General features: G+C 60.8%; 103 protein-coding genes, 3 tRNA genes, 2 rRNA genes and 5 pseudogenes (2 of these 113 cut by a window edge). 56 read left to right on the top strand and 57 right to left on the bottom strand.

Annotated features, from left to right (window positions below; all coding sequences use genetic code 11):
* The 3 genes from WDB91_RS03905 to WDB91_RS03895 form a co-directional block, all read left to right on the top strand.
* Nucleotides 1-2435, top strand: a 23S ribosomal RNA gene (locus WDB91_RS03905) (it extends 396 nt beyond the left edge of the window).
* A 78-nt stretch (nucleotides 2436-2513) separates the two neighbouring features.
* A 5S ribosomal RNA gene (gene rrf / locus WDB91_RS03900) occupies nucleotides 2514-2628 on the top strand.
* Nucleotides 2629-2686: 58 nt separating this feature from the next.
* Nucleotides 2687-2763 (top strand) — tRNA-Met (locus WDB91_RS03895).
* Between the two features lie 71 nt (nucleotides 2764-2834).
* Here the strand turns inward: WDB91_RS03895 and lpxK are convergent.
* Genes lpxK through WDB91_RS03880 form a run of 3 tightly spaced genes read right to left on the bottom strand, consistent with a single transcriptional unit; the run spans nucleotide 2835 to nucleotide 5266 of the window.
* Entirely contained in the window at nucleotides 2835-3812 is a 978-nt protein-coding gene (gene lpxK, locus WDB91_RS03890; RefSeq protein ID WP_339113853.1) for a tetraacyldisaccharide 4'-kinase, read from the bottom strand.
* Nucleotides 3812-4999, bottom strand: coding sequence for a glycosyltransferase N-terminal domain-containing protein (locus WDB91_RS03885; protein WP_339113852.1), 1188 nt, complete (start codon nucleotides 4997-4999; stop codon nucleotides 3812-3814). The genes lpxK and WDB91_RS03885 overlap by 1 nt, the downstream gene beginning before the upstream one ends.
* Before the next feature lie 9 nt (nucleotides 5000-5008).
* Entirely contained in the window at nucleotides 5009-5266 is a 258-nt protein-coding gene (locus tag WDB91_RS03880) for a DUF4170 domain-containing protein (protein ID WP_339113851.1), read from the bottom strand.
* A gap of 117 nt (nucleotides 5267-5383) precedes the next feature.
* Here WDB91_RS03880 and zapE point away from each other — a divergent pair, with 117 nt between their 5' ends.
* The gene (gene zapE / locus WDB91_RS03875; protein WP_339113850.1) at nucleotides 5384-6481 is read left to right on the top strand and encodes a cell division protein ZapE; all 1098 of its coding nucleotides are present in this window, start codon (nucleotides 5384-5386) and stop codon (nucleotides 6479-6481) included.
* Between the two features lies 1 nt (nucleotide 6482).
* Nucleotides 6483-7412: a hypothetical protein gene (locus tag WDB91_RS03870; protein ID WP_339113849.1), complete on the top strand. Its 930-nt coding sequence runs from the start codon at nucleotides 6483-6485 to the stop codon at nucleotides 7410-7412.
* Here the strand turns inward: WDB91_RS03870 and WDB91_RS03865 are convergent.
* From WDB91_RS03865 to WDB91_RS03850, 4 genes are all read right to left on the bottom strand, one after another.
* Nucleotides 7409-8446 (bottom strand): LLM class flavin-dependent oxidoreductase, encoded by a 1038-nt coding sequence (locus tag WDB91_RS03865; RefSeq protein WP_339113848.1) that lies wholly within the window; start codon nucleotides 8444-8446, stop codon nucleotides 7409-7411. The two genes, WDB91_RS03870 and WDB91_RS03865, sit on opposite strands and share 4 nt — an antisense overlap.
* Nucleotides 8447-8537: 91 nt before the next feature.
* Nucleotides 8538-9809 (bottom strand): folylpolyglutamate synthase/dihydrofolate synthase family protein, encoded by a 1272-nt coding sequence (locus WDB91_RS03860; RefSeq protein WP_339113847.1) that lies wholly within the window; start codon nucleotides 9807-9809, stop codon nucleotides 8538-8540.
* A gap of 134 nt (nucleotides 9810-9943) precedes the next feature.
* Nucleotides 9944-10912: an acetyl-CoA carboxylase, carboxyltransferase subunit beta gene (gene accD, locus WDB91_RS03855; protein WP_339113846.1), complete on the bottom strand. Its 969-nt coding sequence runs from the start codon at nucleotides 10910-10912 to the stop codon at nucleotides 9944-9946.
* Between the two features lie 73 nt (nucleotides 10913-10985).
* The gene (locus tag WDB91_RS03850) at nucleotides 10986-11870 is read right to left on the bottom strand and encodes a CPBP family intramembrane glutamic endopeptidase (protein WP_339113845.1); all 885 of its coding nucleotides are present in this window, start codon (nucleotides 11868-11870) and stop codon (nucleotides 10986-10988) included.
* Between the two features lie 142 nt (nucleotides 11871-12012).
* Here WDB91_RS03850 and WDB91_RS03845 point away from each other — a divergent pair, with 142 nt between their 5' ends.
* Complete coding sequence (locus tag WDB91_RS03845) at nucleotides 12013-12771, top strand: TSUP family transporter (protein WP_339113844.1); 759 nt, start codon at nucleotides 12013-12015, stop codon at nucleotides 12769-12771.
* Here WDB91_RS03845 and WDB91_RS03840 read toward each other — a convergent pair whose 3' ends face one another.
* The gene (locus tag WDB91_RS03840) at nucleotides 12772-14655 is read right to left on the bottom strand and encodes an acyl-CoA synthetase (RefSeq protein ID WP_339113843.1); all 1884 of its coding nucleotides are present in this window, start codon (nucleotides 14653-14655) and stop codon (nucleotides 12772-12774) included. It lies immediately after the preceding gene.
* Between the two features lie 298 nt (nucleotides 14656-14953).
* On the opposite strand from WDB91_RS03840, the gene WDB91_RS03835 reads away from it, so the two are divergent.
* Nucleotides 14954-15478, top strand: coding sequence for an invasion associated locus B family protein (locus WDB91_RS03835; protein WP_339113842.1), 525 nt, complete (start codon nucleotides 14954-14956; stop codon nucleotides 15476-15478).
* Here the strand turns inward: WDB91_RS03835 and WDB91_RS03830 are convergent.
* Nucleotides 15438-16538 carry a Hint domain-containing protein gene (locus WDB91_RS03830; RefSeq protein ID WP_339113841.1) on the bottom strand — a complete coding sequence of 367 codons (1101 nt, stop codon included), beginning with the start codon at nucleotides 16536-16538 and terminating at the stop codon, nucleotides 15438-15440. The genes WDB91_RS03835 and WDB91_RS03830 overlap by 41 nt on opposite strands.
* 214 nt (nucleotides 16539-16752) lie before the next feature.
* Here WDB91_RS03830 and rlmN point away from each other — a divergent pair, with 214 nt between their 5' ends.
* The 4 genes from rlmN to WDB91_RS03810 all read left to right on the top strand — a co-directional run bounded on the left by rlmN (nucleotide 16753) and on the right by WDB91_RS03810 (nucleotide 20212).
* Nucleotides 16753-17934, top strand: coding sequence for a 23S rRNA (adenine(2503)-C(2))-methyltransferase RlmN (gene rlmN, locus WDB91_RS03825; protein ID WP_339113840.1), 1182 nt, complete (start codon nucleotides 16753-16755; stop codon nucleotides 17932-17934).
* A gap of 119 nt (nucleotides 17935-18053) precedes the next feature.
* The gene (locus WDB91_RS03820; protein WP_339113839.1) at nucleotides 18054-18383 is read left to right on the top strand and encodes a DUF3140 domain-containing protein; all 330 of its coding nucleotides are present in this window, start codon (nucleotides 18054-18056) and stop codon (nucleotides 18381-18383) included.
* 63 nt (nucleotides 18384-18446) lie between these two features.
* Entirely contained in the window at nucleotides 18447-19421 is a 975-nt protein-coding gene (locus WDB91_RS03815; protein WP_339113838.1) for an amidoligase family protein, read from the top strand.
* Complete coding sequence (locus WDB91_RS03810) at nucleotides 19418-20212, top strand: gamma-glutamyl-gamma-aminobutyrate hydrolase family protein (RefSeq protein WP_339113837.1); 795 nt, start codon at nucleotides 19418-19420, stop codon at nucleotides 20210-20212. Before WDB91_RS03815 ends, WDB91_RS03810 begins: the two co-directional genes overlap by 4 nt.
* On the opposite strand, the gene WDB91_RS03805 is transcribed toward WDB91_RS03810, so the two are convergent.
* Nucleotides 20142-20990, bottom strand: a complete 849-nt coding sequence (locus WDB91_RS03805) for an LOG family protein (protein WP_339113836.1) — start codon at nucleotides 20988-20990, stop codon at nucleotides 20142-20144. The genes WDB91_RS03810 and WDB91_RS03805 overlap by 71 nt on opposite strands.
* 140 nt (nucleotides 20991-21130) lie before the next feature.
* On the opposite strand from WDB91_RS03805, the gene dapD reads away from it, so the two are divergent.
* Nucleotides 21131-21958, top strand: coding sequence for a 2,3,4,5-tetrahydropyridine-2,6-dicarboxylate N-succinyltransferase (gene dapD / locus WDB91_RS03800; protein WP_339113835.1), 828 nt, complete (start codon nucleotides 21131-21133; stop codon nucleotides 21956-21958).
* A 75-nt stretch (nucleotides 21959-22033) separates the two neighbouring features.
* Here the strand turns inward: dapD and WDB91_RS03795 are convergent, their stop codons facing one another.
* Entirely contained in the window at nucleotides 22034-22642 is a 609-nt protein-coding gene (locus tag WDB91_RS03795; RefSeq protein WP_339113834.1) for a hypothetical protein, read from the bottom strand.
* Nucleotides 22643-22836: 194 nt separating this feature from the next.
* Here WDB91_RS03795 and WDB91_RS03790 point away from each other — a divergent pair, with 194 nt between their 5' ends.
* The 4 genes from WDB91_RS03790 to WDB91_RS03775 all read left to right on the top strand — a co-directional run bounded on the left by WDB91_RS03790 (nucleotide 22837) and on the right by WDB91_RS03775 (nucleotide 25579).
* Complete coding sequence (locus tag WDB91_RS03790; protein ID WP_339113833.1) at nucleotides 22837-23088, top strand: GlsB/YeaQ/YmgE family stress response membrane protein; 252 nt, start codon at nucleotides 22837-22839, stop codon at nucleotides 23086-23088.
* Nucleotides 23089-23193: 105 nt separating this feature from the next.
* Entirely contained in the window at nucleotides 23194-23565 is a 372-nt protein-coding gene (locus tag WDB91_RS03785) for a hypothetical protein (protein ID WP_339113832.1), read from the top strand.
* A gap of 170 nt (nucleotides 23566-23735) precedes the next feature.
* On the top strand, nucleotides 23736-24968 hold the full coding sequence (locus tag WDB91_RS03780) for a lytic murein transglycosylase (protein WP_339113831.1): 1233 nt from the start codon (nucleotides 23736-23738) through the stop codon (nucleotides 24966-24968).
* A gap of 35 nt (nucleotides 24969-25003) precedes the next feature.
* On the top strand, nucleotides 25004-25579 hold the full coding sequence (locus tag WDB91_RS03775) for a DUF4202 domain-containing protein (RefSeq protein ID WP_339113830.1): 576 nt from the start codon (nucleotides 25004-25006) through the stop codon (nucleotides 25577-25579).
* 26 nt (nucleotides 25580-25605) lie between these two features.
* Here the strand turns inward: WDB91_RS03775 and WDB91_RS03770 are convergent, their stop codons facing one another.
* The 4 genes from WDB91_RS03770 to ade form a co-directional block, all read right to left on the bottom strand.
* Nucleotides 25606-26517 (bottom strand): DMT family transporter, encoded by a 912-nt coding sequence (locus WDB91_RS03770; RefSeq protein WP_339113829.1) that lies wholly within the window; start codon nucleotides 26515-26517, stop codon nucleotides 25606-25608.
* A gap of 76 nt (nucleotides 26518-26593) precedes the next feature.
* Entirely contained in the window at nucleotides 26594-26881 is a 288-nt protein-coding gene (locus tag WDB91_RS03765) for an HU family DNA-binding protein (protein WP_339113828.1), read from the bottom strand.
* 172 nt (nucleotides 26882-27053) lie between these two features.
* Entirely contained in the window at nucleotides 27054-28529 is a 1476-nt protein-coding gene (locus WDB91_RS03760) for an AMP nucleosidase (protein ID WP_339113827.1), read from the bottom strand.
* The gene (gene ade / locus WDB91_RS03755) at nucleotides 28526-30319 is read right to left on the bottom strand and encodes an adenine deaminase (RefSeq protein WP_339113826.1); all 1794 of its coding nucleotides are present in this window, start codon (nucleotides 30317-30319) and stop codon (nucleotides 28526-28528) included. The genes WDB91_RS03760 and ade overlap by 4 nt, the downstream gene beginning before the upstream one ends.
* Nucleotides 30320-30408: 89 nt before the next feature.
* Here ade and WDB91_RS03750 point away from each other — a divergent pair, with 89 nt between their 5' ends.
* From WDB91_RS03750 to WDB91_RS03735, 4 genes are all read left to right on the top strand, one after another.
* Nucleotides 30409-30711, top strand: coding sequence for a SelT/SelW/SelH family protein (locus tag WDB91_RS03750; RefSeq protein WP_339113825.1), 303 nt, complete (start codon nucleotides 30409-30411; stop codon nucleotides 30709-30711).
* The gene (locus WDB91_RS03745; RefSeq protein ID WP_339113824.1) at nucleotides 30708-31583 is read left to right on the top strand and encodes an SDR family oxidoreductase; all 876 of its coding nucleotides are present in this window, start codon (nucleotides 30708-30710) and stop codon (nucleotides 31581-31583) included. The genes WDB91_RS03750 and WDB91_RS03745 overlap by 4 nt, the downstream gene beginning before the upstream one ends.
* A 76-nt stretch (nucleotides 31584-31659) precedes the next feature.
* Nucleotides 31660-32355, top strand: a complete 696-nt coding sequence (locus tag WDB91_RS03740) for a phosphatase PAP2 family protein (protein ID WP_339113823.1) — start codon at nucleotides 31660-31662, stop codon at nucleotides 32353-32355.
* Nucleotides 32356-32376: 21 nt separating this feature from the next.
* On the top strand, nucleotides 32377-33033 hold the full coding sequence (locus WDB91_RS03735) for an outer membrane beta-barrel protein (RefSeq protein ID WP_339113822.1): 657 nt from the start codon (nucleotides 32377-32379) through the stop codon (nucleotides 33031-33033).
* Nucleotides 33034-33064: 31 nt separating this feature from the next.
* Here WDB91_RS03735 and WDB91_RS03730 read toward each other — a convergent pair whose 3' ends face one another.
* The 6 genes from WDB91_RS03730 to WDB91_RS03705 all read right to left on the bottom strand — a co-directional run bounded on the left by WDB91_RS03730 (nucleotide 33065) and on the right by WDB91_RS03705 (nucleotide 40377).
* Complete coding sequence (locus tag WDB91_RS03730) at nucleotides 33065-34297, bottom strand: MFS transporter (protein WP_339113821.1); 1233 nt, start codon at nucleotides 34295-34297, stop codon at nucleotides 33065-33067.
* 128 nt (nucleotides 34298-34425) lie between these two features.
* The gene (locus WDB91_RS03725; protein WP_339113820.1) at nucleotides 34426-35601 is read right to left on the bottom strand and encodes a TIGR03862 family flavoprotein; all 1176 of its coding nucleotides are present in this window, start codon (nucleotides 35599-35601) and stop codon (nucleotides 34426-34428) included.
* Nucleotides 35598-36620, bottom strand: a complete 1023-nt coding sequence (locus WDB91_RS03720; protein WP_339113819.1) for a DNA polymerase III subunit delta — start codon at nucleotides 36618-36620, stop codon at nucleotides 35598-35600. Before WDB91_RS03720 ends, WDB91_RS03725 begins: the two co-directional genes overlap by 4 nt.
* Before the next feature lie 30 nt (nucleotides 36621-36650).
* Nucleotides 36651-37148, bottom strand: coding sequence for an LPS assembly lipoprotein LptE (lptE, locus tag WDB91_RS03715; RefSeq protein WP_339113818.1), 498 nt, complete (start codon nucleotides 37146-37148; stop codon nucleotides 36651-36653).
* Nucleotides 37135-39690 (bottom strand): leucine--tRNA ligase, encoded by a 2556-nt coding sequence (gene leuS / locus WDB91_RS03710; RefSeq protein ID WP_339113817.1) that lies wholly within the window; start codon nucleotides 39688-39690, stop codon nucleotides 37135-37137. The genes lptE and leuS overlap by 14 nt, the downstream gene beginning before the upstream one ends.
* A gap of 150 nt (nucleotides 39691-39840) precedes the next feature.
* Nucleotides 39841-40377, bottom strand: coding sequence for a DUF3576 domain-containing protein (locus WDB91_RS03705; protein WP_339113816.1), 537 nt, complete (start codon nucleotides 40375-40377; stop codon nucleotides 39841-39843).
* Nucleotides 40378-40703: 326 nt separating this feature from the next.
* Between WDB91_RS03705 and WDB91_RS03700 the strand changes: the two genes are divergently transcribed.
* Both WDB91_RS03700 and WDB91_RS03695 read left to right on the top strand, forming a co-directional pair.
* Nucleotides 40704-41645: a porin gene (locus tag WDB91_RS03700; RefSeq protein ID WP_339113815.1), complete on the top strand. Its 942-nt coding sequence runs from the start codon at nucleotides 40704-40706 to the stop codon at nucleotides 41643-41645.
* Nucleotides 41646-41772: 127 nt separating this feature from the next.
* Nucleotides 41773-42429 carry a YggS family pyridoxal phosphate-dependent enzyme gene (locus WDB91_RS03695; RefSeq protein WP_339113814.1) on the top strand — a complete coding sequence of 219 codons (657 nt, stop codon included), beginning with the start codon at nucleotides 41773-41775 and terminating at the stop codon, nucleotides 42427-42429.
* Here WDB91_RS03695 and WDB91_RS03690 read toward each other — a convergent pair.
* On the bottom strand, nucleotides 42426-42956 hold the full coding sequence (locus tag WDB91_RS03690) for a L,D-transpeptidase family protein (RefSeq protein ID WP_339113813.1): 531 nt from the start codon (nucleotides 42954-42956) through the stop codon (nucleotides 42426-42428). The two genes, WDB91_RS03695 and WDB91_RS03690, sit on opposite strands and share 4 nt — an antisense overlap.
* A complete protein-coding gene (gene ribA, locus WDB91_RS03685) occupies nucleotides 42956-44029 on the bottom strand; it encodes a GTP cyclohydrolase II (protein ID WP_339113812.1) in 1074 nt (357 codons plus the stop codon). Before ribA ends, WDB91_RS03690 begins: the two co-directional genes overlap by 1 nt.
* 184 nt (nucleotides 44030-44213) lie before the next feature.
* On the opposite strand from ribA, the gene WDB91_RS03680 reads away from it, so the two are divergent.
* Nucleotides 44214-44900, top strand: a complete 687-nt coding sequence (locus WDB91_RS03680) for a response regulator transcription factor (RefSeq protein WP_339113811.1) — start codon at nucleotides 44214-44216, stop codon at nucleotides 44898-44900.
* Between the two features lie 84 nt (nucleotides 44901-44984).
* Here the strand turns inward: WDB91_RS03680 and WDB91_RS03675 are convergent, their stop codons facing one another.
* From WDB91_RS03675 to WDB91_RS03620, 12 genes are all read right to left on the bottom strand, one after another.
* Nucleotides 44985-45947: a hypothetical protein gene (locus WDB91_RS03675; RefSeq protein ID WP_339113810.1), complete on the bottom strand. Its 963-nt coding sequence runs from the start codon at nucleotides 45945-45947 to the stop codon at nucleotides 44985-44987.
* 123 nt (nucleotides 45948-46070) lie between these two features.
* On the bottom strand, nucleotides 46071-46415 hold the full coding sequence (locus WDB91_RS03670) for a DUF3775 domain-containing protein (RefSeq protein WP_339113809.1): 345 nt from the start codon (nucleotides 46413-46415) through the stop codon (nucleotides 46071-46073).
* A 69-nt stretch (nucleotides 46416-46484) separates the two neighbouring features.
* Nucleotides 46485-47903: a DNA recombination protein RmuC gene (gene rmuC, locus WDB91_RS03665; RefSeq protein WP_339113808.1), complete on the bottom strand. Its 1419-nt coding sequence runs from the start codon at nucleotides 47901-47903 to the stop codon at nucleotides 46485-46487.
* Between the two features lie 44 nt (nucleotides 47904-47947).
* On the bottom strand, nucleotides 47948-49900 hold the full coding sequence (gene mutL, locus WDB91_RS03660; protein WP_339113807.1) for a DNA mismatch repair endonuclease MutL: 1953 nt from the start codon (nucleotides 49898-49900) through the stop codon (nucleotides 47948-47950).
* An 86-nt stretch (nucleotides 49901-49986) separates the two neighbouring features.
* On the bottom strand, nucleotides 49987-51288 hold the full coding sequence (locus WDB91_RS03655) for a pitrilysin family protein (protein WP_339113806.1): 1302 nt from the start codon (nucleotides 51286-51288) through the stop codon (nucleotides 49987-49989).
* A complete protein-coding gene (locus WDB91_RS03650) occupies nucleotides 51285-52625 on the bottom strand; it encodes a pitrilysin family protein (RefSeq protein ID WP_339113805.1) in 1341 nt (446 codons plus the stop codon). Before WDB91_RS03650 ends, WDB91_RS03655 begins: the two co-directional genes overlap by 4 nt.
* 126 nt (nucleotides 52626-52751) lie before the next feature.
* On the bottom strand, nucleotides 52752-53279 hold the full coding sequence (locus tag WDB91_RS03645) for a DUF3035 domain-containing protein (protein WP_339113804.1): 528 nt from the start codon (nucleotides 53277-53279) through the stop codon (nucleotides 52752-52754).
* A gap of 52 nt (nucleotides 53280-53331) precedes the next feature.
* On the bottom strand, nucleotides 53332-53826 hold the full coding sequence (gene lspA, locus WDB91_RS03640) for a signal peptidase II (protein ID WP_339113803.1): 495 nt from the start codon (nucleotides 53824-53826) through the stop codon (nucleotides 53332-53334).
* 91 nt (nucleotides 53827-53917) lie between these two features.
* The gene (locus tag WDB91_RS03635; RefSeq protein WP_339113802.1) at nucleotides 53918-54160 is read right to left on the bottom strand and encodes a hypothetical protein; all 243 of its coding nucleotides are present in this window, start codon (nucleotides 54158-54160) and stop codon (nucleotides 53918-53920) included.
* A 61-nt stretch (nucleotides 54161-54221) separates the two neighbouring features.
* Nucleotides 54222-55808, bottom strand: coding sequence for a bifunctional phosphoribosylaminoimidazolecarboxamide formyltransferase/IMP cyclohydrolase (gene purH, locus WDB91_RS03630; protein WP_339113801.1), 1587 nt, complete (start codon nucleotides 55806-55808; stop codon nucleotides 54222-54224).
* A gap of 16 nt (nucleotides 55809-55824) precedes the next feature.
* Complete coding sequence (locus WDB91_RS03625) at nucleotides 55825-57621, bottom strand: heparinase II/III family protein (protein ID WP_339113800.1); 1797 nt, start codon at nucleotides 57619-57621, stop codon at nucleotides 55825-55827.
* Between the two features lie 134 nt (nucleotides 57622-57755).
* Complete coding sequence (locus WDB91_RS03620) at nucleotides 57756-59030, bottom strand: transcription antitermination factor NusB (RefSeq protein WP_339113799.1); 1275 nt, start codon at nucleotides 59028-59030, stop codon at nucleotides 57756-57758.
* Between the two features lie 147 nt (nucleotides 59031-59177).
* Here WDB91_RS03620 and WDB91_RS03615 point away from each other — a divergent pair, with 147 nt between their 5' ends.
* The 3 genes from WDB91_RS03615 to WDB91_RS03605 all read left to right on the top strand — a co-directional run bounded on the left by WDB91_RS03615 (nucleotide 59178) and on the right by WDB91_RS03605 (nucleotide 61051).
* On the top strand, nucleotides 59178-59384 hold the full coding sequence (locus WDB91_RS03615) for a DUF1674 domain-containing protein (protein ID WP_339114440.1): 207 nt from the start codon (nucleotides 59178-59180) through the stop codon (nucleotides 59382-59384).
* A gap of 66 nt (nucleotides 59385-59450) precedes the next feature.
* A complete protein-coding gene (locus tag WDB91_RS03610; RefSeq protein WP_339113798.1) occupies nucleotides 59451-60563 on the top strand; it encodes a pyridoxal phosphate-dependent aminotransferase in 1113 nt (370 codons plus the stop codon).
* A 95-nt stretch (nucleotides 60564-60658) separates the two neighbouring features.
* Entirely contained in the window at nucleotides 60659-61051 is a 393-nt protein-coding gene (locus WDB91_RS03605) for a DUF305 domain-containing protein (protein WP_339113797.1), read from the top strand.
* A 5-nt stretch (nucleotides 61052-61056) separates the two neighbouring features.
* On the opposite strand, the gene WDB91_RS03600 is transcribed toward WDB91_RS03605, so the two are convergent.
* Nucleotides 61057-62262 carry an aminotransferase class V-fold PLP-dependent enzyme gene (locus WDB91_RS03600; protein WP_339113796.1) on the bottom strand — a complete coding sequence of 402 codons (1206 nt, stop codon included), beginning with the start codon at nucleotides 62260-62262 and terminating at the stop codon, nucleotides 61057-61059.
* Between the two features lie 185 nt (nucleotides 62263-62447).
* Here WDB91_RS03600 and WDB91_RS03595 point away from each other — a divergent pair, with 185 nt between their 5' ends.
* The 6 genes from WDB91_RS03595 (at nucleotide 62448) to WDB91_RS03570 (ending at nucleotide 70072) form a co-directional block, all read left to right on the top strand.
* Nucleotides 62448-64190 carry an ABC transporter ATP-binding protein gene (locus tag WDB91_RS03595; protein WP_339113795.1) on the top strand — a complete coding sequence of 581 codons (1743 nt, stop codon included), beginning with the start codon at nucleotides 62448-62450 and terminating at the stop codon, nucleotides 64188-64190.
* Nucleotides 64191-64243: 53 nt separating this feature from the next.
* Entirely contained in the window at nucleotides 64244-64978 is a 735-nt protein-coding gene (locus WDB91_RS03590; protein WP_339113794.1) for a folate-binding protein, read from the top strand.
* Nucleotides 64979-65294: 316 nt separating this feature from the next.
* Nucleotides 65295-65615: a DUF6280 family protein gene (locus tag WDB91_RS03585; RefSeq protein ID WP_339113793.1), complete on the top strand. Its 321-nt coding sequence runs from the start codon at nucleotides 65295-65297 to the stop codon at nucleotides 65613-65615.
* A gap of 179 nt (nucleotides 65616-65794) precedes the next feature.
* A complete protein-coding gene (locus tag WDB91_RS03580; RefSeq protein ID WP_339113792.1) occupies nucleotides 65795-66787 on the top strand; it encodes a DMT family transporter in 993 nt (330 codons plus the stop codon).
* A 70-nt stretch (nucleotides 66788-66857) separates the two neighbouring features.
* Nucleotides 66858-66934 (top strand) — tRNA-Pro (locus WDB91_RS03575).
* A gap of 348 nt (nucleotides 66935-67282) precedes the next feature.
* Nucleotides 67283-70072, top strand: coding sequence for a bifunctional aconitate hydratase 2/2-methylisocitrate dehydratase (locus tag WDB91_RS03570; RefSeq protein ID WP_339113791.1), 2790 nt, complete (start codon nucleotides 67283-67285; stop codon nucleotides 70070-70072).
* 184 nt (nucleotides 70073-70256) lie between these two features.
* Here the strand turns inward: WDB91_RS03570 and WDB91_RS03565 are convergent, their stop codons facing one another.
* Nucleotides 70257-71363, bottom strand: a complete 1107-nt coding sequence (locus tag WDB91_RS03565) for a tyrosine-type recombinase/integrase (protein ID WP_339113790.1) — start codon at nucleotides 71361-71363, stop codon at nucleotides 70257-70259.
* Nucleotides 71364-71910: 547 nt separating this feature from the next.
* Between WDB91_RS03565 and WDB91_RS03560 the strand changes: the two genes are divergently transcribed.
* The 3 genes from WDB91_RS03560 to WDB91_RS03550 all read left to right on the top strand — a co-directional run bounded on the left by WDB91_RS03560 (nucleotide 71911) and on the right by WDB91_RS03550 (nucleotide 75627).
* Nucleotides 71911-72675, top strand: a complete 765-nt coding sequence (locus tag WDB91_RS03560; protein WP_339113789.1) for a helix-turn-helix transcriptional regulator — start codon at nucleotides 71911-71913, stop codon at nucleotides 72673-72675.
* A 390-nt stretch (nucleotides 72676-73065) separates the two neighbouring features.
* Complete coding sequence (locus WDB91_RS03555; protein WP_339113788.1) at nucleotides 73066-75027, top strand: AAA family ATPase; 1962 nt, start codon at nucleotides 73066-73068, stop codon at nucleotides 75025-75027.
* Between the two features lie 33 nt (nucleotides 75028-75060).
* Nucleotides 75061-75627: a hypothetical protein gene (locus WDB91_RS03550; RefSeq protein WP_339113787.1), complete on the top strand. Its 567-nt coding sequence runs from the start codon at nucleotides 75061-75063 to the stop codon at nucleotides 75625-75627.
* 113 nt (nucleotides 75628-75740) lie between these two features.
* On the opposite strand, the gene WDB91_RS03545 is transcribed toward WDB91_RS03550, so the two are convergent.
* The 8 genes from WDB91_RS03545 to WDB91_RS03510 form a co-directional block, all read right to left on the bottom strand.
* Nucleotides 75741-76253 carry a GNAT family N-acetyltransferase gene (locus WDB91_RS03545; RefSeq protein WP_339113786.1) on the bottom strand — a complete coding sequence of 171 codons (513 nt, stop codon included), beginning with the start codon at nucleotides 76251-76253 and terminating at the stop codon, nucleotides 75741-75743.
* A 177-nt stretch (nucleotides 76254-76430) separates the two neighbouring features.
* Nucleotides 76431-76997, bottom strand: a complete 567-nt coding sequence (locus WDB91_RS03540) for a metallophosphoesterase (RefSeq protein WP_339113785.1) — start codon at nucleotides 76995-76997, stop codon at nucleotides 76431-76433.
* Complete coding sequence (locus WDB91_RS03535) at nucleotides 76997-77368, bottom strand: transposase (protein ID WP_339113784.1); 372 nt, start codon at nucleotides 77366-77368, stop codon at nucleotides 76997-76999. Before WDB91_RS03535 ends, WDB91_RS03540 begins: the two co-directional genes overlap by 1 nt.
* 22 nt (nucleotides 77369-77390) lie before the next feature.
* Complete coding sequence (locus tag WDB91_RS03530) at nucleotides 77391-77627, bottom strand: hypothetical protein (RefSeq protein ID WP_339113783.1); 237 nt, start codon at nucleotides 77625-77627, stop codon at nucleotides 77391-77393.
* A gap of 6 nt (nucleotides 77628-77633) precedes the next feature.
* Nucleotides 77634-78188, bottom strand: a complete 555-nt coding sequence (locus WDB91_RS03525; protein WP_339113782.1) for a hypothetical protein — start codon at nucleotides 78186-78188, stop codon at nucleotides 77634-77636.
* A 750-nt stretch (nucleotides 78189-78938) separates the two neighbouring features.
* On the bottom strand, nucleotides 78939-79268 hold the full coding sequence (locus WDB91_RS03520) for a hypothetical protein (RefSeq protein WP_339113781.1): 330 nt from the start codon (nucleotides 79266-79268) through the stop codon (nucleotides 78939-78941).
* Between the two features lie 113 nt (nucleotides 79269-79381).
* Complete coding sequence (locus tag WDB91_RS03515; protein ID WP_339113780.1) at nucleotides 79382-80611, bottom strand: helix-turn-helix domain-containing protein; 1230 nt, start codon at nucleotides 80609-80611, stop codon at nucleotides 79382-79384.
* Between the two features lie 302 nt (nucleotides 80612-80913).
* Nucleotides 80914-80990, bottom strand: a tRNA-Arg gene (locus WDB91_RS03510).
* Between the two features lie 302 nt (nucleotides 80991-81292).
* Here WDB91_RS03510 and WDB91_RS03505 point away from each other — a divergent pair.
* On the top strand, nucleotides 81293-82330 hold the full coding sequence (locus WDB91_RS03505; protein ID WP_339113779.1) for a LacI family DNA-binding transcriptional regulator: 1038 nt from the start codon (nucleotides 81293-81295) through the stop codon (nucleotides 82328-82330).
* On the opposite strand, the gene WDB91_RS03500 is transcribed toward WDB91_RS03505, so the two are convergent.
* Both WDB91_RS03500 and WDB91_RS03495 read right to left on the bottom strand, forming a co-directional pair.
* The gene (locus tag WDB91_RS03500) at nucleotides 82331-82915 is read right to left on the bottom strand and encodes a hypothetical protein (RefSeq protein ID WP_339113778.1); all 585 of its coding nucleotides are present in this window, start codon (nucleotides 82913-82915) and stop codon (nucleotides 82331-82333) included. It abuts the gene before it with no gap.
* Nucleotides 82912-83877 carry a glycosyltransferase family 8 protein gene (locus WDB91_RS03495; protein ID WP_339113777.1) on the bottom strand — a complete coding sequence of 322 codons (966 nt, stop codon included), beginning with the start codon at nucleotides 83875-83877 and terminating at the stop codon, nucleotides 82912-82914. The genes WDB91_RS03500 and WDB91_RS03495 overlap by 4 nt, the downstream gene beginning before the upstream one ends.
* A 286-nt stretch (nucleotides 83878-84163) precedes the next feature.
* On the opposite strand from WDB91_RS03495, the gene WDB91_RS03490 reads away from it, so the two are divergent.
* The 11 genes from WDB91_RS03490 to WDB91_RS03440 all read left to right on the top strand — a co-directional run bounded on the left by WDB91_RS03490 (nucleotide 84164) and on the right by WDB91_RS03440 (nucleotide 95790).
* Complete coding sequence (locus tag WDB91_RS03490) at nucleotides 84164-84736, top strand: hypothetical protein (RefSeq protein ID WP_339113776.1); 573 nt, start codon at nucleotides 84164-84166, stop codon at nucleotides 84734-84736.
* Between the two features lie 88 nt (nucleotides 84737-84824).
* Nucleotides 84825-86210, top strand: coding sequence for an adenosylhomocysteinase (gene ahcY, locus WDB91_RS03485; protein WP_339113775.1), 1386 nt, complete (start codon nucleotides 84825-84827; stop codon nucleotides 86208-86210).
* A gap of 169 nt (nucleotides 86211-86379) precedes the next feature.
* Nucleotides 86380-87879 (top strand): DUF2125 domain-containing protein, encoded by a 1500-nt coding sequence (locus tag WDB91_RS03480; protein ID WP_339113774.1) that lies wholly within the window; start codon nucleotides 86380-86382, stop codon nucleotides 87877-87879.
* Nucleotides 87880-87948: 69 nt separating this feature from the next.
* Nucleotides 87949-89298, top strand: a complete 1350-nt coding sequence (locus WDB91_RS03475; protein WP_339113773.1) for a TldD/PmbA family protein — start codon at nucleotides 87949-87951, stop codon at nucleotides 89296-89298.
* A 13-nt stretch (nucleotides 89299-89311) separates the two neighbouring features.
* A complete protein-coding gene (locus tag WDB91_RS03470) occupies nucleotides 89312-90073 on the top strand; it encodes a 3'(2'),5'-bisphosphate nucleotidase CysQ (protein ID WP_339113772.1) in 762 nt (253 codons plus the stop codon).
* A gap of 99 nt (nucleotides 90074-90172) precedes the next feature.
* Nucleotides 90173-90571: a hypothetical protein gene (locus WDB91_RS03465; protein ID WP_339113771.1), complete on the top strand. Its 399-nt coding sequence runs from the start codon at nucleotides 90173-90175 to the stop codon at nucleotides 90569-90571.
* Nucleotides 90568-92649, top strand: a complete 2082-nt coding sequence (gene flhA / locus WDB91_RS03460; protein ID WP_339113770.1) for a flagellar biosynthesis protein FlhA — start codon at nucleotides 90568-90570, stop codon at nucleotides 92647-92649. Before WDB91_RS03465 ends, flhA begins: the two co-directional genes overlap by 4 nt.
* Entirely contained in the window at nucleotides 92646-93416 is a 771-nt protein-coding gene (locus WDB91_RS03455; RefSeq protein ID WP_339113769.1) for a flagellar biosynthetic protein FliR, read from the top strand. Before flhA ends, WDB91_RS03455 begins: the two co-directional genes overlap by 4 nt.
* Nucleotides 93413-94501 (top strand): flagellar type III secretion system protein FlhB, encoded by a 1089-nt coding sequence (locus WDB91_RS03450; protein WP_339113768.1) that lies wholly within the window; start codon nucleotides 93413-93415, stop codon nucleotides 94499-94501. The genes WDB91_RS03455 and WDB91_RS03450 overlap by 4 nt, the downstream gene beginning before the upstream one ends.
* Nucleotides 94498-94872 (top strand): hypothetical protein, encoded by a 375-nt coding sequence (locus WDB91_RS03445; protein ID WP_339113767.1) that lies wholly within the window; start codon nucleotides 94498-94500, stop codon nucleotides 94870-94872. The genes WDB91_RS03450 and WDB91_RS03445 overlap by 4 nt, the downstream gene beginning before the upstream one ends.
* Before the next feature lie 366 nt (nucleotides 94873-95238).
* On the top strand, nucleotides 95239-95790 hold the full coding sequence (locus WDB91_RS03440) for a flavin reductase family protein (RefSeq protein WP_339113766.1): 552 nt from the start codon (nucleotides 95239-95241) through the stop codon (nucleotides 95788-95790).
* A gap of 52 nt (nucleotides 95791-95842) precedes the next feature.
* Here the strand turns inward: WDB91_RS03440 and WDB91_RS03435 are convergent, their stop codons facing one another.
* The 4 genes from WDB91_RS03435 to WDB91_RS03420 are packed head-to-tail and all read right to left on the bottom strand — an operon-like array spanning nucleotide 95843 to nucleotide 99703.
* The gene (locus WDB91_RS03435) at nucleotides 95843-96430 is read right to left on the bottom strand and encodes a PqiC family protein (RefSeq protein ID WP_339113765.1); all 588 of its coding nucleotides are present in this window, start codon (nucleotides 96428-96430) and stop codon (nucleotides 95843-95845) included.
* Nucleotides 96431-96441: 11 nt separating this feature from the next.
* Nucleotides 96442-98463: an MlaD family protein gene (locus WDB91_RS03430; protein WP_339113764.1), complete on the bottom strand. Its 2022-nt coding sequence runs from the start codon at nucleotides 98461-98463 to the stop codon at nucleotides 96442-96444.
* Nucleotides 98460-99113 (bottom strand): paraquat-inducible protein A, encoded by a 654-nt coding sequence (locus WDB91_RS03425; RefSeq protein ID WP_339113763.1) that lies wholly within the window; start codon nucleotides 99111-99113, stop codon nucleotides 98460-98462. The genes WDB91_RS03430 and WDB91_RS03425 overlap by 4 nt, the downstream gene beginning before the upstream one ends.
* A complete protein-coding gene (locus tag WDB91_RS03420) occupies nucleotides 99089-99703 on the bottom strand; it encodes a paraquat-inducible protein A (RefSeq protein WP_339113762.1) in 615 nt (204 codons plus the stop codon). The genes WDB91_RS03425 and WDB91_RS03420 overlap by 25 nt, the downstream gene beginning before the upstream one ends.
* 144 nt (nucleotides 99704-99847) lie before the next feature.
* Here WDB91_RS03420 and WDB91_RS03415 point away from each other — a divergent pair, with 144 nt between their 5' ends.
* The 5 genes from WDB91_RS03415 (at nucleotide 99848) to WDB91_RS03395 (ending at nucleotide 105743) form a co-directional block, all read left to right on the top strand.
* A complete protein-coding gene (locus tag WDB91_RS03415; protein ID WP_339113761.1) occupies nucleotides 99848-100690 on the top strand; it encodes a flagellar motor protein MotB in 843 nt (280 codons plus the stop codon).
* 127 nt (nucleotides 100691-100817) lie between these two features.
* Nucleotides 100818-102143, top strand: coding sequence for a flagellar hook-basal body complex protein (locus WDB91_RS03410; protein WP_339113760.1), 1326 nt, complete (start codon nucleotides 100818-100820; stop codon nucleotides 102141-102143).
* Between the two features lie 33 nt (nucleotides 102144-102176).
* Nucleotides 102177-103631 (top strand): flagellar hook-associated protein FlgK, encoded by a 1455-nt coding sequence (gene flgK, locus WDB91_RS03405; RefSeq protein ID WP_339113759.1) that lies wholly within the window; start codon nucleotides 102177-102179, stop codon nucleotides 103629-103631.
* 1 nt (nucleotide 103632) lies between these two features.
* Nucleotides 103633-104646, top strand: coding sequence for a hypothetical protein (locus WDB91_RS03400; RefSeq protein WP_339113758.1), 1014 nt, complete (start codon nucleotides 103633-103635; stop codon nucleotides 104644-104646).
* Nucleotides 104646-105743 carry a flagellar basal body P-ring protein FlgI gene (locus tag WDB91_RS03395; protein WP_339113757.1) on the top strand — a complete coding sequence of 366 codons (1098 nt, stop codon included), beginning with the start codon at nucleotides 104646-104648 and terminating at the stop codon, nucleotides 105741-105743. The genes WDB91_RS03400 and WDB91_RS03395 overlap by 1 nt, the downstream gene beginning before the upstream one ends.
* Nucleotides 105744-105812: 69 nt before the next feature.
* Here the strand turns inward: WDB91_RS03395 and WDB91_RS03390 are convergent.
* A pseudogene (locus tag WDB91_RS03390) lies at nucleotides 105813-105989 on the bottom strand (IS3 family transposase); the annotation flags it as partial.
* Nucleotides 105990-106100: 111 nt separating this feature from the next.
* A pseudogene (locus WDB91_RS03385) lies at nucleotides 106101-106308 on the bottom strand (IS3 family transposase); the annotation flags it as partial.
* Nucleotides 106309-106496: 188 nt separating this feature from the next.
* Here WDB91_RS03385 and WDB91_RS03380 point away from each other — a divergent pair.
* The 3 genes and pseudogenes from WDB91_RS03380 to WDB91_RS03370 form a co-directional block, all read left to right on the top strand.
* A pseudogene (locus WDB91_RS03380) lies at nucleotides 106497-106589 on the top strand (transposase); the annotation flags it as partial.
* A gap of 209 nt (nucleotides 106590-106798) precedes the next feature.
* Nucleotides 106799-106993 carry an IS66 family insertion sequence element accessory protein TnpB gene (gene tnpB / locus WDB91_RS03375; protein WP_339113756.1) on the top strand — a complete coding sequence of 65 codons (195 nt, stop codon included), beginning with the start codon at nucleotides 106799-106801 and terminating at the stop codon, nucleotides 106991-106993.
* Between the two features lie 292 nt (nucleotides 106994-107285).
* The gene (locus WDB91_RS03370; RefSeq protein ID WP_339113755.1) at nucleotides 107286-107555 is read left to right on the top strand and encodes a transposase; all 270 of its coding nucleotides are present in this window, start codon (nucleotides 107286-107288) and stop codon (nucleotides 107553-107555) included.
* Between the two features lie 148 nt (nucleotides 107556-107703).
* On the opposite strand, the gene WDB91_RS03365 is transcribed toward WDB91_RS03370, so the two are convergent.
* Complete coding sequence (locus WDB91_RS03365) at nucleotides 107704-108243, bottom strand: AAA family ATPase (protein WP_339113754.1); 540 nt, start codon at nucleotides 108241-108243, stop codon at nucleotides 107704-107706.
* A 591-nt stretch (nucleotides 108244-108834) separates the two neighbouring features.
* Nucleotides 108835-109964, bottom strand: a pseudogene (locus tag WDB91_RS03360) (IS3 family transposase).
* Nucleotides 109965-110031: 67 nt separating this feature from the next.
* Here WDB91_RS03360 and WDB91_RS03355 point away from each other — a divergent pair.
* Nucleotides 110032-110831, top strand: a pseudogene (locus WDB91_RS03355) (integrase core domain-containing protein); the annotation flags it as partial.
* A gap of 176 nt (nucleotides 110832-111007) precedes the next feature.
* On the opposite strand, the gene WDB91_RS03350 reads toward WDB91_RS03355, so the two are convergent.
* The gene (locus tag WDB91_RS03350) at nucleotides 111008-111157 is read right to left on the bottom strand and encodes a hypothetical protein (RefSeq protein ID WP_339113753.1); all 150 of its coding nucleotides are present in this window, start codon (nucleotides 111155-111157) and stop codon (nucleotides 111008-111010) included.
* Nucleotides 111158-111381: 224 nt separating this feature from the next.
* Nucleotides 111382-111940, bottom strand: partial view of a DNA topoisomerase (ATP-hydrolyzing) subunit B gene (gene gyrB, locus WDB91_RS03345; RefSeq protein WP_339113752.1) — the final stretch only. Its footprint extends 1892 nt past the window's final position; only the last 559 of its 2451 coding nucleotides appear in the window; its start codon lies beyond the right edge, outside the window; the stop codon is at nucleotides 111382-111384.

Below are 111940 nucleotides of genomic sequence, written 5' to 3'. Positions count from 1 at the left end.
GCGGGACACGTGAAATCCTGTCTGAAGATCGGAGGACCACCTTCGAAGGCTAAGTACTCCTTACTGACCGATAGCGAACCAGTACCGTGAGGGAAAGGTGAAAAGCACCCCGACGAGGGGAGTGAAACAGTTTCTGAAACCGGACGCCTACAAGCAGTCGGAGGAGCCTCGAGCTCTGACGGCGTACCTTTTGTATAATGGGTCAACGACTTGGTCTTACGAGCAAGCTTAAGCCGATAGGTGTAGGCGCAGCGAAAGCGAGTCTTAACAGGGCGTCGAGTTCGTGGGATCAGACCCGAAACCGAGTGATCTAGCCATGTGCAGGATGAAGGTTGGGTAACACCAACTGGAGGTCCGAACCGACACCCGTTGAAAAGGGTCCGGATGACGTGTGGCTAGGGGTGAAAGGCCAATCAAACTCGGAGATAGCTGGTTCTCCGCGAAAGCTATTTAGGTAGCGCGTCGATTGTATTCTCCCGGGGGTAGAGCACTGCATGGATGATGGGGGCCCACAGCCTTACTGAGTCTAAGCAAACTCCGAATACCGGGAAGAACTGATCGGCAGACACACGGCGGGTGCTAACGTCCGTCGTGGAGAGGGAAACAACCCTGACCAACAGCTAAGGCCCCCAATTCGTGGCTAAGTGGGAAAGCATGTGGGACTTCCAAAACAACCAGGAGGTTGGCTTAGAAGCAGCCATCCTTTAAAGATAGCGTAACAGCTCACTGGTCTAGTTAAGAGGTCCTGCGGCGAAGATGTAACGGGGCTCAAGCCACGAGCCGAAGCTTTGGATGCACTGTGAAGTGCGTGGTAGCGGAGCGTTCTGTGATATAGAACGCTGCCTCCTTATCTCCTTCGGGAGTATTGGAGGCAATGTTCTGACTGTGAAGCCGGGCTGTAAGGCATCCGGTGGAGTGATCAGAAGTGAGAATGTTGACATGAGTAGCGACAAACAGGGTGAGAGACCCTGTCGCCGAAAGTCCAAGGGTTCCTGCTTAAAGCTAATCTGAGCAGGGTAAGCCGGCCCCTAAGGCGAGGCCGAAAGGCGTAGTCGATGGGAACCAGGTTAATATTCCTGGGCCGTGAGATGGTGACGGATCTGAACCGTTGTTCGACCTTATCGGATTGGTCGGGCAGCCTACAGGTCCCTGGAAATAGCCTCTCTATAAGACCGTACCCGAAACCGACACAGGTGGACTGGTAGAGAATACCAAGGCGCTTGAGAGAACCACGTTTAAGGAACTCGGCAAAATGCCTCCGTAAGTTCGCGAGAAGGAGGCCCCATCTGTAGGCAACTATAGGTGGGGGGCACAAACTAGGGGGTGGCGACTGTTTACTTAAAACACAGGGCTGTGCGAAGCCGTAAGGCGACGTATACAGTCTGACGCCTGCCCGGTGCCGGAAGGTTAAAAGGAGGGGTGCAAGCTCTGAATTGAAGCCCCGGTAAACGGCGGCCGTAACTATAACGGTCCTAAGGTAGCGAAATTCCTTGTCGGGTAAGTTCCGACCTGCACGAATGGCGTAACGATCTCCCCGCTGTCTCAAACGTGGACTCAGCGAAATTGAACTGTGTGTCAAGATGCACACTACCCGCGGTTAGACGGAAAGACCCCATGAACCTTTACTACAGCTTCACACTGGCATCAGGATTGTGATGTGCAGGATAGGTGGTAGCCTTTGAAGCCGGAACGCTAGTTCCGGTGGAGGCATCCTTGAGATACCACCCTTCGCACTCTTGATGTCTAACCGCGGTCCGTTATCCGGATCCGGGACCCTGTGTGGCGGGTAGTTTGACTGGGGCGGTCGCCTCCCAAAGAGTAACGGAGGCGCGCGAAGGTGGGCTCAGACCGGTCGGAAATCGGTCGTTGAGTGCAATGGCAAAAGCCTGCCTGACTGCGAGACTGACAAGTCGAGCAGAGACGAAAGTCGGCCATAGTGATCCGGTGGTCCCAAGTGGGAGGGCCATCGCTCAACGGATAAAAGGTACTCTGGGGATAACAGGCTGATGGTGCCCAAGAGTCCATATCGACGGCACCGTTTGGCACCTCGATGTCGGCTCATCTCATCCTGGGGCTGGAGCAGGTCCCAAGGGTACGGCTGTTCGCCGTTTAAAGAGGTACGTGAGCTGGGTTTAGAACGTCGTGAGACAGTTCGGTCCCTATCTGCCGTGGGTGTAGGATACTTGAGAAGAGTTGCCCCTAGTACGAGAGGACCGGGGTGAACGGACCACTGGTGGACCAGTTATCGTGCCAACGGTAGTGCTGGGTAGCTATGTCCGGACAGGATAACCGCTGAAAGCATCTAAGCGGGAAGCCCCCTTCAAAACTAGGTATCCCTTGAGGGCCGTGGAAGACCACCACGTCGATAGGCTGGAGATGTAAGTGCAGTAATGCATTCAGTTGACCAGTACTAATTGCCCGATTGGCTTGATTTGATCCAGTAGTAGACAGACACTCCTACAGATCAAAATCATGCATACGAACACAACTTGACTTGGACGCTCTTTATTCGGTTTGGTGGTCATAGCGCTGGCTATACACCCGGTCCCATTCCGAACCCGGCCGTTAAGGGCCAACACGCCAATGGTACTGCGTCTCAAGACGTGGGAGAGTAGGTCACCGCCAAACCTAATAAAGAGCGTCAATCATCTCTATAACGATACCCCCCCAATCAGACACATCCTTACGCGGGATGGAGCAGCCCGGTAGCTCGTCAGGCTCATAACCTGAAGGTCGTAGGTTCAAATCCTACTCCCGCAACCAAATAAAAAGCCGTCTCATCAGAGGCGGCTTCGCGCATTCTTGACACAGCAAAAATAGACCGGAAAATCCGCTCAGAAGAGCGAATGAAGACGGGCATCAAGAGCCTCCGCCTGCAAAATCTCCAGACGCACAGGCAATGTCAGCACCTCACCACGCAAGGATGAAGGCAAACGCGCAGCGTCCTTCTCCGTCGTCACAAGCTGTAAACCATCCGCCTGCGCATCATGCAAAAGACGCGACAACAGCGCAGCCGTGAAAGGCTGGTGGTCACCAAGTGACTCCGTCCGAACAACCGACGCACCCAAGCCTCGTAGCGTATCGAAAAACTTCTCTGGATAACCAATCCCCGCAAACGCCAAACACCGCAATCCACGCCAGTCCATACCCGTCGGCAACGGGGCCAGGTGGCCAGTAAAATGAGGGCAGGGAAGATAAGCGCCCCAGCGCGACGCAAAACGCTCTTGCGCCGCAGCCTCCCCGATCGAAACAACAAGATCAGCCCGCGAAAGACCCGCAGATACAGGCTCCCGCAACGGACCCGCTGGAAGGCAAAGCCCGTTCCCAAAACCTCGACCCGCATCCACAACCACAATGCTCAGATCCTTCACAAGCGCAGGGTTCTGGTGACCGTCATCAAGCACAATCACATCCGCCCCCGCAGCACAGGCCGCAACACCGCCCGCCGCACGGTCCTTCGACACCCAGACAGGCGCAAAGGACGACAACAAAAGGGGCTCATCCCCGACAGCCGAGGCATCATGCACACGCGCATCAACCCGCACAGGACCAATCAACCGCCCACCATGCCCGCGAGAAACAATATGCGGTGCGTGACCGAGCGCCTGAAGGAGCTGCACAACCGCCATAACCGTCGGCGTCTTCCCCGTCCCGCCCGCATTGATGTTACCAACGCAGATAACCGGAATATTCAAACGCAACCCCTCACGACAAACGCGACGAGAAGTCGCATAGGCCGTAACCAAACCAAGCGGGGACAAAGCAAGTGACAATAGGGAGCGCTTGGACTCCCAGAATAACGGAGCACGCATCAAGGGGACTTCAGACACTGGCATAGTGAGGACACAAGATCCTCGAAGGCTCCCGCGCCCGCCGTTTCGATATCCCACGCATTATAGCTCAGGAATGCGGAGCGGTGGGGCGCAAGAAATTCGGTCACCGCTTCGGGGAGATCCTCGGGCTGCTGGAGCCGTTTACTTCCTTGGACTGCCTGCAACGACTGGTAGAGCGCTGGATAGCGCCCCGCCTCCGGCCCGTGTAGAATAGCCGAACCGAGAGACGCCGCCTCGTAAGGCGAGCGCGCACAGCCCGCAGCGGCAAAGCTCCCCCCGAAATAGGTCACCGGCGCAAGGCGGTACCATAGCCCGTAATCCTCAGCGTCATCGGCGATGAAAATCTGCGTATGCTGGTCCGGCTCGCCCTCGAGAGAGCGTCGCGCCACATGCCAGCCCTCCTCCGTGAGACGCTGCGCGAGATCGATCGCGTCGCCACTGGCTTCGGGAGCAAGGATCAGCAGCAGACGGTGGGCCTGCCGTAAAGCCTGCCGATGTGCCGTCAGAACAATCTCCAGCTCGCTTTCGGGAACCGAGGCCGCGAACCATGTCGGACGGTTCTGTAACAGGCTGCCCATTGCCGCAAGTTCCGCCCCCGAGCAGGGCAGAGGTGCGGGCGGCAGGGTGAGAGGGCCGCTCGTGATCAGCCGATTGGGCGGCGCGCCACGCGCGATCAGACGCAATGTCTCGGGGCGATCCTGTGCCAGAATGGTATGGAATAGACGCAACAGACGGCCCGCATAGGGCGCATCCTCGGCACCTGTGCAGGCGGCAAGCATCACCGGAATGCCTGCAGCTTGCGCGCCGGAGATCAATCCGGGCGGCAAGGCACGCCCCAGAAGCAGCACGAGCGCTGGCTTCCACACTCCAAGCGCTGCGTGAATATCGCTGGCGGTATCGGCGGGATCAGGCAGCGGGTGGCAATCGCGCGGGAGCGCCAGGCGCTCGACCAGTGCGGCCGGACCCGTCACCACGAAAGGATGCTCGGGCAGGCGGGTGCTCAGAAGCTGCAGGACAGTTTCGATATCATGCTCGGGGGCGGCCTCCGAGACGCGGATCCAGATCGGCGCTGCCGGGCGGTCTGCGATGGGCGGCAGACGTTCCGGCAGGGCAGAGGGCCGGTTCAGCCCCGATAATTTCAGGTGCAACCAGAGCGGAACCGGCATGATAGGCGATCAGAATCCCAGTTCAGCGGTGGGGGCCGCTTCCATTTCCTCGTCGCGCAGACGGTGAAGATGCGCGATGAAATACCGCATATGGGCGTTGTCCACGGTGCGTTGCGCTTCGGATTTCCAGGCGTTGAAGGCTTCCGCATAATTGGGATAGATCCCGACGATGTGGATATCTTTGACGTCGCGGAATACGGTCTTCTGCGGGTCGATGAGTTCGCCGCCAAAGACGAGATGCAGACGTTGCGTCGGAGATTTGGGCATTTCGATGAACCTCTCTTGTGAGAATGTCGCGACCCTATGCCACATGGCGGGGTTTCTCAAGCTATGGGTTGCATTTGGCCGCTTTTCAAATGCGTGAGCAGGGGCTACCTAATTGCCATGACACAGACACTTACCCAGATCTACGAGGCCCGCGTGGCCGAGGGCGCTCTGCGTGGCGATGACGCGCAGCGGGCCGTTTTGCCGCTTCTGGAACGCGTTCGCCGCGATCTGGAAACCCCTGCCGCCGCACCGCAGAAAACCGGTTTTTTTGCGAAATTCGGCAAGAAAGCCGCTCCGGCCCGGATCAAGGGGCTTTATCTTTGGGGCGGGGTCGGGCGCGGGAAATCCATGCTGATGGATCTCTTCTGCGAGGCGGTAACGGTGCCCAAGCGGCGCGTCCATTTCCATGCGTTCATGCAGGAAGTGCAGAACGATATCGAGAGGGCCCGTAAGGCCAAGGTCGAGGATGCCATCCAGCCGGTCGCGAAACGAATCGCATCCGAGCTGAAGCTGCTGTGTTTCGATGAGATGCAGATCACTGATATTGCAGATGCGATGATCGTGGGGCGCCTGTTCGAGCTGTTGTTCGAGGCCGGTGTCGTTGTGGTGACTACCTCCAACCGCGTGCCGGAAGATCTTTATAAGGACGGGCTCAACCGCCAGCTTTTCCTGCCCTTTATCGCGATTTTGCGTGACAGACTGGAGGTGCACGAGATCACCTCGGTCAATGATTACCGTCAGAACCGTCTCTCCGGGAGCCAGGTCTATTTCACGCCCGCAGACCGCGAGGCGAAGGCGCAGATGGATGCGCTCTGGGATGAGCTGACGGGCGGTGCCGGCGAACCGCTGTCACTGGCCTATAAGGGCCGCGAGATCACGTTGCCACAATACCACAATGGTGTGGCGCGCGCGTCTTTCTGGGATCTCTGTGCCGCAAATTTGGGCGCAGGGGACTATCTCGCGATTGCAGAAAATGTTCGGGTTTTGTTTCTTGACGCGATTCCGCGTCTGGATTCATCGAACTTTAACGAGGCTAAGCGTTTTGTAACCATGATCGATGCACTCTACGAGGCAAAGGTCCGGTTGATCGCTTCTGCGGCAACCGAGCCGGAGCACCTCTATAACGAGGGCACCGGCAGTTTCGAATTTGAACGCACCGCCTCCCGTTTGCGCGAAATGCAGGCCGAGGATTGGGGGAAAACCGACGGAGACTGACATGCAGGCCCTAGAGCGCGATATTTCACAGATCGAAGAGATCGAAGCGGTTGCCCGTGATCTGAAACGCGCTCTGGAGCAGTTGCCCGGCTGGGCGGGTACCCGTGTGGAAGAGGTGCTGCGCCTGACGCCCGAACGGGCCGTGGTAGTCATCCGTCGTCGCGACGAATATTTCGTGCTCAAGCAGTTCTTCGGCGAGAAAGGTCCCGCAAGGGCGACGCTGATGGCCGAGGCGCTGGGGCATGCCGCGCATATGCAGGACGGCGCGTATCGGGTCGTGCCGCTGGTGGCCTCATATGCCACACAGGGCATTGTTATCATGGCCCGCACGCCGGGGCTACGGATGGACCGTATTCTGGCGGATGCCGTGTCCGAGACGCGGCTGCGGCTGGTGGGGGCGGCAGGTCACTGGCTGGCGCGCTATACCGAGCCCACCCGTGCCGAGGGGCGTTTCTATGCGACCTTCTGGCTGCGCCAGATCGAGGATCTGCCGCATCGCCATATGCAGGGCGATGCGCGCGAGTTGTCCTTCCAGATCCTCGACAAGATGGCGCGCATGGCACCCGATCTGAACGGGCGCGCGGTAATTCGCGCCCGCAGCCATGGCGATTTCGTTGACCGTAACCTGAACGTTGCTCCCGATGGCGAAACACTCTGGGGTTTTGATATCGACCGCTATCCGCTGCAACCTGTGGCGCGGGACGCGGCGCGCTTCCTCACTTGGCGGGCGACCGACGGGGTCGGGCATCCAGCAAAAGCAGGGCTGCCCAAGGATGAGGTATCCGCGATGGCCGCAACCGATCTGCTGCCGCAGGAAGAATGGCACGATATCGTGCCGTTCTTTGCAGGCGAGACCCTGATCCGGCGTTTTGCCGACCGCATGAGCGACATGGACCGGCTGGTTCCTGTCGCCCGTGCATGGCTGGCTTAAGCGGGCATGTCGGCGAGGATCTCGCGCACGCGCGGGATCACCTGCGTGCCATAAAGCTCGACATTGCGCAGGATGGCCGAGGCTTTCTGCGGACCCGAGCTGTATTTCAGCTGGAACCGGCCCAGCCCGAGCGTAGCCACCGTCGAGGCGATCTTGGCGGCAACAGTTTCGGGGGAGCCCACATAGAGCGAGCCATGCTCGATCTCGCGCAGATAATCCTCGCGCCGCAGCGGCGGCCAGCCGCGCGAGGCGCCGATGGCGGCATGCATCTTCTGATAGCCTTCGAAATAGGTCTCGCGAGCGATCTCGTCGGTTTCGGCCACAAAGCCCGGGCTATGCACACCCACCTCTTTTGGTGTGGTGCCCATTTGCGCATGCGCGCGGCGATAGAGGTCCACAAGCGGTGCAAACCGCGCGGGCGAGCCGCCGATAATCGCGATCAGCAGCGGCAGGTCATGCGCCGCCGCCGAGATGATGCTATCCGGCGAGCCGCCCACACCGCGCCATGTGCGGATCGGCATCTCGGGGCGCGGATGGACCGTGGCGTTCTTCAGGTTCGGACGGAAGCGACTCTCGAAGCTCACTTTCTCGTCACGGATCAGCTTCACGAACTGCTCGAACTTCTCCTCGAACAGCGCCTCGTAATCATCGAGCGCGAAGCCGAAGAGCGGGAAGCTCTCGGTGAAGGAGCCACGGCCGAGGGTGACCTCGGCGCGGCCCTGCCCGAAGGCGTTCATCGTGGCAAAGCGCTGGAACAGGCGGATCGGGTCATCCGAGCTCAGCACCGTGACCGAGGTCCCGACCCTGATGCGCGAGGTCTGCGCCAGAATGGCGGACATGATCGGCTCGGGGCTCGAGATCGCGAAATCGGGGCGGTGATGTTCGCCCAGACCGATGAAATCCGCGCCTGTTTCTTCGGCCAGAATGCCCTCGGTAACAGTATTGCGGATCACTTGCGCGGGCGACAGGCGCGCGCCGGTATCGTCGGTGGTGATGTCCCCGAAAGTGTCGAGGCCGAGTTCGAGATGGGTCATGGGTTGGCTCCTTCGCTTGGCCGCAATCTATGCAAAAAGGGGCCGGTTCCCTAGCCCCTCCCAGCGCACAAGCCCTGTTCGGCCCGAGAGATCAGCCGTTCTCGCGCAGGATATTGCCCGCCAGATAGAGCGAGCCGCAGATCAGCACGCGGGCCTGCGGGTCTTTGGCGACAATATCTGTCAGGGCCTGCGCCACATTGTCTGCCTCGGCCACATGGCCGAACCCCGCCCGTGTCGCGGCCTCTGCGGTGGCCTGCGAGGGCAGTGTGTTCGCCTCATTGGGGATCGACACGGCGGTCAGGCTTTCGGCGCGCTTGGCCAATGGGCGCAGATAGCCCACAATATCCTTGGTGTTGAGCATGCCGCAGATCAGGTGCGTCGGGCGATTGCCCATCCGGTCGAGCGTCGCAGCGATCATCTCTCCGGCGGCAGGGTTGTGCCCGCCATCGAGCCACAGCTCCGCATCCTGTGTAGCCTCGACCAGCGGGCCGGTCTTCAGGCGTTGCATCCGCGCGGGCCATTCGGCACGGGTGACAGCCGCCTCGCAGGCCGCCTCGTCACAGCCAAGGAACCGCAGCGCTGCCAGAACGGCACCGGCATTCATCACCTGATGGGGTCCGGGCAGATTGGGCAGCGGCAGATCCAGAAGGCCGGTCTCGTCCTGATAGACGAGCCTGCCGGCTTCCTCGCGCACATGCCAGTGCTGGCCATAGGCCAGAACCGGCGCACCCAGACGCGCCGCGCGGGCCTCGATCACCTCCAGCGCCTCGTCATGCTGCGGGCCTACGATCACCGGCACCCCGCGCTTGATGATATCCGCCTTCTCGCCCGCAATCTCGGCCAGAGTCTCGCCCAGATACTGCTGGTGATCGAGATCCACCGGCGTGATGATCGACAGCGCGGGCGTGATCACATTGGTCGCATCGAGCCGCCCGCCGAGCCCCACCTCCAGCAAGGTGTAATCGGCCTGATGGCGCGAGAAGGCCAGAAACCCCGCGCAGGTGGTGATCTCGAAGAAAGTGATGTTCTCGCCGTTATTCTTGGCCTCGCATTCATCGAGCATGGCCGACAGCTCCGCCTCGGAGATCAGCTCTCCGGCCAGACGGATGCGTTCGTGGAAACGTGCCAGATGCGGCGAGGTATAGGCATGGACGGATTTGCCCGCGGCCTCGAGCCCCGCGCGGATCATGGCCTGGGTGGAGCCCTTGCCATTGGTGCCTGCGATATGGATCGCCGGCGGGATCTTGGTCTGCGGCTCGCCAAGCGCGGTCAGCAGACGCTCCATCCGGTCCAATGTCAGGTCGATGATCTTGGGATGCAGCCCCATCAGACGCTGCAGGATGATATCGGACGTGTCACTCATGGAAGCCCCCTAAGGCATAGGCAATCAGGGTGCGCCAATGGCGCATCCCTGCGCGGGGGCGGGGGCTCGATGCCCGCGGCGCCGCGACCCGCCGATATCGTCACAACTGTGCCGCGTCGCTACGGCACGAACCCTCAGCTTTTGGCTGCGGCTTTGGCAGGTGTCTCGGCAGGGGCCGCCGCTGCAGGCGCGGGCGCCGCCTCGGGGATGTCGGCCTTGATCTCGGGCGCGGGCAGGTCGGCTGCCACAGCAGGCGGCATGTTCATCATCATGCGGATGATGGTGATCAGCTCCTCGCGCAGTTCCTTGCGCGGCGTCACGCGGTCAAGCATGCCGTGATCCAGCAGATATTCGGCGCGCTGGAAGCCCTCGGGCAGCTTCTCGCGGATTGTCTGCTCGATCACGCGGGGACCGGCAAAGCAGATCAGCGCATTGGGTTCGGCAATCTGCACATCGCCCAGCATCGCATAGGAGGCGGTCACACCGCCGGTTGTGGGATGGGTCAGCACGACGATATAGGGCAGGCCCGCCTCGCGCAGCATATCCACGGCCACGGTCGTGCGCGGCATCTGCATCAGCGACAGGATCCCTTCCTGCATCCGCGCGCCACCGGCGGCCGAGAACAGCACCAGCGGGCGGCCCAGTTTCACCGCGCGCTCGGCGGCGGCCACGATGGCATTCCCGACATACATCGACATCGAGCCACCGATGAAGCTGAAATCCTGACCGGCAGCCACAATAGGCGTGCGGCCGATCTCGCCCTCGACGACCAGCATGGCTTCTTTCTCGCCGGTCTTCTTCTGGGCAGATTTCATCCGCTCGGGATATTTCTTCTGGTCCTTGAAATGCAGCGGATCGACGATCGGCTCGGGGACTTTCACCTCGGTGAAGATACCGCCATCGAACAGTGCCTCGAACCGCTTGCGCGGGCTGATCGCCATATGGTGGTTGCAATTCGTGCAGACATTCAGGTTCTGAGCCAGTTCGCGGTGAAACAGCATCGACCCGCATTCCGGACATTTGGTCCAGAGATTTTCCGGCGTGTCCCTACGCGAGAAAAGCGAGTTGATCTTCGGGCGGACGTAGTTCGAGATCCAGTTCATGTCTTTGCGGCCCCTTTGGCTCCTATTGCGGTCCAGATAAGACGGGTCGAACAGAAATGCAATCAACGAGCGTTCAAACCCGCAGGCTGAGCCGGATCAAAAGCCAAGAAACCGTAATTGACGCACCATCGACCAACATAAGCGGGGCGATTGTGTTAAAATCTTGGAGATTTGCGACCACACTGAACAGCGAGATCCCGTCGAGATGGCCGTAATAGCTGATCAGCAGGATCGCCGAGAGGTTATTGACGAAATGGAAGGCCAGCGCTGCCCCCAGATTTCCGGTGCGCGCTGTCAGATCGGCCGCCAGCAGCCCGTAGAACGCCGCCCAGACCACCGGCCAGAAGGACATCGCGCCAAAAGTCGTCCCGTCATAATGAAGCGCCCCGAACAGCAGCGAGGGCAGGCCCATCGTGATCCACAGATTATTGCCCGACCACGCGCCCAGTTGCTGCATCAGATAGCCGCGGAATAGCACTTCCTCGGCGCCGATCTGGAGGAAGACCAGCGGGATGATAAGCGGCCACCAGGGTAATGCCGCCGAAAGCGCTGTGGAATGGCCGACATCGGGGGCCATCGAGGTGAACCATGCCAGAATGATGGTGAGCGCGAGAAGCGGCCAGAAGGCACGACGGAAATCCGACCCCGTGCCCTTACCCAGAAGGCTGCGGGGCGTGCGTTTGCACAGATATTGCGTGACGATCATCACGCCCGCCACCAGCGGCAGGAAGCTGCCCAGCAACACTGCCACACCAAAGGGGCTTGAGCCCTTCGCGATCTCCTGCAGCCGGAACATCCGCGCCAGCCCACTGGTGTGGGCGAGGCTCGTCCCCACCAGTATCGAGGCACCCAGCCCATAGATCACCACGATCGCGATCAGCCCGATCAGCGTCCGCCACAGGGCACAATGGGCACGGGCCGGTGCAGTGAAGCGGTCAAGAAGCGGGTAATGCGGCACGGTCTATCCGTTCGGTTGAGGTCGTGGCCCAAGCTAAGGGCTGCGCGGGCGGTTGTCACGCTGATCGGTGTGGGGCTTTCTCTTTACATTTACGCGGGTCGGGCAGATGGTCGCGTTCTCGTTACTGCCCTCAGGAGGTCCCATGTTTGAAGTGTCACTCGATCTGGCCATGCTGCTTCTGGGGGCGGCCTTCTTTGCGGGGTTTGTCGATGCCATTGCGGGCGGGGGCGGGCTGATCACCGTGCCGATCCTGATCATGGCGGGGGCCTCGCCGCTTCAGGCTCTCTCCACCAACAAGGTGCAGGGTGTGTTCGGTGCGGCGACCTCGGCGCTCTCCTATGCGGGTTCGGGCCATGTGGACCTGCGCAAACAGTGGAAGGCGGCGCTCCTGTCAGGGGTCGCGGGGCTCGCGGGCGCTATTCTGGTCTCGAAAATTCCGACCGATGGTCTGCGCTATGCGCTGCCGGTGGTGCTGATCGCGATCGCGGCCTTCTTCGCCTTCCGTCCGGGGCTGGGCGACGAGGACCGTGTCGAGCGTATCCGCCCCGCAGCCTTCACCGCCTTTGTCGTGCCGCTGGTCGGTTTCTATGACGGGTTGATCGGTCCGGGGACAGGCAGCTTCTTCATGATCGGGTTCGTCATGCTGGCGGGCTATGGTGTGCTCAAGGCCACAGCCCATACCAAACTGCTCAATTTCGCCTCCAATGTCGGCGGTCTGATCGGCTTTGCCGCGATGGGCGCGCCGTGGTGGGTGATGGGCCTGTCGATGGGCGTGGCACAGATCTTCGGGGCGCGGCTCGGCTCGCACATGGCCATGAAGAATGGCGCGAAACTGATCCGTCCGCTGCTGGTCGCGACCTCGAGCATTCTGGCGCTGAAGCTGATCTGGGATCTCCTCTGATCAGCCCCGATCAAAGGCCATATCATAGGGGAGCGCGAATTCCTCTAGCGTCTGGCGCAGGGCCTCGCGGTCACATCCCGCCTCCGCACGGATGACGGCCACCAGTCCGCGCGTGCGGTCCTGACGCACCTCTGTCACCTTCGCGGCCAATCCGCGCTCGGTCAGCGCGCCCGACAGCACCCGCCCGATCGCCCGACGGCGCAGCTCGGGTTTGTAGATCTTGCCGACAGCGGTCTTGGGCAGTTCGGGCAGGATCTCGATATGTTTCGGGATCGCGGCACGTTCGTGGACATTTGCGCGCAGATAGTCGAGCAACTCCTCCTCGCGGACCTGATGGCCCTCGCAGAGTTCCACATAGACGCAGGGCAACTCGCCCGCAAAGGCATCGGGCTGGCCGATGGCCCCCGCATTGGCGATGGCCGGATGGCGCGCCAGTGGCTCCTCGATCACGGCGGGGTCGATATTATGGCCGCCACGGATGATCAGATCCTTGGCGCGACCGGTGATCCACAGATAGCCATCGGCATCGACGCGGCCCAGATCGCCGGTGCGCAGGAAGCCGTCCTCGGTATGATGGGCCTCGCCATTGGGGCAGGTATCGCGCGCGACACCCGGACTGCGCACACAGATTTCGCCGATCTCGTCCACCGCGCATTCGATGATGTCGCCGAATTCCTGACGGCGGATGGAGACATCGGTATAAGGCATCGGGATGCCGATCGAGCCGATCTTCTTCACCCCGTCCGGCGGGTTGACCGACACGAGGCAGGTGGCCTCGGTCAGCCCGTAGCCCTCGGTGATCTCCACGCCGGTGGCGGCGGTGAAACGGTGATACAGCTCGCGCGGCATCGGCGCAGAGCCCGAGATCGCAATTCTGAGCGAGGAGATATCGGCATCCACCTTGCGCTGCATCAGCGCCGAGGAGGCCGTGGGCACGGTGATCAGGAAGGTTACCTTCCAGCGCGCGATCAGTTTCCAGAAATTGTCGAAAACGCCTTCGCCACGATAGCCCGCAGGCGTGGGATAAACGATATGCGCCCCGCTCGCGATGGCCGACATCAGCACCGGATAGGCGGCAAAGACATGGAACATCGGTAGCGGGCACAGGAGCACATCCTGCTCGTTGAACAGCATATGCCCGCCCAGCCAGCCGTTATAGACCATCCCCGAGACCCGATGCCGCGCGATCTTGGGTGTGCCGGTGGTGCCGCCCGTGTGGAAGATCGCAGCGATCCGGTCCTCGGACGGGTCCTCGAACTCCAGCGTCGTGGCTTGGTCCGCGCAGGCCGCGTGGAAATCGTGATAGGTCCGGCCTTCGAGACGCGGCACCTTGGAGCGGATCATCGGCACGACGAGCCGTTTGAGCCCGCGCAGATAGCGTGTCAGATCGACCTCGATGATATCGGTCACCTCGGGCGCGTCCTTCAGGGCTTGCGCCACTTTCTGCGCGATATCGGTCTTGGGGAAGGCGCGCAGGGTGATCACCGCGCGGGCGCCCGTCTCGCGCAGCAGGCTCGCGATATGCGCGGGATCAAGGAGCGGGTTGATCGGGAAAACGGTCGCGGCCACGGTGCCTGCCAGAAAGCTGACCACCGCCTCGTTACAATTGGGCAGGATATAGGCCACGCGGTCTTCGGGCCCGAGCCCGCGCGCGCGTAGCAGATTGGCCAGACGGGTGACCTGAGCGTGCAGGCCGGCCCAATCGAGCGTCTCGGCCGGTGCATCGGCCCCGGAGAATAGCTGGAAGGAGATCGCCGGACGGGCGGGATGCGCCTGTGCCGTCTGCGACAGGAAGCGGTAGATGGTGGAAGGTGTCGGGCGCGCCTGCCACGGCATTTCGGCCTCGACCGCGATCCGGTCCTCTATCGTTCTGAAATGTTTCATATCGCGGGGTCCTGCTTGTCGCGCGGAATCTGGGGCCTGAGCCTGAGTGGCGTTGCACCATATGTAGACAATCCGGCGCGGCAAATCCATGATCTCTCGCATCGGCGGGAGAGGCGCATCGAGGGGGATTTGCGGGAGATTTCCAACAATGATGTGAAATCCGGTAACAGGGGCTTTCCTGTCAGGTCAATTCTGCGCTATTATCCCCAGATCGAGTTCAATTACGTTTCGCGCTGAGAATAAAGAGCATAAGCCGTTCTGGCGGAACCGAGGCACCAAGCAGCTGGAGGCTGTATCTATGATGAATTCCGTTCTGCGCAGCACTGTTGCCGCCGCGATGACCTGCGCAGCCATGAGCCTGCCCGCCGTCGCGCAAGAGACGACCAACCGTGTTGCCGCCGAAACCGACTGGAGCGTCTTTGTCGAGGGCAATCCAAAGGAATGCTGGGGCGTGTCTGCCCCCAAGACGACCGTCAACAGCAAGGATGGCCAGCCGGTGCAGGTGCGCCGCGGTGATATCCTCCTGTTCGTGACCTACCGTCCGGGCAAACAGCCCGAGATCTCCTTCATGGGCGGCTACCCGTTCGAGGGCGGCTCGACCGTTGATATGGATGTGGGCGGCAAGAAGTTCACGTTGTTCACCGATGGCGAAGGCGCATGGGCGGGCTCCGCTGATGAGGATAAAAAGATCATCGCTGCGCTGAAAGCCGGTGCCGATGTCACGCTGACCGGCCACTCGGGTCGCGGCACGCAGACCAAGGATACCTTCTCGCTGATGGGCTTTACCGCTGCGATGGGCGAAGCGGAGAGCCGCTGCAAATAAGCGGTTGCTGACTGTGATTTGAAACGGGCCCGTCGAGGCCCGTTTTTTCATGCGCGGTGTCAGGGGCGGCCTTGCTGGCAGCGGGCTGACCTTTGCGTGACTGGCGAAGCAGTCTGCGCGCCTCTCCCGGACGGAGCACGGGGAGGGCGGGCTGCGGATCGGACATGCCGTGCAGCTCGGGATGGGTCTTGATCACTTCTGCGCCCGGAAACAGGCTTTCTACCGTCGCACCATTCACGAAAAGGATGCTGTGTTTCGGTAACAGGATATTCCGCATTTCGACTGCTTTGGCCGTCGAGGTCACACGGATCTGCTGGTCGGTCCGGCCGGCGTTGCACGCGCGACGGTGGGGACAGTCGCGCAGGGCGCAGATATCGGGATGGCAGCCATGTTTGGCGGCGGTCAGGAAATGCGGCAGATCGGGGTGCGGACCGCTGAGGGCCAGCCTGTGCTGCGGCGAGAGATGGAGCGGATGATAGGGACGATGCGTATCGAAATGGTGTCGTGGCACCCTGACGACCGGATCGCGCCTCGGTCGGAGCAGGCTGGTGCCGATCCAGAGGACCCTTTGCGGCCCGTTATCTTGTGTATCGACCAGATCACCTACGCGTAGGGATGCAATCGGACGGTCCCGCCCGCACGCACGGATAAAGGCATGACTGTCGATACACAAAATGCTCTGGCTTTGAATATTGTAGCCGACCGGCGCCGCATCGACCACGAGTGCAATGGCGCCGGTCAGATTGGGGGCACCGTCGGGATAGATGAAATAGATTTGTCCGCCCGCATCGTGCGCGATGATCAGATCGACAGCTGTGCCAGTCGGTATGATGACACTCATGAAACTGACGCCGGGCTGGGCCAGCCCCGAACCGATCATGGTCAATGTCTTGCCGCCGGAGATGAAGGTCTCGCCAACGGTCAGCAAATGGTCCTCGTCCGTAAGGGTTTGACCGGTCTGTAGTGCGCCGAAATTGCCCAGAAGGATTGTCTGGTTCGAGCTCATCAGATCATTCAGGACGAGCCCACCATTATAGGTCTGTTGGGAAACTATTGGCATCGGTGAGTGATAAACGTCAGGGTTGATGTGGCGTAGATGAGTCTTCCTTGGGTTGATGATCTTCCTACAAAGATAACGAATGGTTTATGATACTCGGATACTTTTGCATGTGGCACAGGGCGGCCTTGTAGGAAGCGGGACGCCGCGGCTGCCTTTGGTATTTGTTTTTTTCTGCGAATCCTGTATAGGGGCCACTCATTTTCAGGAAATCGCCATGACCGACGCATCCGCACCGATCACGCAGGACGTGCTGACGATCCCGCGCAAAGACCTCAAATCCGACAAGATCAATCTTGTCGGTCTGACCCGCCCGCAGCTGCGCGCGGCGCTGATCGAGGCTGGCACGCCCGAGAAGCAGGCGAAGATGCGTGAGGGCCAGATCTGGCAATGGGTCTATTACTGGGGTGTGCGCGATTTCCACGCCATGACCAATCTGGCCAAAGCCTATCGCGAGATGCTGGAGGCAAAGTTCGAGATCCGTCTGCCCGAGGTGGTCACGCGCCAGATCTCGGAAGACGGCACCCGTAAATATCTGCTGCGCATTCAGGGCGGGCATGAGGTCGAGGCCGTCTATATCCCCGAAGAGGGCCGCGGCACGCTCTGCGTGTCAAGCCAGGTGGGCTGCACGCTGACCTGCTCGTTCTGCCATACCGGCACGCAGAAACTGGTGCGCAACCTGACTGCAGGCGAGATTGTGGGCCAGCTGATGCTGGTGCGCGATGATCTGGGCGAATGGCCCGAGCAGAATTCGCCGAAAAACGAACAGCGCCTTGTGTCGAATGTCGTGCTGATGGGCATGGGCGAGCCTCTGTATAACTTCGACAATGTCCGCGATGCGATGAAGGTCGTGATGGATGGTGAGGGGCTCTCGCTCTCGCGCCGCCGGATCACCCTCTCGACCTCGGGTGTGGTGCCGGAGATTGCCAAGACCGCCGAGGAAATCGGCTGTCTTCTGGCGATCAGTTTCCATGCCACCACCGACGAGGTGCGCAACAAGCTGGTGCCGATCAACAAGCGCTGGAATATCGAGACGCTTCTGGATGCGCTGCGGGAGTATCCGCGCCTGTCCAATTCGGAACGCATCACCTTCGAATATGTGATGCTGAAGGATGTGAACGATACCGATGCGGATGCGCGCCGTCTGGTGAACCTGATCAAGGGCATTCCTGCCAAGATCAACCTGATCCCGTTCAACGAATGGCCCGGTGCGCCCTATCAACGCTCGGATTGGGAGCGGATCGAGCGTTTTGCCGATATCATCTACAAGGCGGGCTATGCCTCGCCGATCCGAACGCCGCGTGGCGAGGATATCATGGCCGCCTGTGGCCAGCTGAAATCCGCGACCGAGCGGGCCCGCAAATCCCGCAAGGAAATCGAGTCCGAAGCAGGGCTTTGAGCAAAAGGCCGCCCATCGGGGCGGCCTTTTCCGTTCTGTATGAGGGTTGTGTGAACCTGTCAGGAACCGCACGCGGCAACGCAGCGTTTTGGCCCCATCAATAATGGATGGAGCGGACAATGACGCGGACCGAACAGCGCGATATTCTCGACGATTGGCATGATCTGATGAACATGAGCCCCGCCGAGCTGGAGGCGTGGCTCGAGACCGAGGAAAGCCGCAGTGCCTGTGCGATGGTGGGCCGGAACAGCCAGTTAACCGCGTTGAAGGTGCTGGAGCTGGCACGGTTGAAACCCACCGACCTGACCGCAGCCGAATGGGCCAAGATGCGCGAGATCACCTTCGATATCGAGCGGTCACTTGCCGCAGGCCGCCCTTCGGACGCTGCCGCCCAAACCGCATGGCGTTATGCGCTGATGAATTACGGACATGATCCTCTGCGCTATTGAGGCGTCACATCGGGGGAACATTCCCGTGATCCGCTGCGTTGGCAGTCCATGACGGAGACCCCCATGACCGATGTGACCATTGCCGCCCCCGAACAGTTTGCCCTTTTACCGCAGATGCGGACGCCGGATGGCAAAGCCCGCCGGATCGGGGTGGAGATCGAGTTCTCGGGCCTCGACGAGGCCCGCACCGCGAAACTTGCCGCCGAGTTTTTTGGTGGCGAGGCGCATCAAACGGATGGTGCGGATTGGGACGTGCGTGGCAGCCGGATCGGGGATCTCGAGATCTATCTTGATATCGCTCTGCGCAAAACGCTCTCCGGCCCTTTGCGCGATCTGGGGATGAAGATCGGGCGCGAGGTGGTGCCTGTCGAGATCGTGACCCAGCCGCTGAAGCTCGACCAGATGGCCGAGTTGTCGGAGTTCATGTCCATGCTGCGCGAACATGGGGCGCTGGGCAGCGAGGCGAGCGCAGTCTACGGGTTCGGGATCCATTTCAACCCGGCAATTGCCGGGCCAGATCAGGTGGTGCGTCCGCTCCTGGCCTATGCGCTTCTGGAGCCGTGGATGCGCCGCGCCCTGCCGATCGAGACGACGCGGCAGGCGTTGCCCTTTACCGACCGCTATCCCGAAAAACTGGTGCGCCATTTGGTGGAGCTGGGCATGGATGCCAGTCTGCCCGATGTAGTGCGCGCCTATCGTGAGGCCACTCTGTCGCGTAATCACGGGCTGGATATGCTGCCGGTCTTCGTGGAGCTCCATCCCGAGATCATCGCGGCGACGGATGGCAAGGGCGGCACGGTGAAACCGCGCCCCGCCTTCCATTTCCGTCTGCCCGATTGCCGCATTTCCGACCCAGACTGGTCGCTGGATTACGAATGGCGCCGCTGGTGGCTGGTGGAGACGGTGGCCGGTAATGATGCCGTGATGCGCCGGTTGTGCCGTGATTGGGAGAAGGAGCATTCGGGGATGAATTTCCTCGGACTTGGCTGGCCCGAACGGGTTGGCGCGATTTTGCGCGGGGCGGGCCTGATTGCATGAGACGACCGCTGATCGGCGTGACGACCTCGGTGAAAACCGGCTGGCGTGTGTTCCCCTTCATTGCCTTCGGCGTGTGGCTGGCCGGTGGCCGCTCCATCCGCTGGAGCGCGGGCGACGAGGCCGATGCGGCATCGGTGGACGGCGTTATCGTGGGGGGCGGCGATGATATTTCGCCCGAGCTTTACGGGGGCGAGCTGGTCACCACCGCTGTGCTGGATCCTGCGCGCGATGCGCTGGAGGCGGGGCTTGTGGCGCAGGCTTTCGGGCTGGGAAAGCCTGTGCTGGGGATCTGTCGCGGCTCGCAGATGCTGAATGTGGCTCTGGGTGGCAACCTGCATCAGGACGCCTATAGCCATTACGGCGCGCGCAAACATTCGACCCTTCTGCCCAAGAAAGACGTGCAGGTGGTGGACAACACCCGCCTTGCGCAGCTGGCTGGCACGGCGCCGATGCGGGTCAATGCGCTCCATTCCCAAGCGGTAGACCGCTTGGGCGAGGGGCTGGTGGTGGCCGCACGCGACCCCTCGGGCATGGTGCAGGCGATCGAGCGGGTGTCCGAACCCTTTGCCTTGGGTGTGCAGTGGCACCCCGAATACCTGACCTATGCCCGCCGCCAGCGGGCGCTGTTCCGCGCGCTGGTGGCGGCGGCCCGCGCCTGCTGCGAGGACCGCGCCCAGCTCGAGGAGGTCAGCGCCGAGGCGCTGAAACCCCAAGCGGCCATCAGCACTCGCAATCGGGCTGGAACCCGTCAAGCGCCGCCATCGCCTCTTCGGCGGTTTCCACGAAAGTGATCAGATCCAGATCGTCGCGCGCGATGGTGCCGGCCTCGGCCAGCGCCTCCCAGTTGATGATCTTTTTCCAGAACTCCTCGCCAAAGAGGATGAAGGGCACCCGCTTCATGCGTTTGGTCTGGATCAGGGTCAGCGTCTCGAACATCTCGTCGAGCGTGCCGAAACCACCGGGGAAGACGACCACCGCTGCCGCCCGCATCAGGAAATGCATCTTGCGGATCGCGAAATAGTGGAAGTTGAACGAGAGCGAGGGCGTGACATAGGCATTGGGGGCCTGTTCATGCGGCAAGAGGATATTGAGGCCGATGGATTCGCCCCCTGCCTTATGCGCGCCCTTGTTACCGGCCTCCATTACCCCCGGACCGCCGCCGGTGCAGACCACCAGCTCGCGGCCATAGGCCGCCAGCGAGCGGGCGGTGACCAGCTCGGCAAAACGTTCGGCCTCGGCGTAATATTTCGTGAGCTCACCCAGGTAGGGCGTCTTGGCGGTATCCTTCTTCTCGGGCGAGGGGATGCGCGCGCCGCCGAACATTACCACCGTCGAGGTGATCCCGCGCTCGTCCATGACAAGTTCGGGTTTGAGAAGCTCGAGCTGCAGCCGCACGGGGCGCAACTCCTCGCGCATGAGGAAGTCCTTGTCGGTAAAGGCGAGTTTATAGGCAGGCGAGCGTGTCTGCGGCGTGTCCGGCACCCGCTCGGCAAAGCGCGCATCCTCGGCGCTGTCGCGCAGCGTCGAGTTATGGGGCTCTGGAAAGTCGGGGTTGTAATCGGTGGCCATGGGGAACTCCTGTCACTGGTTGCACTGAATCTAGGCGGTTTATGAAGGCTTCGCCAGTGTCGCAGGATAACGGTTTGGCATTGAGAATTTCCAAAACCGCTGGCATTACGTGACCCGAACAGAAATGCTTGGAGAAGACCATGTCGAATGCACAGCTTGAAGCGGCGATCGAAGCCGCTTGGGAGACCCGCGACACGATCACGCCCGCAACCACCGGCGAGACCCGTGAAGCCATCACCGATACCCTCAACGCTCTCGATTCCGGCGCGCTGCGCGTGGCCGAGAAACAGGCAGATGGTAGCTGGCATGTGAACCAATGGGCGAAGAAAGCCGTGCTGCTGGGCTTCCGTCTGAAAGACATGGAAATCCACGAAGGCGGCCCGCAAGGCAGCGGCTGGTGGGACAAGGTCGACAGCAAGTTTAAAGGCTGGGGCGAGAACCAGTGGAAAGCCGCAGGCTTCCGCGCGGTGCCGAACTGTGTCGTGCGCCGCTCGGCCTATATCGCCAAGGGCGTGGTCCTGATGCCCTCCTTCGTGAACCTCGGCGCCTATGTCGATGAAGGCACCATGGTCGACACCTGGGCCACCGTCGGCTCCTGCGCCCAGATCGGGAAAGGCGTGCACCTCTCGGGCGGCGTCGGCATCGGTGGCGTGCTCGAGCCCATGCAGGCCGGCCCGACCATCATCGAGGATAACTGCTTCATCGGTGCGCGGTCCGAGGTTGTCGAGGGCGTGATCGTCCGCGAAGGCTCGGTTCTGGGCATGGGTGTCTATATCGGCCAGTCGACCAAGATCGTGGATCGCGAGACCGGCGAAGTGATGTATGGCGAAGTGCCGCCCTATTCGGTGGTCGTGTCGGGTTCGATGCCGTCGAAAAACGGCGTGCATCTCTACTGCGCGGTTATCGTGAAGCGCGTGGACGAGAAGACCCGCTCGAAAACCGGTGTGAACGAACTGCTGCGCGACTGATCGCGGGACAGCTAACAGAAAAAGGGCTGCTCTGCGGAGCGGCCCTTTTTTAGTGCGGTCGGGGCAGGCAGGCGTTTATTGCGCGCAGCTCCCGATGATCTGGCGCAGACGGATCAGCGCTTCCTCGGCCTTTTGGGCAGAGTCTTCCAGCCCCGCGGCGATATTCTCTTTCAACGACTCGTCCAGCGCTCCGTTCCGGCGCAGCATTTTGGCACCGCATCCGATCACGGTGGTGATATTGGCAAGCGTATGGGCGATCTCTTGCAGATCCTGCTGCGGATCGGGAAGGCTTTCTGCGGTCAGGCGGGTGGCGCATACGAGGATATTGGAGACCGTCTCCTCGCGGTTTTTCAGCGGGATCAGGGTGATGGACCATGAGGTCTCATAGCCCGGACCCTGCCAGACCGTCTCGAACGCGCAGCGCTGGCCCGAGAAGGCCAGATCCACACAGTTGCGGGCCATCTCGCCATCAACGCCCATCAAGACATCACGCCATGCGCGGGAACATTTCTCGACAAAGCCATGGTCTGGCAGGGCCAGACCCTGCCGGTGGGCGGCCACGACCTGCCTCTCGCGGTCGATGATGATCGCACTGGTCAGTGCTGTTTCGGTGGGCAGTGCCTGCAGATGGCCTGACAGTGCCGGAAGAGCCTGATTTTGCGTGAATTCTTCCGTGAAAAGCATATGAGCTTCTCCAATATCGATCATCTCTTGGCCGACAGTATCATTAGAATAGGTCAATCATGCAAGATTTTTGTATATTATAAAGGAGCCCGGGAACGACGCATGCCGATAGTTACAGGTTTTTACGATTTCACGGAACCCGATCTCGGTATGCGGTGTTGTGCCTCCAAACGCATTAAGCATGGAGTAAACACATGGCCGGACTTGGTTGGATTGCCGCAATTATCGTGGGTGGCCTTGCAGGGTGGATCGCTGAGAAGCTGATGCATTCGGATATGGGCCTGCTGATGAACATCGTTCTGGGGATCGTCGGCGCTGTCGTGCTCAACTTCATCCTCGTCGCGATCGTCGGCACCACGCTGGGTGGCTGGATCGGTCAGCTGATCGTGGGTGTCATCGGTGCCTGCATCCTGATCGGCGGTTACCGCATGATCCGCCGCGCATAACCTGCGCTGCACCTCATTGTCTCGGAAGAGCCTGCCCCTCGGGGCAGGTTTTTTCGTTTGACGGCAGGGCGCGCGCTTTCTAAGCGGGAGCAAAGGAGCGCCATCATGCCAGATACCCCCGCCGACAAGCCCGCCGACAAAGCCGGGATCAAAAAGCCCAAACGCCCGCAGGAGGTCTATACTCTGGTCGTCGAGGTCGGGCGCTGTGCCAATGACGGGCTGCCCAAAGGGGCTACCGGCGGTGCACTGATGTGCTTTGCGTCCGGCGTGGACGAGGCCGAGGCGGTGCGTGAAACCGTCGCCATCCTGAAGCAGGCCGAGCTGGCACCGCTTGATGTCAACAGCTACGGCACGCTGGCCGAGCGCGAGGCACAGGGCCATGAGGTGAGCGAAGACGAGCGCGCTCTGATGCAGCGGGCGCTTGACGAGAATTCGGTCATCGTGGCGCAGATGACACCGTTCTACAAAGACAGCTGAGGCGGCGGAAAGCTGCTGGGCTCGAGGAAATTCACACTCGATCACAGCGGCTTCATTGCAACCTATCGGCGGCCTGCTACACTGTAGGGAAGGCGGCGCGAAGCCGCATTTCCGAGCAGATAAAAGGGACGCCCATGTATCGCGCCGCTAAAGTGACTTTGATTTCCCTGATGGCTTTTTCCAGCCTCTCGGCCTGTGCGGGGCCGGTCGAGGTCTCGCCCCGCCCGCTGATGCGCGGGGCCGATCCGGTCGCCGATCCGGTGCCGGATACCGATCCTGCGACACAGGCCCGTTTCGAAGCATGGGTGAACAACTTCCGCGCGCGCGCCCTTTCGAACGGGATCTCGGCCGGGACATGGGATCGCGCCACCCGGGGTATCAAATATAACCCCAAGGTGATCGAGCGCGACCGCTACCAGTCCGAGTTCACCAAGTCGATCTGGGATTATCTCGACAGTGCCGTCTCTGACACCCGTGTGAGCAATGGCCGTGCCGTGCTTTCGGAAAACCGCGCGGCCCTGACCCAGATCGAGGCGCGCTATGGTGTACCCAAAGAGGTGGTCGTGGCCGTCTGGGGGATGGAATCCAATTATGGCGCCAATCGTGGCAAGATGGCGGTGATCCCGTCTCTGGCGACGCTCGCCTATGACGGGCGCCGCGGCGAGTTCTTTGCCAAGCAGCTGATCGCCGCGCTCCAGATTATCGATGCGGGCGATATCGATGCCGCGCATATGACCGGCTCGTGGGCGGGGGCGATGGGGCATACCCAGTTCATCCCGACCTCCTATCTGACCTATGCGGTCGATTTTACTGGCGATGGCCGCCGCGATATCTGGTCGAGCGATCCCACCGATGCGCTGGCCTCCACCGCCTCCTATCTGGCGAAATCGGGCTGGCAGCGGGGCGTGGAATGGGGGCGCGAAGTGGTTCTGCCCGCAGGCTTCAATTACGGTCTGACCGGCAAGGGCACCCGTAAATCGGCGTCCGAATGGGCGGCGCTGGGTGTGCGTGATGCGAATGGCCGCAGCCTGCCCGATATGGGGCCGACATCGATCATCGTGCCGGCGGGGGCCAAAGGGCCGGCCTTCCTGATCTCGGGCAATTTCCGCGCGATCCTGCGCTACAACAACGCCGATAGCTACGCGCTGGGCGTGAGCCATCTTGCTGACCGTATCGCGGGCAAGGGGCCGTTTGTGCAGGACTGGCCGCGCACCGGCAAACCCCTGACGCAGGCGCAGAAAGTCGAACTGCAGGAGCGCCTGACCGCACGCGGTTTCGATACGCAGGGGACCGATGGCAAGATCGGGGCCAATACCACCGAGGCGATCGTGGCCTATCAACGCTCGGCGGGGCTGTCGCCTGACGGCTATCCCACGCTCGAGCTCTTGCAGACGCTGCGCTAACGCGCTTTCATGGCGGGACCAATCAGGAGCCCGCCATGACATCCTCGCCCGTGACTGCCCCGCTACAGACGGCCTTTGCTGCCATTGATGCCGCGAATGCCCAAGACCCCACCCTTGAGGACGGCCAGCCTGCAGCGTTGCTATATGGCCAGCGCATGAGCGCCGAGCAGGAGGGGCTGTTCCCCGACGCCTCCGACCGTCTGAAGATCGCGGCCCGTGGCCAGCATATCGAGCGCTGGACCCTGCCGCGCAGCGATTATCCCGAAGGCCGCGCCGGATATCTGGAATGGCGCCGCGAGCAGGGCCGCCGCCATGCGGCGCGCGTGGGCGGCATCATGGCCGATGCAGGCTATGGCGAGGAGGATGTGGCGCAGGTCGAGAAGATGCTGCGCAAGGAAGGTCTCAAGCGCGATGCGGAGGTGCAGGCGCTGGAGGATATCATCTGCTTCACCTTCATCCGCCATTATCTGGGCGATTTCGCACAGACGCAGGAGGCCGACCAGCTTCTGTCTATTGTGCAGAAGACCGCCCGCAAGATGTCTCCCGAGGCACGGGAGAAGGCTCTGGCGGCCTTCGAGATGCCGCCAGCCTTTGCCGAGGCTTTTATCTGAAAACCCCGACCGAGCGGACGGCTGCCTCAGGCAGCCGTTTTTTCCTCGATGGTGGGGGTCAGTTTCAGCTGTGACGGGCTGCGCTTGGAATATTGCACCGCAATGATGCCGAGGGTGATGATGATCACCCCGATAAAATCGCTCACGCCCAGCGGTTCGTGCAGGATCACCGCCGCGATCGCCACCCCGAAGAACGGGTTGAGGAAATGGAAGGTCGCGGCTTTCACCGCTCCCATACGCTCCACCAGAAGGAACCAGACAAAGGTCGCGAGCACCCCCGGCACCAGTGCCGTGTAGAGGAATGCCACTACAAGCTGCGGCGTATAGGTGATGTCATGCGGCTCGAAGAGGGCCGACAGGATCGCCAGAGGCACCGCACCCACGAACATCTGTAGCCCCACCGTCATCAGCACATTGCCGCCCGAGGTGGCTCCACGCACGGCGAGCGTGGCCACGGCGAGCGCCATCGCGCCCGCAAAGCACAAAGCAACGCCCATCGGGCTGACCCCGCCCGAGAGCCGCGCCCCCATGATGATGGCAACGCCCACGATCCCGAGGATCAGGCCCGCAAGACCCAGAGGCTTCATACGGTCGCGCAGAACGATCCAGCTGAGCCCCGCCACGATCAGTGGCATGGTCGAGGCGATGATCGAGGCGACCGAGGCGCCCACCCATTGCATGGCGATGAAGTTGAGCCCCAGATAAATCGCGTTCTGGCACAGGCCGAAGATGATGACGCCGCGCCATTGGACCGCCGTCAGCTTCATGCTCTGCCCCATCATCGCTGCGATCCCGCAGCCCACCACGCCCGACAGGAGGAAGCGTGCGGCGAGGGCGGCCATCGGCGGGGCTTCGGTGACGATGATCCGCGCCGAGGTAAAGGCCGAGGACCACATCAGGGCAAAAGCCAGCCCCATCAGAATTGCCCGAATATCCATGCTCTATCCATTCCAAACAGAAAGGGGGCCGCGCGATAACCGGCGACCCCCTTCGAGATGTCGTTTATCGACCCGATCAGACGTTGACCGAATCCTTCAGCGCTTTCGCGATGGTGACTTTAACCTGACGGTCAGCCGCTTTGGTCATGGTCTCGCCGGTTGCGGGATTGCGGACCTGACGCTCGGGGCGGTCTTTGCACATGAACTTGCCCAGACCCGGAAGGGTAACTGCACCACCTTCGGAAACTTCTTTGGTCACGATTTCGCTGATCGCGTCCAGAGCTGCCGATGCAGTTTTCTTATCCGCACCCATGGTTTCTGCCAGCGCGGTTACCAGCTGGGTTTTGGTCATCGGTTTCGACATCAAATATTCCTCTTTGTCGCCCCGCTTTTGCGGGATCAATTATCAGGCGCGAAAATCGCTCGTGGGCCTTGTAACACACGGTTTTCAGGCCGCCTGCAAGAGGTTTTCGGATCCCGCGCGCGAAAAATCGCGCGCGGGCCATGAATTTTGCATGATCGAAGGCAGGGCCGCTTCAGAGGAAGGCGGTTTCCTCGAAACTGCGCAATTTCCGGCTATGGATACGCGAGAGCGGCATATCCGAGATCAGTTCCATTGCGCGCACCCCGATCTGCAGGTGGTTGGCCACCTGTGTGCGGTAGAATTCGGTCGCCATCCCGGGCAGTTTCAGCTCGCCATGCAGCGGCTTGTCGGAGACGCATAGAAGCGTGCCATAGGGCACACGGAAGCGGAACCCGTTGGCGGCGATCGTGGCGCTTTCCATGTCGAGCGCCACCGCGCGGGACTGGCTGAGCCGTTGCACGGGGCCGGTCTGGTCACGCAGCTCCCAGTTACGGTTGTCGATGCTCGCCACGGTGCCGGTGCGCATGATACGCTTCAGCTCGTAGCCTTCGAGCTTGGTCACCTCGGCCACCGCATCCTGTAGCGCCACCTGTATCTCTGCCAGCGGCGGGATCGGCACCCAGAGCGGGAGATCGTCATCAAGGACGTGATCCTCGCGCAGATAGGCATGGGCCAATACGAAATCGCCCAGTTTCTGCGAGTTGCGCAGCCCCGCGCAATGGCCCACCATCAGCCAGGCATGCGGGCGCAGCACGGCGATATGGTCGGTCGCGGTTTTGGCGTTCGATGGCCCCACCCCGATATTGACCAGCGTGATCCCCTGACCATCGGGTTTCTTCATGTGGTAGGTGGGCATCTGCGGCAGTTTGGCCAGACCCGGGATCTCGCCCTGTGGATCGGTGATCTCGAAATTGCCGGGGGCGACAAAGCTCGTATAGCCCGAGGACGGATCGGACAGTTTCTCGCGCGCCATCTTCTCGAACTCGTCCACATAGAACTGGTAGTTGGTGAACAGCACATGGTTCTGGAAATGGTCGGCGGCGGTGGCGGTGTAATGCGAGAGCCGCGCCAGAGAATAATCCACACGCTGGGCCGTAAACGGCGCCAGAGGTTTGGTGCCATCGGGGCCGATGGTGAAGGTGCCGTTGACGATATCATCGTTCATATTGGCCAGATCGGGCACGTCGAAGACGTCACGCAGCGAGAAATCCAGCGCGCCTTCCTGCGGGATCGTGACATCGGGGCGCGAGGCCACCGCGAAATGCACAGGCATCGCGGTATCGGATGGGCCGACCTGCACCTTGATGTCGTGATTGCGGATCATCAGGTCCAGTTGCTGGGTCAGATAGTTGCGGAAGAGATCGGGCCGGGTGATCGTGGTGGCGAAAGTGCCCGGCACCGGCACATGGCCGAAGCTCAACCGGCTGTCATGCTTGAGATGCGAGGCCACGGTAATCCGGACCTCCGGATAATAGGCGCGGTAACGCATGCCGGCCCTGCCGCTTTCGAGCGTGGCGTTGAACTTCTCGAGGAGAAAGCTTGTGGCCTCGTCATAAAGCGCCTCGACACGGGCCACGGCAGCGGCGGCATCGTCAAAGAGTTCAGGCTCCGCAGAGGCCGGCATCTGGATTTCTAGGCGCTCACTCATTCAAAAAGCTCCGTCAGTTCGAATTTCGTCACATCCACAAGGCCAAGGTCAGAGATCCGGATCTCGGGGATCACGACAAGGGCCAGCAGGCTGTGCTGCATATAGGCGTTATTGAGGGTGCAGCCACATTCCGCCATGGCCTGCACCATCGCATCGGCACGCTTGGCCACGGTGGCGGCCGGATCATCCGACATCAGCCCCGCAATGGGCAGTGGCACCGAGGCCAGTTCGGCGCCATCCTTCCAGACGGAAATCCCGCCGCCCATCTCGCCCAAGCGGTTCGCGCAAAGGGCCATCATCTCGCGGTCGGTGCCCACCACGATCATATGGTGGCTGTCATGGGCCACGGTGGAGCCCATCGCCATCCGCCCCGTATAGCCGAAGCCCGAGACAAAGCCGTTGGTCACCTTTCCGGTGGCGCGGTGCCGCTCGACCAGCGCGATCTGGGCGACCTCGCCATGCGCCTCCACGCGGCCCTCGGTGACGGGCAGGGTGGCGGTCAGTGCGCGGGTAGGCGCTTGGTTTTCCACAACCCCGATCACGCGGGCGGTGACCTCATTGGCGCCCTCGGGAGCGGTGATGATGAAATCATCGGCCTCGAGCCGTTTGCCGAGCTTCACCGTCTGGCGTGCCGCAGGCGGCCAGTCGTAATGCGGGCACTCGACCATCAGCTTGCCATCCATCGCCACGGTCTGGCCGCGGGCGATGACATGGTCTACCGGCAGGGTCTTCAGATCCGAGGACAGGATGATATCGGCACGCCGCCCGGGCGTGATCGAGCCCAGCTCGCGTTCCAGCCCGAAATGGGTGGCGGTGTTGATTGTGCACATCTGCAGCGCCACCAGAGGATCTGCCCCGCACTCCACCGCATGACGGTAGACGCGGTTCATATGGCCGTCATTGACCAAGGTGCCCGAATGGCAGTCATCGGTGCACAGGATGAAGTTGCGCGGGTCCAGACCTTTCTCGGTGATGGCCGTGATCTGGCTTTCCACATCATACCAAGCAGACCCGAGCCGAACCATCGCGCGCATCCCCTGCCGCATACGGGCAATGGCATCGGCCTCGCAGGTGCCCTCGTGGTCATCGGCTGGCCCGCCCGCCACATAGGCGCGGAAGGGCGCCCCCAGATCGGGGGAGGCATAATGCCCGCCCACCGTCTTGCCCGCCTCTTGGGTTGCGGCGATCTCGGCCAGCATCTTGGGGTCGGCATTCACCACGCCTGGGAAATTCATCATCTCGCCCAGGCCCACGATGCCCGGCCATGTCATGGCCTCGGCCACATCTTCGGGCGAGATCTCGAAGCCCGTGGTCTCGAGCCCCGGAGCCGAGGGCGCGCAGGAGGGCATCTGGGTGAAGATGTTTACCGGCTGCAGGGCTGCCTCGTCATGCATCATCCGCACGCCCTGAAGGCCCAGCACATTGGCGATTTCGTGCGGGTCGGTGAACATGGTGGTGGTGCCATGCGGGATGACGGCTGCGGCAAATTCGGCAGGCGTCAGCATCCCGCTCTCGATATGCATATGCGCGTCGCAAAGCCCGGGCAGCATGAAGCGCCTCTTGGCCTCGATCACCTCCGTTTCAGGGCCTATGCAGGCTGTCAGATCGGGGGCTATGGCCGCAATGCGGCCATCGGCAATCGCGATATCGTGGCCGTCCAGCACCTCGCGGGTGTGGACATTGACCCATTTGCCCTGACGGATCACCAGATCGGCGGGCGCGCGCCCGGCGGCGACGGCGATCAGGCGCGTGGCGGCTTCGGGCCATGTTTTCAGTGTGTTCATATCCATGTCCCACTGTGCATTCGGATTTGATACAACGCAAGATGGTGCGAACATCGCGCGTTGTTTTGACGTTTCGTCCGCGCTACATCTTGCACATGACACAGATGCGAAAACCCAAGATCTCGATCACATATTGCACCGGTTGCAACTGGCTTTTGCGGGCCGGATGGATGGCGCAGGAACTTCTGCAGACCTTCACCGAGGATCTGGGCGAGGTAGCGCTGGTGCCCGGCTATGGCGGTGTCTACGAGATCCGGCTGGAGGGCGAGCTGATCTGGGAACGCAAGCGCGATGGCGGCTTCCCCGAACCCAAGGAGATCAAGCGCCGCATCCGCGACGTGATCTTCCCCGGGCGTGATCTGGGCCATATCGACAAACACAGCGAGGCAAAGCCATGAAAACCCTTCTTTCCATCGGCCATGGCTATTCGGCCCGTGCCATCGCGCCTGCGCTCATCGAGAATGGCTGGACGGTCTATGGCACTGTCCGCACGGAAGAAAGCGCGGCTCTGGCCGAGGCGCAGGGGGTGAAGCCGATTATCTGGACCGCGCCTGATGATCCGTCGGTGCTGCCTTTGGCGGAGGTCACGCATATCCTGTCCTCGGTCGCGCCCGAGCGGGGCGAGGACCAGATGGACCCCGTTCTGGCCTGTGCCGCGATGGAGATCGCCCATGCGCCGATGCTTGAATGGATGGGCTATCTGTCCACCATCGGGGTCTATGGCGACCGTGAGGGCGGCTGGGTCGATGAGTATTCCGAGCGCACGCCCTCGACCGCGCGGGGCCGCGCAAGGCTGCAGGCCGAGGAGATGTGGACACGTCTGGGCCAGATCGCCGATATTCCGGTGAACCTGTTCCGGCTGGCGGGGATCTATGGTCCGGGCCGGGGGCCGTTTGAAAAAGTGCGTCAGGGCAAAGCGCGGATTGTCGACAAGCCCGGACAGGTGTTCTCGCGCATCCATGTCGAGGATATCGCGCAGGTGGTCCATGCCGCGATCATGCGCCGCGATCTGTCGGGGGCGTGGAATGTCTGCGATGATTGCCCCATCGATCCGGGCGAGGTGCTGGCCTATGCTGCCGAGCTGCTGGGCATGCCCAAGCCGCCGGTCGTGGCCTTTGATGAAGCCTCCATGTCGCCCATGGCGCGCAGCTTCTATTCCGAATCGCGTCGGGTGAAGAATGACCGGATCAAGGACGAGCTGGGCGTGACGCTGAAATATCCCGATTACAAAACGGGGCTGAAGGCGCTGCTGGAACAGTCCGAAGGATAAGTTTCAGGCGCCTGTCATCTGGCTGTAAGGTTGGTTTTGAAAACTCTCCGCAACGTCCTTCGTTGTGGAGACCTCCATGATCCTCTCGCCTTTGCGCTTCTCGGCCCTGTCATGGGGGCGTAGCCGTCTGCACGCCCGCCGCGCGCCTTTTCTGGTGATGGTGGTGCTGGCGCTCGTCGTGGCGCTCAGCCCGCCCGAGCCGCGGCGCTACGGGGATCACCTGCAGATCGCTCTGCCGGTTCTGGCGCTGGGCTGCGAGATCGCCAATGGCAATGGTTGGGAATATCTGGGCCGCTATGCGGTGCTCTTTGCCGGTATCCACGGGTCGAAACGCTCTCTCGGGGATATTCCGCTCAACACGCGGCCCAATGGCAAGCCCTTTGGCTTCCCCTCGGGCCATACCGCCACCGCGACGTTCGGCGCTGCGAGCCTCGTAAACAGCTGCCTGCTGTCGAGCCCCGTGGCCAAGGGCGCGGTCATTCTGGCTGCCGCCTTTACCGGCGCGAGCCGCATCCAGTCGCATAACCATGACATCTGGCAGGTTCTGGCAGGTGCGATCTGGGGCATCTTCTGTAACGGAGCCTTCCGGCGCGACAGCTTCATGCGGCGCGGGATCGCGCGCGGGCTGCGCGCTATGGGACGCGGCATCACGCGGGGTGGCAAGGTGGTGGCGCGGGGCACCCGCCGCTGGCTCCGGCTGCAGGTCGGGTTGGGTGTCGAGTCCCTGTCGCGCAAGCGTCTCCAGATCAGGAAAGCAGAAAAGGTAATCTGATCCATGCGACGACATAGCGTCATGGCCGGCCTCCTCATGGCCGGTTTTTCCATATCCGCACCGGCGCTGGCCGAGACGGAGATCTCGCTCTATTCGGGCGCTCAATCGGCGCCGCGTTCGGGGGTCGCTATCTCGGACCATATCGATCTGGGCGACCGCTACATCACCGCAGGTTGGGAGGGGAGATCCTTCAGCAAACCCTATTATTGGGGCGCGCGGGTGACCCGCTGGGAAAATCCGAATTTCGGCTGGGGTGCGGAGTTCACCCATACCAAGGTCTATGCCGATAAGGACACGCTCGCTAAGGCGGGCATGTCGCATTTCGAGTTCTCGGATGGCGAGAATATCGCGACGATCAATGCCATGTATCGCTGGCCCGGCCTCTGGCGTGATCTCTGGCGGCCCGAGATCACGCCCTATGTGCTGGGCGGGATCGGGATCTCCGTGCCGCATGTGGAGACGGTGACGGCACATGACCGCACATGGGGCTATCAGCTGGGTGGTCCTGCGATACGGCTGGGGGCAGGGGTGAGCTATGCCATCAGCACGAACTGGTCGGCCTTTGGCGAATACCAGATGACATGGTCGCGCAATGATGTGGAGTTCGATACCGGCGGCAGCCTGAAGACCGATATCATCACCAATGCGGTGAATATCGGGGTGAGTTACCGGTTTTAAGAAAGCCCCGCCTTGAGGCGGGGCTTTCTTTTTAGGCGGATTGCAGGTTCAGCGGGCGCTCGCGCACGGGGAGGTGGATGATGGCCGACAAAAGCCCGACCCCCACGCCCACCCACCACACGGCGGTGTAATTGCCATACATGTCGTAGAACCTGCCGCCGAGCCAGACACCCAGAAACGCGCCCAGCTGGTGGCTGAAGAACACCACCCCGTAAAGCGTGCCCATATAGCGCAGCCCGTAGATCTGGGCGACGAGCCCCGAGGTGAGCGGCACCGTGGCCAGCCATAGTGCACCCATCACCAGCGAGAAGATCAGCACGCTGGCGGGAGTGATGGGCAGGAGGATGAAGGCACCTGCCGCGATGGTCCGGCCCAGATAGACGGCGGCGAGCAGATATTTCTTTGACCAGCGATGGCCCGCCCAGCCTGCGAATACGGTGCCTGCGATATTGGCCAGACCGATCACGGCGATGGAGACGGCACCGAGCGCCGAAGTGGTCTCGATCCCGAGATTGGCGAGCATCGAGCCCGGAGCGATAGCGCCGCACATCTCGGTGACCATGGCGGGGAAATGCGCGGTGATGAAGCCCAGCTGGTAGCCGCAGGAGAAGAAACCGATGAAAATCAGCGAATAGCTCGGGTCGCGGAAGGCCCGCCCCAGCACTTGCCCCATGCTCTCGCTCGGGCCGGGGCTGGCGGCTTCGGGGGCGCGCAGCATGGGCAGCAGCGACAGGGTGGCAAGGATCATCAGCGCGAAGATCAGGAAGACGCTCTGCCAGCTCATATAGGCCAGAAGGATCTCGGCCAGAGGCGCGCCGAAGACCTGCCCTGCCGAGCCTGCCGCGGTGGCGATACCAAGCGTCAGCGAGCGGTTCTTGTCGGAGCTGGCGCGCCCGACGATGGCAAGGATGACGCCGAAGCCCGTGCCTGCGATGCCGAAGCCCACCAGCGTCTCGAGGAACTGGTGTTGCAGCGGCGTGGTGGCGAAGGACGAGAAGACGAGCCCCCCTGCATAGAGGAAGGCGCCCAGAATGATGGCGCGGCGGTCCCCGAAACGCTCGGCAATGGCGCCGAAGATCGGCTGGCCGATGCCCCAGAACAGATTCTGGATGGCGATCGCCAGCGAGAATTCCGCGCGGGGCCAGTCGAATTCCTCGGCAATCGGGATCTGGAAGACCCCGAAGCTTGCGCGGATGGCGAAGCTGAGCATCAAGATCACGGCGGATCCGACGAGGATCGGGGTGAAAAGGCGTTGGTTATGCATGGTGGCTCCTGTCTTGCGGACAGGTTTGGCAGATCGCATGATCGCGTCAAGCGGCGGCTTGTGATGGATACAATCGAAAGGGGCGCTGCCCCTCTGGCCCGTTCCGGGCCATTCACCCCGGGATATTTCTAGACGCTGGAAGAGAGGCGCTCTGCGGCGGCCCGTCCTGCCGCGAAGCCCGTGGCAAAGCAGGCGGTCAGCAGATAGCCACCCGTGGGGGCCTCCCAGTCGAGCATCTCGCCCGCCGCGAAAATACCCGGCAGGGCGCGGAGTTCGAGATCGGAGGTCAGGGCGCGGGCGCTGATGCCGCCTGCGGTGGAGATGGCTTCCTCGATCGGGAAAGGGGCGCCCAGGGGCACGGGGAGATGTTTCAGCAGCGCCGCGAGGGCTTCGGGGTCCTGTGGCAGCGGGCGGGCCCATTCGTTGAGCAGTGCCAGTTTCACGGGATCGAGCCTTGTCGCTTTGCGCAGATGGTTCGAGAGGCTCTCCTTGCCGCGGGGACGGGCGAGGCGGTCTGTCAGCGTGGCGATGTCGGTATCGGGCAGGAGGTCGAGAGCGAGCGGGTAGCCGTTGCGCAGTTTGGACGAGATCTCGTAGATCCCGCCGCCCTCGAAGCCACGGGCGGAGAGGATACATTCCGCGCGCAGGCTCTGCGCTCCGACCAGAAAGGCAATGGATTTGAGCGGCTTGCCGAAATGGGGCTGCATATGGGGTGACCATGCAACATGGAAGCCCATATTGGCAGGGCGGAAGGGGGCGAGGTCTATGCCCTTGATCGCAAGCAGGCCCGCCCAATGACCGGTGGAGCCAAGGCGGGGCCAGGAGGCACCGCCCAGAGCGAGCACGCAGACCTTGGCGTCAACGGGCTGCGGCCCTTCGGGCGTGTCGAAGAGGAAGGCGCGGCCATCCCATCCGGTCCAGTGCCAGCGGGTGTGGCGCTGGACGCCGAGCGCGTCGAGGCGGGAGAGCCATGCGCGCAGGAAGGGCGAGGCTTTCATGCCGGTCGGGAAAACGCGGCCGCTCGAGCCGGTGAAGATATCGATACCCAGATCGCGGGCGAAGTCCTGCATCTGGGCGCTTCCGAAAGCGGTCACATAAGGGTGGATCCACGTTTCGGGATACTGCGCGGCAAGGGCCTCGGGCGGTTCGTCCTTGGTGAGGTTCAGCCCCGATTTTCCCGCCATCAGGAATTTGCGCGCAGGTGTGGGCATGGCATCGGCCAGAATGACCTTATGGCCCGCACGGGCGATCTGTTCGGCGGCCATCAGCCCTGCGGGGCCTGCGCCGATCACGAGCGCGGTCATCGTCTGGCCATCATCGAGAGCCGCAGGAAGGCGCGTTCGATCAGTGCCATCTGCGGCGCGCGCGAGGCCGAGCGAAGCGTGAGGTCGGTCTCGATCAGGATCTGGAGGGCCTCCTCGAGGCGGAACATGCCCCAGCTTTGCGCCTGTCTCTGCATCCGGTCGCGGCGCGGGCCGAAAATCGGCGGGCGCATCTTGGCGATACCTGCTCCCGGACCACCCGGATCGGAGGCCGCGGCATGGAGCGCGCGGAAATGGCGTAGCGCCTGGATGGCGAGCGCCACCGGCTGGATGCCCTGACCGGTGAGACGGGTCATCATCGGCCCGAGCTCGTTGGCACGGCCTTCTGCCACGATATTGAGCAGATCATCGGTGCCTGCCTCGATCGTGGCGGGCGCACAGGCATGGATATCGGCGGGCGTCACCGGCGTGTTCTCGCCATGCATATAGAGCGCGAGCTTGTCCACCGTTTGCCGGAAATCCCCCGGATCGAGGGCACGGGCGAGATTGTGCAGATCGGTTGTCGCCTCGGGCGTCATCTGGGCGATGCCCGCGCGTTTGAGAATATCCTCGATTTCCTCGCGCGAGGGCGGGTCATCATAGATGCCGATGGCATAGGCGTTCTGGTGGGTCTCGAAAACCTTGCGCAGCTTGGATTTGGCGGTGAGCGAGCCGGCGGTGACGATGATCTGCGCATCGCCGCCATGCCAGTCCTTTACCGCCCCCGCGATGGTATCGGCCAGCCCGTCGGTCGCCTGCTCGACAAAGACCGCGCGCGGGCCCGGGAAAAAGCCCACGGCCTTCACCGCATCTGCCAGCATCGCACCATCACGGCGCAGCTCGGAGGCCTCGATCCGCGTAAGCCGCATCTCCTCCTCGGCCGTGGGGCCAAGGAGCGCCTTGATCACCTCCTGCCGCCGCAGGGCCACCCGCATCGCATCGGCCCCGAAAATCAGGAGCCCCATACGGTCGGGGTCGGGCTTGGCAAAATAGCGCGTGGCGGCAATGCCGGTGAGTTTCATGCCGGTCTCTCTATCAGCCTTGTCAGAGGCCTATTCGGGAAGCGATCCGGCCTGTGCCAGAAGGCGTGTCACGGTCTGGTCGGCCAGAATGGTCATCAGCCGTTTATGGGCATCGCGCTCGGCGGTCTGGGTGGCCACGATCGTGCCGGTGGCCGACCAGCTGGTGAAGGAGGCCACGCGGCCCGTCAGCAGCACCGCATTGCTGGCAGTGTCGTAGAGCCGGTAGGTGGCCGTGCCGTTGAGCGAATAGCGGTTGGTGACGTCATCGCGGCTGATCGCCTGATCCATCACATCGGTCGTGATGGTGTAGGACAGCCGGTAGCGCGGGGAGGTGGCGGGATTGAGCCGCTCCGAGATGCGCCGGACATAGGCGAAATCATCCGTCGTTTGCGGGGCATCCACCTCGACGCCGGACAACAGCTTGGCCCCGCCGCCCTTGGGCCCATAGGCGGGGGTAAAACCGCAAGCGGCGAGTGCGGGGGCGGCAAGCGCCCCCAGCAGGAAGGTTCGGCGGTTAGATGACCACATTGACGATACGCCCCGGAACAACGATCAGTTTCTTGGGCTGACCACCGGCCAGCGCCTTTTGCACATGCTCGTCTGCCAGAACCAGTTTTTCAACCTCGTCTTTGGGCATATCCTTCGGCACGCTCAGTTCCGAGCGGCGTTTGCCATTGATCTGGATCGGCAGGGTGACATTGTCATCCACCACCAGTGCCGGATCGGCCTTGGGCCATGCGGCTTTGACAACGAAGCCCTCGCCGCCCATCAGCGCCCAGATATCCTCGGCCAAGTGGGGCACCATCGGCGACATCAGCTGGGCGGTCAGCTTCATCGCCTCACGGCGCGCGGCGTTGGAGGCGTTCGTCTTCGACAGGGTATTGGCCTGTTCGTAGAGTTTCGCGATGGCCTTGTTGAAGGCGAAGCCCTCAATGGATTTCGTGATCTCGTCGATGGCCTTATGGGTCGCGCGCAGCAGATCCTCGTCGGCTTTCGCGTCACCATCAACCCCTTCGGCAATGTCATTGGCGATGCGCCAGACACGGGCCAGGAACTTCGAGGCCGCTTCCGCACCCGCAGCCGTCCATTCGACATCACGCTCGGGCGGGCTGTCGGACATGACGAACCAGCGCGCGGTATCGGCGCCGAAATCGCGGATGATATTCATCGGGTCCACGACATTGTTCTTAGATTTCGACATCTTGGCCGAGGGCACCACGGTGACCTTTTCGCCGGTGGCCTTCACATAGGTGCCATCTTCACGCTCCTCGACCTGTTCGGGATAGTGATAGACAGGGCGTCCATCGGCACCGGTGGTCTTGAAGATCGCATGCGTCACCATGCCTTGGGTGAACAGCGCGTTGAAGGGCTCGCGGGCGCTGTCGGGCAGGTGGCCCGTCTCGTTCATCGCACGGGCGAAGAAGCGCGAATAGAGCAGGTGCAGGATCGCATGCTCGATGCCGCCGATATACTGGTCGACATTCATCCAGTATTTGGTCTCGTCGGTGGTGGGCGTATCGGCGCTCGCGCAAGTGAAGCGCGAGTAATACCACGAGCTGTCCACGAAGGTGTCCATCGTGTCGGTCTCGCGCTTGGCCGCCGTGCCACATTTCGGGCAGGCGCAATCGCGCCATGTCGGGTGACGGTCCAGCGGGTTGCCGGGCACATCAAAAGTGACGTCATCGGGCAGGCGGACGGGCAGGTTGGCCTTCGATTCGGGAACCACGCCGCAAGTCGGGCAATGGACAACCGGAATCGGGCAGCCCCAATAGCGCTGGCGCGACAGGCCCCAGTCGCGGAGGCGGAACTTGGTCACGCCTTTGCCGAAGCCCTTGTCTTCGGCGACCTTGATGGCAGCCGCCACAGCTTCTTCACCAGTCTGGACTTCGGCGCCCGCGAAACCGCGGATGTAGCGGACCTTCTCGGTCTTGGCGGGCACGAAGGCCTCGGTCAGCGCCGTCTCTTCCGCGCCCTCGGCTGCGAAGACCGGCGTGATTGGCAAGCTGTATTTGGTGGCAAACTCGAAATCGCGCTCGTCATGGGCAGGGCAGCCGAAGATCGCGCCGGTGCCATAATCCATCAGGATGAAGTTGGCGACCCAGACCGGCAGTTCCCAATTGGGGTCGAGCGGGTGCTTCACGCGGATGCCGGTATCGCGGCCCAGCTTCTCGGCGGTCTCGATCGCTTCTTCGGTGGTGCCGCCCTTGCGGCACTCGGCGAGGAAAGCGGCAAATTCGGGGTTGCCCTTCTCCAGCTCTTTCGCCAGCGGGTGATCGGGCGAGATCCCCACAAAGCCCGCACCCATCAGCGTATCGGGGCGGGTGGTATAGCACTCGATGGTTTCAAAACCCGCAGGCGCGTTCAGCGTCTCGAAGCCGAATTCCAGACCCTGCGACTTGCCGATCCAGTTGGCCTGCATCAGGCGCACCTTCTCGGGCCAGTCCTTCAGATTATCGAGGCTGTCCAGGAGATCGCCGGCCATATCGGAGATCTTGAAGAACCATTGCGTCAGTTCCTTACGCTCGACATCTGCGCCCGAGCGCCAGCCCTTGCCGTCGATCACCTGCTCGTTGGCCAGAACCGTCATATCGACCGGATCCCAGTTCACGATGGCGTTCTTGCGGTAAACCAGACCCTTTTCGAGCATATCAAGGAACATCGCTTGCTGCTGGCCGTAATATTCGGGGTCGCAGGTCGCAAATTCGCGCGTCCAGTCAAGCGAGAAGCCCAAGGGGCGCAGCTGGCCCTTCATCGTCTCGATATTGGCATAGGTCCAGTCCTTGGGGTGACCGCCCGAAGCCATCGCCGCATTCTCGGCGGGCATCCCGAAGGCATCCCAGCCCATCGGGTGCAGCACGGCCAGACCGCAGCTCATCTTGTAGCGGGCAACCACATCCCCCATGGTGTAGTTGCGCACATGGCCCATATGGATGCGCCCCGACGGATAGGGGAACATCTCGAGCACATAGTATTTCTCTTTATCGGCATCCGGCTTGGCGGTGAACACACCGGCCTCCGCCCATGCGTCTTGCCATTTCTGTTCGGATTGGCCCGGTGCGTATTGCGCCATGTCTCGCCCCTTGAGCTGCGAATAACTGTCTTTGGGTGCTTGCTACACTGTCCACAGGGCCAAGGTCCAGACAGCTTGGGGAGAAAGCATGGCTGCAATGCAAAACGCCCGACACTGTGGCCGGGCGTCTGTCGGGGATGTCGGGAAGCTTTACAGCTTCGAATCGGCCACACGGATCTGGCGGGCACGGGTCAGGATCGCATCCTCGACCGCCTGCACCGTTTGCGCCGAGACCGCGCCGCCGCGGCTTTCCAGCGAGACTTTCAGCGAGCGCGCATCGAGAGCCGGATCGGTCACATGGATCGTGGCGCGGTAAGCGCGCCCACCACCCGGAGGGGTGCCATAGCCCGTCACGATCACGCCGGTGAAGGGATCGACCGACTGGATCGGCAGGAAGTCGAGCACTTCGAGGCTGGCTTGCCAGATGTATTTATTGACCTCGACGGTCACATTCGGGTCGTCATTGTTCTTGAACAGATCGAACAGGGTCGAACGGGCACCACGATCTGCGGGGTCGGTGCGCACTTCGGTTCCGACATCACCACTGATATGCGATTCCGAGGCTACATCGCGATAGCCACCTTCGGGCGCGTTTTTCTGATTCCATGCAATGCCTTGGCCGCAAGCCGCCAGAGACAGGATAAGGCCGCCGAGTGCCGTCATACGGATGGTCTTTTGGATCGTCATCAAAACGCTGCCCCCTGATCGCCTGCCACGCACTCTATATACATGTGCAGGATCTAGTATCGTCCAATGATTTTGTCCTTATCTTATGGGTCATGGGCGGACAAGGCATTTCCCCGCAATCATTTGTCATCTGGCGGCGGTCCCGCGGCGGGGATCCGCCCGATGGCTCGCAAACGGGGTGTGGCAAGAGTGCACCACGAAAATGTGCCTGTGCTCACGGGGCTTTGCTTTTCGTTGCAATGCGGACTGGGGGAGGCGAAAAGACTGCATACCCAATTCGGATTTCCCTGAGTTGGGATTGACCTTAGAGACAATGAGGGAAAACGATGAAAAAGGTTCTCTTCGCGACGACCGCTCTGGTCCTGTCCGCAGGCGTCGCAGCAGCAGAAGTTTCGCTTTCGGGCGACGGCCGTATGGGTGTTGTCTATGACGGCGACAACGCAAACTTCAACTCGCGCGCTCGTGTGAAATTCACCCTGTCGGGCGAATCCGACTCGGGTCTGGCCTTCGGCGGCGCATTCCGCGTTGACCAAGAAGACGAAAAGGGTGGTTCGGCTTCGCAAGGCGCAGCTGGTTCGGTCTTCGTTTCGGGCGCCTTCGGCCGCGTTGAAATGGGTGACGTTGTTGGCGCACCGGAAGCTCTGTTCGGCGACTTCTACGAAGTTGGCTACACCGACCTCGACGGTAACGGCGGCAACGACATCGGTTACCTGACCGGCGACAGCGCGAACTTCACCGAAAACGACAACCCGGAACTGCTGTACACCTACTCGACCGGCCCGGTCTCGCTGGCAGCATCGTTCTCGGACGGCACCAACCCCTCCGCTCCGGTTGATGGCCAAGAGATGGCAATCGCTGGTGCGTACACCTGGACCAACTACACCTTCGGCGCAGGCTACGAGTATATCGACGGCGGCGACACCGGTGTTGACGCTGGCCAAGTTGACCTCGCAATGGTTGCCGCTCTCGGCGCGACCAACGTGAAAGTCTTCTACGCAACCGGTACGCAAGACTCGACGCTGGACAACAACTTCGGCATCGGCGCTGACTACACCATGGATGCATGGACCTTCGGCGGCTACGTTCAGTACACCGACCTCGACGGCGACACCTTCGCAGGCGACACCGCAGCTGACAACGCTGTTTGGTACGGCGTTGGCGCTTCCTACGATCTGGGCGGTGGCCTGTCGGTTAAAGGCGGTATCGCTGACTCCGACCTCAAAGACACCGACATGATCGCCGACCTCGGCATGAAGTTCTCGTTCTAATCCTTTCAGGATCTGAACCGGACTACGGAAGAGCGGGCCTTGTGCCCGCTCTTTTGCATTTGGGCTTTGCCTTTTGGCGCTGCACATGGTGTTTTGCCCCCGAACCTATCCGGGAAAGGGCAAGATCATGGGGCTTGAAGAGATTATCGAGCGGATCGCCACCGCAGAGAAACGCGCAGGCCGCGCGCTTGGCTCGGCCGAGCTGATCGCGGTGTCCAAGGTCCAGCCGCCAGAGCGCGTCGAGGCAGTGCTGGAACAGGGCCATCGTCTGTTTGGCGAGAATTACGTTCAGGAAGCGCAGGGCAAATGGCCGGCATGGCGCGAGGCCTATCCCGATGTGCGGGTGGAAATGATCGGCCCGCTGCAATCGAACAAGGCGAAACTGGCGGTGGAGCTGTTCGAGGCGATCCATTCGGTGGACCGCATGTCGCTGGCGAAAAAGCTCGCCGGTCTGGCGCAAGAGCGTGGCCAGACGCCCGATCTTTTCGTGCAGGTGAATACGGGGCGCGAGCCGCAAAAGGCCGGTATCCTGCCCGAGGATCTGGACGGGTTCATCAAGGATCTGATCGCGATGGACCTCCCCGTGCAGGGGCTGATGTGTATCCCGCCCGAGGGCGAGCCCGCCCGCCCGCATTTCGATGCACTGGCCGAGATGGCGCGCCGCAACGGGCTGTGGGGCCTGTCGATGGGCATGTCATCGGATTTCGAAGAGGCGATTGCCGCAGGGGCGACCCATGTGCGCGTCGGCTCGGCCATTTTTGGCGCGCGCCACTATAAGGCCTAGGCCTTATCGCGCTGTTTTGCAGTGCGAGTTTGCGGATAACAGGCAAGGGGCGGGATCAGAAGTGTCTCGCCCTGTTGCACAGTCCGCGCCAGCCAGATCAGGTGATCGCGCCGGAACGCCAGACATCCCGCCGTGGGATAGCCCGCACGGCGGCGCTGATGCAGGAAGATGGCCGAGCCTTTGCCCGCCTCCGCCTGCGGGTAGTTCCAGCTGGTCAGCAGGATGATATCGTAAAGCGGATCGGCACGGCGCAGGACCTCGTGGCCAGGCCCGAAGGGTGCGCGGACCTGCTGGTTATAGGCGGGATGATCTGACGCATCACACCACAGATCGCGCGGGCCTATAGGCGTGGCCCAGGGCTGGGGGGCGGCCATCCGGTCGGCGCGGTAGCGCATGCCCATGATCTGCAGCGCGGCAATCGGGGTCGCGCCATCGCCCTCGCGTTTGTTGACCGACAACCCGCCGCGCCCGATCTCCACCGGCAGGGTCCGCCCGCGCATCAAAAGCCCCGCAGGCGTGAGGCGCATCACAGGATATGCCCCGATTTGGCGGCTTTGGTGGCCAGATAATTGGCGTTGAAGCGGCTCATGCCCACCTTCAGCGGCACCCGCTCGACCACCTCTATTCCGTGGCTTTGCAGCATATCGACCTTCTTGGGATTGTTGGTCAGCAGGCGGGTCTTGCTGAAGCCGAGCCGTTTCAGAAGTGCCGCGCCGATGCGGAAATCACGCTCGTCATCCTCGAAGCCCAAGCGGTGATTGGCATCGACTGTGTCGAATCCCTGATCCTGCAGCGAATAGGCGCGCATCTTGTTGGCCAGCCCGATCCCGCGCCCTTCCTGATTGAGATAGAGCAGAACACCCGCCCCGTTCTCGCCCATCTGGCGCAGGGCGGCATCGAGCTGCGGGCCGCAATCGCATTTCAGCGAGCCTAGCACATCGCCGGTGAAACAGGCCGAATGGAGCCGCGCGAGCACGGGCTTTGCACGGTCTGGCGAGCCGATCTCGATGGCGTAATGTTCCTCGGCGCCGTTATCGGGGCGGAACACATGCACGCGGCCTGCCTCGGAGGCCCGCATCGGCACCCGCGCGGCGGATACCGGCGCGAAACGGGCCTCGGCTGCGAGGTTTTCCATCGCTTCTGCGCTCTCCAGGCGCGTCAGCCCGTCGGGCGCTTGCGCCACGCTGACCAGCAGCGCCGAGGGCAGAAGCTGTGCCGATTTAACCAGCTGGATCGCCGTGCGGGCAATCTGTGCATCGCCTTCGCGCAGGGTTTTGAGCGGGCCTTTCATCGGGGTCGCCAGATCATCCGCCGGATCGGCGATGGCACGCAGCCAGCGCAGATCGGCATCTGCGGGCACCCAGACGCGGGCGAGATCCTCGTCATAGACGCGGGCCTTGAGCGTCTCGGCCCGCCATGAGGTGATCGCAAGCGTCAGTGGACCCAGCTCCCGCATCGCCGCAAGGCGCGCCGGATCGAGCGTCTCGACCGAAGCGGCGAGCGTCGTGTCATCAAGCACGACCGGCAGGCCCATACGCAGATCGGCGCGGGCGCGGTTGAGTCGTTCGGCAGGCGAGGGGCATAGAGAACCGGTCATCATGCGGAACTGATAGCCAAGCCTGAAACAAATTGAAACATATCTTGGCGTTTCGACACGTCCGCGTGAGAAAGATTTCACCCCCCTTGTCGTTTTGTCACTTCGGAACAATGTCTAACCCGAGCAACACGAGACTTGGCGGTGCCGCGACCCTTTCGGGGGCCTGTCCGCCGGAACGGAGGCATGAATGTCAGGTTTGAAGAAAATCCTTTTGGTCGATGACGACACCGATCTGCGCGAGGCACTGGCCGAGCAACTGGTCGCCACGGAGGATTTCGATGTATTCGAGGCCGGCACCGGCGCGGAAGCGGTCGAGAAGGCGAAAGCCGGACTGTATGATCTGGTCCTTCTGGATGTGGGTCTGCCCGATACCGATGGCCGCGAGCTGTGCAAGAAGCTGCGCAAGCAAGGCGTGAAATGTCCGATCCTGATGCTGACCGGCCATGACACCGACGCCGATACAATTCTCGGTCTCGACTCGGGCGCCAATGACTACATCACCAAACCGTTCAAGTTCCCCGTGCTTCTGGCCCGCCTGCGCGCCCAGCTTCGCACGCATGAACAGTCGGAGGATGCTGTTTTCCAGCTCGGCCCATATACTTTCAAACCCTCGCTCAAGCTGCTTGTCGACGATAAGGACAAGAAGATCCGCCTGACCGAGAAAGAGACCAATATCCTCAAATTCCTCTATCGGGCCCCCGATGGTGTGGTGCCGCGCGATATCCTGCTGCATGAGGTCTGGGGCTATAATGCGGGCGTCACCACCCATACGCTTGAAACCCATATCTACCGCCTGCGCCAGAAGATCGAGCCCGATCCCACCAATGCGCGCCTGCTGGTGACCGAATCCGGTGGCTACCGTCTGGCCGCCTGAGCCTTCGCCTTCCTCTTATTGTCTCTAAGGGAAATCTATGGCGAAACGGCCCTACCCGTCGCGGGGTGGGGCCATTTTATATGGTTACTTGGCCATACCCAAAGTCATATCCATGCAGAGCGGTGCGTTGAGCGGCGTGCCTGCCGCGCGGATCGTGCGCAACTTGGCCTTATAGGCTGCGGCCATGGGCAGGGCAGGGATCAGCGGTGTGACGACAGCCATCGCATCGGGGGTTCCGATCTCGCGATCGATCTCGTCGACGATCTGGTCCGGCGGCGTTTCGGGGGCGAGGTTGAGCCGCCACATCGCCATTTCCAGCATGGTCGCAGGGCGGCGTGCCTCGAAGGCGCTGCCCAGACTGTTGCTCGTGCCGTTATCGGGCGGTTCGATCGCACCCATGCGGTTGGCGGCGACATCAGCGGCTTGTGCCGCAGCAAAGACCTCCAGTGCCTGACGGAACCCCTTGCCCGCATCAAAGGTATAGAGTTGCGAGAATTGCGGCACGTCGCAATAGCCCAACTGGTCGGGATCGGCACCGGTCTGGGCCATCCATGCGGTCAGGAGCGGAAGACCTTCCCGTGGGAGCGGACTGAATTTCGCCTGGCCCAGCTCGGTGGTCAGGGTGAAGCCGCCCGCCGCGTTGCCTGCCACTTTCGCACCGTTCATCCGGCGGATGAGGGGCTCGAAATAGAGCTTCTGGTCGGCGGTCGGATCGCCTGACTTGCGGTTGGCATCGCTCGGCTTGTCATCACGGGTCACGTTGCGGTCGGTCACCTTCAGCGTGCCGTCCTTCTCGCTATAACGCAGCTTCAGCCCGTCCCAAAGCATGTCGCAATAATCGGTGTCGCGGCAGGCCGTGGCATCGGGGGGCGTGATCGACGCATAGGTCACCGTGATCGTCGTTCCGTCGACCTGCAGATGGATATAGCGCGGATCGGTCTTCTCGGTATCGAGAATCGGGGTCGCCAGAAGATAGCCGCCATCAGGCAGGGCATGGGCCATATCGGCCCAGAGCAAAGCAGGAATCAGACAGAAAAGCGCACGCATGCCAAAGATCCGGAAGAACTCCTTCTTTCGTAGCCTGCGCCGCGTTCGCTGCGCAAGGCCGCAACGCAGATAAAACGTTTCATGCCCGCCAATATTACAACCGGACGGCGTATCCTGTGGCGATCAGACCGTGGGATAGGCTTCGGCTTCGGCCTCTTCCAGATCGATCCCCAGCGCCTCTGCCCCGAGTTCCAGATGTTCGGCCAGAAGAGGGTTGTCCAGAAGATACTCGGCCGTCGGAACAGAGGCTTCGGTCCGCGCCATTTCGATCGCGTCCTCGAGGTCTTCGGCGTCATAGGTGTCGCGTCCGATCCACATGATCGCGGTCAGGTCGGCCTGCTCGTCCTCGTTCATGGCGGCAATGAAGCCCTTCAGCTCACGCGCCTTGCCGCTGCCGGGGATATCGGCATCGAATTTACGCGCGCGAAGGATAACAGTGGCAAGTTTGGATGGGGATAGCGTCAGCATGGGTTTGTCCTCCATATGGATCAAGTGTCGCGCTATCTCCAGCATCGGGCAAGTGAAATCAGCGGGCCCCTAATCTTGCGACGTATCGTCAGCCAGAAGCGGCGAGGACAGGGTGCGCGGATGCGCCTCGACGAAGGTGGGGCTCTCCATGCTGTTCTCCTCGGGCACCACGCCCATTACCTCGAACCGCCGCGCCGCCGGCAGGACACGCCCCTCGAGCGAGCCCACGGCCTTGTTATAGCGGTCCACCGATTGCGTGAGGGCGCGGCCTATCCCGTCCACATGGGTGCCGAAGACCTTCAGCCGGTCATAGAGATCGCGAGCGGTTTTCTGCACTTCCAGGGCGTTACGCGCCATACGCTCCTGCTGCCAGCCATAGGCGATGGCCTTGACCAGCGCCATCAGCGTGGTGGGCGTGGCGATCAGCACCTTCTGCGCGAAGGCGTAATCGATCAGACCGGGATCGGCTTCGGCTGCCGCCGATACGAAGGTCTCGCCGGGGATGAACATCACCACGAAATCGGGCGTGCCCTCGATCTGGGACTGGTAGGATTTGGAGGCCAGCTGCTTCACATGGGTGCGGATATGGCTGGCATGGCGGGCCAGCTGGGCCGCCTGCTGGTCTGGTGTCTCGGCATCGAGCGCATCCAGATAGGCCTCGAGCGGTGTCTTGGCATCCACCACGATCGAGCGCCCGCCCGGAATATGCACCACCGCATCGGGGCGGCGCGCGCCCTCGTCTGTCGCCAGATGCTGCTCCAGATGGAAATCGACATTTTCCGTCATTCCCGCCATCTCGAAGACCTGTTTCAGCTGCATCTCGCCCCAGCGGCCACGGGTCTTGGGCGCGCGCAGGGCCTGCACCAGCTTGCGGGTTTCCATCCCCAGATGGGCCTGCCCCTCGGCCAGCGCCTTCACCTGGTTATGGATCGCGCCATAAGCCTCGCCACGGGCCTTTTCCAGCTCGGCGATCTTGGTGCCCATCTCGCCCAGACGCTGGTCGAGCGGTTTTACCAGATGCTCTATCGCGGCGCGGCGACGATCGAGCTCTTCCTGCGCGCCTTGGCTGTGGGTCTGGAACCGCTCCGAAACGAGCTTCAGGAACGCTTCCGAGTTCTGCTGCAACACACCCGAGGCCACATGCGAGAACCGGTCCTCGATCTCGCGCTTCATGCCGCGCAGCTCCTCGAGCCGCGCCTCGTGCTCGCGCTTGAGCGAGTGGAAGGCCTGCTCGGCCTGCACACGGTGGCGGTATTCGCCTTCCAGCCGCGCACGGGTCTGGCGCAGCTCGTCCATGACCTCCGGCAGACGCTGGGAATTGGCTTCCTCGACCAGAAGCGCCTCGCGCATCCGCCGCGCCTCGCCTTCCCATGCGCGGGTCTGCGCGAGCGAGGCTTCCGCACGGCCCGCGCGGCGCAGGGTCGCCACCAGCGCCAAAAACAGCAGGGCCGCCAATGCGGCCAGCCCGAGAAGGAGAGGATCGTTCATCAAATGTTCCAAAGGCGGTGTCCGTTACACATAAAGGCCGGAGATCAGGTGCGGCCGAAAAGCCGCTCGATATCCGAAAGCTTCAACTCGACATAGGTGGGGCGGCCATGATTGCATTGACCGGAATGGGGCGTGGCCTCCATCTCGCGCAGGAGCGCGTTCATCTCCTCGGCGCGCATCTGACGCCCCGAGCGGATGGAGCCGTGACAGGCCATGCGCGACAGAACCGCCTCGATCTTGGCCTGCACCAGCTGGCTATCGCCCAGATCGGAAAGCTCATCCAGCACATCACGCAGCATCGCCTCGGCATTGATCTCGCCCAGAATCGCGGGGGTCTCGCGCACGGCGATGGCGCTGCCACCAAATTCCTCGATGCTCAGGCCCAGTTTGGACAAGGTATCGGCATGGTCCAGCAGAAGCGCCGCATCCCCTGCCGACAGCTCGACGATCTCGGGGATCAGGAGCGCCTGTGCGGGCACGCCGTTTTCGGCCATCTGGCGCTTGAGGCGCTCATAGACGAGCCGCTCATGGGCGGCATGCTGGTCTACGATCACCATCCCGCGCTCGGTTTGGGCCACGATGTAATTCTCGTGGAGCTGCGCACGCGCCGCGCCCAAGGGGCGGGCGGTCAGATCGGGGGCGGCGGGGGCAGTTTCAAACCGCGCCGACGGGGCGTCATAGGTAGGCTGCGCCTCGTGGAAGGCCGTGGTTTCCGCGAAGCCTTCCTGTGGGGGGGAGGGACAGGCTGGCGCAGGGTAGGCGGGCGCGGGACGGAAATCGGGCGCTTGGGCGGCATAGGCGGCGCGGGTCGCGCCCATGCTGGGCCGGTCCATCTGGTAGATGCGGGCAAAGGTCTGCTGCGCCGCCGGTTCTGGTCGTGCTTCGGGCCGGAAGGCCGCCAAAGTCGCATCGGCCACGGTGCTCGAGGCACGATGCCCTGCCCCCCCCAGCGCCGCCCGCAGACCCGAAACGATCAGCCCGCGCACCACTTGGGATTCGCGAAAGCGCACCTCCGCCTTGGCGGGGTGCACGTTCACATCAACCCGCTCGGGATCACAGCTGATAAACAGCGCCGCCGCCGGATGCCGCTCGCGCGAGAGGAAATCCATATAGGCCGCGCGCAAGGCGCCGATCAGCATCTTGTCGCGCACGGGGCGGTTATTGACGAACAGGAACTGTTCCACCGCGGCACCACGCGAATATGTGGGCAGCGCCGCATAGCCCGTCAGCCGCACCCCCTCGCGCTCGGCGTCGATCGGGATCGCATTATCGGCAAATTCGCGGCCGATCACGCGGGCCAGCCGCATCCCCAGCGCATCGAACATCTCGCCCTGTTCGGCATCGAACCGGAAGATCTCGCGCTCGCGCTTGCCATCGGTGACATCGCGCAGGGTGAAGCTGATCTTGGGTTCGGCCATCGCCAGACGCTTCATCACATCCGAGATCGCCTGCGCCTCGGCACGGTCGGTGCGCATGAATTTCAGCCGCGCGGGGGTCGCGTAGAAGAGATCACGCAGCTCGACGACGGTGCCGCGGTTCAGTGCGGCCGGTTTCACGGCCCCGATCTGCCCGCCATTCACGGTGATGGTGGCCGCGTCAAACCCTTCGGCGCGCGAGGTGATGGTCAGCCGCCCGACCGATCCCAGCGAGGGCAGCGCCTCGCCACGGAAACCGAAGGTGTGGATGTTCAGCAGATCCGATCCGTCGATCTTGGAGGTGGCATGGCGCGAGAGCGCCAGCGGCAGATCCTCGGCAGTCATGCCACAGCCATTATCGGTGATGCGGATCATCGTTTTGCCGCCATCGGCATAAGCGACATCCACCCGCGTGGCGCCCGCATCGATGGCGTTTTCCACCAGTTCTTTCACGGCGGAGGACGGGCGCTCGACCACCTCGCCTGCCGCGATGCGGTTGGCGGCGGCGTCATCAAGCTGCCGGATGACGGGGCGCATAGAATGCGTAACGGGGGGATGCATATTGGGGGTGTCGAGCGTCATGCCACCAGACCTAGCATAAATGAAGCCCGTCCGAAACGGGTCCGGACGGGCTTTTCTGTGGATATCTGGCAAGCGGGTGTCGGGGCCTACTCGAGCCCTGTGGGTTTGCCCACAACCACGAATCGCAGATCATCGGCCTTCAACAGGCGCTTGGCGACACGGGCCACATCGTCCTTGGTCACCGCGTCGATCTTGGCATTGCGGGTGTTGATATAATCGGCGGGCATGTCAGAAAGCTGCATCCCCGCGAGAATCCCCGCGATCTGGCCATTCCCATCGAAGCGCAACGGGTAAGCGCCGGTCAGATAGGTCTTGGCATCGGTGAGTTCCTTATCGGTGATATCACCGGTGGCGGCCTTGGCCCATTGATCCTTCACCACCTTGATCGCCTCGGCGGTCTTGTCGTTGGCCGAGGAGAACCCGCCCTGCCATGTCTTGGCCAGATCCTGATCGACGAGATAGGTGTAGATACCATAGGTCAGCCCGCGCTTCTCGCGCACCTCGTCCATCAGCCGCGAGGAGAACCCGCCCGCACCGAGGATCTGGTTGAGCACGAAGGCCGCGAAGAAATCGGGATCGTCCATACCGATACCCGCCTGACCGAAGACCACCACCGATTGCGGTGTGTCGAAATCGACGACTGTGGTGCCACCGGTCAGTGCGAGTTTGGCGGGGGCAGGCATATCGGCACCCGTGGCGGGCAGATCGCCCAGAAGATGGTCCAGCATCGGGCCCAGCTGGGCGGCGGTGATATCGCCAACAGCCGAAACCACCATGCGGTCTTTCGCCATCACGCGGGCTTTCGCGTCGAACATATCCTCGCGGGTCAGTGCCGCCACGCTATCGGCCGTGCCGTTGATCGAGCTGCCATAGGGATGGTCGCCAAACGCCTCATGGGCGAAGGTCTTGGAGGCGAGAGCGTTCGGATCCTGCGCGTTGGAGGCGATGATGGCCTGCACCTGACCGCGCACACGATCCACCGCCGACTGGTCGAAGCGCGGATTGATCAACGCCTGCCGCAGCAGATCCACCGCCTGATCGCGGTTCTCGCTGAGCATCCGCGCACTGATGGTCAGCGTGTCATCGCCCACATCAAAACCGAAATTGGCCGCCAGCCCCTCTTCGGCGGCGGCAAAATCCTGCGCCGACATATCGCCCGCGCCCTCTTCGAGCGTGGCGGTCATCAGATTGATCTCGCCGCGTTTGTTGGGCGCATCGAGGCTCGCGCCGCCCTTGAAACTGATGCGCAGCGCGGTGAAGGGGATGTCATGCGCCTCGACGAGCCATGCCTTGATGCCGCCCTCCGAGGTCACCTGCTGGATGTCGAGCGCACGGGCAGGCACCGAAAGGGTCAGCGCGAAAAGACCTGCAAGCAAAAGCCGGATCATTGTTGGGGTGCCTCCGATGCCGCGGGTTTGTCGAGATAGCCGGTCACGGCGTTGCGCTTCACGAGCACGTCCTTGGCCGCTGTCATGACATCTTCGGGGGTGACAGCCTCCAGCACGTCAGGCCAGTCCTGCACATCCTCGATCGAGAAGCCCTGCGCGAGCGCGGAACCGTAGCGTTGGGCCATGCCCTGAACGTCATCCTCTGCATAGATCTCGCTGGCATGGATCTGGGTCTTGATCCGCTGGAACTGGTCAGGATCGATCCCGTTGGCCATGAACTCGGCCAGCGCCTTGTCGAGCGCTGCTTCCGCCTCGGGCAGTGTGACATCGGCGGCAGGCACGACCGACAGGCCGAAGGTCGTCTTGTCCACAGACAGCCCGTTATACCACGCATTGACGAAGATCGCCTCGCCGGTGCCGAAGATCAGCTTGCGTCCCAGCACGGAGGTCTGCGAATTGCCGCCCAGGAGATCGGCCAAGACGGTCAGGGCCGCGGCTTCCTTTTGGTCGCCCGGATTGCGTTCGGGGGCCAGATAACTGCGCGTGAGCGAGGGTTGGGCCACACGCGGATCGCGGAAGTCGATCTTGCGCTCGGCCAGCTGGGTGGGCTCTTGCGGGCGCACACGCGGCGGCAGATCCGGATTGGCGGGGATCGGGCCGTAATATTTCTCGGCCAACGTCTTCACCTCCTCGGGAGTGACATCGCCCGCCACTACCAGAACGGCGTTATTGGGCGCGTAATAGCGGTGATACCATGCCAGCGCATCCTCACGGGTCAGCCCTTCCATCTCGGCACGCCAGCCGATGATCGGGGTGCCATAGGGCGAGTTCTGGTATTGCGCGGCATTCACCTGTTCCGAGAATAGCGCCTGCGGATTGCTATCGGTGCGCTGCGAGCGTTCCTCGAGGATCACCTGACGTTCGGTCTTCCAGTCATCGGGCGAGATCTGCAGATGCTGCATGCGGTCCGCTTCCATCTTCATCACCAACTCCAGCCGGTCGGAGGCGATGCGTTGGTAATAGGCGGTGTAATCATCGCTGGTGAAGGCGTTATCCGAGCCGCCATTGGCGGAGACGGTCTTCGACAGTTCGCCCGGCGCCATTGTGTCGGTGCCTTTGAACATCAGATGTTCGAGATAATGCGCGATCCCCGATTTTCCGGCCACCTCATCGGCGGCGCCCACCTTGTACCAGACCATCTGGACAACGGCAGGGGCGCGGTGATCCTCGATCACTACGGTCTGTAACCCGTTCTCCAGAGTGAAAGAACTGACCTCGGCCGAGACAGCGGGAAAAGCTGTCAGGGCAAAGGCAGCAGCAAGCCATGCGCGCACCATCGGGACCTCAAACGTTTTGCGCTACATTGTAGACAGAACCGTTCCGTCGCAAGCGGATTGACGGTGAGTTGATGGATAACTCACCCGAATAACGCAGAAATTACGATATTTGCAGCGTGGACGTCGCTATTGCGCGGCCTGAGCCGTTCCCGAAGGTGGGGCCGAAGGCGTTGCAACATTCAGGCGACGCCAGCGTTCCAGCTCGGTTTCCTGATTGAGGGCCATCGGCGCATAGGCTTTGTAATACAGGGTCTTGCCGGTAATGCGGTCCAGAAGGCGGCCACGGTGATCCTTGCGGTAGTCCAGATCGGCGGCGGCCAGTTCCTGACGGATCGACGGATCTGTGCCTTTGCGTGCCGCATAGCTGACAAGCGCCCCATCGGAGTTGCCACGCGCATTCGGATTACCGCCAAGAGCTGCGATCGCATCGGCTTCGGGTGTGGGGTCAACCAGATTGGACCCGCCCGGCGTGGGCGGCGGCAGGGTATTGAGATCCGTGGGCATCTGGAGCGCTTTGGTCGGCACAATGGCAAACTCGTCCGGCCCGGGCCGGTTGGTGCGCAGGTTCATCAGTTCGGGGACAGTCGAGCTGCCACAGGCGCTCAACAGAAGAAGCCCCGAAAGGGCGATCCCGAGATTTGATGCTGCCGACATTGGCCACTCCCTCATCGATACTGCCTCGTCATAACCTAAACTCCAGCGGGCGTCACGCCCCTTTGGCCGGTCCTTTTTTTCCGCGCGGATCATTGCCCGTGAAAAGGGCAAGCCCAACGGCCCCAATGAAAATCGCGATGTCGGCGACATTGAAAGAAAACGGGTTCTGCCAGCCGGGCAGGGAGGTGTTGATGAAATCGGCCACCGCGCCATAAGCGATACGGTCGATGACATTTCCCAGCGCGCCTCCGATAAGCAACCCCGCCGAGACCTGCACCAGCGGACGCTGCGGCTTGCGCGCGATCCAGATGCCGACCCATGCGGCAATCACCAGCGCCAGCGCGATCAGGATAAGGCGGGTATAATCGGTATCGCCCGAAAACAGACCGAAATTCACGCCCCTGTTCCAAGCCATACGGAAATTTAGGAAGGGCGGCAGCACGTCGATGGCCAGTCGCTGGTCGAGCTGCATCAGATGCACCACGATATATTTCGATGCCTGATCCAGAACCAGAATAACAAAGGCCCAAAGAGCTGCCAGACGCATAGGTGATCCCTTTTCCAATTACCCCCCTATGCCCTGAAAGCGGGGATGGGGCAAGGCGCCCCGCGGGGCGATGGCGTTTTGGTGATGAGGATCAACCCTCTTCGGGGGGAGCGTCCTTGGGAGCACTGCGTTTGAACAGCACCACGCTCAGCCCGATGCCCAGGACGCACAGGACAAGCGGCGCGATCATGAAGAGGACCGAGAGCGCCAAGGCGGTTTCATGCGTGCAGGTGGTATTGGCGCAGGTCAGGCTGACCAGCAGCGGCGCGAAGACGAGACTGATGAGCCCCATGAGGGCGCTGATCACAAGGAGGATGATGGCGAAAGCGCGCATGGCGGATCGTCTTTTTGGAAGTGGAAACGGGCGGGCCGCGATGGCCCGCCCGAATGCAGGTTCAGTGGCGGAAGTGGCGCATGCCGGTGAAGACCATCGCCAGACCGCGCTCGTTGGCGGCGTCGATGACCTCCTGGTCACGCATCGAGCCACCCGGCTGGATGATCGCGGTGGCGCCGGCCTCTGCCGCGGTGATGAGACCATCCGCGAAGGGGAAGAACGCATCCGAGGCGACAACCGAGCCGATGGTCGGGGTCTTGTCGAAGCCGCAGGCCTCCATCATGTCCTCGGCTTTGCGCGCGGCGATGCGGGTGCTGTCCACGCGGCTCATCTGGCCTGCGCCCACGCCCACGGTCGCGCCGTCCTTGACATAGATGATCGCGTTCGACTTGACGTGTTTCGCGACTTTCCATGCAAACAGAAGGTCTTGCAGTTCCTGCTCCGACGGCTTGCGCTCGGTCACGACCTTCAGATCGTCGAGCGTGATGATGCCATTGTCCTTGTCCTGCACCAGAAGGCCACCGGCCACCTGACGGTAGGTGGTGATCGGCGCATAGACATCCGGCAGGCCGCCGGTTTCCAGAAGGCGCACGTTCTTTTTCTTGGCGATGACCTCTTTGGCCGCGTCATCGACCTTCGGTGCGATGATGACCTCGGAGAAGATCTTGGTGATCTCTTCGGCGGTCTCGGCATCGAGCGTCTGGTTCAGCGCGATGATGCCACCGAAGGCCGAGGTGCGGTCGCAATCGAACGCGCGTTTATAGGCTTCGATTACCGTTTCGCCTGTGGCCACGCCACAGGGGTTTGCGTGTTTGATGATCGCAACGGCCGGTTTTTCGGTGCCGAATTCCGAGACCAGCTCGAAGGCCGCATCGGTGTCGTTGATGTTGTTATAGGACAGTTCCTTGCCCTGCAGCTGCTTGGCCGTGGCCACACCCGGACGGTTCGAGCCATCGAGGTAGAAGGCCGCCTGCTGGTGCGGGTTCTCGCCATAGCGCAGGGTCTGCGCGATGGTGCCGGCAAAGGCGCGACGACGCGGGGTGGTCTCGCCAATGGCGCCGGCCATCCATGTGCTGACCGCCGCATCATAGGCCGCGGTGCGGGCATAGGCGATCTGCGCCAGTTTCTGACGGAAGGGCAGGGTGGTCGCGCCGTCATTCTCGTCCAGTTCTTTCAGGACCGCATCGTAATCTTCCACATCGACCACGGTCGCCACGAACCCGTGGTTCTTGGCCGCCGCACGGATCATCGCCGGACCGCCGATATCGATATTCTCGATGCAGTCGTCATACTCCGCGCCTTTGGCAACGGTCGCCTCGAACGGGTAGAGGTTCACCACCAGAAGGTCGATATTCAGGATATCGTGTTCCTTCATCGCGGCGAGATGCTCGTCATTGTCGCGCAGCGCCAGCAGGCCGCCATGGACCTTGGGGTGCAGCGTCTTCACGCGGCCATCCATCATCTCGGGGAAGCCGGTGACTTCGGAGACATCGCGCACCGACATGCCTGCTTCGCGCAGGGCCTTGGCGGTGCCGCCGGTGGAGAGGAGCTCGACGCCGCGGGCGGACAGCGCGCGGGCAAAATCGATCAGACCGGTCTTGTCGGAGACCGAAATAAGGGCACGGGTGAGCGGAACGGAACGGGTCACGGGCAGCTTCCTTGGATCAGGTGTCGGAATCGTCGCGATCCGCACCAGATTGCAGGTCGCGTATGCCCGCCGACCTATCCTGTGCCTTCGTGAAGGTCCAGCTAATCTGACATTTTTCGTCCAAAAGACGGCCTGAAAGCACGATCTGCTGCGTCGCGCGGGGCCTCAGCCGCCCTTTTTCAAGAAAAACGGAGGGCTCGAGCGCCAGTTCGAGCTGTTCGTCGTGGCGGAACACCCAGATTTCGCCCGATTTCAGCACGACGGAAACCGCATGACCGCCCATATCCAGCGTGGCATCCGCATCTGGATGCAGGTGGAAGCGGATCTGGTAGGGGATGCCGTGCAGCCCCTCGCGCTCGAGAATGGTCAGCAGGCGCTTTTGCCCCTGCGGTGTGGCCGAGCTGAGCGAGTCGAGCCCCTCGAGCAATTTGCCATCGGTCGAGAGCGAGAGCCTGCGCAGATGGGTCAGCCCGTGGGTAGGGCTATAGCCGTCATGGCCTGCGGTCCAGCTCTGGCCGCTATCCTCGTCGCGCACGGCCCAGACCAGCTCGGGGGTCTCTTCGAGCCAGTGATGCGGGCTGCGCCCGAAGCTGCGCTCGGGGCCGAGGCGCGAGGAGGAATACTCCACAAGCGCCAGTGTCGAATGGCTGGGGGTCGCCCGCCCCGCACGGTGCCAGTCGCGCCCGAATTGTGCGCCCGAGCCGCAATTGACGATGATGGGCCTGCGCCGCGAGGTCAGCTCGAAGGCCAGTGTCGAGGCATGGGCATCGCTGGAGGCGGGGCCCTTGGGCGGCTTGTCGGCATCCATGATCAGCGTCGTGCCGCCGCCATGCAGGCGCGCAAATCCCATTGCGAGGTTGCCGGTCGGCCCCTGTCGCAGGCCGGTTTCCACAAGGGTCTGGTCGATCCGGTCGGGCAGACCCGCCTCGCCGCCATGGAAGCGCGCCAGCCCGCCATCGGCATGGCGCAGCGCGCGCAGGGTGGGGGTGATCCGCTCGATGGCCGACAGATGGGGGGCGGAGGGGGTGCCGCCGGTCGTCTCGATCGCGGCCTTCGCCCAGTTGAGCAGCGTCAGCACCTCCAGCAGCTCTTCGGGGTTGCGCGTGGCGATCCCGCCTTCGATGTCGATCTGGGTGGCGCATTCAGCAGCCAGCCCTGCAAGCGCCTGCGCACTATGGCCCTGCATGCCGGTCAGCGAGAGCGAGGCATAGATCAGTCCCGTCAGTGCCTCGAAACGCGGTAATCCGGGAGGTGCGGCTTTCCAGCGCTTGGCCAGATAGGTCGTCTGCGCGCCCAGAGCGGCAAAGAACGCATCGGCCTTGGGTTTGTCCTGCGCATGAAGGATCATCAGCGCGTTATTGATCCAGCGGATGACGCGGCGGCCAGTGAGGTCGGGTTGCCAGCCCGCGCCGGTGCCACGGCCATAGCGGTCGATCCAGCCAAAGACCCAGTCCTGCGCCCGTGCGCGTGCGGTGCGATCGCCCACGGCGGCCAGATCATCCAGCCAGCCGAAGCCGTGCAGCTCTTCCTCGAAGGCCGGATCGGGCATGGCCAGATCCCATGGGCTGCGGTCGCGCCTCTCGATCAGGAACCCTGCCAGCAGGAAATTCCCGCCGATCAGCTGGCGTCCGCGTGCGAGCGAGCCGATGGTGCGGGGCTCGGGCTGCGAGGTGAAGCCGGTGGCCGCCGCCCCGCGCGCGGCGCGACGTGCGGCCAGCGCGTTCAGCGTCTGCCCGAGGCGCGCCCGTTTCTGCCCGCGCGGAACGGAAGAGGAGGATGGCTTTGTGCGGGGACGGGAAGTGCTCTTGGCCAAGGTGCTGTCGCTCGATCTGGATTGGCTGAATATGGCGCCGTTCGGAGGCAATATGCGCGAGTATGCGCCGCGCGGCACGCTGTGCCAAGAGTATCACGCCCGCCTGACGCCGGAGGTGGGCGTGATGATGCCTGTTATTGCGGCCGCCGCCGGAGGGTGGCAATGTAGAACCCGTCCATCCCGCCCTTGTCGGCCCAGTAATCGGGACGCAGGCGCAACCCGCCTTCCTCGGTGATCCATGCGGGGTCAATGCCGTCGATGGTCACGGGCACCACCTCCCAGTCGGGATGGCGCTCCAGCGCGCGGCGGATCTGGGTCTCGCCCTCTTCGGGCAGAAGCGAGCAGGTCACATAGGTCAGGCGGCCTTCTGGCGCGAGCCAGCCCATCGCCCGTTCGAGGATCTCTTCCTGCAGCGCGAAAAGCCCCTTGATCGAGGTGCTGTCCTTGATGGCGGGAAGCTCAGGATGGCGGCGGATGGTGCCGGTGGCCGAGCATGGGGCATCAAGCAGGATCGCATCGAAGGGCGCCTCGGGCTCCCAGCCCAGCGCATCGGCGGCGATCACGGTGGCCGTCAGTTTGCACCGCTCGAGGTTCTCGTGCAGGCGCTGCAACCGGCGTTCGGACAGATCGAGCGCGGTTACCTCCGCCCCCATTGCCGCAAGCTGCATGGTCTTACCGCCCGGCGCTGCGCACAAATCGAGAACGCGCATCCCTGCGCTGGGCGCGAGAGCCTTGGCGGCGAGAGAGGCGGCTGCATCCTGCACCCACCAGTCCCCTTCCGCAAAGCCGGGCAGGTCGCGGATCTGGCCGGGCTGATGCAGACGCACCGAGCCCGTGGGCAGGACCTCGCCCTCCAGCCGCTCGGCCCAGTCGGCGGGGTTTTCCTTCACGGAGATATCCACAGGGGCGGGGCGCTGATGGGCCTCTTCCATCTTCTGCACCGCGACCTTGCCATAGGACGACATGAGCCGCCCGCGCAGCCAGCCCGGCAGCTGGCCATAGGGCAGGGTCTCCCAGCGTGCTGTATCCTCGGCCACCTTGCGCAGCACTGCGTTTACCAGCCCCGCGAAGCTGTCGGTGCGCTTGCCGCCCGATTTGCACAGCGTGACGGCCGCATCGACCACTCCATGCGCGGCGCCCCCTTCGGCACAGAGTTCCACCGTTGCCAGACGTAAGAGCGCCATGATGTCGGGGGTGGGCTTGCGGCGCAGGAAGGGCTTGAGCATCTTGTCGGCCCGTTCCATGTGGCGCAGGGTCGAGGTGGCGAGCCTTTGGGCGCGGGCTTTCTCGCCGGGGCTGAGCCCATCGAGCGCGTCCATCGCGATCTGGTCGGCCAGCGACAGATGGTCTTCTAATACACCAACAATCAGGCCAAGGGCCGCGCGACGGGCAGGATCGGGTTTTGCCATGGCTGGCCTCCGGCTTGTGAGGATCGATTTCGCGGCCTATATCAGATGCGTCCCTAAGACAACTCTCATGACAGGAGGTGCCCCATGACAGACGACGTCACTCCGCCCACCGCGCCCAAGCCCGATCTGCCGCCCACGACCCCGCCGATGCCGGAACCGGATATGCCCACCCCGCCGCCGCCCATGCCCCAGCCCGACCTGCCGCCCGCCGCGCAGCGTGCGCTGGCCGAGGCCGAAGAGCGCCGGCGTCTGGCCAAGGGCGAGGCGCTGCCGACCGAACTGGGTGGGCGCGACGGTCCCGAACCCGTGCGGTATGGCGATTGGGAGAAGAAGGGGATCGCGGTCGATTTCTGATCCGGTTCCGATGTGGCACGTCCGGCGGGGCTTGCGCTTGCCCGCCAAACTGCTAGCCATTTGTGCATGACACATCCTCGCTATACCCGCATCGTCTCTTCCCTGCCTGCCTCGGTGCCTTTTGTGGGCCCCGAAACGCTTGAACGCGAGCGTGGCGCACCCTTTGCCGCCCGTCTTGGCGCGAATGAGAATGGCTTCGGCCCGTCTCCGCGGGCGATTGCGGCAATGGCCGCAGAGGCAGGCGAGGTCTGGAAATATGGCGATAGCACCAGCCTCGAGCTGCGTCAGGCGCTGGCCGCCCATCATGACCGCCCCGAGACAACCATTGTGGTGGGCGAGGGTGTGGACGGGCTTCTGGGCAGCCTCGTGCGGCTGATCATCGAGGCGGGCGATGCCGTGGTGACCTCGGCGGGCGCTTATCCGACGTTCAATTTCCATGTCGAAGGCTTTGGCGGTGTGCTGCATAAAGTGCCCTACAAGGACGATCACGAAGACCCGCAGGCGCTGGTTGCCAAGGCGCGTGAGGTGGGCGCGAAGCTCATCTACATCGCCAATCCCGATAATCCGATGGGCACATGGAATACGGGTGCCGCCATCGAGGCGATGATCGAAGAGATCCCCGAGGGCTGCCTTCTGGTGCTCGACGAGGCCTATATCGAGATGGCCCCCGATGAGGCCGTCCCGCAGGTCGCGGTTGAAGATCTGCGGGTGATCCGTATGCGGACATTCTCCAAACATTACGGGCTGGCAGGCGCGCGGATCGGTTATGCGATGGGCGCAGAGCCGCTGATCGCGCAATTCGAGAAGATCCGCAATCATTTCGGCGTGAACCGGATCGCCCAAGCGGGTGCCTTGGCGGCGCTGAATGACACCACATGGTCGGCCTTCATGAAACGCCTGATCGGTGGCGCGCGGGACCGGATTGCGGAGATCGCCGCCCTGAACGGGCTGGTCGCGCTGCCGTCGGCCACCAATTTCGTGGCCATTGATTGCGGGCGCGACGGGGCCTATGCCCGTGCGGTGCTTGCAGAATTGGCCAAGGCCGATGTGTTCGTGCGGATGCCGGGTGTGGCGCCTCAGGATCGCTGTATCCGCATTTCCTGCGGGCCGGATGCCGAGCTGGATCTGCTGGCCAAGGCTCTTCCCGGCGCGCTGGAGCGGGCGGCATCGGCGCTGTAACACGGGCTTTACGTCACGACGCTCTCGCCGAGCAGTGATTTGTGCCGGCGCGGGTTCGGGCCCACATTCGGATGAACCGAGAAGGGAGATCCGAAATGAGCCGTATCCACACAGTCGCGCTCCTGAGCCCCTTGGCCTTTGCCTTGTCCTTCGGGGCCTATGCCGGGGACGCAACCTATCCACAGATCTCGCAGGCGGCGATGGCCACGGCTGACGCCTCGCCTGCGACAGCCGCCTTCCAGCAGGCGCGTGCCCGCATGGTGCGCAACCAGCCACAAGGGTTTAGTGGGAATGTCGATCTGGATTTCGTCCGCCAGATGATCCCGCAGAAGAAAAGCGAGATCGCGATGGCCGAGGTCGTGCGCGACTATGGCGAGGATCCCGCCGTGCGTCAGCGGGCGGGGCAGATGATCAAGGACCAGCAGGCCGATCTGGCATGGCTGCAGAGCTGGATGGCGGCCAATAGCCGCCAAGCCGAGAACAAATAAGCCGCTTAGCGGCTATGGCGGGCGATGACTGCCGCCGCCGCTGCCACACCGCCTGTCCCGTGCGGAATATCGAGGGCCTGTAGCCCTGCTTCCATCGAGGCGATCACCCCCAGCACCATATGCGTGTTCACATGGCCCATATGGGCGACCCGCAGGAAGCTGTCGATCTCGGGCGTGCCTGGCTCTGCCATGCCAAGCCCGATCCCCAAGGTCACACCGGCCTCATTCTCCAGCCATTTGCGCAGGCGTTGGGCATTGCCTCCGCCGAAGCGCGCCGCCGTCACCGAATGGCTGCGCAGGGACGGGTCCGCCACGTTGAGCGCGATATCATGCCCGCCCGCCGACCACGCGTCGAACGCCGCCCAGAGCGCTTCCGACAGGGCCGCATGCCGCGCCCAGACGTTCTCCAGCCCTTCCTCGGCGATCATATCGAGGCTCTCGCGCAGCCCGAACATATGGTGGGTTGGCGAGGTGCCCCCGAAATACTCGTAGACGAATTTCGGGAAGAGGCGCGGTGTCCAGTCCCAGTAGGGAGTGCGCAGATCCGCCGATTTTCCCGCCTCGACCGCTTTGTCGGAGGCGAAGAGGAAGCCGAGACCGGGCGGGACCATCAGCCCCTTCTGGCTGGCGGAGATCATGATATCCACGCCCCAGTCATCCATGCGGAATTCGTCGCAGGCAAGCGAGGCGATGCAGTCCACGGCCAGAAGGGCGGGATGGCCTGCCGCATCGATCGCCGCGCGCATCGCGGGGATGTCGTTGCGGATCGAGGTGGCGGTATCCATATGGGTGACGAAGACGGCCTTGATCTTGTGATCCGTATCGGCACGCAGCGCGGCTTCGAGCTGGCCTGCATCGGCGGGCGCCTTCAGGCCGAAATCCAGCACCTCGACATTGATTCCCATCCGGCGCGCATAATCGGCCCAGCCATGGCCGAACCGGCCTGTCGCCATCACCAGTGCCGTATCCCCGCGCGAGAAGAGATTGGTATTTACCGCTTCCCACAGCCCGTGGCCGTTCGAGATATAGATCCCGCAATGGTATTGGGTCAGCGCGACCTTCTTGAGATCACGCACAAGATCTGCGGCCAGCACCTCGATCTCGCCCTCGTAGATATTGGGGGCAGCCCGGTGCATGGCGCGCAGGACGCGGTCGGGCATGGCGGAGGGGCCGGGAATGGCAAGGTAGGTGCGGCCGTTTGCAAGGCTCATCGGGTGTCTCCCTTTTGTTGGCCTATCGGTAGGAAACCGATCCGGCGGGGTCAATCCGTGCGAATGTGAGCATACAAAACTCCGATCGCTTGCGGTGCAAAACTGCCTAATAGGGAGGCGAACTTGCAGGACCCCCGAGCACTGGGGTAGAACCGCGCCACAAAGCCTCTCGCGCAGGAGCCCAAATGGCCAAGCCCAATATCTATACATCGCGCCATATGGTTGGCCGGATCTGGCGTGAATATCTGCGCTCCCATACGGGCTGGATGGCGATCGCGCTGGTTCTGATGGTCATCGAAGGCTCGACGCTGGGTGCGCTCAGCTGGCTGTTGCAGCCTCTCTTCGACAAGGTGTTCTCCGGCGAACAGCCCGGCCTGATCTACTGGGCGGGGGGCGCGGTCTTCGCGCTTTTCCTCGTGCGGGCTGTTACCTCGATCGCCTCGAAGACGATCATGACCAAGATCTCGCAATCCACCTCCACCGCGATGCAGGTCGATCTGGTGGCGCATGTTCTGCGGCTCGACCAGTCCTTCTATCAGGTCAATCCGCCCGGTGCGCTGATCGAGCGTATCCAAGGCGATACACGGGCGGTGCAGGACATCTGGAAGGCCTTCATCACCGGCGCGGGGCGCGATGCGATCTCGCTTGTCGGGCTCATGGTTGTTGCGCTCAATGTGGATGTGGTGTGGACGCTGGTCGCGATGGTGGGCTTCCCGCTGCTGGTCGCGCCCGCGGTGATGGCGCAGCGCTATGTGCGGCGTAAATCCATGCAGATGCGTGACAGTTCGAGCCAGCGTGCAACGCGGCTGGACGAGATGTTCCACGGGATCAATGCGGTAAAGCTGAACCGGATCGAGGACCAGCAGACGGGACGGTTCCGCGAGTTGGTGAACCTGATCATGGGCCAGCAGATCAAGATGGCCGCCATCAAGGCGCTGATCCCCGCAATGGTGGATATCGTGACGGGGCTGGGGTTCTTCGCCGTGCTGGTGGTGGCGGGGCATGGCATCCTGTCGGGTCAACGGACCGTGGGCGAGTTCATGTCGTTTTTCACCGCGATGACGCTGACCTTCCAGCCGATCCGCCGTCTGGCGGCGGGGACCGGCGCATGGCAAACGGCGGCGGCGAGCCTCGAGCGGGTCTATACCCTGTTTGACCTACAGCCTCATGTGGCCACGCCGACGGCACCCGAACCCATGCCCGAGGCGCTGGATATGGTGCTGGACGATGTGACCCTGTCCTATGGGACGACGCAGGTGCTGCACGGGCTGAGCTTTACCGCGAAAGAGGGGCAGACCACGGCGCTGGTCGGTCCGTCGGGGGCAGGCAAGAGCACCGTCTTCGCGCTCCTGACGCGGCTTCTGGATGCCGATGGCGGCACGATCATGCTGGGCGGCGCCGATATCCGCACGCTGGATCTGGGCGCGCTGCGGCAGAAGTTCTCGACGGTGGCACAGGATGCGGCGCTCTTCGACGAGACCATCCGCGAAAATGTGGTTCTGGGGCAGAATATCCCCGAGGACCGTTTGAGCCAGGCGCTGGACGGGGCCTATGTGACGGAGTTCACCCGCGATCTGCCCGAAGGTATCGATACGCCTGCGGGGCCGCGTGGCTCGGCGCTGTCCGGCGGGCAGCGCCAGCGGGTGGCGATCGCGCGTGCGATCCTGCGCGATGCGCCGATCCTGCTTCTGGACGAGGCGACCTCGGCGCTCGATACCGCATCGGAGAAACGGGTCTCCGAGGCGCTGGACAAGCTGTCGGTGGGGCGCACGACGCTGGTGATCGCGCACAGGCTCTCGACGGTGCGCAATGCCGACAAGATCGTCGTGATCCGTGAGGGGCGCGTCGAGGACGAGGGCACCCATGACGAGCTTCTGGCGCGGGGCGGCACCTATGCCGAGCTATGCGCCATGCAGCTCGTCGAGTGAGAGCATGGACGCAGGCGCCCCGCGCGCCTATATCGGGCACAAAGGAGAGCATCATGAGCCAGCGTAGCATCTACAAGATCAGTGGTCCCGAGCGCGAACATTTCCTGCAAGGTCTGGTCAGCAATGACGTGTCCCGCCTGAAGGACGGACCGGTCTATGCGGCGCTGCTGTCGCCGCAGGGCAAGTATCTGGCCGATTTCCTGCTGGTGCCGTGGAATGATGCGATCCTGCTGGATATCGATACCAGTATCGCGCCCGCCACGATGCGCCGGCTTGCGATGTATAAACTGCGCGCCAAGGCCGAGATCGAGGAAACGGATCTGGAGGTCTATCGCGGCACCTCCACCCCCGCGCCCGAGGGGGCGGTCATGGACCCGCGCCATCCCGCGCTTGGCTGGCGGCTTTATGGCGAGGCGGGCGGCGATGATGGCAGCGATTTCGACGCGATCCGTGTCGCGCATTGCATCCCCGAGACGGGGATCGAGCTGACGCCCGATACCTTTATCCTCGAGGCCGGTTTCGAGCGCCTGCATGGCGTCGATTTCCGCAAGGGGTGCTATGTGGGGCAGGAGGTCACCGCGCGGATGAAGCACAAGACCGAGTTGCGTAAGGGGCTGGTCTGTGTGGAGGTGACCGGCGCGGCTGCACCGGGCACCGAGATCCGCGCGGGCGAGAAACCTGCGGGCACGCTTTTCACGCAGGCGGGCGGGAAGGGAATCGCCTATCTGCGCTTTGATCGCGCGGGCGAGGCGATGCAGGCGGGCGATGCGGTGGTCCGATATTCCTGAAACGGGACTATCTGGCCGGAGCAGGACCGGAATCCCCGGAAATATCACCCTCACTTATCTGTGAGATGGGGGCGTTGTGTTCGGGGCACAGGTGAAAGTTAAATGGTTAACGCCTGCCCTAATGTGACCATACTTATCAAAACTACTAGATGTTGTGTCGCGTAGCTAAAATTCTACACTATTCATACGGGCGAATTCAAGGTATTCGCTTTATGCATGTCAGGTATGATTTGAAGGGCATATCGAATCGTATGCTAAGCGGCCTACATGACCGTCACGCCCGGAAACGCAAGAGCAATAATACAAGGACGGAATAATGCGCGATTTCGTGGATGGCTCCGCATTCAACTATGAACAAGGTCAACGCGCACGGAAGCTGTTTGCTGCCGTCGTTCTGGCGGCTCTGGATGATGCGATTGCCGACGACAAGAAATACGGAAACGGCCCTGAGCAGATCGCTCGTTGGGCACGCTCGCGCGATGGCCGCGAGGTTCTGTCCTGTGCCGGTATCGACCCAAATGAGCGGGTTGTTGGCGGCCTGATGGAATTTGTTTCCAAAGGTATTCGCACCTCGGTGGCGCTGTCGCGCGAGGAAAGCGAACGCCGTATGGCAGCGGAAGAAGCCGAAGCTGCATGATCTGCGGGCCGGTCAGCCGGCCCATTGATCCTACCCCAAAAGACCCCGGCGGTTCAGACGCCGGGGTCTTTTGTCTTTCCGTGGGCCCAATCTGCTTAAAACGCCACGGATCGCGATTTGACGCTTGAAACGTGCCCGAGGCCCGCTAGCCTGTCCCTGAGGAACACGAGGGGGGTGGAATGTCGGAAAAATCCAATCTGAAAGGCGCGCTATACGGTCTTCTGGCCATGGCGATCTATGCGTCGCATGATGCGATTGTGAAGGGGCTGGGCGGGAAGTTTTCGGCCATTCAGATCGTCTTCGTCGCCGCCCTTCTGAGCTTTCCGATCATTTCCTTCATCATGCTTTCGGACAAGAAGGCGGGGCACTTGCGCCCGCTCTATCCGGGCTGGGTTGTTCTGCGCTCCGTCTGCATGATCGTCGCGGGTGTGGCGGCCTTCTATGCCTTCTCCACTCTGCCATTGGCGCAGGTCTACCCGATCCTCTTTGCCACACCGCTTCTGGTGACGATCCTGTCGATCCCGATGCTGGGCGAGACGGTGCGTCTGCGCCGCTGGGCGGCCATCGGGGTGGGGCTTCTGGGGGTGCTCATTGTGGTGCGCCCCGGACAGTCGGATCTGGAGCTGGGGCATCTGGCGGCGGTCGTGGCCTCCTTCTGCACGGCCATGGCCTCGGTCATCGTGCGCAAAGTGGGCTCGGAAGAGCGGTCTATCGTGCTGCTCATCTATCCGATGATGGGCAATTTCCTCGCGATGGGCGCGGCCCTTCCCTTCGTCTATGTGCCGATGGAGATCAGCGAATTCGCCCTGATGGGCCTGATCGCCCTCTTCGGGCTGATCGCGAGCTTCATTACCATTCTCGCCTACCGCGAGGGCGAGGCGGTCATTGTGGCTCCCATGCAATATAGCCAGATCATCTGGGCTGTTATCTTCGGTTATCTCTTCTTCGGCGAGGGCGTGGATGCTGCAACGATCATCGGGGCGGGCGTCGTCATTGCCTCGGGCGTCTATATGGTGCTGCGCGAGAAGTCCTCGGGCACTTCCGAGAACAAGCCGATCACCAACACCCGTCACCGCCTCGAGATGCCCTACGCGCCGCGCTCCTCGCTCTTCGGGCGTATCCTGAAACGGTCCTCCATCCCGCTGACGGAGCGCTCCGCGCGGGTGCGTTAAACAAAATGGGTTCCGGGCACGATTTCCTCTTGATCTTGCTTGGGCAGAGCGATACATCCCCGCCCACGGTCGGAGCGTAGCGCAGCCTGGTAGCGCACCTGCTTCGGGAGCAGGGGGTCGGAGGTTCGAATCCTCTCGCTCCGACCATTTTCCCGAATATCCATCAGTTGTTGGCGTCTTCCTAAGCTATGTCGGGTCCGCATGGGCACTTGGATATTTTACGCCTCGGGCCGGTTGTCAGCGCCCGCTTTTCGGGCGTCGGCCGGATTGGCTTTCCGCTTCCTTTTATCTTGATTCAGATTGCGCAGGCATTGCGCTAGGATGGCTTGCAGAAAAACTGTAAACCTCTTCAGGATAGTGTGTGGCGTAGCAACTGCCACCTTGTAACTCAAACTTGCTTGGTATACATCGGCATACTAAAGGCTTGTGGCGACTCGGCAGGTGTTTAGCGGCCAGCGTTCAAGCGTGAAACGATAGCGACATCTAGGGACCGTCATGAGCTTGTACACAGACTACCTAACCGAGATCGAAACCCGTAAAGGCGAAGGCCTGCACCCCAAGCCCATCGACGATGGTGCACTGGTGGCGGAGCTGATCGAGCAGATCAAGGACGAGGGCAACGCCTACCGCGAAGACTCGCTGAAGTTCTTCATCTACAACACCTTGCCGGGCACGACGCCGGCTGCGGGTGTAAAGGCGAAGTTCCTCAAGGAAATCATTCTGGGCGAGGCCAAAGTCGCCGAGATCACCCCCGATTTCGCTTTCGAGCTACTGTCGCACATGAAGGGCGGCCCGTCGATGGAAGTGCTGCTGGATCTGGCGCTTGGCGCGGATGCCGACATTGCCGCCAAAGCGGGCGAGGTCCTGAAGACGCAGGTCTTCCTCTATGATGCCGATATGGCGCGGCTGGCCGGTGCCTATAAGGCGGGTAACACCGTTGCCAAGGATGTTCTGGAAAGCTATGCCAAAGCCGAGTTTTTCACCAAGCTCCCCGATATCGAGGAAGAAGTGAAGCTCGTCACCTATATCGCCGCCGAAGGCGATATTTCGACCGACCTTCTGTCGCCGGGCAATCAGGCGCATTCGCGCTCGGACCGCGAGCTGCACGGCAAGTGCATGATCTCGGAGACCGCGCAGAAGGAGATCGAGGCGCTCAAGCTTCAGCACCCCGACAAGCGCGTCATGCTGATCGCGGAAAAGGGCACCATGGGTGTGGGCTCCTCGCGTATGTCGGGCGTCAACAACGTGGCGCTGTGGACCGGTAAGCCGACCTCGCCCTACGTTCCCTTCGTGAACTACGCGCCGGTTGTTGCCGGCACCAACGGCATCTCGCCGATCTTCCTGACCACCGTTGGCGTGACCGGCGGGATCGGCCTCGACCTGAAGAACTGGGTCAAGAAAACCGACGCCGATGGCAAGCCGGTTCTGAACAACGAGGGCAACCCCGTTCTGGAACAGAAATACTCGGTCGCCACCGGCACTGTTCTGAAAATCGATACCAAGGCCAAAAAGCTGCTGAGCGAGGATGGCGAAGAGCTGGTGGATGTGTCCTCCGCCTTCACCGCGCCGAAGGTCGAGTTCATGAAGGCGGGCAGCTCCTATGCTGTGGTCTTCGGTAAGAAGCTACAGACGTTTGCGGCAGAAACGCTGGGCGTTGAGGCGGCTCCGGTCTTCGCGCCCTCGAAAGAAGTCTCGATCGAGGGGCAGGGCCTGACGGCTGTGGAAAAAATCTTCAACGCCAATGCCGTGGGTGTGGAAAAGGGCAAGACCCTGCATGCCGGTTCGGATGTGCGCGTGAAGGTCAATATCGTTGGTTCGCAAGACACCACCGGCCTGATGACCGCGCAGGAACTGGAATCGATGGCCGCGACCGTGATCTCGCCGGTTGTGGATGGCGCCTATCAGTCGGGCTGCCACACTGCGTCTGTCTGGGATAAAAAAGCGCAAGCCAACATTCCGAAGCTCATGTCCTTCATGAACAACTTCGGCGTTGTCACCGCGCGTGACCCCAAAGGCGAATACCACGCCATGACCGACGTTATCCATAAAGTGCTGAACGACATCACCGTCAGCGACTGGGATATCATCGTCGGCGGCGACAGCCACACCCGTATGTCCAAAGGCGTGGCCTTCGGGGCGGATTCGGGCACTGTGGCGCTGGCGCTGGCCACCGGCGAAGCCACCATGCCGATCCCTGAATCGGTCAAGGTGACCTTCAAGGGCCAGATGAAAGATTACATGGACTTCCGCGATGTGGTGCACGCCACCCAGGCGCAGATGCTCCAGCAATTCGGCGATAACGTCTTCCAGGGCCGCATCATCGAAGTGCATATCGGCACGCTTCTGGCCGACCAGGCCTTCACCTTCACCGACTGGACGGCAGAGATGAAGGCGAAAGCCTCGATCTGTATCTCCAACGATGACGTGCTGATCGGCTCGCTGGAACTGGCGAAATCGCGCATCCAGGTCATGATCAACAAGGGCATGGATAACGAGGCCAAGACCCTGCAAGGTCTGATCGACAAGGCCGATAAGCGTATCGCCGAGATCCAGTCGGGCGCGAAACCGGCCCTGAAACCCGACGCCAATGCGAAATATTTCGCGGAAGTCGTCGTGGATCTGGACCTGATCGACGAGCCGATGATCGCCGACCCCGATGTGAACAACGCCGATGTCTCGCGCCGCTACACCCACGACACTATCCGTCCGGTCTCCTATTACGGTGCCGAGAAAAAGGTCGATCTGGGCTTTGTCGGCTCGTGCATGGTGCATAAGGGCGATATGAAGATCGTGGCGCAGATGCTCAAGAACCTCGAGAAGGAAAAGGGCAAGGTCGAGTTCAATGCCCCTCTCGTGGTGGCCGCGCCGACCTATAACATCATCGACGAGCTGAAAGCCGAAGGTGACTGGGATATCCTGCAGAAATATTCGGGCTTCGAGTTCGACGATCTCTTCCCGAAAGCCGAAGCGCGCAAGGAATACGAGAATATCATGTATCTCGAGCGCCCCGGCTGTAACCTCTGCATGGGCAACCAGGAGAAAGCCGCGAAAGGTGATACTGTTCTGGCTACCTCGACCCGCCTGTTCCAGGGTCGTGTCGTGGAAGACAGCGCCGAGAAGAAGGGCGAGTCGCTTCTGGCATCGACCCCTGTCGTGGTTCTGTCGGCAATCCTTGGCCGCACGCCCACTCTCGACGAATACAAGAAAGCCGTCGAAGGTATCGACCTGACCAAATTCGCGCCGCCGCTGGAAAAACCGGCCGATGCGAAATCGGTCCATTTCTAAGGCCGGACCTTCGGGAACGGATTGTGTGAAAGGGCGGAGCTACGGCTCCGCCCTTTTTACATGCGCGATCAATAGCCATCGTAAGGCGATCGCGGTGAAGCGGCGTGATGGGATGAGTGTGAGGAGGAGGGAAGTTGGTGACCCCGACAGGATTTGAACCTGTAACCTGCCCCTTAGGAGGGTGTTATCCATTGCCCATTTCTCCTTTTTCTTTCTGTAGGTTATCATTTTCCGGAAAGCCCGTCTGTACAGGCTGTGTACGAAAACGCGCCCGAATGTCGGCCTCCTTACTCTCCGGATGAGCGTAGATGCGCATCGGCAGATTGGCATCGGACCACCGGCCTGCCTGCGCGGCCGTCACAGGATCCACGCCCTGACGGATCACCAGCTCGGTGAAGAATCCATGCCTCCCTGCGGCATGGGCCGATAGGTAAGGAATGTCAGCGCGGCTACAGATCGTCTTCCAGCGGCTATTGTAGCCAGTCGAGCTGGCGTATCCGAATATTCGCGGCGGCAAAATCGCCCCAGTCCGGCGATTGCGGGGGCGCTTGGGGCGCAGCTGCTGCAACTCATCCATCATTTCCTGTGAGACTGTGATCCAGCTTTCCGGATGCCCCTTCTGCGCTTTCACACGGACCTTGCATTCCTCCGAACGTAGATCGTCGGGCGTCAGAGAAACGGCTTGATCGATCCTGGCGGCTGTTTCGAACATAAAGCGAGCCATGGCCGCATTGTAAGGATCGGCTTTGGCACAGAAGGCATCTATCCAGGCGCGAGTCGCTGGAACTCTCTCCACCCGGCTGGTCTTGCCGCGCCGCTTATCTTGGGCATTGCGCTCGAACTGACTGTAAGGACGCACTCGGATCAAAAGGGTCCCCTTCAGCTCGTGGGCATTGTTGATGACCGCCCGTGCTGGCGTCACGATTTCCCGCCACCAAGTATCCGTGGACGCATTCGGGCGTAGCTTCGGACCGAGGTTCTTCAGCAGGCGCCCGGTAATTTCCGCGAGAGGCAAACTGCCGATCTCATCGAGGATCGGTATTAACTGGCGCGCGCTTCTTCTGTCAGGCTGGTAGAGTTCGGTTGCATCCGCGAAACGAAGTGCCCGCTCCTCGCCAACGATGTGCTTGCGGATCTGCAGCTCGGTCTCTTCACTTATCCAGTCCCGTGCGCCAGCTTCCGAAGTCGATCTCGTGCTTTGTCGATATGGACCGGCGATCGGGCGGCTGTTGTATTCGATCCAGCCTTTGACCCAATAGACCTTGCCCCTGAGGTACGGTTCGAGCGGCACTTCCAATCCTCCGTCAGAATTTGATCGATCTGGTCGGGCGTGATGATCATGGCATTGCCGATCCGAAAGCACGCCCCCAAGCGGTTCGCTTTTTCCCGCAACGTTCGCTCTGCGATGTTAATCTGGCGGTACTTATGCAACCAGGAAACCCAGTCTGCAGGGGACTTACCAGCGTCCAGAATGGCCGAACCGCATCGGGCCTCCTCCGAGCAAACGGCTGCATCGCGCTTTTGATCAAAGTCACTTCCCATGGGACCAAGTCCTAATAGCGTGCCCACCTCTGCGCACCTGGGCTCCTTCGACGGACAGGATCGCCTCGACATGCTCCGCTGATAGCAGCATGACACGACCGAGGGCGTAGTAGTGGCCGCAGGAACGAGCCTTCGCCCGTAAAACCCGCGCAGAGACCTCTGCCCCCTGCGAGCGAAGCCGCTCGCACCAAATCTCTGGCGTGACTGCGTTCTCAAATGTATTGTTCATCTGCGCCTCCAAACCGCTTTCTTGCTAAGATCATGGCCCACAAAAATGAGTTAAGCAAATGAAATAATTGCGTTTTCTCATGGGGGTGAAAAGCGGCAAGATCTGGCAGGTTTTCGATCTGATGAAGGAACGTTCAATGCCATTCCAGTTCAAGCCCGACCCGAACCAAGACAATTTGGTGATTCGTTCAGGCATGTCCGCACAGCAAAAGGGTTGGATCAGGCGAAAGCAGATCGAGCGTTCTCAGAGCGCGCGAGATGAGGAAGCTGAAGAGGCCCGAACCTTTGAACGCCGCTACCGGCGAGATGAAATGAGTCTCAGCCAAGGGCTTCGCAAATACCGCGGTCGTCGCGAGCTCACTCAAGATCAGATGGCAGAAGAACTGGGCTGCTCCGTACGAGCCTATCGAGGTTACGAAAGTGGAGAGCGCGACATGCCGAGCTCCCTACTCCTACAGATTCTCGCACGTGGAGACGTCGACATGCACGACCTCCTCAACGTCCGCCGCGATCCGATTTGGGCCGAAACCCGCGATAGGATCATTGATCGCTATAACGAGGCCATGGCGCTTCTTTCCGAGTACGATCTCTATTTGCCCGTTGATGCTGAGGCGCCCGCTCGAGAAATCGCAGGTGAGGTTAGCGAACTGGGCGCAGAGGAGACGACATCGGTCCCCAAGCGCGTTGCGGAAGAGTGGGCCAACCTTGACCGCTGGTATCGAGAGGGCGGCTGGGGATTGGATGCCATCGAAGAACTCTTGCAAGAGCGTCATGAGGAAGAGCGTCGCGCAGAACGTCGTTTGCGAGACTCGAAGCGGAAAAACCTCGAGTGATCCCGAACGTTGATTGCCACTCCGTCAATAAAATAAACAAACAATACCAAATTACTAGGCGCTTAGACCAGCATAACGCCAAGGCGTAACCAAAGGAAGTTTTCCAAGCTTCTCCCGGAAGTCTTGAGTTGGTCTAGAAGCAAATGGTCATAATCGTGCCCAGGCCGTGCGTTCAGCGACAGCAAAAATGTAGACAACCCGCCACCACTGAGCGCAGATGATCGATTTATATGGAGGCGACTTTATTCTGAGGACTTGTCACGCCAGAAACTCAGTCCACGTGCAGGTCTAAGCATAGCGGTGATCTGTCGAAGCGCGCGTATCATACTGTGTTGCGCGCCGCCGGCCTCTGGTCATAATGTGGCCGCGATGTAACAACTAGGTCGATCAATGCAGCTTACCTCCGCTCACGTTAAGAACTATCGCAGTATCCTTGACTCAAATCTGGTTGAAATCGGTCCGTCGACTTGTCTTGTCGGAAAAAACGAGGCTGGAAAAACGGCATTTCTAAAGGCGTTGGAGGGGATAAACTCGACGGACAAGGAATACACTGCGTACAATAAAACAGAAAATTATCCACGTAGGTTTTTGGCTGACTACGAGGAAAAGCATGAGGGTGAAGACGCACAGGTTGTTGAAACAACCTGGCACTTGGAAGCTTCGGATATCGCACTCTTAGCGGAGGAGTTCGGAAAGGATGTGGTCAACGGAGATGAGGTAAAAATCCGGAAGTCTTACAATGAAACAAGCACTACTTGGACAGTGCCGATTGATCAAAAGACGCTTTTGGAAAAGTTGATCACTCGATATGATCTTTCAGAAGCCGAGGCCGTAAGCCTCAAAGATTGCAATTCGACATTGGCAGCGGCAGATCGCCTCTCGAAGCTAGACGAACGCTCGAATTCCCAGCAAGAACTTCTGGATGCCTTGCACAAGTACCGAGATCAGAATGCCGCTAAGAAGGCAATAGATCTGCTCAAACCTGGACTTCCGAAATTTCTATACTTTTCACACTATGACCGCATGGCGGGCGAGATATCCATCAATCAGCTGGCGCATGATAATAAGAATGGCGGCATAAAAGATGGAGATCAAGTTTTCCTCGATTTCCTTGAATACGCTGGCACAACACTGGACGAACTTACGGGTGCAACGAAGTTCGAAGAGATGAATGCCAAGTGTGAGGCAGCTGCTAATAGGATAACCGATCAGATCTTTGAATATTGGACGCAGAACGACCAACTCGAGATCGAAGTCCGCCTAGATGAAGGAAAGAAAGAAGACCCGGCACCGTTCAATAACGGACCTGTCGCCCGTGCACGCGTCAAAAATAACCTACACCGCGTGACCGTTCCATTCTCCGAGAGGTCGGCCGGTTTCATCTGGTTCTTTTCCTTCCTAGTCAAGTTTGCACAGATTAAAAAACACCAAGGAAATGTCATCGTACTACTAGATGAACCTGGGCTGACCCTGCACGGAACCGCCCAGAAGGACCTCCTGCGCTACTTTAAAGAGCAGCTGGAGCCCAAACATCAGATCATTTTTTCCACACATTCTCCGTTTATGGTACCGGCCGAAAACCTCGCAAGCGTTCGCACGGTCGAAGATGTTGTCAAACGTGACAAACGCGACCGCCCATACTCGGAAGGGACGAAGATTCGCCCTGACGTCTTGACTACTGATCCACAGACGAACTTTCCGATTTTCGGGGCAATGGGCTTTGAGGTAACGCAAGGGCTAATCATCTCGCCAAATACTCTGCTCGTCGAAGGCCCCAGTGACATCCTTTATCTTCAGGCGATGTCAAAAAAGTTGCAATCTCTCGGGCGTCCACACCTGGATAGCAAATGGGCAATTTGCCCGTCGGGTGGAATCGACAAAGTCCTTCCGTTCGTAAAACTGTTCTATGGCAACAACTTGAATGTTGCAGTCTTGACAGACTTTGATCGCGGCCAACGGCGAAAACTGGACGACCTATACAAGTCAGAGCTGCTCGATCGTGAGCGCATTGTTCTTGCGACGGAAGTAACAGGTCAAGATGAGGCTGATACTGAAGACTTCTTCGACAACGCGTTTTTCGTGGATCTAGTCAACGCAACCTACGAGCTCACTGGAAAGAGCAAGTTGACTATACAGAAATTGATCGAAGCGGACGAAAATACAGTCCGGCAGGTAAAAAAAGCTGAGGCATACTTTCGCGTTCTTCCAGAAACGGTTCCTGTCTTTAGCCACTATGACCCCGCCTATCATCTTCTGACCCATCCAGAATTACTGGACGAGAACAGCAAATCGGTTCAGAAATCCCTAGAAGCGTTCCAATCGGCAATTGAGCGGATCAATGAGTATATTTAAGAAGTCCACGACCACTTGGCATGTGGAAATGTTATGCAAATAGATCAAGGCTTAGCCGCTTTGGTGGCGGCCGTGATTGCCGCCGCAGCGGCTGTCATTGCAACATTTTCAAGCATGAGGGCCACCCGCTTGATGTCTCTTCTTGCTGCGCGGCAAAATTTCATTGGCCAAGATTTGAAGGACCTAAGCCACTACCTTTACCAAGTTGTCGCTCTTAGCGTTGAGGCAAAAAAATCCAAAAATAATGATGTATTCAATGAGAAGTTAAGTAGGGCGAAGTTGGCCGCCGAGGCCCTAAGCGAACTCAGAATCCGTCATAGATACTCGCTGCCGTTCATATTCGATGCGATCTGGTACCTAAAGGGCACCCCTTTATACTTCGAGCATTACCGCAATGATCGAAACAATCCCCAGCTACTTAAAATTCAAAGGCATGCCACCGAATTACGTGAAGATCTTGACGCAACTCTGGAGAACTTCTTCTTTCATGGAAAAGCCCCAAACTACCTCAACCGGAGAAAGCTGAAAAATTCATGTAAAAGACTCGAGCGATCGTTCTTGGCTGGCAAGTCCGGTTCGCGAAAGAAGTGGTGGTTTTAGGTGTATTTCAAGGTGATGCTTGATTAAAGACATGCACCACCGCGACTACCACTACGCACCTAGACAACACTGCACCCCTACGCCGATTTTGAATATCGACGTAGGGCATGACATTATTGATCAGTGTTATCTTTCTGTGACTTCTTAACCAATAGTATCAGGGTATCTCCAGATAGGTTCTTCCAAGTTTTTCCGACCGGAACGAATTGGAAGGATGGCAAAATCCCTTCTTTCATCGTCGGGTGGCTTGTTGTGGCAAAAATGCCGTTTCCACCTGCGAGACGCATCACCTCTGCGACCAATGCTTTAGCTATACCTTTGCCCGCATGCTCGGGTGAAACTGATACGTATCCAAGCTCATATGGGTATTCTTGCTCTGTAAGAGAATAGTTTGCTTTATTAGTTCCTTGCAGGCCAATTCTGTACTCGTGCAATGGTACTTTCAAAGCGGCAACGCCAACTGTTTGGCCGGCAACTTCAGCGAAGGCGATCTGAGCACCCAGTCGAACCACGCCCATTCGGACATACACTTCATCAACCGCGCCACCAGAGGCAACCAATTCAACGAAGGTATCTATCTCTTCTTGTGCGGCATTGGCGCCGATGAGGGTTCGGTACTTTATCATGCTGACTCAGATTGAAATTCGATTTGAGAAGATAAGTAGACCGGCTGACGGCTTTATGGAAGCCACGCTTCCTAGCCCACTAGGGCGAGCAGCCAATCACCGTGACCTGGCAACTTACGCGCCAGTGCCGATGGCGCTGCAGCCAGAGCTCGGTGTGCCTGGACCAACCTAAGGCTTCTAGGCGCCGGCAGACCGCGGCTCGGCGTCTTTCCAATGTGAATTCACTGGAAGACAGCGCGCACGACGGCTGATCGCCTCGAATTGCACCGGACAATAGTCCCAGACATCTACCCCAACGTTCACCGCGTTCCTCGTCCCTGCCCAATTCTCATGGACATGACCAAAGAGCTGGAGCGCGCCGCGCCGGGCGTGCTCCCAGGTGATCATGGGGTAGTGGCAGAGGGTTAGAGGCGGTTCCTTTGGCGCATCCTCCACTTGCGCGAGATGGCTAATACTGTCCCAAGGCAACGAGCGCGTCGCAGCGCCATCGTGGTTGCCGATGACCAGATGACGCCGCGCACCTGGCAGCCGCTGAAAGATGCCGTGTAGCCAGGCCTCATCGTCAGATCGCTTTCCCCCGGCAAAATCACCTACGATCCATAGATCGTCCTCTGGGCCGACCTTGGACCAAAGGTTCTCCAGCAGCGCGCCGTCCATATGGCTGGCGCTGCGGAACGGACGTTTGCAGAAACCGATGATAGCCTCATGCCCGAAATGCAGGTCCGCCGTGTACCAATGCGCCATTAGAACCCTCCCGCTGCCGGGCCGCGAGCGAAGATCAGGCAGGCCCGTCGCAACACGTCGTTCTCGGCGCGCAGTCGCTGGTTCTCTAGCTCAAGATCGGCCTTCGACATCGCAGCGAGGCGCTTCCGGTTGGACAGAAGCACTGGATCAACGGTCTCTAACAGACCACTTTCTTGAACCCACTCCAGCAGGGTCTTGGGAGCGCAACCCACACGCGACGCCACCTCGGAGACGGCAGCCCAGAGGGACGGGTGATCATTCTGGATAGCCAGTACGTCCTGGACCGCACGTGCTCGTGTATCGGCCGGATACGAAGGTCTTGCCGCTCTCCGCAGCGAAGTTTTTTCTGTCATTTTTTCGTCGTCTTTCACTGCTCTGGCTTAATACCAAACCTCAGGGGCGCCTGCGGATGAATCCCGTCCGCTTGCGCTCCTCTGGCTCGGTCCGTTCCGGCGGCCGGCGCCCGGCCTCCAAGGCGCCGTGCAAGGTCGACAACGAGGCGTTCAATTCGCTCCGCAATTCGGCGAGCGCCTTCTCTTGCTCGAGTTGCCGCTGCATGCACGCGGAGACGCTCTTCTCCAATTCTTCGACGCAGGCGAGCAACTCTTTCTCGAGCGGTGTCAGGGTCATCGGGGATCACTCCATCGTCAGGCATATGCGGTTCGTTCCGGCGCCGATCGGGCAGCTTGCGGGCGACAGTCCTTGTGGCAGGACGATCACCTGTCCCAGGCCGCCGACACCACGGATAGTCCGACTGCCCGTCAATTGCTCCGGGATAAGCTGGATCGGTGGTTCGGGCGGCGGCAGTGTCGCCGCCTTCGCGCCCAAGAACGCGCTGAAGGCCGCCATCAACCCGGCGAGGGCGATCCCCGACAGGATCAGGGCCACCGCCCTCAGCGTCACGATCTGGCCGCGCCTCAGGCGCTGCTGCTCCAGCTCCTGCATCAGGTTCTCGATTTCGACCCTTCGCTGCGCCACCTCGTCCATCAGGTCCCTGGTGCTCTTGCGGGACAGATCGCGAAGACTGTCCAAATCGTCCGAGATTGTACGCGCGGCGCTTTGCGCAGTCTTCCGCAACACGTCGTTCGAGCTCTTCAACTGGGATTGCAGCGAGTCGAGCTGAGCCTCCAGCATCTGCTCCATGTTCTGTCGGATGCGCGGGCTGAGCTGCATCTGCGGTCCAGTCGTCATAGAAATACCTTCCTCTCAAACGCCATTTGTTCTTTGGCTGGTCTGGGTCGGCGACGGTCACGAAATCGTCTCCCGCTCGTGGGATGGCGAAGCCGACGCTCTTGAGCGCTTCGAGCAGCGTGTCGCGGTCAAGGATCGCCCCAAGACTGACCTGCTCCTTTACCCACTCGTGGACCGCTTCTCGTGTCTGCGCCCGTTCTGGCGCTTCTGTGATGGTCTTCACGTCGCGGGCCCGCGCCGGGTCCATGGGATCGGCCCAGCCATGCCGGCGGTTGTGCAAATCCATGAAAGCCAGGAACGACTGCTCGTGACCTGGCGGCGCGATGTTGAGGGACTTTCCCGTCCGCAGCTCCATCCGCGGCATAAGGAAATGCAACTCTACGCGACCTGCGTGCAGATGGCGAACCCACAACATCCGATAGCTGTCATGGGTTAGGCCCGGGCAAGCGAAGGCCTCAAACGCCTCCATCATCTGGCGCTGCTGCGCTTCTGTCGGAGCATCCTCGGCGGCAAAGCTCAACACCCCGGACTTGTATCGCCAGCGATGCGGCACAGCATCCACGAGGTCGATCATGCGCTCCGGGTGCCCCTTCAGAACCTCGGGCGAGATCGAGCGGCGCACACGCTTGATCCTGCCAGCCGCGTCGCGCTTGGGCTGTCGGTACTGGTCGTAGTCTACCACCACCTCCTCGATAAGGTACTTCACCGCAGGAGCGGCCTCGCCCTGACCATGGTCGAAGAACTTGACCATCATCGCCAGCTCCAATGCCGGTGCGCCAGCTTGCCCAGCTTCCGATCGATGGCGACAAGCAGGCTCAGGATCGCCAGGCGGTCCAGATAGCTGCCATCTGCCTCGGCGGCCCGCAGAACGCGCGTGACCTCGTCCATGTCGGCCTCGAGGCGAGCGACGGCCCGTATCAGTTCCGGCGGCGCCATGGGGACGTTGGTGCGGTGGCCGGACGTCACCATCCCTAGGGCCTCTCTCAGCAGCTCCGCTAGAGGCCGGCGGGCCTGACGCGCGATGTCATCCAATGCGTCCTTCTCAAACTGGGACACCCGGAAGGTGATCGATCGGGACAACTGCTCGGCATACTTGGCTCCCGAAACTGCCGGGGGGTTCGAAGGGGGCGCAGCCCCCTCGCCTGTTCCCGCGTCGCAAGACGTGGGTGAACTTGATTTCCGTCCCGTGACCATCACTCGGCCCCCTCTGACATTTCGCTGAAGACCTGCCCCGTTGCCTCTGGGAGCCGCCGCTGGCGGCTGCGAAGCGGTGGCTCGCCTGCCGTGTGGAAGGCGATCTCACCACCACTCCGCGGCACATGACCTGAAGCGTCGGGCATGGTGGCGCGGTCGTGCAATTGACGCCGCAAACCTTGGAGCTCTCCGATCAAACCGTGAAGTGCGGAACCACGCGCAGCGGTGTTGCGCGCCAAGCCCAAGAACGCGCGGCGAAGGTCATCGACCTGATGCACACTGCCGACCCGCTCTGCATTTCGATCTGCGACTAGAAGACAGATGGCCGCTTTCTCCGGACCGAGGCAGTCGACCTGGCGCTGCCAGAGACCAACTGGGATACCTCGTACCTGCGCCCAATCTTTTGCCGCGGCAGGGATCGTGCGCCAATCCGGCGGGGCATCGGGGGGCGCGTACTGCCGAACCGCATCTTCGAAGCTTGGGCTGGCGAGAATGCAGAACTGCGCCGGGGTCAGCCGGGGTTCGGGCTCCCCGCTGCTACATCTTTTTGAGTTTGTTTTTCTACCTTCTCTGGGTGCGACATCCGCGTCGCACCGGTCGGACATTTCCACTGCCACAGACGCTTCGGCGAACGTCTCGATCAATGCTTCCAGCGCATCGGCGATCTCCTTCAGCCGCGCATAGCGCCAGATGCGGGAGGGGCGCCGAGATGGCAGGATCACTTCTGCGGCCTCTTCGGCGGAAGCGTCCCCAGAGGTTCGGATCCGCTCCAAGAGCTTGTGGATATGAAGGCGCAGACGCTTGGCCTCTTCCTTCTCGAAGCAAGTCTTCCGCGCGGCTGCCTCAATCTCGCGGGCCCGATCCACGAGCGGAGCGAGGTTGATGCCGAAAGCGTAGCGGATAACGTTTTCCGACCTGACGCCGTATCGGCGGCATCGTGCTGCACTGGATTTCACGATGAAGCCCAGCTCTGCTAAGCGCGCCTCGGCCCGGGCAATCTGGCGCGGGTCCGCCTCCAGCTGCGATGCGGTTTCCGAGACCGAGGGCCACAGGGCGCAGATCCTGCCTGCGGCATAATCCTGGTCCTGCGTCCGGGAGATCGCGAAGCGCAGGTACTTGAGCGTCGTATCGGTCAGGCCGAAGTGCTTCGCCGCCTTCACCAAGAGACCGTAGAGGTCCCATCGGGTCATCCCTTCCGGCAGACCGCGGTGTGTCAACACGTGCGTCATGCGAACCTCCCATCGGGGAGGTCGCGCCACAGGATTTTCGTTGTGACAGGGCGGCTCAATGCGCTATACTTTGGGAAGCAGAATTTCGTGCCTGCTTTTGAATTTGCCTCGGTTTCGGTTGCCGCCGGACCGAGGTTTTTCTTTGCCCATCTCCCCGCTAAATCAGAGCCAGCCCGGTCCGGCTGTACGGGTTTTGTACGGGATGCTCTCGATCCGGGACCGAAAACCGACAGAAAATCCTGCAAGAAGCTGCAGGATATGCCCGCGCGCAGATCGTAAGTGCCTGATGTAAAGCTGAAAAGTGGTGACCCCGGCAGGATTTGAACCTGCAACCTGCCCCTTAGGAGGGGGCTGCTCTATCCAGTTGAGCCACGGGGCCCCGATTGTTCTGAGGCAGGGACTTGATGCCCTGAAACAGGTGCCGGTTTCAAGCCTATTTCCACGGCGGTCTTCGCAGGATGTGCTGAACAGGTAGGGGAAAAATGAAAAGAGGAAGCGAATTGGCCCACCGCTTCCTCTTTGCTTCAGCATACCCGCGATCGGAGTCTACACGCGGTTTTGCCTATATCAGTCAGGGCTTTTGGAGTCTTCGCCCTTCCTGTTATCGCTAACATAGCGCGGCTGTTGCCCTTGCGCAAGACAAATATTTGGCGCTAACAAGAATAAACAGCTTTTGAGGACATGCCCGTGACCAGAACGCCCAATGATACGCGACGCCCGCTGACCCTGCGCGATGTGTCCGAAGCCTCCGGCGTGTCCGAGATGACGGTCAGCCGTGTGCTGCGCAATCGTGGCGATGTCTCGGCCAGCACGCGGGCGCGGGTTCTGGAGGCGGCCAAGAGCCTTGGCTATGTGCCCAACAAGATCGCGGGGGCGCTTGCCTCGCAGCGGGTCAATCTTGTGGGGGTGATCATCCCGTCCCTCGGCAATCTCGTTTTCCCCGAGGTGCTTGCGGGGATTTCCGACGGGCTCGAGGGCAGCGGCCTGCAACCTGTTGTGGGCGTGACCGATTATTCGCCCGAGAAAGAGGAAAGCGTTCTTTACGAGATGCTGTCTTGGCGCCCGTCAGGTGTGATCATCGCGGGGCTCGAGCATAGCGAGGCGGCACAGGCGATGCTGGAAAACGCCGGCATTCCGGTGGTCGAGATCATGGATGCCGATGGCGAGGGCGTTGATTCCGTTGTGGGGATCTCGCATCGCCGCGCAGGGCTGCAGATGGCCGAGGCGATCGTTGCGGCAGGCTACAAGAAGATCGGCTTCCTTGGCTCCAAGATGCCCGAGGACCACCGCGCACGGAAGCGTTTCGAAGGCTTCAAGGAAGGGCTCGCCGCGGTGGGGCTCACGATCTCGGATGAGGAATTCTATGGCGGTGGCTCGGCGCTCGCCAAGGGGCGCGAGATGACCCAGGCCATCCTGACACGCTCGCCCGATCTCGATTTCCTCTATTACTCGAACGACATGATCGGGGCAGGCGGCATGCTCTGGTGCCTTGATAACGGCTATGACGTGCCGGGTCAAATCGGGATGGCGGGGTTCAACGGGTTGCGTCTTCTTGATGGATTCTCGCGCCGTCTGGCGACGATGGATTCCTGCCGCCGCGAGATCGGGCTGAAGGCGGCCGAGATCATTGCCGGCGTGCCACATAGCGGGATGATCGGCGGCGAGAAAATCGTGCTGGAGCCGGTGCTGCAGCCCGGCGATACGATCCGCAAAGCCTGATTAGAACGCCTCGAGCAGGCTGTTATGGCGCGCGACAAACGCCTCGCGCGTCTCGCGCGGCGGGCGTAGCTGGAGCCGGAGCTGTTCTGCCAGCGCGGGTTTGACCTTGCCGAAGATCTTGTCGGCCTCTTCCGTGGAAAAGCCGGCAATCCGCTCTGCCTCGAGCCGTGCCGAGACGATATCGGCCCGCTTGATCTGGCGCTTGAGCTGCTGGCTGATCTGCGCGGGCAGGCCGAAGCGCAGATGGATCGCCGCTGTCAGCCGAGCATCAAGCATGCCGTAATCCTGCCCTATTGCCGCTTTCACCGGCGAGATCATATCGCCCAGCACATATTCGGGCGCATCATGCAGAAGGGCGGCGAGCCGCTCTCTGGGCGGTGCCTTGGGATAGAGAAGTCCGAAGATCTCCTCGACGAGGATGGAATGCTCGGCCACCGAATAGGCCCAGTCCCCCATGGTTTGCCCGTTCCAGCGCGCCACGAAGGACAGCCCGTGGGCAATATCCTCGATCTCGATATCCACAGGTGTCGGGTCCAAGAGATCCAGCCTGCGCCCCGAGAGCATCCTTTGCCATGCGCGTTTCATTTGATCACCGTCAGATCGGTGGGGAAGCGGGCAAGATAGCGGGCGATCGCCTTCGAGGAGAGAAGATGCTTGATCAGCATCTTGCGCATGCGCGCACCATCAGGGGGCAGCTGCGCCTCGGGGATGTGGCAATCGCCATGCTCGGGGAAATGGGTGCGGATGAAGCGGCTGTAATGCTGGCGGAAGCGGGGCGGGAATTGCCCGTCCTTGTCCTTCCACGGTTTGGAATTTCCGATGAAATGGATGACATTCGGCCCCTGCACATCGCAGAAGAACCGCGCCGCCCAGCTATATTGCCAGTTCCAGAACGGGCTGAGTTCGGCCCAGTTGCCCTGTAGCACCGAATTATAAAGGTTCTGGTCGTGGCGGATCATCCGCGGGGCTTCGCGGCGCCCCAGATCCAGACAGGCCTCCAGAAGCCCGCTCGCGATATAGTTGGCCACATCCATCAATAGGACACCGGCGTTGAAATAGGGCGCAGCCGGCAGGCCGAGCCGCTTGAACTGGGTCGCGCGGCGACCCGGGCTGCGCCACTGGATATTGTCGCGCACGGCCCCCAGAGGCCGGTCGCCCAGATCGGTCGCCATCAGCGCCGAGAAATCCCCGCCCTGCACATAGATATCGGAATCCATATAGAGGATGCGGTCATAGTCGTCGGCCAGCGCCTGCGGCAGTGCGAGGCGCAGATAGACGTCATGGCTTTTGCCCGCGTCCAGCCGGAGTCCCTCGAACATCGTGCCGATATCGACCTTCAGCAAACGGATGCCCAAATGTGCAAGGCTCTCGGGGATGGTGACGGGACGCTCGTTGAAGGCGATGCAGATATCGAAATCATGGGTCGGCGTCGAGTGCAGGATCTGCTCTGCCGCGAGCGCCGCGTAAGGCAGATAGCCATTGTCACAGCAGAAGATGATGGCTTTGCGATGGGTTGCGGGCCGGTTGGCGTTTACCTTTATTGTCACTATTTTCTCCCGCAGGCCCTATGACGTTAACGTCACTTAACCCATTTGAAATCACTCTGGCCCTATGGTCGATCCAAGCGCCGGGCGGCTGATGGCTCCCATCGGGCTGGTCGGGATTATCAGGTTTTTACAGGCTAGGGGAAGACCTCTTCCACGCGGCGCATATGTGGCGGTGCGGGAGAGCTTTGTGCCTGATTCAGGCCGGATATGACGTCAAACCAGCAATTCGGGAACAAATACGGACACGGCGCGTTGAGGTCACGAACAGGACGTAAGGAGGAACATCATGCGCCTCGGCCCGAAGAAAATTGCAGCACTCACCGCCGCTTCCGCTCTTGCGGTGGCACTTCCCGTTACGGTCGCCATGTCCAAGGTCAATGGCATAGGCTCGATCGAGATGGAGATTCCGCAGATCGGAACGGCAGCAGCGCAGGCCGAGCCAGCAACTGCACATGATGTTCAGGATGTTGCCTATCAGGGTAATATGGGGGAGGCCGATATGGGCCGCCCGATGGATGGTCCGATGGGGCCGATCTATGGCAATGGCGATCTGTCGCTCTTTGACGAGATCCAGCAGATCGGCGATGATCAGGTCACCAACGTTCCCTATTGCGACCAGCCGGTCACGCTCGACGCGACCCTCAACCATGATTTCGCCGAGAATATGCGTATGGAACGCAAGATTGGCGATCAACGCTCGATCGAGTTCTGGGCCTCCGATGTGATGGGCACATGGACTGCCATCTACAATCGCGCGGATGGTGTGGCTTGCGTGCTGTCCTCGGGTATGGATTGGGAGCGTGGAGACAGCCCCGTTGCTATGCTCGAAAGCGCCGAAATTCTTCCCGTTAAGGGATAAGTGACCACGTTAATTGCCGGCGTTCAATTGCCGAAAGCCAGCCTGAGTGCTAGGTAGGCTTCCAACAGATATAAGTTGGGAGCCGACCATGGCTGATTATGCGATCAAGGACATCGCTCTGGCACCGTACGGGCGCAAAGAGCTGGACATTGCTGAAACCGAAATGCCGGGCCTGATGGCCTGCCGTAGCGAATTTGGCGCATCCAAGCCGCTCAAGGGCGCGCGTATCGTCGGGTCGCTCCATATGACCATTCAGACAGCCGTGCTGATCGAGACCCTTGTGGCTCTTGGCGCGGATGTCCGCTGGGCTTCGTGCAACATCTTCTCGACCCAAGATCACGCGGCAGCGGCCATTGCCGAGTCCGGTGTTCCGGTCTTTGCCGTCAAAGGCCAGTCGCTGGAAGAGCACTGGGATTATCTTGACCGCTCCTTCCAGTTCCCTGAAGGCGCCAATATGATCCTCGATGATGGTGGTGACGCGACGCTCTACGTTCTGCTTGGCGCGCGCGCCGAGGCGGGCGAGGACATCATTCCCGTGCCGCAATCGGAAGAGGAAGCCGTCATCAAGGCGCAGATCAAAAAGCGTATGGAGCAATCCCCGGGCTGGTTCACCAAGACCCGCGACGCGATCAAGGGTGTGTCGGAAGAGACCACTACCGGCGTGCACCGCCTCTATGATCTGCACAAGAAGGGCCAGCTTCCCTTCCCCGCGATCAATGTCAACGACTCCGTCACCAAGTCGAAATTCGACAATAAATACGGCTGTAAGGAATCGCTCGTGGACGGCATCCGCCGCGCGACCGATGTGATGATGGCGGGTAAGGTCGCTGTTGTCTGCGGTTATGGCGATGTGGGTAAAGGATCGGCAGCCTCGCTGCGTGGTGCAGGTGCCCGCGTGAAGGTGACCGAAGTCGACCCGATCTGCGCGCTTCAGGCCGCGATGGACGGGTTCGAGGTCGTGCTGCTGGAAGACGTGATCGCTGATGTGGATATCGTCATCACCACCACCGGCAACAAGGACATTGTCCGCATCGAGCATATGCGCGAGATGAAGGATATGGCGATCCTCGGCAATATCGGTCACTTCGATAACGAGATCCAGGTTGCGGCTCTGAAGAACCACAAATGGACCAATATCAAGGAACAGGTGGATATGATCGAGATGCCCTCGGGCAACCGTATCATCCTTCTGTCCGAAGGCCGCTTGCTGAACCTCGGGAACGCGACCGGTCACCCGTCCTTCGTGATGTCGGCCTCCTTCACCAACCAGGTTCTGGCGCAGATCGAGCTGTGGACAAAGGGCGAGGACTATCAGCCGGGCGTCTACATCCTGCCCAAGGCGCTCGACGAGAAGGTCGCCCGTCTGCATCTGGCGCGGATTGGCGTGAAGCTGACCGAACTGAAGCCCGATCAGGCCGAATATATCGGTGTAACGGTAGAGGGCCCCTATAAGCCCGAGCATTACCGTTACTGATCTATCGATCAGATGATCCCGAAGCCCCGGTTCGCGCCGGGGCTTTTTCTTTGGAGGCAAACGACGCCGTGTAACAACGAGAAGATGATCGGTCCGGTCGGGCGGACGGGGTTGACGCGGCGGGCGGCAGGCTGGATTGTGGGCGAAATTTCGTTGAAGGGGGCTTTTGATGGCTCGGATTACTGGGGTTGCGGTAACCGCGACCTGTCTGGCAATGATCGGCAGCGCCGGTTTCGCGGATGTGACGGCGCAGGATGTTTGGGACAATGTGCAGGATCTCTATCGCGGCATGGGCTTCGAGGTCTCTGCCCGATCCGTGACGCCGACCGAAAAGGGCCTGACGGTCTCCGGCATCACCCTTGCGCGCGATAATAACGTGACGGATGAGGTGAAAACCTCCAACAGCTTTACGGTTCCGCAGATCGAATTCATCGAGATCGGTGACGGGCGTGTGCGTGTGGATGTGTCCGACCAGATCAAGGGTGTGGGCAAAACCGTAGGCGGTGATGGCAAGGATCTCGTCAGCTCCACGACCGAGTTCGATCTGACGGGCGATGATATCGTGGCCTCTGGCGACCCGAAGAATGTGCATTACCAGATGGGGCTCGAGGCGTTGACGCTGGGGATGCGCCAGACCGTCCACCAGCCCGAGGCCGATTTTCCGACCGATCTGACCTTCGGGCTGACCGGTGTGAAGGGGGATTATACCGTCGACCTGCGCGAGGGCTCGCAGCAGACGGGCAGCTATCATATCGACAGCGCCTCGCTGAACGGCAAAGGCACCGATCCGGCCGGTGGCAGCTTCACCGTTTCGGGCGGGGCACAACAGATCGATAGCAAGATGGCAACGGCGATCCCTGCCGGTGTGAAACTCGAAGCCGTAGGGGCCTATGGCGCGCCCGGTGTGTCGAGCCAGCTCGATAGCACGACCGGCCCGATCAAACTCGATCTGGAGACCCAGTCCGAGGATGGCGATGCCAAGATCCATTTCGCGGCCGATCATGGCAGCCAGACTGTCAGCATGATGGATGGCACTGCTCGCTATCATGCCGTTGGTGACGCGATCAAAATGGATGTGCTGGCCCCCAATATGCCCTTCGAGGCATCCTTCGGGCTTGACCATGCGGAAGGCGGGCTGAGCTTCCCAACGACCAAAGGCGCTGCACTCAAGCCTTTCGGGGTGGATCTGGCCCTGAAAGGTGTGACGCTCGATGACCAGATCTGGCGGATGCTGGACCCGCAGGGCAAGCTGCCCCATGATCCGGCGCAGCTGGAGCTGAAGCTTTCGGGCCATGCCAAGGTCAATCAGGACCTCTTCGACGAGAATTTCGGCCAGCTGCCGGTCTCGCCGGGCGAATTGCGCGATCTCAATCTCGATCTGCTGCATCTCAATGCGGTGGGTCTCGACCTGACGGGCAATGGTGCGGTGACCTTCGATGGCGGTTCTGCAATGCCGTGGCCTGTGGGTAAGGTGCATCTGGCGCTGAGCGGGGCCAAGGGTCTGATGGGCAAACTGACCGAGATGGGGCTTCTACCGCAGGATCAGGCAATGTTTGCCCAGATGATTCTCGGGCTATATGCAAGATCAACCGGCGACGATGCGATGGAGACCGATCTGGAATTCACCCAAGACGGGCATATTCTGGCAAACGGCCAAACTATCCAGTAAGAGCAATCAAACTCGTGTGAGTCGCCCGGCCCGCGCCGGGCGTCTTGCCATCTGACGGAAGGAGATCCCATGTCTGGTACCGATCTTAGCGATCTGACAGCCCGGCTTCTGGACGCGGCCAAGAAGGCCGGTGCGGAAGCTGCGGATGCAATGGCGGTGGATGGCACGGCCGTGTCCATCGACGTGCGGCAGGGAGCTCTGGAACAGGCCGAGCGCGCCGAGGGCGTGGAGATCGGTCTGCGCGTGCTGATCGGCGGGCGTCAGGCCTGCGTGTCGGCCTCCGATATTTCCGACCGGACCATTGGTGATATGGCCGAGCGCGCCGTCACTATGGCCCGTATCGCGCCCGAAGATCCCTATGCAGGGCTTGCCGACCCCTCGCAGCTGGCGCGTGACTGGGATCTGGCGGTGCTCGAGCTGAACGATCCAACCGAAGACCCGAGCGCGCAGGCGCTGGAAGAGGATGCGCTGCGTCTGGAGGCTGCGGCCTTGGGCGTGGAAGGGATCACTCAGGTCTCGGCGGCTTCGGCCTCCTTCACCCGTCAGCGAGTCGAGCTGGCCGCGAGCAATGGCTTCTCGGGCGGCTATGCGCGCTCTTCGCGTGGGCTTTCGGGCGTGGCGATCTCGGGTGAGGGCCTGAAGATGGAGCGTGATTACGCAGGTGAAAGCCGCATCTTCCAATCCGATCTGCCGAGCCCTGAAGAGGTTGGCCGTCTGGCCGCAGAACGCACTGTGGCCCGCCAGAACCCGCGCCGTCCGAAAACCGGAGCCTATCCGGTAATGATCGACGAGCGGGTGTCGTCGAGCCTGATCTCGCATCTACTCTCGGCGGTAAACGGTTCCTCTGTGGCGCGCGGGTCGTCATGGTTGCGAAATGCGATGGGCGAGCAGGTCCTGCCCGAGGGGATGTCGCTTCTCGAGGACCCGCATCGCGTGCGTGTGCAGGGCTCGCGTCCGTTCGATGCAGAAGGTCTGCCGACCGCCAAGCGGGTGATCGTCGAGAACGGGATCCTGAAAAGCTGGACGCTGGATCTGGCGACCGCACGTAAACTGGGGCTGGAAAGCACCGGCAATGCCTCCCGCGGTCTGTCTTCGGCGCCGGGGCCGGCGGCGGGCAATATCGCCCTGACCCAAGGAACGAAATCCCAAAGCGAGCTTTTGGCCGAGATGGGCACCGGACTTCTGGTGACCTCGTTCATTGGCGCGACGATCAACCCCAATACGGGCGATTATTCGCGCGGGGCCAGCGGGTTCTGGGTCGAGAACGGGCAGATCGTCTATCCGGTGAATGAATGCACCATCGCGGGTAATTTGCGCGATATGCTGAGGGGGCTTGTGGCCGCGAATGACGCACGCACCCATCTGAGCCATGTGGTGCCGTCGCTTCTGGTCGAGGGGTTGACGCTTGCCGGTGAGTAACTATCGACACGATTTGCAACTGTTGGAAAGTGTCGCCCGCGAGGCGGGGGATCTGTCGCTGAAATACTGGAAGCAGTCGCCCGAGGCGTGGAACAAGCCTGCCGATGCGGGCCCTGTCTCCGAGGCCGATCTGGCGGTGAACGACTTCCTCGAAGCGCGGTTGCGGGGCGCGCGGCCTGATTACGGCTGGCTTTCGGAAGAAAGCGTGGACAGCACCGAGCGGCTTGAAAACGAACGTGTTTTTATCATCGATCCGATTGATGGCACACGGGCATTCCTCAATGAGGATCCGGGCTTCGGACAGGCGATTGCGGTGGTCGAGAACGGGCGCGTGGTGGCGGGCGTGGTGCATATGCCGGCCCTTGCGCTGACCTATACCGCGACAGCCGATGGCCCCGCGCTTCTCAACGGGACGCCGATCCGGCCCAGCAACGCGACGCGGATCCGCGGCGCGACCGTGCTGACCTCGAAATTCAGCGATGATCCGGGGATCTGGCTGAACGGGTTCCCGGGCTACAAGCGCTCTTTGCGGCCGTCGATGGCATGGCGGCTCTGTCTGGTGGCCGAAGGCCGGTTCGATGCGACGATTTCCATGCGGAAATCCTGGGAATGGGACGTGGCCGCGGCCAGTCTGATTGCCGAGCGGGCAGGGGTCACCGTGACCAACCGTCTGGGCGAGCCCTTCGGGTTCAACCGCCCTGAATGTCAGGAAGACGGGCTGGTTGTTGCGCCGCCCGAGCTGCATGCGGATTTCATGGCACAGCTGCGGAACTGACATCCTATAAAACTTTAATAAAAGTCGCTGGTTACCAATTGCTAACGATTTCGGCCTAGCGTCCCACAAAGCAAGAATTGCGTTTGCGGGGCGAATCCCATGGTTGAATTCCGGCGGCTGGTGGCTGTCTTTTTACTCGGTCTCCTCGGGCTCTCGTCCGGGGCTTTTGCGGAGGATGCGCCGCTCTCGGCATTGCGTGCCGATCTGATGTCGGTCTGGAACGATCCGGCATCCTCGGATGACCCCGATGCATTGCCGGATCTTCCGCAGATGCCGGAGATCGCGCAGCTTCCCGATGGCAGCGTGCTGCGGGCCGACAGGCAGGCGGAAGAGCCTCCCGAGCCCCGGATCAATACCTATCCTTTCTTCCAGCAGGGCACGGCAGCCTCTTCGACCGCTGCGGGGAGCCTTTTTGCCATCGCACCGCCGATGATGGAGCCGATGGAGGATATCTCCGCCGGTAGCGATGATCTCGAGATTGCGGAGGAGCAGCCGTGAAACTCACCATCGCGCAGATCTTCCAGCCGACGATCCTTTTGGCCCTCGCCCTGATGGCGGTCATCGTTATGATGATCCTTCCGGTGCCGTCATGGGTGCTGGATCTGGGGCTGGCGGTATCCTTTGCCATCGCCATCCTGATTTTCACCGTGACGCTGTTCATCGAGCGGCCGCTCGATTTCTCGTCCTTCCCGACGGTCCTGCTGACATCGATGATGCTGCGGCTCTCGCTCAACGTCTCCTCGACCAAACTGATCATCGGGCAGGGTCATACCGGCACCGGCGCCGCAGGCGGCGTGATCGAGGGCTTTGCGAACTTCATCATGGGCGGCTCGGTCCTGATCGGCCTTGTGGTATTCTGCGTGATCCTGATCGTGAACTTCATCGTGATCACCAAGGGCGCGGGCCGGATGGCCGAGGTGGGCGCCCGTTTCGCACTCGACGCGATGCCGGGCAAGCAGCTGGCCATTGATGCCGATATGAGCGCCGGTGCTATCGATCACGCCGAGGCGCGCGCACGGCGCGAGCGCGAGCAGAAGGAGACGACCTTCTTCGGCTCGCTCGATGGGGCCTCGAAATTCGTGAAGGGCGATGCGGTTGCGGGTCTGATGATCACGCTGTTGAACATGATCGTCGGCCTGACCATCGGCATGGCGGTGCACGGGATGCCGCTGATGAGCGCGCTCGAAACCTACGCGATCCTGACCGTGGGCGATGGTCTGGTCAGCCAGATCCCCGCCGTCATCATCTCCATCGCCACCGCGATCCTTTTGTCGCGTGGCGGCGCAAGCGGCACGGCCGATAGCGATCTGTTCGGCCAGCTCTCGAAATATCCGCCGGCGCTGATCACCGTGGGAGTGCTGATGGCGCTCTTCGCTCTGGTGCCGGGCCTGCCCTTCACGCCCTTCATGCTGGGGGCTGCCGCGCTGGGAGGTTCGGCCTTCTACCTGCACAAGAAAACCCGCAAAGAGGAGGCGAAGGCCGCAATGCGCGTGCCGCCGCCCGAACCCAAGAAGAAAAAATCCATGGGTGATGTGCTGGATGTGGATGATATCCATGTCGAGTTCTCCGCCGATCTGGTGGCGATGGCGCTTGATCCTGCCACCGGCCTTGATGTGCGGATCAACAATATGCGCAACCATGTGGCCTCGAGTTTCGGGCTTATCCTGCCCGAGATCCGGCTGACCGACGATTCCACACTGGCGCCCGGTGAATACCGTATCCGTATTCAGGGGGTCGAGCAGGCGCGTGACAGGCTCTATCCGGAAAAGGTGCTGGCGCTTCTGGCCGATAATGCCGAACTGCTGCCCAAGGGTGAGAATGTGCGCGAGCCGGTCTATGGCGCGCCCGCGCGCTGGGTGCCGCAGGATGCACAGGAAGAAGCGGCGCTCAGCGGGTCGACGGTGGTGAGCCCGACCGAGGTGCTGGCGACCCATCTCCTCGAGGTTATCAAATCGAATTTCGGCCGTCTGATGACGCTCAGGGCGCTTCGCCGGTTGCTCGAAGAGGTGGGCAATCTCAGCGATCCGGCACGAGGCGAGGCCAACCGCCGTATCCTCGACGAGCTGGTTCCCGACAAGGTGTCCATCGACATGCTTCTGGCCGTTCTGCGGCTGCTCCTGGAAGAGCGGGTGTCGATCCGCAATCTCCTCCTGATCGTCGAGGCGATCGCCGAGGCTCGGGGCATGTCCTCGCCCGAGATGATCACCGAGCATGTGCGCCAGCGTCTGGGCTTCCAGCTTGTGGCTGAATACCGGCGAGAGGATGGCACGCTGCCGCTTCTGCAGCTGGCCCCCGAATGGGAAGAGACCTTCAGTGCCTATCAGCTGCCGGACAATAACGGGAATGGCGATATCGCGCTGCCGCCCGAGAAATTCTCGCGGCTGGTCAATAACATCGCCGAACGGATCGCGCGGGTGGGCGAGCAGGGCGTGTTCCCGGCCATCGTGACCTCGGCGCGCCGGCGGCGCTATATCAAGACCGTGCTCGGAGCAAAGGGCATTGCCGCGCCTGTTCTGTCCTTCGAGGAAATCGGTCTGGATGCGAAACCCGCAATGCTCGGGGTGGTGCCGGTATGATCGATCTTGCCGCGCAGGTGCTGGATCTGACCCATCAGGGCTTCATGATCGCGTTTGCCGTGTTCCTGCGGGTGGGGGCAATGGTCTCGGTCATGCCGGGCTTCGGTGAGAGCTACCTGACGACCCGCGTGAAACTGGCGATGGCGCTGGCCTTCACGGCAGTTGTGGCCCCCGCGGTCAGCCCCGATCTGATGGGCCTGCCGCATGAGATCGGTCTGGATGTTATCCTGCCCGAGACCGCGATCGGGCTGCTGATCGGGGTGATCATGCGGATGTTCATGTATGCGCTGCAGACCGCAGGAATGATCATCGCGCAGGCCACGTCGCTTGCGCAGATGTTCGGCATGGGCGGTGAATCCCAGCCGGCGGTGGGCTTCATGCTGTCGATGGCGGGGGTGGCGCTGGCCTTTGCGATGGGGCTGCATGTGCAAGCGGCCGAGCTGATGATCGGGTCCTATCAGGCCTTCCCTTTCGCGCAGTTTCCGGCCCCCGATCTGGTGCGTGACTGGGGCGTGGCAGGGGTGGCAAAAGCTTTCCGTCTGGCCTTCTCCATTGCCATGCCCTTCGTGGTTCTGGGGCTCGTCTATAACGCCGCGCTCGGGGTCATCAACCGCGCCATGCCGCAGCTGATGGTGGCGATGGTCGGCGCTCCCGCCATCACTCTGGGCGGGATCCTCCTCATGGCGGTTGCGCTCCCCACGGGGCTGGTTGTCTGGCGTGAGGCCTTCGGTGATTTCCTCTTCAATCCCCTGTCGGTGATGCGATGAGCGGGGATTCAGACGAAAGTGAAAAGGAATACGAGGCCACACAGCAGAAGCTGGATCGGGCCCGCGAGAAGGGCGACCTTGTCAAATCCGCCGAGATGACCGTTGCGGCCTCTTATGCTGGCGTGCTGCTGGCATCCTATGCGTTCGGGGGCAATACGCTGATGACGCTTGGCTCCCGCCTGATGGATTTTCTGGGCAAGGCCGATATGCTGCAGGAGCAGATGGACTCGGGGGCCTCGACCGTTGCCGGAGCCATTCTGGGTGAGGTGGTGACGCCGCTGGTGATGTGGTTCATCGTGCCGATGGTGCTCGTTCTGGCGGCCTTGCTGGTTCAGAAGGCGATCGTCTTCGCACCGGACAAGCTGATGCCGAAAGGCAGCCGCATCAACCCGCTTGCCAATGCCAAGCAGAAATTCGGGCCGACGGGGCTGTTCGAATTCGTGAAAAGCTTCGTGAAGCTAGTGGTTGTCTCGGTTCTACTCGGTTGGTTTATCTCGCGTCATATCAACCGGATACTGATCTCGCAGCGGGTTGGCGTTGACCTGGCCACCAAAGACCTGATGCATATCATCCTCGAGTTTCTGGCGCTTGTGACGCTTCTGGCGGTGGTCATCAGCACGATCGACTATCTCTGGCAACGCTACGAGTTCCTGAAACGCCAGAAGATGACCCGCAAGGAACTGATGGACGAGATGAAATCGGCCGAGGGCGACCCGCATATGAAGGCACAGCGCCGTCAGCGCGGGGTCGAGATCGCGATGAACCAGATGATGGGTGAAGTGCCGAAGGCCGATGTGGTTCTGGTCAACCCGACCCATTATGCCGTCGCGCTCAAATGGGACCGCGCGGCCAAGCGTGCGCCGGTCTGCATCGCCAAAGGGGTGGATGATATCGCGCTGAAGATCCGCGAGATCGCCGCCGAGAACAATATTCCGATCCATCGCGATCCGCCGACCACGCGCGCGCTTTACGCGACGCTCGATATCGGGGACGAGATCAAGACCGAGCATTACAAGCCGGTGGCAGCGGCGATCCGCTTTGCGGACAAGATGCGCCAGCGCGCGCGGCAGAGGAGGGGCGCATGAGCCAGCAGGGATATTCACGGATGATCGCTATTGCAGCGATGATGAAAGACGTCGAACTGGGGAAGCTGGCGCGGCTGAAACAGGCACAGGACTTGCTGGCAATGAAACAGGGCGAGATCAACGCTTCGGCCAGCACTGCTCTGCGTCAGCCGGTGCAGGATATGACCGATCTGAAGATGATCGAATCCTATCGCTCCTGGGCGGGCCGCAAGGTGGCCGCGCTGGAGAAGGAAAAGCGCGGCATGGATGCGCAGGTCGAACAGGCGCGCCAGCGTTCGGCGCGGCGCTTCGGCCAGCACATGGCGCTGACCCGGATCGACGAACAGCTCCGCGATCAGGCAAAGATCGAGAAGCTGCGTAAACAGGAGTGACGCTATCGGGGAGGGAGGAGAGCTGTCTGACCGGTTTCGGGGGAGGAGGACCGGCTTCGATCAGACAGCTCTATGGGTGCCTTTGCAGGAACCTGAAGGAAAGAAGCATATATTCCGTATCTCCACTCTCCGCGATTTCGCGACTTTCCTCAAAGCCTAAGGGGGGATTGTCAGAGAAAACGGGGTTAAAATAATCAAATGAACAAAAAATATGCACCTTTTTCGCGTAGGGTCCAAAATGCGGGCCGTCTGCAGTTACACCGGACAGAAGCGGCCCCTGTCTGTCTCACGGCAGGGTGATACAAAGGGTTGCACCGCCGGGAGGACGGGTTATCTGTTGCTCAGCGGCAAACAGACGGGATCACAATGACGGAAAGCGATAGAATAGACGCAGCGATTGGGGCAGCTGAAGAGAGCGGGAGCGTCCAGCTGGCAAATCCGGCGGATATCCGGTCGCTGCGAACGGCTCTGGGGCGCTTTGCGACCGGCGTGACCGTGGTCACCGCGCGCCGCGACGAGCCGGAGGCTGCGCCTTTAGGGATCGTGGCCAATAGTTTCGCCTCCGTGTCGCTCGATCCGCCGCTTGTGCTGTGGTCTCCGGCGCGGGCCTCGGTGAGGCATGCGCATTTCACCGCCGCCAAGGCCTTCTCGATCCATGTGCTGCATGACGGGCAGGCCGATCTGATCTCGCGCTTCGGGCGCGACGGGAAGGGGTTCGACGGGCTGCCGCATGGGTTCAATGCCGAGAATGTGCCGGTTCTGGACAGCTATCATGCGCGTTTCGACTGTATGACAGAGACGATGCATGAGGGCGGCGACCATACGATCATTATCGGACGCGTCCTGCGCTTTGCCAGCGGAACGGGTGAGCCGATGCTCTTTGCCCATGGCAAATTCGGCAAATTCGAAAGCCTGTGAGGACGATTTCTCCGTAAAAAAGGCCCCGATTTCGGGGCCTTTTCTTTTTGGGCTATTTGAGTTGGGCGATCTGTGCCGCCAGCTGGCTGAGAGCGGCACTCTGGGTGCGGGCGATCAGACCGGGATCGGCATCCTTGCCGGTGGGGCCATTCATTGGCACCGCGATGGCGAAACGGTGCACCGTGTCCCCGCCCGAGGCGGAATAGCTGGCGGGCGAGACATAATAGACCCCGTCCAAGTGCACGGCCCCATCGGCTGCGGCGATGAACCGTTCTACACGCACCTCGATCCGGCGTTGCGGCTCCGAGGCCAGTGGCCAGGGTTCCGCCACGACGGTGGCGCCCGACATCTCGGAGATCTGGCGTGCCAGCGCCAGCGTCATCGACCGGCGCGGCGCATCTGCCCAGATATTGTCGGGGCTCGAGCGCAGCGCGCCATCTGCCGTCTGGAAGGCGATCTCCTGACCCGAGGCGTAATCGGGCAGGGAGATCTCGCGCAGTTCGGCGCGGCCCAGACGGTCGGGAAGCGTGTCCTTGGCCGTGGGCGGATCGATGGCATATTGCGCCGTATCCAGCGGGTTGGAGCAGGCCGCAAGTGCCACAAGCGCGGCGGCGATGCACGATAGGGTCGTTGGTTTCATCACATTCATCCTCAGCGCCCCGTAATGAAGGCTTGCGGGTTACGTTCGATCATGCGCGCCAGCGAGCCGACCGCATCGATCGTGCGGCGGAGGTCGCGCAGCGTGTCCATGACCTGCGAGTTGAAGGTAGAGCGATCTCCATAGGCGCCCACCAGACCTTGCGCCTGCGTCGTCAGATCCTGCAACTGTTTCGTCAGCGCGGGCAGACGATCGGTCGCCGACTGGATCGAACCTGCTGCATCCTGTGCCGCGGTCAGCGTGCCGTTGAGTTTCTCGGCAACACCGCCCTCCCGTAGCTCGCGCAGCAACTGTGCCAGCTGGTTGAGCGTATCCGAGAGATTCTGCGGCAGATCCTCGGCGCCCTGGCTGTTCAGCATCTTGCGCAGATCGCCCAGAATACCGTCGACCTTGTCGCCGATCTCGCCCAGCGGCATCTCGGAGATCCGTTGTGCTGCCTTGTCGGCGGAGGCCAGCGTGTCGTTGAGCCCGTCGATCTGGGTCATCACGCTGTCGGCCGCTTTCGAGACATTGTCGATCGCATCCGAGGCCTTCTTGCCGGTGTCGTTGGCGTTCAGATCGTTCACGAGGCTGCGGATCTCGCCCAGCGTGCCGGCAAGCTCGTCGGGGATCTGTTTGGTGCGATCCTGACCAGCAATGGCGGTAATCGACTGGAACATCTGCGTGGCCGAGGTCATCAGTTCCTCGATCGGCAGGCTCTCGACCCGCTTGAACACGCCTTCCGCCGAGGTGGCCAGCGAGTTGGCCGTCTGTGGTGCGGTCGGGATGGTCGGGTAGGGCGAGGCGGAGGTGTCCATCTCCGCTTGCGGCCGGTCCGGCACATCGGTCAGCTCGACCACGAGCGTCTGGCCCAGCAGGCCGCTGCCGGTGATGCGGGCGCGTAGGCCGTTGGCGACCTCGTTCTGCAGGAACTGCGTGACGATGTCGTTATCGGTGTTGCGCTCCAGACCCAGACGTTCGGGCGAGAGCGAGATAACCACCTGCTGGCGCGCATATTTGGTGCCAAGACTATCCTCGTCGACCTTGATCGACAGGTCGGTGACCTCACCCGCTTCGACGCCGCGGAACTCGACCTTGGTGCCGATCTCGATGCCCTGCACCGGCTCGTCGAAGAGCAGCGTATAGCGGGCGGGCTCGAAGAACTCGCCGCCGAAGATGGAGTTGCGGGCCTCGTTCTCGTCGCTGAAGAGGCGATAGGGGAAGCCGTTCTGGATGAAGCTGCCGCCCGTGGCCAGAGTATCGAATTCGACCCCGCCCTGCACGATGGAGGCGAGCGAGCGCATGTTGACCGAGACACCGCTGGTGCCGAGATTGACCGAAATACCCGAGGCGTCCCAGAACCGCGTCGTGGTGGTCAGGCGCGAGTTATAGGGTTTGTTAATGAAGGCATCGATCAGCACGCCGCTGCCGCCCTCGTCCAGACGCAGGTTCTGGATCTTGCCGACGGTGAGGCCGCGATAGATGACCGGCGCGCCCTCGGCGAGCCCGCCCGCATCGCGCGCGCGCAGGATGATCTGGGTGCCCGAATTGGGGTCTTCGGTCACCGGGGCCTTGTCGAGACCTTCGAATTCGCTCTGGGCACCGTTGGGTTTGTTATCCCAATATCCTTGAATGAAGCCGCCCGAGAGGACGGTGTCGAGCCGCGAGATCCCCTGTGCCGAGAATTCCGGTTTGACGATCCAGAAGCGTGCATCCTTGTCGATATATTTCGAGACATCGCTATGGACGCGGATCCCCACGCGAACACCACTGAGATCATTGGTGAAACCCACGGACTCAACGGTGCCGACCGTCACTTCACGGTATTTCAGAACGGTCTCCCCGGCCGTGATGCCTGTGGCATCCTTGAAATCGACATAGATCAGCGCGCCCCTGTCGGAATAGGTATGCCATGCGACATAGCCCGTGACGAGCAGCGCGAAAATCGGCACCAGCCAGATTAGTGACAGGCGGGCCCAGAGGGGTTTCTTGGCCTGCGTTTTCTGCAGGTCGGCGGGTTTGGGAACTTCGGTCATTCGGAACTGGGTCTTTCTACGCTACGCCAGATCAGGCGTGGATCGAAACTTTGGGCCGAGAGCATGGTGAATGCCACGGACAGGGCAAAGGCGGCGGCGGCCGAGCCCGGATGGATGGAGGCCACGAAGCCCAGCTGGACGAGGGCGGAGAGGATCGCCACAACGAAGACGTCGATCATCGACCAGCGGCCAATGAACTCCACAATCTCGTAGAGAACGAGCCGCTTGTGCCCGTCCGAGGAGGCATTCGGCTGTGCCGTGCCGGATTTCACCGAGAGGGCCAGATAGGCGACGGCAATGAATTTCGCGATCGGGATACAGACCGAGGCGACAAAGACGATGGCCGCGATGCCGTAACTATGGTGGCCGACAAGCGTCAGCACCCCCCCGATGATGGTGGAGGGCGTATCCGAACCAAGGAATTTCGTGTGCATGATCGGGTAGATATTGGCGGGGATATAGGCGATGAGCCCCGCCCACCAATAGGCCCAGACTTTGTCGAGGGATTTGAGACTGACCGGATGCAGTCTCGCACCGCAGCGCTCGCAACGGGCATGGTCCTCGGGCCAGACACGGCCACATTGACGGCACCCGATCAGCCCTGCATCCGTCGCAGACAGATATTTCAGTTCTTCCCGATGGCGTCCCATATTACCCACTTGCTCATAAAGCTGTTTTTTAGCGCCATAACGATGATCAGCGCGCAGAAGGCCCAGAAGGCGGGCCCGAAGGAGATGGTGGCCAGGCCACCGACTTTGACAAGTGCGACAGCCGTACCGATGATGAAGATCTCGGCCATGGACCATGGCTGCAGACGCTCGGCCAGACGGAAAATGCCGCGGGCCTTTGGCCATGGCTTATGTCCGAAGCTGAGCGGCAGCAGGACATAGATCAACGCGCCGAAGCGGAAGACGGGAACCCCGATAATCACCCCCACCGTCGCGGCCGAAAGGAGGGCGAACCAGCCGCCCGAGAAGGCGGCTGCGGCGCCGAGGACGGAGCTTTCATGCGAGAGCCCGCGCGTGGAAATCTCGAGAAACGGAAAGCAGAATGCCGCAACCATCAGGATCATGGCGGTAAAGGACAGTGCGACGACATGCAGGAAGGACCGATGGCGCGGAGCGATCAGCAACGTGCCGCAGCAGGCACAGGTCGCGCGTTCATTCTCCTCGAGGTCAGAGAGATGGTGCAGCGTATCACAATGCGGGCAAGCCATCAGCTTGCTGTGATCTTCCGTCATATTCATATCGGGTAATTTAGCTGAGTGGGGCGCGCATACAAGCGCACGACTTCGAGTGAGGCTTAAATACCACGCATTTTAAACGTTAAACAGTGTTTAATTGTGCTCTGCTAGAACCAACTCGGGTGAAAACGAGGTGGTGGCATGAGCTCTGGTGATAATCAGGCCCCGATTATTATTAAACGTAAGAAGGTGTCTGGCGGTGGCGGGCATCACGGCGGCGCATGGAAGGTCGCTTATGCGGATTTCGTGACCGCGATGATGGCGTTCTTCCTTCTGATGTGGCTGTTGAACGCGACAACCGAGAAACAGCGCAAAGGGATCGCGGATTATTTCAACCCGACGATTGCCGTAAACCGGATTTCCGGCGGCGGAGATGGTTCCTTCGGTGGCGATTCCGTTTTCTCCGAGGAGACGATTGCCCAGATGGGCACCGGCGCATCGATGAACCTTCCAACCGAGCAGCGTCAGGCCAAAGGCCAGAACGGTTCGGAGGCGAAGGATGAAAGCGATTCTGCCGAATTCGACCAGGTCGCGGCCAAGATCGAGGAAGCGTTGATGGGTGTGGGCGGCGAGTCCATGGTCACCGACCAGTTGGCCAAGCATATCGTGACGAAGGTCACCGATGAGGGGCTCATTGTCGAATTCTTCGATCTTGTCGACGAGCCGCTTTTCGCGCCCGAAACAGGAACACCTGAACCGATTCTCGAAGAGCTGGTCGCCATGGTTTCTCGTGTCTTTACGCTTGTGCCCAACGAGGTAGCAATTAACGGGTTTACCCGTTCCTACCCGGAAATGCTCAGAACAAATCCTGTCTGGGATCTTTCGACAGAGCGGGTGCAGCAGGTGCGGAAGCTTCTGCAGCAGGACGGCTTTGAAACAAAAAGAATCCAACGGGTTACAGGATTCGCAGATCGTAAGCCTGCCAGTGATATTCCGATGTCGATCCGGAATAACCGGCTGGAAATCATCCTTTTGCGTAACTGATCTGGCGCCTCCTCGCTCCGGTGAGGAGGCAATTTCAGTAAGAATTTTATTCGTTAGGGTGATCTTAAGAGGGCTAAGGCAAATCTGCTGGAGATCGAACGACACGTAGCAGCAGAAAGGCGCATAAATGTCGATTTCCTCCTCGCTTAATGCAGGCGTTGCCGGCCTGGCAGCGAACTCTACCAAGCTCTCGGCAATCTCGGACAATATCGCCAACTCGTCGACCTACGGGTACAAGCGCGTGAATACCGAGTTCGAAAGCATGGTCATTTCTTCAACCGCGGGCTCTTATAGCGCCGGGGGTGTGACCGCCACGACCAACCGCCTGATCGATGAACGTGCGAGCCTTGTCAGCACGTCGAACGCACTTGATTTGGCCGTGACTGGCCGCGGCTTCCTTCCGGTGACCACGGCGACGGCTGTCGAGAACGGAACTGAAGACCAGACCTTGATGATGACAACGACCGGCTCGTTCTCGACCGATGAGGACGGTATCCTGCGGACTGAATCCGGCTTGGTTCTGCTTGGCTGGCCCGCAACTGCAGACGGGACTATCCCGAGCTATCCGCGCGATTCGACCGCGGGTCTTGAACCGATCGTCATCAACCCGAACCAGACTGCGGGTGACCCCACGACCGAAATTAATATGGGCGTGAACCTTCCGGCCGTTGATACCGAAGCCGATGCGACGGGCGAAGCCCAGACGCTGTCGGTTGAATATTACGGCAACCTCGGCACTTCCGAGACGCTGGAAGTGACCTTCACACCCACTGTGCCCTCTGCAGGCGCGTCGAACGAGTGGACGATGGAAATCCGCGATTCGGCGATTGATACCAGCACGGATCCTGATGCGAATATCGTGGGAACCTACACGCTGCAATTTGCGGATGACCGGATCAATGGCGGGACGCTGTCTGATGTAACGCGCACGTCGACCGCGGGCACGGATTGGGATGCAACGACCGGTATCATCACGGTCGAAGTCGAGGGGGGGCCGATCGAGATCAACCTCGGCACGCAATATGGCACGAATGGCCTGACGCAGCTGTCCGATACGTTCTCGCCGTCTTCGGTGACCCGCGACGGTTCGCCTGTAGGCAGCCTGACCTCGGTCGAGGTTGACGAAAACGGGTATGTGAATGCGACCTATGACACCGGCTTCATTCGCACGATCTACCAGATCCCGATGGTTGATGTGCCGAATGCCAATGGTTTGACCGCACTCGATAGCCAGACCTTCCAGGTTTCGGGCGAATCGGGCGGCTTCTTCCTGTGGAATGCAGGGGATGGCCCGACCGGCGGCATCGAGGGGTATGCCCGTGAAGGGTCCGCCGTTGATGTGGCCAAAGAACTGACGGACCTGATCCAGACGCAGCGTGCCTATTCGTCCAATGCGAAGGTCATCCAGACCGTGGACGAGATGCTGCAAGAAACCACCAATATCAAACGCTGATCTTGAGATAATTCATCTCTGAGGAGACAGAAGATGTCACTTTCCGCTGCCTTTACCAACGCGCTTTCGGGGCTGACCGTCTCGAGCAAGATGGCCCAAGTCGTCTCGTCCAACGTTGCGAATGCAATGACGGAAGGGTACGGGCGGCGGACTGTCGAAACCTCGGCTGTCTCCTCTGGCGGTGTTGGATATGGTGTGAAAATAGACGGGATTTCCCGTCAGGTGAACGAAAGCCTGCTTCAGGACCGCCGTCTTGCGGATGCTGCGGCTGGTGAAGCAAGCGTAACCGCCGATTTCTATGCGTCAGTCGAGGATATGATTGGTGATCCGACCGACGCCAATTCTCTTTCGGCAAAGATGGCAAGCTTTGAATCTGCGCTGGTCGAGGCTGCGAGCTCGCCCGATAGCACAGGTCGTTTGACGACGGTGGTCAACACCGCAAAGGCCGTCGCCGAGCAGTTGAATTCGATGTCGGATGAAATCAACGACATCCGTCTGAGTGCGGATAAGCAGATCGCTAACCAAGTCGATCTTTTGAATACCACTCTGAACCAAGTCGATGATCTGAACGACGAGATTCTAAAGGCTACGACGAATGGCCGTGATGCGACGGCCTTGATGGACGAGCGTCAGGCTTTGATCGACCAGATTTCAGAAATTGTTCCTCTCGAAATCAAAGAGCGCGATAATGGTCAGGTAGCCATCTATACTTCCAACGGCGCAACTTTGCTTGACGGCAAGGTCTACGAGGTTGGATTTACCGAAACCGGCCGGATGGCCGCGAATTTCTCTTTAGAGGGCGGTACGCTCTCTGGTCTGACTGTGAACGGCAAAGAAATTAACACGACGGAGGATGGGGCACTTGGTGGTGGCACGCTCTCGGCGCTTTTCGCAGTGCGAGACGAATTGGCACCGGCTGCACAGGAACAGCTCGATACCGTGGCAAGAGACCTGATCGAACGTTTGAGCTCTTCCGATGTCGACACGACGATCACAACTGGAAGCGCTGGCTTCTTTACCGATTCTGGCTCGGCCTTCGATACCGCTGACGAGTTGGGAATTGCAGGCAGAATCGAGGTCAACGCTGCAATTGACCCTTCTGAAGGAGGAGAAGTCTGGCGTGTCCGTGACGGTATCTACGCGACGACGGCAGGCGACGTGGGTGATAGTACGATCCTCAATAATATCGCAGATGCCTTGAGTACGACCCGCGCAGCCTCTTCGTCAGCATTTGGTGGCAGTAGCTATTCCGCCTCCGGTCTGATGTCAGAATTGTTGTCGAACTACTCAACGGCCCGTCAAAGCGCTGAATTGACAGAAAGTTACACTACCGCCAAGCAGGAGGCTTTGGTCGAGGAAGAGCTTTCCAACGGGGTCGATACAGATCAGGAGCTGCAATCGCTACTTGTGATCGAGCAATCCTATGCTGCTAACGCAAAAGTAATGCAAACGCTGGATAGTCTAATGCAAGAACTACTGGATCTCTGACATGAGCTATTATTCCGTTGGCGATATGGCGCAGGCCTATTCACTGCGTAAGCACAATACGAGCCTCAAGACTCTGGTGACGACTCTTAGTGAAGAGGCGACCACTGGTCTGAAGTCGGATGTTGGGAAGGCGGTAAGCGGGGACTATACCCAACTTTCTGCTATCTCGCGCAGCTTGGATAACCTTGAATCCTATAGTCTGGCGACGACTGAGATCTCCCTGACAGCAGAGATGATGCAGAACTCCTTGGAAACGATCCAAGACTATGCAATCTCTCTTGGACCGGAGTTGATCTCAATCGGATCCTCGGGAGATCAGACCTCTGTCGAAACGCTCTCGGCGCAGGGCGAAAGCAGCCTTTCGATGATCGTCTCATCTTTGAATTCGTCTGTCGCTGGCCGTTTTGTCTTCAGCGGTGCCGCGATCGACACTCCGGCCGTCGTGAGCGCGGACGAAATGTATGAGCAGGTAATGGCTTACATCGGTGGGGACACCACAAGCGACGGAATCATTGCAGCTGTGAATGCATTCTTTGACGCGCCCGCCGGTGGCGGTGGATATCTCGATCAATCTTATCTTGGTTCTGACAATAGTCAGGGTGCTGTACGTATATCCGAAAATGAAACCGTTCAGTTGGAACTCACCGCAGCCGCATCGGAGATCCGGGAGTCTCTGAAGGGTGCTATGCTGGCACGTATCGCTGCAAACGACGACAATGCTTTGGATCTCTCCACCCGGTCTGCTCTACTTGTTGAGGGGGGGACCGTGCTCACCGCGACTTCAGTGAATATTTCTACGACACGCGGAAAGGTGGGCGCGATTGAGGAAACAATTGCCAATACTGCTACTCGGAACGACGCTGAAGCAAGCAGCCTTGAGATTGCACGCAATAACCTGATTACGGCCGAGCCGTATGAGACATCGACGGCTCTGATTGCAGCTCAGACGCAACTCGAAACGCTCTACGAAATCACATCGCGTCTTTCTCAACTCACGCTGGCGGACTATATCTAATGCGCATCATCTTCGCTTTGTTACTGATTGTCATGCCCGTTGTGTCTTGGGCGTCCCCTATTCGCATTAAGGATTTGGTCGAGTTTGACGGTGTTAGAGGTAATGACATCGTCGGTTACGGTCTGGTCGTCGGTCTCAACGGGACCGGTGACGGCCTACGTAACGCGCCTTTCACTGAAGAAATTATGACGAATGTGCTCGAGAGATTGGGCGTTAACGTTACCGGAGAAACGTCGCGGCCGAAAAACGTCGCTGCTGTTCTGGTAACAGCCGAATTACCTCCGTTCTCCCGTGCTGGAAGTTCGATCGATGTGACTGTCTCTGCTATTGGCGATGCGACCAGTCTTTTGGGGGGGACGCTCATTATGACGCCGCTGAAGGCCGCGGATGGCGAGATCTATGCTGTGGCCCAAGGTGAAATTATTGCGGGTGGTGCAACTGCTCAAGGTGATGCAGCAACGGTTACGCAAGGTGTTCCGACATCTGGTTCTATCCCATCCGGTGCGCATGTTGAACGCGAAATTGCTTTCGAGTTCAATAGTCTAGATCGACTTAGGCTTGCGTTGCGTACGCCCGATTTTACAACCGCCAGCCGAATTGAAAGCGTCATAAATAACGCTTTTGGACGCAATGTCGCAGCGATGCAGGATTCGGGGACCGTTGCACTTGATGTCGGTTTGACAGGCCAGCGCTCTACAGCACATGTGATGAGCCGGATAGAAAATCTCGAGGTAGAGCCGGAACAGCGAGCGCGGGTTGTCGTTGATCAGCGCTCTGGCACAATCGTTATGGGCGAAAACGTTCGCATTTCCCGTGTTGCCGTTAGTCAGGGCAATCTTACTTTGAGAGTGCAAGAGGCTCCTGTAGCCGTTCAGCCGAATCCATTCGCAGAAGGTCAAACTGTCGTAGTTCCAAGAACCGAGGCATCTATCACGGAAGAACCAGGTATTCAGATGGCCGAAGTACCAAGCGGAAATTCACTCTCCGAAGTCGTGGCAGGGCTGAATGCATTGGGAGTTTCACCTCGCGATATGATCGACATTTTAAAGAGCATTAATGCTGCTGGAGCATTGCATGCGGAATTTGTCGTCAACTAGGCTGAGATGGAGAGGAATTGTTATGTCAGGTGAACCGCGCTGGGTTTGCCGGAGGCTGATTTTCGTTAGTCACGCGGCCATGCCTTCAATTTCCAGAGCTGCATAGAGATTGGTCTCCGCCTTCGCGGGCGGAATCTTCCCGATTTGCTCGAGCAGGCGGCGGTTATTAAACCCGTCGCCCCATTCCAGCGTGGCGTATTTGACGGCTTCGAAGCTCAGCAACGGACCACGCCGGGGAATGATCTCATTGACCTGCCCCCTGCTGGTGCCTCATTCATAACGAGAGTCTCCAGATTGGATCTCGGCATATGGCTTCGTCGTCTGGCGCAAGTGCGCCGGGCGTGGAGCCCTCAAATTGCGTAGCACCGGATCCGGTGAACGCTGAACCTCATTTCAGTCATCCTTCGATCCGCACTGACAATCCGGCACCCCCGCCGCTCCGAGAGCGTGAGGCAGGCGCTTAGATGCGCGATCGCCTCGCGCTTCACGACAGGCGTCAGCACTTTATTGAAACCATTTCTTTCATTGCTGCGAGATCGAGCATCTGTTCGGCCAAAAGGTTCTTCGTAAGCGTCGCCTCGACCTCACGTTGCGGATGATGGTCCCGGATGCGAGGTGATTTCCATCTCATGATGGGGAGTGCGTTTCGCAATGTTAGCTACAACTTCGTTTCTCAAATCGCTGAGCGTCGAGATCTGCGCGTCAGGTCACCGCAGTTGGCCCGAAGAAGCAAAGGCCCTAGCCGTTTCGATGACCTTTGAGGTGGGTGCGACGGTGAATGCCGTGGCGGAGCGGTTTGGTATCCTGCCCAATCAGCTCTCGGCGTGGCGCCGAGAGGCCAAGCAATGCAAGCGTGTGCTGCCTGCGGCCAGAGTTGCGGAACCTGTCTTTGCGCCTCTTGTTGTCTGCCACGTCACCGAGGAGGGATCGCATCGAGAGGTAACATCGCAGACGACCCCGATCAGGATTATTCGGGGTGCTGTCGTGATTGAGCTCGCGCATGATATCCCCGCCACTCGGATGGCGCAGATCGTCCATGCGCTGGAGGCGCGTCCATGCTGTTGCCCTCGCAGGGCATAGGGATCTTGAGGGCGACAAAGCCTATCGACTTCCGGAAGGGGCATGACGGTCTCGCGGCGTTGGTCCAGTCGACGCTCACCGAGGATCCCTTCACCGGCACGGTCTTCGTGTTCCGTTCAAAGCGCGCGGACCGAATGAAGATCCTGTTCTGGGACGGCAGGGGCTTGTGATGGCCTACAAGCGGCTAGAGGAAGGCACCTTTACCTAGCCTGCGATCCGCGACGGGGCAATGACGCTGAACCGGGCACAGTTCGAGGCCCTGTTTGCCGGCCTGGATTGGCGTAGTGTGCGATCGCTGGAGATGCGCAGACCAGCTATGGCAGAATGACTCACCCCAGAGAATGCGAGGACATCGGCACCTTGGGCGCGCTATAATCCGCGCGTGTCCAACGCCCCGCGGTTTGGGCGCGGCTGCAGGAGCGGGACGCCCTCAAGGAAGCCAACCGGCGGCTCGAGTATCTCGTGGCTGAGCTGAACCATATCGTGCATGGCAAACGCTCGGAGAAATTGAGCGAGGATGATCGGCAACCGGCCTTCGAAGACTTGGAACTGGCCGTCGCCGCGGTCGAGACCCGCAAGGAGCAGACAGCGCCATCCACCACGCAGCCGCGCCGGACACAGCGGCGCAATCTCGGCTATCTGCCCGCGGATCTGCCGCGCATCGAACGTGTTATTGAACCGAAGAGCCTTGAATGCTCGCCAGTGTCGCGCCATCGGTTCGAGCGACGATGAGGAAGTGTCTAAAAAGCGCTGAGACCGGCCATCGGATGCAATGGCACGAATGACGGCAATGGGCCGTGAGTGTCAGGCAGCGGGAGGCCGGAGGGACCATGCGGTTTGTCCGCTTCAGCAGTTTCGCCACGGAATGTCGCGATCACGGTCAGTTGACCCGCTGCGCACAGATGAAGTCGGCGCGTGTTGTAATGTCGGCGCGCGGCAACTCCGTGATTTGGTATCCGAGCGCGGTGTAGGTCTCCCGTATGACGGCACAGGTCGCTTCAGCTTCGGCGCGAGTCTGCTTGCGTTCGCTGTCTTGCGTGAAGATCTTATCCCAGAACGGCACCAGGAAGGCGCGACGGTTGTAGCGGGCTGACTTGGCTGCTGCGGCGACGTGGGGCGGCACGGGGAGGCCGCAGAGGGTCAGGTAGCCCAAGATATCAGGGATGCCGCGGTCGAAGATCACGGCGCCTGAGAGTGCCTGTGTGGCGCTGTAGGCGCGCAGGTCCTGCTCCAGCATTCGTTCGGCATAGGCAAGGCGATCGGCCCAGGGGAGGGCGTCTCCGCCGCGCTGCAATTCTTCGAAAATGATCGCGCGGCCGGATTCGGGGATTGTATGGAAACCGCGGCGGGCGAGCTCGGTGATGAGGCTGGTCTTGCCCGCACCGGGACCGCCCGTCACGACGAAGAAATGGTCGCTCATGGGCCATCCTGGGGTTTTACAGGAGAAGGGCTGCGCAGCGATCGACACGCCGAAAAGGCGCGGATAAAAGCAGCATGGATTTTCATAGGGAAAACAGCACCCGCCTGCACGGCGGCAGAGGCAAATCCTCTGACGAAAAAGGCAGAACTATCTGGTGCTTTTCAAGTAAATGGGAGTTGTCAGAAAGTTCTGCCTCGGAGGTCCAAGTTTCCCTTTGATTTCAGTGCTTGAAAATCTCGATGCTGAACTGAAGCTGCCTTTTTCGTCAGATAATATTGCCTTTGGCTGCACATGAAAAAGCCGGCGCGGCGGCCGGCTTCTGTGCTTCACAGCTGTATTTTCTGCTCTTACGGCACAATTGAAGGTATTAAGAATGCTGAGGTTACGAGGATATATCCTAAGCTCAGTCGCAAAATGCGATCGTTAGTTAGGAGCGCCAAGGCTTCAAGGACAGCCATCACAATGATGGACGCAGATAAGGCAAGGGCACACGACCCAAGAACGTCTAGAAGGGAAAGGCTCCAAGTTCCTATGGCTAGACCAAAAATTAGCGAGAATGGTCTGCCCCACTTGAGTGGTCCGGTTTGAAAGTTAGTGCATCGTGGGCCTTTGGTCTACGGGCACGATACTTTCGGGTGCTGGTGGGCGATATCCCAAAGAGCTATGCGGGCGCAGCGTGTTGTAATGCTGGCGCCAGCGTTCGATCAGGATCTGGGCTTCTTTAAGCGAATAAAACACCTCCCCATCAAGCAATTCGTCGCGAAGCCTAGCATTGAAGCTCTCCACATACCCATTCTCCCAGGGCGATCCTGGCTCGATATAGGCCGTTTTGGCACCCACCGCATCGATCCAGTTGCGCAGCTTGGTGGCAATGAATTCAGGGCCGTTATCTGACCTGATAAACTCCGGCGGGCCGCGAAGGATGAACAGATCAGTCAGCGCATCGATGACATCGACCGAGTTCAGCTTGCGTTTGACGCGGATCACCAGCACCTGCCCTAGGTGTACTCATCGACGATATTGAGCATGCGGTAGGCTCGCCCGTCCGCGGTCTTGTCTTGGACGAAATCGTAAGGCCAGACGTGGTTCGGCCGCTCGGCCCGCAGTCGGACGCAAGAGCCATCTGCCAGCCAGAGCCGCCCGCGTTTCTTCTGCTTTTGCGGGACTTTAAGCCCCTCGCGTCGCCAAATTCGCTCGACCCGTTTATGGTTCACGCGACCTGCCCGCTTGAACCAACAAGCCAGTGATCTGGCGATAGCCATACCGTCCGTATTGCCTTGCCAGTTCAATGATGTCAGCCGTCAGTAAAGCTTCATCTTGACGACTAACCGGGATCTTGCGCTGGGTTGAGCGGTGCTGCTCCAAGGCCTGACAGGCACAGCGCTCAGAAACGCCAAGTTCCTGCCGGACATGGTCAATGCACTGTCGGCGACGCGAAGGGCTTAGAAGTTTCCCCGAGCCGCCTCCGTCAGGATCAGCTTGTCGAGCGTCAGATCTGATACGGCCCGTCTAAGCCGCGTATTCTCTTTCTCGAGTTCCTTCAGTCGCTTGAGCTGATCGCGGTTCATACCGCCAAACTCACGCCGCCAGCGATAATAGGTCTGTTGGGTCACACCAATCTGACGCACGGCATCCGCCAGCTTCGCGCCTTGACCCTGCAAGACCTCAACCTGACGCAGCTTCATGACGATATCTTCCGGCTTCTCGCGTTTGCCTGCCATCTAAGTAGTCCTCCATCATACGGGATAAACTATCCCTAAAAGTGGACCACTTCAGTGGGGCAAGACCACGACCAAACGCACGACCCCGTCGGGTCGTTAGGAAGATGATCTACTGACAGCCGATATCACCGAACTGGCACACCAATACGGGCGAGATGGCTATCGCCAGATCGTCGGTTTATTGAACCAGGGGGGCAGGTCGCGCCAACCACAAGCGGATCGAGCGGATTTGGCGGCGCGATAGGGGTGAGGAGGATCAGAAAACAGTCCGGGGGACTGTTTTTCCAACGAACGGTCCCACAGAAACAGAAGAAACGGGGCAGGCTCTGGCTGGCGGATGGCTCTGGCTGGCGGCGGCGGGCCGAACGGCCCAACCATGTCTGGTCTTAGGATTTTGTGCAGGACCGGACGGCGGACGGAAGGGCCGATCGCATGCTCAACATCGTTGATGAATACACCTAGGGCAGGTGCTGGTGATCCGCGTTAAACGCAAGCTCAACTCGGTCGACGTCATCGACGCACTGACCGATCTGTTTATCCTCCGAGGCGCCCCGAGTTCATACGGTCCGATCACAGGCCCGAATACATTACCACCAATCTCCGCAACCGGATCGAAGCGGCAGGCGCCCAAACGGCTTACATGAGCCGGGTTCGCCCTGCGAGAACGGCTATGTAGAGAGCTTCAAAGCCAGGCTTCGTGGCGAGTTTCTGGATGGGGAGGTTTTCTATTCACTGAAAGAGGCCCAGATCCTGATCGAACGCTGGCGTAAGCATTCCAACACGATGCGCCCACATAGCTCTTTGGGATGTCGCACATCGGCGTCAGAGAGCATCGTGCCAGTGGGCCAGAGACCCACGATGCACTAACTTTCAAACCGGACCACTCAGGTGGGGCAGACCAAGGTTTTGCGACATAGGTCGGCGCATTTTGCGTCGTTGCCATATATGTCGATCCTGCATCGGCTAAGATGCCGATGATCTGTTCGTCCATGCATCTCATTGGATTCATTGTCCGTCCTTAAGTTGGGCCGGACTCTGATCGTTCATGGAGGAAAAATCTCGTGGCAGGTCACGATGAAGGCGCATTTCTGCTGAACTGGCAGCTTCAAGATGGTAGGTGGCTCGGTATCGCTTCTCTCCACAGCGATGGCTTCGCCGCCTGCGCTGGCCGTTTGAACAAGCGGCGAAGCCATTGGCAACTTCTTGGACGAATGGTGGAAAGTGGCGCGCCTGAGACAAAACCGCTCGCCCTGAGCCTGTGTATATCTAATCGCCGTCTTATCTACGCCATACTTCGCCGTAGGTCCGGAAATCATTCTCGTGGACGGACAATCTCTGGTCCTGCAAGATGCAAGCTCATAGACAGGGCATGCAGGGAGAGGGGCTCGCGCATCATACTGCGCAAACCCCTATTGGCTTAGAAATCGAGGTTCTCGACGTTTAGCGCGTTCTGCTGGATGAAGTCGCGGCGGGGTTCCACCACATCGCCCATCAGCTTGGTGAAGATGTCGTCGGCCTCGGCCACGTCATCCACTTTCACTTGCAGCAATGTACGGGCAGACGGATCGAGCGTTGTTTCCCAAAGCTGCTCGGGGTTCATCTCGCCCAAGCCCTTATAGCGTTGCAGTGCCAGACCTTTTTCGCCTTCCTGCAGGATCGCGTTCAGCAGTTCCAGTGGGCCGTGGATCAGCTGGTGGCGGTCCTTGCGATGCAGACGCGCGGGTTTGCCGTAGATATCCTGTAGTGCCTTGGTATGCGTGCCCAGACGGCGGCTTTCGCCCGCGCGCATGACCTGACCATCCAGCGTCCGTACTTCCTCGACCCCGCGCAGGATACGGGTCAGGCGCAGGCCGTGATCCTGCGTCTGGCGACCCTGCCAGCCACGCTCGTATTCGAGTGCGACAAGATCCAGGCGGGCGGCCACGGCATCGGCGGTGCCTTGCGCATCATTGTCCAGAACGCCCGGAACCATCGCG

It is taken from the genome of Thioclava sp. GXIMD2076 (assembly GCF_037949795.1).
GTDB classification, from domain to species: Bacteria; Pseudomonadota; Alphaproteobacteria; order Rhodobacterales; family Rhodobacteraceae; genus Thioclava; species Thioclava kandeliae.
Note: the sequence above shows the minus strand (reverse complement) of the source record. Positions and strands in the feature narration are given on the sequence as shown.

What these genes read in the sequence shown, in the direction of transcription:
- lpxK (WP_339113853.1), bottom strand. Translation starts at nt 3,812, where the DNA reads ATGCGTGCTCCGTTATTCTGGGAGTCCAAGCGCTCCCTATTGTCACTT.
- WDB91_RS03885 (WP_339113852.1), bottom strand. Translation starts at nt 4,999, where the DNA reads ATGCCGGTTCCGCTCTGGTTGCACCTGAAATTATCGGGGCTGAACCGG.
- WDB91_RS03880 (WP_339113851.1), bottom strand. Translation starts at nt 5,266, where the DNA reads ATGCCCAAATCTCCGACGCAACGTCTGCATCTCGTCTTTGGCGGCGAA.
- zapE (WP_339113850.1), top strand. Translation starts at nt 5,384, where the DNA reads ATGACACAGACACTTACCCAGATCTACGAGGCCCGCGTGGCCGAGGGC.
- WDB91_RS03870 (WP_339113849.1), top strand. Translation starts at nt 6,483, where the DNA reads ATGCAGGCCCTAGAGCGCGATATTTCACAGATCGAAGAGATCGAAGCG.
- WDB91_RS03865 (WP_339113848.1), bottom strand. Translation starts at nt 8,446, where the DNA reads ATGACCCATCTCGAACTCGGCCTCGACACTTTCGGGGACATCACCACC.
- WDB91_RS03860 (WP_339113847.1), bottom strand. Translation starts at nt 9,809, where the DNA reads ATGAGTGACACGTCCGATATCATCCTGCAGCGTCTGATGGGGCTGCAT.
- accD (WP_339113846.1), bottom strand. Translation starts at nt 10,912, where the DNA reads ATGAACTGGATCTCGAACTACGTCCGCCCGAAGATCAACTCGCTTTTC.
- WDB91_RS03845 (WP_339113844.1), top strand. Translation starts at nt 12,013, where the DNA reads ATGTTTGAAGTGTCACTCGATCTGGCCATGCTGCTTCTGGGGGCGGCC.
- WDB91_RS03840 (WP_339113843.1), bottom strand. Translation starts at nt 14,655, where the DNA reads ATGAAACATTTCAGAACGATAGAGGACCGGATCGCGGTCGAGGCCGAA.
- WDB91_RS03835 (WP_339113842.1), top strand. Translation starts at nt 14,954, where the DNA reads ATGATGAATTCCGTTCTGCGCAGCACTGTTGCCGCCGCGATGACCTGC.
- WDB91_RS03830 (WP_339113841.1), bottom strand. Translation starts at nt 16,538, where the DNA reads ATGCCAATAGTTTCCCAACAGACCTATAATGGTGGGCTCGTCCTGAAT.
- rlmN (WP_339113840.1), top strand. Translation starts at nt 16,753, where the DNA reads ATGACCGACGCATCCGCACCGATCACGCAGGACGTGCTGACGATCCCG.
- WDB91_RS03820 (WP_339113839.1), top strand. Translation starts at nt 18,054, where the DNA reads ATGACGCGGACCGAACAGCGCGATATTCTCGACGATTGGCATGATCTG.
- WDB91_RS03815 (WP_339113838.1), top strand. Translation starts at nt 18,447, where the DNA reads ATGACCGATGTGACCATTGCCGCCCCCGAACAGTTTGCCCTTTTACCG.
- WDB91_RS03810 (WP_339113837.1), top strand. Translation starts at nt 19,418, where the DNA reads ATGAGACGACCGCTGATCGGCGTGACGACCTCGGTGAAAACCGGCTGG.
- WDB91_RS03805 (WP_339113836.1), bottom strand. Translation starts at nt 20,990, where the DNA reads ATGGCCACCGATTACAACCCCGACTTTCCAGAGCCCCATAACTCGACG.
- dapD (WP_339113835.1), top strand. Translation starts at nt 21,131, where the DNA reads ATGTCGAATGCACAGCTTGAAGCGGCGATCGAAGCCGCTTGGGAGACC.
- WDB91_RS03795 (WP_339113834.1), bottom strand. Translation starts at nt 22,642, where the DNA reads ATGCTTTTCACGGAAGAATTCACGCAAAATCAGGCTCTTCCGGCACTG.
- WDB91_RS03790 (WP_339113833.1), top strand. Translation starts at nt 22,837, where the DNA reads ATGGCCGGACTTGGTTGGATTGCCGCAATTATCGTGGGTGGCCTTGCA.
- WDB91_RS03785 (WP_339113832.1), top strand. Translation starts at nt 23,194, where the DNA reads ATGCCAGATACCCCCGCCGACAAGCCCGCCGACAAAGCCGGGATCAAA.
- WDB91_RS03780 (WP_339113831.1), top strand. Translation starts at nt 23,736, where the DNA reads ATGGCTTTTTCCAGCCTCTCGGCCTGTGCGGGGCCGGTCGAGGTCTCG.
- WDB91_RS03775 (WP_339113830.1), top strand. Translation starts at nt 25,004, where the DNA reads ATGACATCCTCGCCCGTGACTGCCCCGCTACAGACGGCCTTTGCTGCC.
- WDB91_RS03770 (WP_339113829.1), bottom strand. Translation starts at nt 26,517, where the DNA reads ATGGATATTCGGGCAATTCTGATGGGGCTGGCTTTTGCCCTGATGTGG.
- WDB91_RS03765 (WP_339113828.1), bottom strand. Translation starts at nt 26,881, where the DNA reads ATGTCGAAACCGATGACCAAAACCCAGCTGGTAACCGCGCTGGCAGAA.
- WDB91_RS03760 (WP_339113827.1), bottom strand. Translation starts at nt 28,529, where the DNA reads ATGAGTGAGCGCCTAGAAATCCAGATGCCGGCCTCTGCGGAGCCTGAA.
- ade (WP_339113826.1), bottom strand. Translation starts at nt 30,319, where the DNA reads ATGGATATGAACACACTGAAAACATGGCCCGAAGCCGCCACGCGCCTG.
- WDB91_RS03750 (WP_339113825.1), top strand. Translation starts at nt 30,409, where the DNA reads ATGACACAGATGCGAAAACCCAAGATCTCGATCACATATTGCACCGGT.
- WDB91_RS03745 (WP_339113824.1), top strand. Translation starts at nt 30,708, where the DNA reads ATGAAAACCCTTCTTTCCATCGGCCATGGCTATTCGGCCCGTGCCATC.
- WDB91_RS03740 (WP_339113823.1), top strand. Translation starts at nt 31,660, where the DNA reads ATGATCCTCTCGCCTTTGCGCTTCTCGGCCCTGTCATGGGGGCGTAGC.
- WDB91_RS03735 (WP_339113822.1), top strand. Translation starts at nt 32,377, where the DNA reads ATGGCCGGCCTCCTCATGGCCGGTTTTTCCATATCCGCACCGGCGCTG.
- WDB91_RS03730 (WP_339113821.1), bottom strand. Translation starts at nt 34,297, where the DNA reads ATGCATAACCAACGCCTTTTCACCCCGATCCTCGTCGGATCCGCCGTG.
- WDB91_RS03725 (WP_339113820.1), bottom strand. Translation starts at nt 35,601, where the DNA reads ATGACCGCGCTCGTGATCGGCGCAGGCCCCGCAGGGCTGATGGCCGCC.
- WDB91_RS03720 (WP_339113819.1), bottom strand. Translation starts at nt 36,620, where the DNA reads ATGAAACTCACCGGCATTGCCGCCACGCGCTATTTTGCCAAGCCCGAC.
- lptE (WP_339113818.1), bottom strand. Translation starts at nt 37,148, where the DNA reads ATGTGGTCATCTAACCGCCGAACCTTCCTGCTGGGGGCGCTTGCCGCC.
- leuS (WP_339113817.1), bottom strand. Translation starts at nt 39,690, where the DNA reads ATGGCGCAATACGCACCGGGCCAATCCGAACAGAAATGGCAAGACGCA.
- WDB91_RS03705 (WP_339113816.1), bottom strand. Translation starts at nt 40,377, where the DNA reads ATGACGATCCAAAAGACCATCCGTATGACGGCACTCGGCGGCCTTATC.
- WDB91_RS03700 (WP_339113815.1), top strand. Translation starts at nt 40,704, where the DNA reads ATGAAAAAGGTTCTCTTCGCGACGACCGCTCTGGTCCTGTCCGCAGGC.
- WDB91_RS03695 (WP_339113814.1), top strand. Translation starts at nt 41,773, where the DNA reads ATGGGGCTTGAAGAGATTATCGAGCGGATCGCCACCGCAGAGAAACGC.
- WDB91_RS03690 (WP_339113813.1), bottom strand. Translation starts at nt 42,956, where the DNA reads ATGCGCCTCACGCCTGCGGGGCTTTTGATGCGCGGGCGGACCCTGCCG.
- ribA (WP_339113812.1), bottom strand. Translation starts at nt 44,029, where the DNA reads ATGATGACCGGTTCTCTATGCCCCTCGCCTGCCGAACGACTCAACCGC.
- WDB91_RS03680 (WP_339113811.1), top strand. Translation starts at nt 44,214, where the DNA reads ATGTCAGGTTTGAAGAAAATCCTTTTGGTCGATGACGACACCGATCTG.
- WDB91_RS03675 (WP_339113810.1), bottom strand. Translation starts at nt 45,947, where the DNA reads ATGCGTGCGCTTTTCTGTCTGATTCCTGCTTTGCTCTGGGCCGATATG.
- WDB91_RS03670 (WP_339113809.1), bottom strand. Translation starts at nt 46,415, where the DNA reads ATGCTGACGCTATCCCCATCCAAACTTGCCACTGTTATCCTTCGCGCG.
- rmuC (WP_339113808.1), bottom strand. Translation starts at nt 47,903, where the DNA reads ATGAACGATCCTCTCCTTCTCGGGCTGGCCGCATTGGCGGCCCTGCTG.
- mutL (WP_339113807.1), bottom strand. Translation starts at nt 49,900, where the DNA reads ATGACGCTCGACACCCCCAATATGCATCCCCCCGTTACGCATTCTATG.
- WDB91_RS03655 (WP_339113806.1), bottom strand. Translation starts at nt 51,288, where the DNA reads ATGATCCGGCTTTTGCTTGCAGGTCTTTTCGCGCTGACCCTTTCGGTG.
- WDB91_RS03650 (WP_339113805.1), bottom strand. Translation starts at nt 52,625, where the DNA reads ATGGTGCGCGCATGGCTTGCTGCTGCCTTTGCCCTGACAGCTTTTCCC.
- WDB91_RS03645 (WP_339113804.1), bottom strand. Translation starts at nt 53,279, where the DNA reads ATGTCGGCAGCATCAAATCTCGGGATCGCCCTTTCGGGGCTTCTTCTG.
- lspA (WP_339113803.1), bottom strand. Translation starts at nt 53,826, where the DNA reads ATGCGTCTGGCAGCTCTTTGGGCCTTTGTTATTCTGGTTCTGGATCAG.
- WDB91_RS03635 (WP_339113802.1), bottom strand. Translation starts at nt 54,160, where the DNA reads ATGCGCGCTTTCGCCATCATCCTCCTTGTGATCAGCGCCCTCATGGGG.
- WDB91_RS03620 (WP_339113799.1), bottom strand. Translation starts at nt 59,030, where the DNA reads ATGGCAAAACCCGATCCTGCCCGTCGCGCGGCCCTTGGCCTGATTGTT.
- WDB91_RS03615 (WP_339114440.1), top strand. Translation starts at nt 59,178, where the DNA reads ATGCCGGAACCGGATATGCCCACCCCGCCGCCGCCCATGCCCCAGCCC.
- WDB91_RS03610 (WP_339113798.1), top strand. Translation starts at nt 59,451, where the DNA reads ATGACACATCCTCGCTATACCCGCATCGTCTCTTCCCTGCCTGCCTCG.
- WDB91_RS03605 (WP_339113797.1), top strand. Translation starts at nt 60,659, where the DNA reads ATGAGCCGTATCCACACAGTCGCGCTCCTGAGCCCCTTGGCCTTTGCC.
- WDB91_RS03600 (WP_339113796.1), bottom strand. Translation starts at nt 62,262, where the DNA reads ATGAGCCTTGCAAACGGCCGCACCTACCTTGCCATTCCCGGCCCCTCC.
- WDB91_RS03595 (WP_339113795.1), top strand. Translation starts at nt 62,448, where the DNA reads ATGGCCAAGCCCAATATCTATACATCGCGCCATATGGTTGGCCGGATC.
- WDB91_RS03590 (WP_339113794.1), top strand. Translation starts at nt 64,244, where the DNA reads ATGAGCCAGCGTAGCATCTACAAGATCAGTGGTCCCGAGCGCGAACAT.
- WDB91_RS03585 (WP_339113793.1), top strand. Translation starts at nt 65,295, where the DNA reads ATGCGCGATTTCGTGGATGGCTCCGCATTCAACTATGAACAAGGTCAA.
- WDB91_RS03580 (WP_339113792.1), top strand. Translation starts at nt 65,795, where the DNA reads ATGTCGGAAAAATCCAATCTGAAAGGCGCGCTATACGGTCTTCTGGCC.
- WDB91_RS03570 (WP_339113791.1), top strand. Translation starts at nt 67,283, where the DNA reads ATGAGCTTGTACACAGACTACCTAACCGAGATCGAAACCCGTAAAGGC.
- WDB91_RS03555 (WP_339113788.1), top strand. Translation starts at nt 73,066, where the DNA reads ATGCAGCTTACCTCCGCTCACGTTAAGAACTATCGCAGTATCCTTGAC.
- WDB91_RS03550 (WP_339113787.1), top strand. Translation starts at nt 75,061, where the DNA reads ATGCAAATAGATCAAGGCTTAGCCGCTTTGGTGGCGGCCGTGATTGCC.
- WDB91_RS03545 (WP_339113786.1), bottom strand. Translation starts at nt 76,253, where the DNA reads ATGATAAAGTACCGAACCCTCATCGGCGCCAATGCCGCACAAGAAGAG.
- WDB91_RS03540 (WP_339113785.1), bottom strand. Translation starts at nt 76,997, where the DNA reads ATGGCGCATTGGTACACGGCGGACCTGCATTTCGGGCATGAGGCTATC.
- WDB91_RS03530 (WP_339113783.1), bottom strand. Translation starts at nt 77,627, where the DNA reads ATGACCCTGACACCGCTCGAGAAAGAGTTGCTCGCCTGCGTCGAAGAA.
- WDB91_RS03525 (WP_339113782.1), bottom strand. Translation starts at nt 78,188, where the DNA reads ATGACGACTGGACCGCAGATGCAGCTCAGCCCGCGCATCCGACAGAAC.
- WDB91_RS03515 (WP_339113780.1), bottom strand. Translation starts at nt 80,611, where the DNA reads ATGACGCACGTGTTGACACACCGCGGTCTGCCGGAAGGGATGACCCGA.
- WDB91_RS03505 (WP_339113779.1), top strand. Translation starts at nt 81,293, where the DNA reads ATGCCCGTGACCAGAACGCCCAATGATACGCGACGCCCGCTGACCCTG.
- WDB91_RS03500 (WP_339113778.1), bottom strand. Translation starts at nt 82,915, where the DNA reads ATGAAACGCGCATGGCAAAGGATGCTCTCGGGGCGCAGGCTGGATCTC.
- WDB91_RS03490 (WP_339113776.1), top strand. Translation starts at nt 84,164, where the DNA reads ATGCGCCTCGGCCCGAAGAAAATTGCAGCACTCACCGCCGCTTCCGCT.
- ahcY (WP_339113775.1), top strand. Translation starts at nt 84,825, where the DNA reads ATGGCTGATTATGCGATCAAGGACATCGCTCTGGCACCGTACGGGCGC.
- WDB91_RS03480 (WP_339113774.1), top strand. Translation starts at nt 86,380, where the DNA reads ATGGCTCGGATTACTGGGGTTGCGGTAACCGCGACCTGTCTGGCAATG.
- WDB91_RS03475 (WP_339113773.1), top strand. Translation starts at nt 87,949, where the DNA reads ATGTCTGGTACCGATCTTAGCGATCTGACAGCCCGGCTTCTGGACGCG.
- WDB91_RS03465 (WP_339113771.1), top strand. Translation starts at nt 90,173, where the DNA reads ATGGTTGAATTCCGGCGGCTGGTGGCTGTCTTTTTACTCGGTCTCCTC.
- WDB91_RS03455 (WP_339113769.1), top strand. Translation starts at nt 92,646, where the DNA reads ATGATCGATCTTGCCGCGCAGGTGCTGGATCTGACCCATCAGGGCTTC.
- WDB91_RS03450 (WP_339113768.1), top strand. Translation starts at nt 93,413, where the DNA reads ATGAGCGGGGATTCAGACGAAAGTGAAAAGGAATACGAGGCCACACAG.
- WDB91_RS03445 (WP_339113767.1), top strand. Translation starts at nt 94,498, where the DNA reads ATGAGCCAGCAGGGATATTCACGGATGATCGCTATTGCAGCGATGATG.
- WDB91_RS03440 (WP_339113766.1), top strand. Translation starts at nt 95,239, where the DNA reads ATGACGGAAAGCGATAGAATAGACGCAGCGATTGGGGCAGCTGAAGAG.
- WDB91_RS03435 (WP_339113765.1), bottom strand. Translation starts at nt 96,430, where the DNA reads ATGAAACCAACGACCCTATCGTGCATCGCCGCCGCGCTTGTGGCACTT.
- WDB91_RS03430 (WP_339113764.1), bottom strand. Translation starts at nt 98,463, where the DNA reads ATGACCGAAGTTCCCAAACCCGCCGACCTGCAGAAAACGCAGGCCAAG.
- WDB91_RS03425 (WP_339113763.1), bottom strand. Translation starts at nt 99,113, where the DNA reads ATGGGACGCCATCGGGAAGAACTGAAATATCTGTCTGCGACGGATGCA.
- WDB91_RS03420 (WP_339113762.1), bottom strand. Translation starts at nt 99,703, where the DNA reads ATGACGGAAGATCACAGCAAGCTGATGGCTTGCCCGCATTGTGATACG.
- WDB91_RS03415 (WP_339113761.1), top strand. Translation starts at nt 99,848, where the DNA reads ATGAGCTCTGGTGATAATCAGGCCCCGATTATTATTAAACGTAAGAAG.
- WDB91_RS03410 (WP_339113760.1), top strand. Translation starts at nt 100,818, where the DNA reads ATGTCGATTTCCTCCTCGCTTAATGCAGGCGTTGCCGGCCTGGCAGCG.
- flgK (WP_339113759.1), top strand. Translation starts at nt 102,177, where the DNA reads ATGTCACTTTCCGCTGCCTTTACCAACGCGCTTTCGGGGCTGACCGTC.
- WDB91_RS03400 (WP_339113758.1), top strand. Translation starts at nt 103,633, where the DNA reads ATGAGCTATTATTCCGTTGGCGATATGGCGCAGGCCTATTCACTGCGT.
- WDB91_RS03395 (WP_339113757.1), top strand. Translation starts at nt 104,646, where the DNA reads ATGCGCATCATCTTCGCTTTGTTACTGATTGTCATGCCCGTTGTGTCT.
- tnpB (WP_339113756.1), top strand. Translation starts at nt 106,799, where the DNA reads ATGCTGTTGCCCTCGCAGGGCATAGGGATCTTGAGGGCGACAAAGCCT.
- WDB91_RS03365 (WP_339113754.1), bottom strand. Translation starts at nt 108,243, where the DNA reads ATGAGCGACCATTTCTTCGTCGTGACGGGCGGTCCCGGTGCGGGCAAG.
- WDB91_RS03350 (WP_339113753.1), bottom strand. Translation starts at nt 111,157, where the DNA reads ATGGCTTCGCCGCTTGTTCAAACGGCCAGCGCAGGCGGCGAAGCCATC.